We start from the raw sequence: 115343 nt of genomic DNA on the forward strand, positions 1-115343 counted from the left end.
GAGTCGAAGACGTTGCGCTGGACGGCTCCGGTGATGTCCTGCTGGCTGACGTGGATGTCGAAGGAGATCGGCTCGACGTCGGTGGCGTAGGTCAGTGCCCCGCCCTGGACCGGCTTGTCGTCGGCGCCGTCCTGGGCCGCTCCCGGACCTCCGGATCCGGAGCCTGAGCTGCAGCCGGCCAGAAGCAGCACCCCGGCAGTGAGGGCGGCGAGCAGCGGAAGGGGCCGGGGCCCGGTGATGGGCATGCTGATGACTCCGTGTTGGTGGGAGGAACGGGCTGGGGAATGCCGAGAAGCTATCGGCGGCCCGACCCCCGCGGACCCCTACCGGACCCCTAACCCGACCCTTACGGCGGGGGCAAGGGGTGGTGGTCACGGGCGGTCGGCGGCCTCGCGCGGGGCTAGTCCGACCGGGGGTGTTCGTATGCGGCGCATCAGGGCGAGGGGGCTGCACGGGGCGGTTCCCGGGCGGCTCCGGGGGCCGTTTCGAGGGCGGCTCCGGGGCGGCTCCGGGGGCCGTTTCGAGGCGGGCGTTTCCCGGGTGGGGCGGCGTTCGGGCGCGCGGGTTCGGGCGCGCCCGGGCCCCGGTGCGCCGGGCCCGGGCGCGGTGCGTCCGCTCCGGCGGCGGCGCCGGAGCGGACGGCGGTCAGGCGTCGTGGTGGTGGCGGCGCGGGTAGCGGGGGACGGAGCGGCGGTGGGCGATCCGCCAGCCGTCCGGGGTGCGGGTGTACACGTCGAAGTAGTCGCCGTTGTGGACCGAGCCGTCGGGCAGGATCGCCAGGTAGCGGCTGCGGCCCCGGACGGTGCCGTCCTCGTCGACGCCGAACACCGAGTCCAGGGTCTGGTGGTCCGGGTGGTCCTGCCCCAGGTCCCGGGCGAACACCCGGATCTTCTCCAGGCCGGTGAACACCGCTCCGGTGCGGGCGAGTTCGATCACGCCGTCCTCGGCGAACACCCCGGCCAGCGCCTCGGCGTCCGCGTTGTCGAAGGCGTGCGAGAAGCGGGCGAGCAGCTGGCGCAGCTGTTCGGCGTCGGCCGTGGAGAGTTCGGGGGCGGTCATGGTGGTCCTCCTGAGGGTGGGTTCTGCCGAAACGGGGGGGAGGGCCCGGCCGACGGCGGTGCCGGCCGGGCCCCGGGGGGCGGGAAGGGGACGCGACCCGCGCGCGGCGGGTCAGACGGTGGCGGGAGCCAGCTGCTGCACGATGCCCAGGCGGTCGGGCAGCACGTTGTAGCGGACCACCTTGCCGTCCCGGACGGTCAGCCAGCTGATGCTGTGGCCGACGAACGAGCGCCCGGTGGCCGGGACACCGAAGACCGGGCCCACGTGCACGCCCTCGATCCGCCAGAAGGCGATCACCCGGTCGCCCTCGGCCACCAGGTCCTCGACGACGGCCTTGACGTCGCGGACGTTCTCCCAGAGCCAGCGCAGGTGCTCACGGAAGTCCTCGCGGGTGCCGCTGCCGCCCGGTCCGACCCGGGTCTCGTCGGCGGCGTCCTCGGCGACCAGCTCCTCCAGCAGCTCGACCCGCTGCTCGCTGACCAGCTCGTGGTAGTAGCGCTCGACCACGGCCTTGTTCGCCTCGATGCTCATCGGTGTTGCTCTCCTCGTCAGTTGGGAAAAACCATGGGGTACTGCGGTGGTGCGGCACTGCGGTGTTGCGGTACTTCGGTACTTCGGTACTTCGGTGTTGCGGTACTTCGGTCCTGCGGTCCTGTCGCGCGGCCCCGGGCCGGAGGAGGTCAGCGGCCCCGGGCCGGCGGGGGCAGCAGGATGCCGCCGTTGGCGCTCAGGCCCCCGTCGACCGGGACGGTCACCCCGGTGACGTAGGAGGCCGCCGGGGAGGTCAGGAACCAGACCACCTCGGCCTGTTCGCGCGCCTCGGCCCACCGCTGGGCGGGGATGCGGCGGGTGATGAACGCCGAGAACTCCGGGTCGGCGACCTGCCCCGCGGTCAGCCCGGTGACGGTGCCGCCGGGCGCGATCGCGTTGATCCGGATGCCCTCGGCGGCGTAGTCGATGGCCGTGCCCCGGACCAGGTTGATCACGGCCGCCTTGGTCGCGTTGTACGCCCAGGTACCCGGGTCGCCGCGCAGGCCGGAGACCGAGGAGGTGGCCACGATCGCCCCTCCCCCGGCCTCCCGCAGCGCCGGCACCGCCGCCCGGATGCCCAGCACCACGCTGCGCACGTTGACGGCGAAGAGCCGGTCGAACCGCTCGACCGCGCCCGGCGCCTCCAGCGGACCGCCGCCGCCGGTACCGGCGTTCAGCACCGCCGCGTCCAGCCGTCCCCACCGCTCCTGGGCGAGGGCGACCGCCGCGACGTTGGTCTCCTCCGCGGACACGTCACCCGCCAGCGTCGCCACGCCGTCCAGCTCGGCCAGCGCCTCCAGTCCCGCCTTGTCGACGTCCACCGCGACCACGCGGTGCCCGCGCTCCACGAACAACCGGACCGTCGCCTCGCCGATCCCCGACGCTGCCCCGGTGACCAGCACTACCGGCTCCGTCATGCCTGCTCCTTCCCTTCCTGATGGATGTCGCGCCGCCCGCCCCGGGCGTCGTGCCCGGTGCGCTCGGTGCGTTCGGTTCCCTGTTCCGTGCGCCGGGGCCGGGCGCCGCACGCCCGGCCCCGGCCGGAGGCGCTCAGCCCTGCTCGATGCGGTCGATCCACCCGCGGACGGCGTCCGCCGTCGTCGGGGTGTGCTGCTCCAGCACGGTGAAGTGGTCGCCCGGGATGTCCAGCACCTCGTGCGGCACCGGCCAGTAGGCCCGCCAGTCCTCGCGCTCGGTCGCGTCGACGACCATGCCGCGCAACGGGGTGTCGGCGCGCAGCGCGAGGATCGGCGCGGTGACCGGGCTGGGCTCCCAGCCGGCGAAGACGTTGTTGTACCCGCCCATCGAGGTGAGGCTGGAGTCGCTCCAGATCATGTCGTACAGCTCGATCCGGTCGATCATGCCGCCGAGCATCGAGTGCAGCCACCACTCGCCCATGCCCTCGCGGGCCGCGCTGTCCATCGGGTACGAGTCCACCAGGACCAGTCCGGCGACCGCCCGTCCGCGCGCCTCCAGCCGCTCGGTGACGGCCTGCGCGACGCAGCCGCCCATCGAACGGCCGATGATGACGAACGGGCGATCCTCGCCGACCAGTTCGAGCACGGTCTCGGTGTGCATGGCGAGGTAGGTGTCGATGTCGTCGGGCAGGCGGTCGGACGGGTCCCAGCCCGGGGACGGCACCACGAAGACGTCGCGCTCGCCCTGGAAGGCGTGGCCCAGCCGGGCGTACTCGTGCGGCCCGGAGATCGCACTCAGCGCCGGGAACGCCACGACGGCCACCTCGCCGTCCCCGCCGGCGAGCCGGATCGGCTTGAGGGCGTGCTCGGCCCGCTCCTCCGTGCCGAACCGGGACCGCAGGTGGGAGGCGACGCCGATCAGCGCGGACGCCTCGGGGAAGCTCCCCTGCGCGGCCAGCCGCCGGTAGAGCGTCGAGAGCGGGTGGCGCGGGTCGTCCACCGGGCCGTCCGAACCGTTCCCCGCGACCGCCGTCCCGGCCGGGCCGCCCGCCGCCGTCCCGGTCCCCGCGGTGCCGGCGGCCCCGGCGGTGCCGGTCTCCGGTCCGCCGGATACCGGCTGCTCCGCGATCAACCCGGTCAGGTACTCGGCGAGGGCGGTCGGGTCGGGGTGGTCGAAGGTGATGGTCGGGGCGAGCCGTAGCCCGGTGGCGGCGGTGATCCGGTTGCGCAGCTCCACGGCGCTCAGGGAGTCCAGGCCCAGCTCGTTGAAGGCCCTGGTGGCCGTGACGGCCGCGGGGTCGCTCCCGAGCACGCCCGCCACCTCGGTGCGCACCAGCGCCAGCACGGCGGCCGGCCGGTCCGCCTCGGCCAGCGCGGCCAGCCGGGACAGCAGCGCGGGCGCGCCGCCGCCGGTCGCCGCCCTGGCGACCCGCCGCGGCGGCGGGGCGAGGGTGCGCAGCACCGCCGGGGCGGGCTGCTGCGCCCGGACGGCGGCCAGGTCCAGCGGCACGGCCACCAGGTAGCCGGTGTCCACCCGGGCCGCCGCCTCGAACAGGCGGGTGCCGCGCTCGGTCGAGATCGTCCGCAGTCCGGCCCGGGCGGCCCGGCGGAGGTCCGCTTCGGTGAGGTGGCCGGTGATGCCGCTGGCCTCCTCCCACTGGCCCCAGGCGATCGACTGGGCGGGCAGGCCGATCGAGCGGCGGTGGGCGGCGAGCGCGTCGAGGTAGGTGTTGGCCGCGGCGTAGCTGCCCTGGCCGGGACCGCCGAGGACGGCGGCGACGGAGGAGTAGAGGACGAACGCGGCGAGGTCGTGGCCGCGGGTGAGCTCGTGCAGGTGCCGGGCGCCGTCGGCCTTGGGGGCCCAGACCGCCGCGAGGCGCTCGGGGGTCAGGGCGGTCAGGACGCCGTCGTCGACGATGCCCGCGGTGTGGACCACGGCCGTGAGCGGGTGCTCGGCGGGGACCGCGCCGATCGCGGCGGCCAGCGCCTCGCGGTCGGCGGTGTCGGCGGCCGCGATCGTCACCGAGGCGCCCAGCGCGGCGAGTTCGTCCCGCAGGGCGGCGGCGCCGGGCGCGTCCGCACCGCGGCGGGAGAGCAGCAGCAGGTGCCGCACCCCGCGCTCGGCCACCAGGTGCCGGGCCAGGATCGCCCCGAGCGTGCCGGTGCCGCCCGTGACGAGCACCGTGCCCTCCGTGTTCCACGGCCGGTCCGCACCGACCTCGGGGACGGCCGCCCGGACCAGCCGGGGCGTGTGCAGCCGGCCTGCCCGCAGCGCGAGTTGGGGCTCGCCGGTGGCGACCGCGGCGGCCAGCACCGCCTCGGAGGCGGGCGTGCCGTCGGTGTCGACCAGGACGATCCGGTCCGGGAACTCGTTCTGCGCGGAGCGCAGCAGGCCCCAGACCGGGGCGGTCCCGAGGTCCGGCGTCTCGGTGTCGTCGACGGCGACGGCCTTCTGGGTGAGGACGACCAGGCGGGCGTCCGCGTGGGACTCGTCGGCGAGCCAGGACTGCACCGCCGCCAGCGTCGACGGCAGGCCGGTCCCGGGGTCGACGCGCAGCGGCTCCCAGGCGGGGGCCGCGGGTGCGCCGGACGCCGGGGTTCCGGGCGCGGGTGCTCCGGCCGACGCGGTCACCCCGGTCGGCAGCTCGGGCCAGTCCAGCCGGAACAGCGCGTCGCGGTCCGCGCCGTCGGCCGGGGCGAGCTGCTCGGCCGAGACCAGGCGGGCCCGGAGCGCCTCCACCGAGGCCACGGGTGCACCGGTCCCGTCCGCGACGTCGATCGCGAGCACCTCCGGCTCGGTGTACCGGAGCCGGACCCGCAGCGCGCTCGCACCGGCCGCGTGCAGCCGGACGCCGCTGTACGCGAAGGGCAGCCGGCTCACTCCGGGCGGGCTGTCGACCAGCCGGTGGTGGACGGTGATGTGGACGGCGGCGTCCAGCAGGGCGGGGTGCAGGCCGTACCGGGCGGCCTCGCCGGCGAGGGTGTCGGGCAGGGCGACCTCGGCGAAGAAGGTGTCGCCGTCCCGCCAGGCGGCGCGCAGGCCCTGGAACCCGGGCCCGTACGCGAGGCCCGCCGCGGCCAGGTCCTCGTAGAGCCGCTCGGTGTCGAGCAGCGTCGCGCCCGGCGGAGGCCAGGCGTGCAGGCCCTCGGGCGGTGCGGCCGGGCCGCTCAGCAGGGTGCCGCTCGCGTGCCGGGTCCACTCGCCGAAATATGTCGACCGGTCTACAGAGGAAGATGAGGAATCGGCAGACCGGTCTACAGAAACGGAATCTGCCGATCGGTCTACATATTCTCCCCGGCCCGCCTGCGGGGCGGGGCGCGAGTGGATGGTGACGGGCCGCAGACCGTCCTCGTCGGGGTCCCCGACGGTCACCTGCACGTGGACGGCGCCGCGCTCGGCGAGGACCAGCGGGGCCTCGACGACCAGCTCGTCGAGCGTGCCCGCCCCGACCTCGTCGCCCGCGCGGATCGCGAGCTCCAGCAGCGCCGTCCCGGGAAGGATCACGGTGCCCTGGACGGAGTGGTCCGCGATCCAGGGGTGGGTGGACAGCGAGAGGCTGCCGGTCAGGACCGCGCCCTCACCGTCGGGCAGACCGACGGCCGCCCCGAGCAGCGGGTGGCCCAGCGGGGCCAGGCCCAGGCCGGCGGCGTTCCCCGTCCGGGTGGCGGCCTCCAGCCAGTAGCGGCGACGCTGGAACGGGTAGGTCGGCAGGGCGACGCCCGAGGACGCACCGGTGCCCAGCAGTGCGGTCCAGTCGACGCGGTGGCCCTGGACGTGTATCCGCGCCAACGCCCCCACCACCGTCCGCGCCTCCGCACGATCCCGCCGCAACGCAGCCACCGTCACCGGACCGTCGAGAATCCCCTCCACCAACCCCGCAAGCGTCCCGTCCGGACCCAACTCCACGAACGTCGAAACACCCTCCGACGCCAACTCCCCCACCACATCCGCAAAACGCACCGCCTCACGCACCTGACGCACCCAATACCCCGGATCCGCCAACTCCCCCGCCGACGCCACCCGACCCGTCACATTCGACACCACCGGAATCGACGGCGCCCGAAACTCCAACCCCTCCGCCACCACCCGGAACTCCGCCAACATCCCATCCAAATGCCCCGAATGAAACGCATGACTCACCCGCAACCGCCGCGAACGACGACCCGCAAAACGCCCCCGAACCTCCTCGACCCCCACCTCATCACCCGACACCACCACCGACAACGGACCATTCACCGCCGCGACATCCACCCCCGCCACCAGAACAGCCCGCACCTCCTCCTCCGACGCCTCCAACGCCACCATCGCCCCACCACCCGGCAACGCCTGCATCAAACGAGCCCGCGCCCCCACCAGAACCGCCGCATCCTCCAGCGACAACACCCCTGCCACATGCGCAGCCGCCAACTCACCGATCGAATGCCCCGCCACGAAATCAGGCCGAACACCCCACGACTCGAACAAACGGAACAACGCCACCTCCACCGCGAACAACGCCGGCTGCGTCCACCCCGTCTCATCCAGACCCACACCCGAAACGATCACCTCACCCACCGGCAACCCCAACGCCCCCACCACCGCATCGAACGCAGCAGCGAACACCGGCTCCGACCCATACAACTCACGCCCCATACCCACCCGCTGACTCCCCTGCCCCGAGAACAGGAACGCCAGACCACCGGCCTGGGCGGTACCGCGCACCACACCCGGAGCATCGAGGTCACGCAGCGCCGCCGGGTCGTCCAGCACCACCGCCCGCTCCTCGAAACTCGCCCGGGTGGTGACCAGGGCGCGCGCCAGGTCCAGCCGGCCGGCCGCGTCCGCCGGGTCGACGGACCCGGTCGCGGACCCGGCGGCAGTCTCGACGGCGGACTCGACGGCGGTCTCGGCGAACTCGGCTATCCGCAGGGCCTGTTCGCGCAGCGCCTCGGGAGAGCGCGCCGAGACCACGAACGGCACCACGGACGGCACCACGGACGGCGCAACCGACGCCACCACGGCGGGCGCACCGGCAGACGCACCGTCAGGCGCCACGGCGGACTCCGCCGCAGGAGCCGCAGCGGACTCCGGCCCCGGCTCCGCCCCGGCCGGCGCCTCGGGCGCCTGCTCGATGATCACGTGCGCGTTGGTGCCGCTCGCACCGAAAGCCGACACCCCGACCCGGCGCGGTCCGGCCACCGACGGCCACTCGCGCGGCTCGGTGAGCAGTTCCACCGCGCCCGCCGACCAGTTGACGAACGGCGTCGGCTCCTCCGCGTGCAGGGTACGCGGCAGCACGCCGTGCCGGATCGCCAGCACCGACTTGATCACCCCGGCCACCCCGGCCGCCGCCTGGGTGTGCCCGATGTTGGACTTCAACGACCCGAGCAGCAGGGGCTGTTCGGCCGGGCGCTCCTGCCCGTAGGTGGCGAGGATGGCCTGCGCCTCGATCGGGTCGCCGAGCCGGGTGCCCGTCCCGTGCGCCTCCACCGCCTGGACGTCGGCCGTGGCGAGGCGGGCGTCCGCCAGGGCGGCGCGGATCACCCGCTGCTGGGCGGGGCCGTTGGGCGCCGTCAGACCGTTGGAGGCGCCGTCCTGGTTGACCGCCGAACCGCGCAGCACCGCCAGCACCTCGTGGCCCGACCGCCGTGCGTCGGAGAGCCGTTCGACCACCAGCAGGCCGACGCCCTCCGCCCAGCCGGTGCCGTCCGCGTCCGCCGCGAAGGCCTTGCAGCGGCCGTCGGTGGAGAGCCCGCGCTGGCGGGAGAACTCGACGAAGCCCTGCGCCGTCGACATCACACTGACCCCGCCGACCAGCGCCAGGTCGGACTCCCCCGACCGCAGCGACTGCGCGGCCAGGTGCAGGGCGACCAGCGAGGAGGAGCAGGCCGTGTTCACCGTGACCGCCGGACCCTCGAAGCCGAAGGTGTAGGAGATCCGGCCGGAGGCCACGCTGTCCAGTCCGCCGATGCCCAGGTAGCCCTCCAGGTCGCCGGGGGCGTCGTGGAGCCGGGGCGTGTAGTCGGTGCCGGCGAGGCCCGCGAAGACGGCCGTCCGGCTGCCCTTGAGCGTGGTCGGGTCGATCCCGGCCCGCTCGAACGCCTCCCAGGCGGTCTCCAGCAGCAGCCGGTGCTGCGGGTCGGTGGCGACCGCCTCACGCGGCGAGATGCCGAAGAACTCGGCGTCGAACTCGGCCGTGGTGTCGAGGAACCCGCCGTGCCGGGTGTACGAGGTGCCGGGGTGGTCCGGGTCCGGGTCGTACAGCCCGTCGAGGTCCCAGCCCCGGTCGGCGGGGAACTCGGTGATGGCGTCGACACCGTCGGAGACCAGCCGCCAGAGGTCCTCGGGCGAGCCGACGCCGCCGGGCAGCCGGCAGGCCATGCCGACGATGGCGATCGGCTCGCGCTTCGCCCGTTCCACCTCCTCCAGCCGCCGGTTGGCCTGGCGGGCGTCGGCCAAGGCGCGCTTCAGGTAGTCGCGGAGCTTCTGGTCGTTCGACATCGGTGCCTCTCGCATCACGGTCGTTCGGGTGGTGGCAGGGGGCCGGACGGCCGTCAGTGGGTGTCGGACGGGGACGCGTCGCGGTCCATCAGCGCGAACAGCTCCTCGTCGGTGGCGTTCTCCAGGTCCAGGTCGTCGAACCCGTCGTCGCCCGGCCCGTCCGCGGGACCGGCGTCCCAGCGGTCGACCAGTGCCTTCAACCGGGCCAGGACCGAGGCGCGCTCCGCGCCCGGGCCGGCCAGGGCCCGCTCAAGCGCGGCCAGCGACTCCAGCGCGCCGATCTCCGACCCGGGCTCCCCGCTGGGCAGTTCGGCGAGCAGGTACTCCGCGACGGCCGCCGGGGTCGGGTGGTCGAAGACCAGCGTGGCGGGCAGGTCCAGGCCGGTGCCGGCGCTGATCCGGTTGCGCAGTTCGACGGCGGTCAGCGAGCTGAGGCCCAGCTCCCGGAACGCCTTGTCCGCGGCCACGCTGCTGGTGTCGGCGTGGCCGAGCACGGCCGCGGCCTCCCGGCGGACCAGGTCGAGGAGCGTCGCCTCGCGTGCCTCCGGCTCGTCGAGCGCGGCCAGCCGGGCCACCCACGGCGCGGGGCCGTCGGTCGCGGACCCCGCCTGGACGACGGAGGCGGTGACCGTCGTGTTGGTGACGGTCGCGTCGAGCCAGTACCGCTCCCGCTGGAAGGGGTAGTTGGGCAGCGCGACCGGACGCGGCCGGGCGGCGGCGAACAGGCCGGGCCAGTCGACCCGCACGCCGCGCACCCACAACTCGGCGGCGGAGAGCAGGAACCGGTCCAGCCCGCCGTGGTCGCGCCGGAGCGTTCCCGCCACCACCGAGCGGCGGGCGGCGTCCGCCGCCTGGAGGGTCTCCTGGATCGGCACCGTCAGCACGGCGTGCGGGCTGACCTCGACGAAGACCGTGTGCCCGGACTCGGCGAGCCGCCGGGTGGCCTCCTCGAAGCGGACCGTCTCGCGCAGGTTGGTCACCCAGTACTCGGCGTCCAGACCTGCCGTGTCGACCCAGTCGCCGGTGACCGTGGAGAGCAGCGGGACGTCCCCGGTGCGCGGGCGGACCGGTGCCAGCAGGTCGAGCAGCTCCTCTCGCAGGCCGTCCACCTGGGCGGAGTGCGAGGCGTAGTCGACCGGGATCAGCCGGGCCCGGACGTCCTCCGCCCGGTAGCCGGCCACCAGTTCGGCCAGCGCCTCGGGCTCGCCGGAGACGACGGTCGCCGACGGGCCGTTGACCACCGCGACGGAGAGCCGATCGTCCCAGGCGGTGATCCGCTCGCCGACCTCGGCGGCGGGCAGCGCGACCGAGGCCATGCCGCCGGCCCCGGAGAGGGCGAGGATGGCCCGGCTGCGCAGGGCCACCACGCGGGCGCCGTCGGCCAGCGAGAGGCCTCCGGCGACCACGGCCGCCGCGATCTCGCCCTGGCTGTGGCCGACCACGGCGTCCGGCCGGACGCCGTGCGCCTGCCAGAGCTCGGCGAGCGAGACCATCACCGCCCAGAGCACCGGCTGCACCACGTCCACCCGGTCCAGGCCGGGGGCGCCGGGGGCACCGCGCAGCACGTCGGGCAGCGACCAGTCGGTGTGCGGGGCCAGGGCGGCCGCGCACTCCTCGATCCTGGCGGCGAACACCGGTGCGGTGTCGAGGAGTTCGACCGCCATGGCGGCCCACTGGGAGCCCTGGCCGGGGAAGACGAACACCGTCCGGCCGGTCACGTCGGCGCTGCCGGTGACCAGTGCGGCGGCCGGGTCCCCGGCGGCGAGCGCACGCAGCGCGGCCGGGTCGCCGACGGCTACGGCCCGCTCCTCCAGCCCGCCCCGGGTGGTGGCCAGGGCGTGGGCGACGTCCACCCGGAGGCCGGCGGCGGACGCCGGTCCGGCGGGCACCGCGTCCGGCGTACCGGCGGCGGACGGCGCCGCTTCCGGTGCTCCCGCGTCCGGCCCTGCGGGCACCGCCAGCAGGTCGGCCACCCGGGCCGCCTGGGCGCGCAGCGCCTCGGCCGTCCGGGCGGAGACCGGGTAGGGCAGCACGGCGGGAGCGGTGCCGCGCTCGGCGGTGGCCGCCTCCGGAGCCTGCTCGATGATCACGTGCGCGTTGGTGCCGGAGACGCCGAAGGAGGAGACCGCCGCCCGGCGCGGCCGCCCGCCGGCGGGCCACTCGCGGGCCTCGGTGAGCAGTTCCACCGCACCCACCGACCAGTCCACGTACGGCGAGGGCTCGTCGACGTGCAGGGTCTGCGGGAGGACGCCGTGCCGGATCGCCTGGACCATCTTGATCACGCCCGCCGCGCCGGCCGCCGCCTGGGTGTGGCCAATGTTGGACTTCAGCGAGCCGAGCCAGAGCGGACTGCCCTCCGGACGCCCCTGCCCGTAGGTGGCCAGCAGGGCCTGCGCCTCGATCGGGTCGCCGAGCGTGGTGCCGGTGCCGTGGCCCTCGACCGCGTCCACGTCGGCGGTGCCCAGGCCCGCGTTGGCCAGCGCCTGGCGGATCACCCGCTGCTGGGACGGGCCGCTCGGAGCGGTGAGGCCGTTCGACGCGCCGTCCTGGTTGACCGCGCTGCCCCGGACCACGGCGAGCACCGGGTGGCCGTTGCGCCGCGCGTCCGACAGCCGCTCGACCAGCAGCAGCCCGACGCCCTCGCCCCAGCCGGTGCCGTCCGCCGCACCGGCGTAGGCCTTGCAGCGGCCGTCCGCGGAGAGGGCGCGCTGGCGGGAGAACTCGACGAAGGTGGTGGGGGTGGACATCACGGCCACCCCGCCCGCCAGCGCCAGGTCGCACTCGCCGGACCGCAGCGACTGCGCGGCCAGGTGCAGGGCGACCAGCGAGGAGGAGCAGGCCGTGTCGACCGTGACCGCCGGGCCCTCGAACCCGAAGGAGTACGAGATCCGGCCGGACGCCACGCTGCCCGCCGTGCCGTTGCCCAGCCAGCCCTCCAGCTCCGCCGGGACCTCGCGGACGCGCGGCGCGTAGTCGTGGTACATCACCCCCGCGAAGACACCGGTCCGGCTGCCGCGCAGGGTCGCCGGGTCGATGCCGGCGCTCTCCAGGGCCTCCCAGCTGGTCTCCAGCAGCAGCCGCTGCTGCGGGTCGGTGGCGAGCGCCTCGCGCGGCGAGATGCCGAAGAAGGCGGCGTCGAAGTCGGCCGGGCGCTCCAGGAACCCGCCGTGCCGGGTGTACGAGGTGCCCGGGCGGTCCGGGTCCGGGTCGTACAGCGCGTCGAGGTCCCAGCCGCGGTCGTCCGGGAACTCGCTGACGGCGTCCCGGCCCTCGGCGACCAGCCGCCACAGCTCCTCCGGCGTGGCGACTCCGCCGGGCAGGCGGCAGGCCATGCCGACGATGGCGATCGGCTCGTCGATCCGCGCCGCCGGGGCCTGGGCCCGGAACGCCGCGGCGTCGTCCGGGAGTCCGGCGGGCGCGAGGGTGCCGAGGAGCTCGCCGCGCAGGTGGTCGGCGAGGGCGGTCGGGCTGGGGTGGTCGAAGACCAGGGTCGCGGAGAGCCGCAGCCCGGTGGCGGCGGTGATCCGGTTGCGCAGCTCCACGGCGGTCAGCGAGTCCAGGCCGAGGCTGGTGAACGACCGCTGGACGCCGACCGATTCGGCGTCGGTGCCGAGCACGGCGGACACCTCCTCGCGGACCAGCCGGAGCAGCGCCGCCTGGCGCTCGGCGTCGTCCGGCAGTGCGGTGAGCCGCTGGGCGAGCGTCGCCCCGCCGGCCGCCGTGGCCGGTCCGCCGGTTCCGGCCGTGCGCCGGGCCGGGCGGACCAGGCCGCGCAGCAGCGCGGGGACGGGGCGACCGCGCAGCGCGGCGAGGTCCAGCGGGGACGGCACCAGGGCGGCGTGCTCGGACAGCCGCTGGGCGGCGTCGAACAGCCGGACACCCTCGGCCGAACCGATCGGCCGGATGCCGAACCGCGCCAGCCTCGCGTGGTCGGCGGCGGTGAGGTGGCCGGTGATGCCGCTGGCCTCCTCCCACTGGCCCCAGGCCAGGGACTGGGCGGGCAGGCCGATGGAGCGGCGGTGCGCGGCGAGCGCGTCGAGGTAGGTGTTGGCCGCGGCGTAACTGGCCTGCCCCGGGCTGCCGAGGACGGCGGCGACGGAGGAGTAGAGGACGAACGCGGCGAGGTCGTGGCCGCGGGTGAGCTCGTGCAGGTGCCGGGCGCCGTCGGCCTTGGGGGCCCAGACCGCCGCGAGGCGCTCGGGGGTCAGGGCGGTCAGGACACCGTCGTCGACGATGCCCGCGGTGTGGACCACGGCCGTGAGCGGGTGCTCGGCGGGGACCGCGCCGATCGCGGCGGCCAGCGCCTCGCGGTCGGCGGTGTCGGCGGCCGCGATCGTCACCGAGGCGCCCAGTGCGGCGAGTTCGTCCCGCAGCGCGGCGGCGCCGGGCGCGTCCGCACCGCGGCGGGAGAGCAGCAGCAGGTGCCGCACCCCGCGCTCGGCCACTAGGTGCCGGGCCAGGATCGCCCCGAGCGTGCCGGTGCCGCCCGTGACGAGCACCGTGCCCTCCGTGTTCCACGGCCGGTCCGCACCGACCTCGGGCACGGCCGCCCGGACCAGCCGGGGAACGCGGACCGTGCCCTCGCGCAGGGCGAGTTGCGGCTCGCCGCCGGCCACCGCGGCGGCCAGCGCCGCCTCGGAGGCGGGCGTGCCGTCGGTGTCGACCAGGACGATCCGGTCCGGGAACTCGGACTGGGCCGAGCGCAGCAGGCCCCAGACCGGGGCGGTCCCGAGGTCCGGCGTCTCGGTGTCGTCGACGGCGACCGCGTGGCGGGTCAGGACCACCAGGCGGACGCCCTCGCGGGAGTCGTCCGCCAGCCAGGACTGCACCGCCGCCAGCGTGGCGGACAGGTCGCCCTCGGCGTGCAGCGGCTCCCAGGCGGACTCGTCGGAGGCCTCGGCCGTCGACTCGGGCCACTCGACGGCGAAGAGGGTGTCCCGGCCGACGGCCGGTGCGGTGCCCAGCTGCTCCTCCTGGACCGGCCGGGTGACCAGCGAGGCGACCGAGATCACCGGCCGGCCCGCCGGGTCGGTGGCCTCCAGGGTGTAGGTGTCCCGGCCGGTGACGGTCACGCGGATCCGCAGCTCGGTCGCGGCCGAGGCGTGCAGGGTGACGCCCCGGTAGGCGAAGGGCAGCCGGCGGACGACGGCACCGCTTGTGCCGTCGGCCGTGTCGCCGGCCGTGTCGCCCGTACCGCCGTCGAGGGCGGGCAGCTGGGCGGCGGCGTCCAGCAGGGCGGGGTGCAGGCCGAACCGGGCCGCGTCGGCGGTCAGCTGCTCCGGCAGGACGGCCGTCGCGTGGAGCGTGGAACCGTCCCGCCAGACCTCCCGCAGGCCCCGGAACGCGGGCCCGTAGTCCAACCCGACGGCGGCCAGCAGCGCGTACGCCTCCTCCGGGGAGAGCCGCTCGGCGGTGTCGGCGGGCGGCCAGGCGAAGGTTTCGGCGGCGACGGACGCGGTGGAGAGCAGTCCGCTCGCGTGCCGGGTCCACTCGCCGGAATATGTCGACCGGTCTACAGAGGAAGGCGAGGAATCGGCAGACCGGTCTACAGAAACGGAATCTGCCGATCGGTCTACATATTCGCCCCGGCCCGCCTGCGGGGCAGGACGCGAGTGGACGGTCACGGAGCGCAGGCCGGTCCCGTCCGCCTCGCCGACGGCCACCTGGAGCTGCAGCGCACCGCGCTCCGGGAGGACGAGCGGGGCCTCGACGACCAGTTCGTCGAGCGTGCTCGCCCCCACCTCGTCGCCCGCCCGGATCGCCAGCTCGACCAGTGCCGCGCCGGGCGCCAGCACCGTGCCCAGCGCGACGTGGTCGGCCAGCCAGGGGTGGGTGGACAGCGAGACGCTGCCGGTGAGCAGGAGGCCCGCCGAGCCGGCCGGTGCCACGGCCGCGCCGAGCACGGGGTGCTCGACGGCCGCCAGACCGAGGCCGGCCGCGTTCCCCGTCCGGGTGGCGTTCTCCAGCCAGTAGCGGCGGCGCTGGAACGGGTAGGTCGGCAGGTCGACACGCGGACGGCGCTCGCCGCCGAACAGTGCGGTCCAGTCGACGCGGTGGCCCTGGACGTGGATCCGCGCCAACGCCCCCACCACCGTCCGCGCCTCCGCACGATCCCGCCGCAACGCAGCCACCGTCACCGGACCGTCGAGAATCCCCTCCACCAACCCCGCAAGCGTCCCGTCCGGACCCAACTCCACGAACGTCGAAACACCCTCCGACGCCAACTCCCCCACCACATCCGCAAAACGCACCGCCTCACGCACCTGACGCACCCAATACCCCGGATCCGCCAACTCCCCCGCCGACGCCACCCGACCCGTCACATTCGACACCACCGGAATCGACGGCGCCCGAAACTCCAACCCCTCCGCCACCACCCGGAACTCCGCCAACATCCCATCCAAATGCCCCGAATGAAACGCATGACTCACCCGCAACCGCCGCGAACGACGACCCGCAAAACGCCCCCGAACCTCCTCGACCCCCACCTCATCACCCGACACCACCACCGACAACGGACCATTCACCGCCGCGACATCCACCCCCGCCACCAGAACAGCCCGCACCTCCTCCTCCGACGCCTCCAACGCCACCATCGCCCCACCACCCGGCAACGCCTGCATCAAACGAGCCCGCGCCCCCACCAGAACCGCCGCATCCTCCAACGACAACACCCCCGCCACATGCGCAGCCGCCAACTCACCGATCGAATGCCCCGCCACGAAATCAGGCCGAACACCCCACGACTCGAACAAACGGAACAACGCCACCTCCACCGCGAACAACGCCGGCTGCGTCCACCCCGTCTCATCCAAACCCACACCCGAAACGATCACCTCACCCACCGGCAACCCCAACGCCCCCACCACCGCATCGAACGCAGCAGCGAACACCGGCTCCGACCCATACAACTCACGACCCATACCCACCCGCTGACTCCCCTGCCCCGAGAACAGGAACGCCAGACCACCGGAGCCGGCGGTGCCACGGACGACGTCCGGACCGTCGAGGTCGCGCAGCGCGCCCGCGTCCCCGAGGACGACGGCCCGCTCCTCCAGGGCGGCACGCCCCGTCACCAGCGACTGCGCGACGTCCACCGGCGAACCGGAGCCGGAGCCGGAGCCGACGGCGGACTCGGCGAACTCGGCTATCCGCAGGGCCTGTTCGCGCAGCGCCTCGGGAGAGCGCGCCGAGACCACGAACGGCACCACGGACGGCGCAACCGACGCCACCACGGCGGTCGCACCGACAGACGCACCGTCAGGCGCCACGGCGGACTCCGCCGTAGGAGCCGCAGCGGACTCCGGCCGGGCGGCCGGAACCACGACGGCCGCGGGCTCCGGCGCCTGCTCGACGATGACGTGCGCGTTGGTCCCCGAGACGCCGAACGCCGAGACGCCCACCCGGCGCGGACGGCCCGCGTCCGGCCACTCCTGGGCCTCCGTCAGCAGCCGGACGGTGCCGTCCGACCAGTCGACGTGCGGGGACGGCTCGTCCACGTGCAGGGTGCGCGGCAGCACGCCGTGCCGGATCGCCAGCACCGACTTGATCACCCCGGCCACCCCGGCCGCCGCCTGGGTGTGCCCGATGTTGGACTTCACCGACCCCAGCCAGAGCGGACGGTCCGCCGGACGGCCCTGCCCGTAGGTGGCCAGCAGCGCGTGCGCCTCGATCGGGTCGCCGAGCGTGGTGCCGGTGCCGTGCGCCTCGACCGCGTCCACGTCGGCGGTGCCCAGGCCCGCGCCGGCCAGCGCCGCCCGGATCACCCGCTGCTGCGAGGGACCGCTCGGGGCCGTCAGGCCGTTGGAGGCGCCGTCCTGGTTGACCGCCGAGCCGCGCAGCACCGCCAGCACCTCGTGGCCCAGCCGGCGTGCGTCGGAGAGCCGCTCGACCAGGAGCAGCCCGACGCCCTCCGCCCAGCCGGTGCCGTCGGCGGCCGCCGCGAAGGCCTTGCAGCGGCCGTCGGGAGACATCGCGCGCTGGCGGGAGAACTCGACGAACGTGGTCGGCGTGGTCATCAGCAGCACGCCGCCCGCCACCGCGAGGTCGGACTCGCCGGACCGCAGCGACTGCGCGGCCAGGTGCAGGGCGACCAGCGAGGAGGAGCAGGCCGTGTCGACCGTGACCGCCGGGCCCTCGAAGCCGAAGGTGTAGGAGATCCGGCCGGAGGCGACGCTGCCCGCGTTGCCGATGCCGAGGTAGGCCTCCAGCTCCGCCGGGACGTGCTGGGCGGCGCCGGCGTAGTCGCGGCCCGAGATGCCGGCGAAGACGCCGGTGCGGCTGCCGCGCAGCGCCGTCGGGTCGATGCCGGCGCGCTCGAAGACCTCCCAGGTGGTCTCCAGCAGCAGGCGCTGCTGCGGGTCGATCGCGGGCGCCTCACGCGGCGGGATGCCGAAGAACTCGGCGTCGAACTCGCCGATGCCGTCGAGGAATCCGCCGTGCCGGGCGTAGGAGGTGCCGGGCCGGTCGGGGTCGGGCGAGTAGAGGGTGTCGAGGTTCCAGCCGCGGTCGGCGGGGAACTCGGTGAGCGCGTCGACGCCGTCCGAGACCAGTCGCCAGAGGTCCTCGGGCGAGGCGACGCCGCCAGGGTAGCGGCAGGCCATGCCGACGATGACGATCGGGTCGACGTCGGCCGCCGGGCCGGTGCCCGCACCGGACGCCGCGGCGGTGCCGCCGGCGGGCAGGGTGTCCGACGGCTCGTCGGCGCCCCACAGTTCGCCGGCCAGCCAGTCGGCGAGCGCGATGGGCGTCGGGTGGTCGAAGACGACGGTGGCGGGCAGCCGGCGGCCGGTGAGCGCCCCGAGCCGGTTGCGGAACTCGACGGCGGTCAGCGAGTCGAAGCCCTGCTGGCCGAAGGCCTTGGCCGGGTCGACGGCGTCGGCCGAGCGGTGCCGCTGGACGGCGGCCGCCTCCGCGCGGACGAGGCCGAGCAGGCTGCGGCGCCGCTCGGCGGCGGGCAGCGGGGCGAGGCGGGCCAGTGCGTCGCCCTCCGCGGCGGCCGCCGGGGAGGCGGCGGTGGCGGCGGTGCCGCGCGGGACGAGTTCGGCGACCAGCGGGTGGGGCCGGTCGCGGAACAGGGCCGGCCAGTCGACGTCCGCGACGACCAGGTGGCTCTCGTCGTGGTCCAGTGCCTGGCCGAGCAGTTCGACGGCCTGGACGGGCGGCAGGGAGGCCAGGCCGTGCCGGAGCAGCTGCTGCTCGGCGCCGTCGGCGGCGATGCCCGCGCCCGCCCAGTGTCCCCAGGCGATCGAGGTGGCGGGCAGGCCGGCGGCGCGGCGTTCGGCGGCGAGTGCGTCGAGGTAGGCGTTGCCGGGCGCGTAGTTGGCCTGCCCGGGGATGCCGGCGACGCCCGCCAGCGAGGAGAACAGGACGAACGCGGACAGCTCGTGCCCGGCCGTCAGCTCGTGCAGCAGCCGGGCGGCGCCGGCCTTGGCGCGCAGCGCGGCGGCGAGCTGCCCGGGGGTGAGGGTGGGGATGAGGCCGTCGTGCAGGGCGGCGGCGGTGTGGACGACGGCGGTGAGCGGCAGCTCGGCGGGGACGGCGTCGAGCACGGCCGTGAGCGCCGCCCGGTCGGCGACGTCGGCGGCGGCGAAGGTCACCCGGGTGCCGAGGGCGAGGAGTTCGGCCTCCAGGGCGGACGCCTCGGGGGCGTCGGCGCCGCGCCGGCTGACCAGCAGCAGGTGCTCGGCGCCGCGGCCGGCCAGCCAGCGGGCCACGTGCCCGCCGAGGGCGCCGGTGCCGCCGGTGATCAGGGTGGTGCCGCGCGGCTCCCACGGCCGGCCCGCCGTCCGGTCACCGGTGGTGCCGTCGCCGGTGCCGCCGGTGGTGGTGGTGTCGGTGGTGGTGGTGTCGGTGGTGGTGGTGTCGGTGGTGTCGTCGGCACCCTCCGCCGTACCGTCCGCCCCGGGCGCCCCGGGCGCCCCGGGCGCCGCAGCGGGGACGGCGGCGACCGGCGCGGCCGGCACCAGGCGGCGGGCGAAGGCTCCGGCCGGGCGCAGTGCCAGCTCGACCTCCCGCTCCCCGGAGGCGTCCGCGAGCAGCGCGGCCGCCTGCTGCCAGGTGCGCCGGTCGGGCGCCGCCGGCAGGTCGAGGAGCCCGCCGAAGAGGGCCGGCTGCTCGGCCGCGAGGATCGCGCCGAAGCCCCAGACGAGGGCCTGCTCGGGGTCGGTGACGGGGTCGGTGGAGCCGGTGGCGACGGCGCCCCGGGTGAGGTACCAGACGGGCGCGGCCAGGCCGGTGTCGTCCAGTGCCTGGGCCAGCGCGACCTGGGCGGCGTGCGCCCACGGCAGGTCGTCGTGCTCGGGGTGCCGGCCGGGGTGCAGGCCGAGCAGCGAGACGACGCCGGTGACCGGCGCCGCCTCGGCGGCCGCTCCGCCGCCCTCGCCCGCGCGGTCCGCCGAGCCCGCGCGGTCCGCCGCCCCGGTGAGGGCCGCCGAGCCGGTGAACGCCCCGGTGAGGGCCGCGGCGAGCGCGGCCCGGTCGACGCCGCCGACGAGCACCTCGACGGTGCCGCCGAGCGCGGCGAGCGCCTCGCGGAGCCCCTCGGCCCAGTCGGATCCGGCCGCCCCGGGCAGCCCGGCCGCGGTTCCGCCGGCCGTCCCGGCCGTGCCCTCGCCGACGGCCGGCGCCACGTCCTCCGGGACGACGAGCAGCCAGCGTCCGGCCGCACGCGCCGCCGGGACGGTGACCGCCCGCCAGGTGAGGCGGTGGCGCCAGCCGTCGGCCGCGGTGGCGGCGCGGCGGCGGTCCCACCAGGAGGCGAGCGCGGGCAGGACGGGGACCAGCCGGTCGCCGTCCACGCCGATCGCCTCGCCGAGCCGCCCGGCGTCCTGCCCGGCGACGAGGTCCCAGAACACGCTGTCCCCGGCGGGCCCGGCACCGGCACCCGCGCCGGCCGCCGACAGGTTCTCGGGCGAGCGGCTGGCGTCCAGCCAGTACCGCTGCCGCTGGAACGGGTAGCCGGGCAGGTCGGCGTGGGCGGGGCGGGCGCCGGGGAAGGCGGCCGACCAGTCGACGGCCACGCCCCGCACGTACAGCTCGGCGACGGAGGTGAGCCAGCGGTCGCGGTCGCCCCGGCCGCGCCGCAGCGAGCCGGTGACGACGGCGTCGGCGACCCCGGCGGCGTCCAGGGTGTCCTCGATCGCGCCGGTGAGCACGGGGTGCGGGGAGACCTCGACGAACACCGTGTGGCCGGACTCGGCGAGCCGGCGGGTGGCCTGCTCGAACCGGACGGTGTGGCGCAGGTTCCGGTACCAGTAGCCGGCGTCCAGTGCGGCGGTGTCCTGCCACTCACCGGTCACGGTGGACAGCAGCGGGACGGTCCCGGCGCGCGGGCTGACCTCGGCCAGCAGGGCGAGCAGTTCCTCGCGCAGGGCCTCGGTCTGCACCGAGTGCGAGGCGTAGTCGATGTTGACGGGGCGCACGGTGGCGCCGTCGGCGGTGTAGGCCTCGGTGAGTTCGGCGAGGGCGTCGAGGTCGCCGGAGACCACGGTGGCCTGGGGGCCGTTGACGACGCCGATGGAGAGCCGGCCGGGCCAGGCGGTGATCCGCTGCTCGACCTCGGCGAGCGGGCGGGAGACCGAGACCATGCCGCCCTTGTGGGAGATCCGGGCGAGCAGCTTGGCGCGCAGAGCGACGATCCGGGCGGCGTCGTCCAGGCCGAGCCCGCCGGCCACGTAGGCGGCGGCGACCTCGCCCTGGCTGTGGCCGACGACGGCGTCGGGGCGGACGCCGTAGGCCTGCCAGAGTTCGGCGAGCGAGATCATCACGGCCCACAGGACGGGCTGCACGACGTCGACCCGGTCGGGGTCGGGGCCGTCGGCCGCGCCCCGGACCACGTCGAGCAGCGACCAGTCGGTGTGCGGGGCGAGGGCCTCGGCGCAGCGGGTCAGGGCCTCGGCGAAGACGGGTTCGGTGTCGAGCAGGCGGGCTGCCATGCCCGTCCACTGGGAGCCCTGGCCGGGGAAGACGAAGACGGTGCGGCCCGGGGTGCCGGCGCGGCCGCGGACCACGCCGGGGCCGTCGAGGCCGCGCAGCGCCGCGAGGCCGTCCACCCCGAGACCGCCCGCCCCGAGACCGCCGAACGCGAGACCGCCGGCCGCGCCCACCGGGGCGACCAGGACGGCGCGCTCCTCCAGGGCGGCGCGGCCGGTGGCGAGGGTGTGGGCGGCGGCCACCGGGTCGGGGCCCGGGAGCCCGTCGCCGTGCCCGCCCGCGAGCCGGTCGGCGACCCGGACGGCGTGGGCCGCGAGCGCCTCGGGGGTGCGGGCGGAGAGGACGTAGGGCAGCACCTCGGGCGCGGCCGCGGCGGCGCCCGTGGCCGTGTCGGGGGCCTGCTCGACGATGACGTGCGCGTTGGTCCCGGAGACGCCGAACGCCGACACGGCGGCGCGGCGCGGCCGGTCCAGCGCGGGCCACTCCTGCCGCTCGGTGAGCAGCCGGACGGTGCCGTCCGACCAGTCGACGTGCGGGGACGGCTCGTCCACGTGCAGGGTGCGCGGCAGCACGCCGTGCCGGATCGCCAGCACCGACTTGATCACCCCGGCCACCCCGGCCGCCGCCTGGGTGTGCCCGATGTTGGACTTCACCGAACCGAGCCAGAGCGGCTGTTCGCCGCTGTGCGCCCGCCCGTAGGTGGCGATCAGCGCCTGGGCCTCGATCGGGTCGCCGAGCCGGGTGCCGGTGCCGTGCGCCTCGACCACGTCGACGTCGGCGGCGGTGAGCCCGCCGGAGGCGAGCGCCTCCCGGATGACGCGCTGCTGGGAGGTGCCGCTGGGAGCGGTGAGCTGGCTGGAGCGGCCGTCCTGGTTGACGGCGGAGCCGCGCAGCACGGCGAGCACGCGGTGGCCGTTGCGGCGTGCGTCGGAGAGCCGCTCCAGGACGAGCAGGCCGGCGCCCTCGCCCCAGCCGGTGCCGTCGGCGGCGGCGGCGAACGGCTTGCAGCGGCCGTCGGGGGCGAGCCCGCGCTGGCGGCTGAACTCGATGAACATGCCCGGCGCGGAGAGCACGGTGGCGCCGCCGGCCAGGGCGATCGAGCACTCGCCGGAGCGCAGCGAGCGGGCGGCCAGGTGGAGCGCGACGAGCGAGGAGGAGCAGGCGGTGTCGACGGTGACGGCCGGGCCCTCCAGGCCGAGGCTGTAGGCGATCCGGCCGGAGGCGACGGAGGTGGTGGTGCCGGTGAGCACGTAGCCGTCGGTCTGCTCGGCCGGCAGGTGGTGCATGCTCGGCCCGTACTCCTGGGCGATGACGCCGGCGAAGACGCCGGTGCGGCTGCCGCGCAGGGTGGCGGGGTCGATCGCGGCGTCCTCCAGGGCCTCCCAGGCGGTCTCCAGGAGGAGGCGCTGCTGGGGTTCGGCGGCGAGCGCCTCGCGCGGCGAGATGCCGAAGAAGTCGGCGTCGAACTCGCCTGCCTCGTAGAGGAATCCGCCTTCGCGGGCGTAGCTGCGGCCGGGCTTGGCGGGGTCGGGGTCGTAGAGGTGGTCGAGGTCCCAGCCGCGGTCGGCGGGGAACGGGCCGACGACGTCGCGCTCGTCGCTGACGAGCCGCCACAGGGCCTCGGGGGTGTCGGCGCCGCCGGGGAAGCGGCAGGCCATGCCGACGATGGCGATCGGCTCCTCGGTGCCGCCGCCGGCCGCCTTGGCCTCGGCGTCGCGCAGTCGCTGACGGGTCTGGTGGAGCTCGGCGGCGACCTTGTTGAGGTAGTCGCGGAGCTTCTGCTCGTTGGTGCTCATCTCTGCGTTGGCCTCTCTCAGGAAATGCCGAGCTCGTTGTCGATGAAGTCGAAGATGTCGTCGTCGCTGACGTCGGTGATGCGGGCGGCGAGGCCGTCGTCGGCCTCGGGGGCCGCCGGGTCGGCCGGTCCGGCCGCGGTGACCGGTACGCCCAGGGCGGCGAGCAGCGCGGTGAGCCGGGCCGCGGCGCCGGCCCGGGCGTCGGGGTCGTCGCCGAGGGCGGCCAGGGCCTGCTCCAGCCGGTCGAAGTCGGCTGACGGGTCGGCCTGTCGCGGCTCCGGGGCGGGGGCGAGCCGGTCGCGCAGGTGGGCGGCGAGGGCGGCCGGGGTGGGGTGGTCGAACAGGGCGGTGGTGGGCAGTCGCAGACCGGTCGCGGTGTTGATCCGGTTGCGCAGTTCGATCACCCCGAGGGAGTCGAACTCGCTGTCCATGAAGCCGATGTCGCTCTGGATCGCGGTGGCGTCCGGGTGGCCGAGGACGGCGGCGGCGGTGGAGCGGACCAGGGCGAGCAGCTGCCGCTCCTGTTCGGCGGGCGGTTGTCCGGTGAGCCGGGCGGTCAGGGCGGCGGGTCCGTCGGCGCCGGCCGCGGCCGGGCGGGGGCGCTGCCGGGCGAGTCCGCGCAGGACGGGGGCGAGCCGGTCGGCGGGGACGGGCCCCGGGTCGAGGCGGGCGGCCGCCAGGGCGGGGTAGGGGGTGGTGAGCGCGGCGTCGAAGAGGGCGAGGGCCTGCTCGTTGGTCATCGGGGCGAGGCCGGTGGCGGCGAGGCGTTCGGTCTCGGCTGCGGTGAGTCCGGCCGCCATGCCGCCGGCCTCGGCCCAGTGGCCCCAGGCGAGCGAGACGGCGGGCAGGCCGCGGACCGCCCGGTGCTGGGCGAGTGCGTCCAACTGGGCGTTGGCGGCACCGTAGTTGGCCTGGCCGGGGTTGCCGAGGAGGCCGACCGCGGAGGAGAAGAGGACGAATGCGGCGAGGTCGAGGTGGGCGGTGGCGCGGTGCAGGTGCCAGGCGCCGTCGGCCTTGGCCCGCCGGACGGTGCGCAGCCGCTCGGGGGTGAGCGAGCCGAGCACGGCGTCGTCCAGCACACCGGCGGTGTGCACGACGGCGGTCAGCGGGTGGTCGGCGGGGACGGCGGCGAGGAGCGCGGCGACGGCGTCCGGCTCGGCCAGGTCGGCGGCCGCGAGGGTCACGGTGGCCCCCAGCGCGGTCAGTTCGTCGCGGAGTCCGGCGGCGCCGGGTGCGTCGGCGCCCTTGCGGCCGGCCAGCAGCAGGTGGCGGACGCCGTGCCGGGTGACGAGGCGGTGGGCGACCAGCCGGCCGAGGGCGCCGGTGCCGCCGGTGACCAGGACGGTCCCGCCGTCGGCGAGCCCGGTCGGCAGGGTGAGGGCGAGCTTTCCGGTGTGCCGGGCCTGGCTGAGCCTGCGCAGTGCCTGCGGAGCCTGCCGGACGGACTGGGCGTGGACGGGCAGCGGCTGCAGTTCGCCGCGCTCGAAGAGTCCGGACAGTTCGGCGAGGATGGCGGCGATCCGGTCCGGGTCGACGTCGAACAGGTCGAAGGCCAGGTAGGCGGCGCCGTCGTGGTCGGCGGCGACGGTGGCCGGGTCGCGCTGGTCGGTCTTGCCCATCTCGACGAACCGGCCGCCGGGCGAGAGCAGGCGCAGCGAGGCGTCGGTGAACTCGCGGGCCAGTGCGTTGAGGACGACGTCGACGCCGCGGCCGCCGGTGGCGGTCCGGAAGGACTCCTCGAAGTCGAGGGTGCGGCTGGAGGCGACCCGGTCGCCGGCCAGGCCGAGGCCGCGGAGCACGCCCCACTTGCCGGGGCCGGCGGTGGCGAGCACCACCGAGCCGCCGTGGCGGGCGAGTTGGACGGCGGCCTGGCCGACGCCGCCGGTGGCGGCGTGGATCAGGACGGTCTCGCCCGGCTTGAGGCCGGCGAGGTCGTAGAGGCCGTGGTAGGCGGTGAGGAAGGCGACGGGGGCGGTGGCGGCCTGGGCGTGGCTCCAGCCGTCGGGGATGCGGGCGAGCAGCCGGTGGTCGGTGACGGCGATCGGTCCGAGGGTGCCCTGGACGAGGCCCATGACCCGGTCTCCGGGCTGGAGTCCGGTGACGCCGGGGCCGGTCTCCAGGACGGTGCCGGCGCCCTCGGCGCCGATGCTGGCGCCGCCCGGGTACATGCCGAGGGTGATCAGGACGTCGCGGAAGTTGAGTCCGGCGGCGCGCAGGGCGATCCTCACCTCCCCGGCGGCGAGGGGGCGTTCGGCCTCGGGGGCGGGCAGCAGGGCGAGCGAGTCGAGGCTGCCGGGGGTGGTGGTGTCGAGCCGCCAGGCGGGGGCGGTGCCGGGGTCGAGGAGGTCGGCGGGCCGGGTGCGGACCAGCCGCGGGACGCTGATCTCCCCCGCACGCAGGGCCAGTTGGGGTTCGCCCGAGCCGATGGCGGTCGACAGTGCGGTCGAGAGCGCGGCGGACGGGTCGGTGGTTCCGGCGGCCTCCGGTGCGGCGTCGACGTCCACCAGGGTGAACCGGTCCGGGTGTTCGGCCTGGGCGCTGCGCACCAGGCCCCAGACGGCGCCGGCGGCCGGGTCGGGCACGTCCTCGCCGGGGTGGGTGGCGACGGCGTGTTCGGTGACCAGGACGAGGGTGCCGGTCCGTTCGCCGTCCAGCCAGGTGTGCAGCAGGGCGAGGGCCTGCTCGGCGGTGCGGACGGGGGCGAGCACGGTCTGCCCGGCGGTGGCCGCGGCGAGGTCGGTGAGCACCGGGTGCTCCCCCGCCGGGGCGAGCGGGCGGGCGTCCCGGCCCCGGTCGGCGAGGACGGCCCAGCCGGTCGCCGGGGTGCCGTCGAAGGCCAGGGGCTGCCAGTCCAGCCGGTACAGCGAGTCCGGGCCGGCGGCGGCCGGGGCGCGCAGGGTGAGCGCGCCGACGGTGGCGACCGGGAGACCGGCCGGGTCGGTGAGCTCCAGGGCGACGGTGTCCTGGCCGGCCGGGGTGATCCGGGCCCGCAGGGCGGCGGCGCCGGAGCGGTGGACGGTGACGTCCCGCCAGGAGAACGGGAGGACCGTCCGCTCGGCGTCCAGGACCACGGCGTGCAGGGCGGCGTCCAGCAGGGCAGGGTGCAGCGCGTAGGCGTCGGCGTCGGCGGCCGTCGGGGCGATCTCGGCGTAGCGGTCCTCGCCGAGGGCGGCGGCGGAGGCGAGGCCGCGGAAGGCGGGGCCGTACTGGTAGCCGCGCTCGGCGAGCCGGTCGTAGGCGTCGTCGAGGGCGAGGGGGGCGGCCGCGGCCGGGGGCCAGGCGGCGGTGTCCGCACCGGGGGCGGCGGGTGCCCGGTCGGCCACCGTGCCGGTGGCGTGGGTGGTCCACTCGGCGCCGTCGGCGCCCTGGGTGTCCGGCTGGGAGCGGATCCGCAGCGGCCTGCGGCCCTCGCCGTCGGCGGCGCCGAGCAGCGCCTGGAGCCGGATGCCCGCGGTGGCGGGCAGCGCGAGCGGGGCGGCCAGGTCCAGCGACTCGACGTGGGCGGCGCCGGCCCGCAGCGCGGCCTGGACGGCGAGTTCGAGGAAGGCGGTGCCGGGCAGCAGGACGGTGCCGGCGACGGTGTGGTCGGCCAGCCACGGGTGGGTGCGCAGCGAGATCCGTCCGGCGAGCAGCCAGCCCTCGCCGTCGGGGAGTTCGGTGGCGGCGGAGAGCAGCGGGTGGCCGGTGGCGGCGAGTCCGGCGGCGTCGGCGGCCCGGCCGGCGGGCTGGTCGAGCCAGTGCCGGCGGCGTTCGAAGGGGTAGGTCGGCAGGTCGGTGCGGGTGGGGCCGGCGGGCAGGGCGGTGTCCCAGTCGACGGGGACGCCGTGGACGTGCAGGCGGGCGAGCGCCTCGGCGACGGTCGCCGGCTCGGGCCGGTCGGCGCGCAGCAGGGCGGCGAGCGCCCGCGGCGTGTCGGGGCCGGCGGGGCCCGCCTCATCGCGGCCCGCCTCCGCGGCGCTCTCCTCGGCGAGGCTCTCCTCGGCGAGGGCGGTGAGCACCGGGCCCGGCCCGAGCTCCAGGTAGGCGGTGGTGCCGAGCCCGGCCAGGGTGCGGACGCCGTCGTGGAAGCGGACCGCCTCGCGGATGTGCCGGACCCAGTACCCGGGGTCGGTCAGCTCGGCCGCCGTGGCGAGGGCCCCGGTCAGGTTGGAGACGACCGGGATGCGCGGCTGGTGGTAGGTCAGCTCCTCCGCCACCGCGCGGAACTCGTCCAGCACGGCGTCCATGTGCGGCGAGTGGAAGGCCCGCCCGACGGTGAGCAGCTTGACCCGCCGCCCGCGCGCCCGCCAGGACTCGGCGAGCCGGCGGACCTCGTCGCCGTCGCCGGAGAGGACGACCGAACCGGGCCCGTTGACGGCGGCGACCGACACCCGCCCGTCCAGCTCCGGCGCCACCTCGGCCTCGGTGGCCCGGACGGCGGCCATCGCGCCGCCCTGCGGCAGCGCCTCCATCAGCCGGCCGCGGGCGGCGACCAGCGCGACGGCGTCCGGCAGCGTGAGCACGCCGGCCAGGTGGGCGGCGCTCAGCTCGCCGATCGAGTGCCCGATCAGGTGGGCGGGGCGCAGCCCGTAGGCGTCCGTCGCCAGCCGGTGCAGCGCGACGTGCAGGGTGAACAGCGCGGGCTGGGTGTAGGCGGTGGTGTCCAGCAGTTCGGCCCGGTCGGTGCCGGGGGCGGCGAACAGGACGTCCTTCAGCGGTACGGCGAGGTGCGGTTCGAACAGTCCGGCGATCTCGTCCACCGCGGCCGTGAACACCGGTTCGGTGTCGTACAGTTCGCGTCCGGCCCCGGCGCGCTGGCTGCCCTGGCCGGAGTAGAGGAAGGCCAGCCGGGGCGTCCGGGCCGCCGTGGCGCTGAGCACTCCGGGGGCGTCCTCGCGGCCGTCGGCCAGCGCCCGCAGGGCGTCGGCGCGCTCGGCGGCTCCGGCGCCGAGCACGGCGGCCCGGTGCGGGAAGTGCGTGCGGGTGGTGGCCAGGGCGCGGGCGAGGCCGGGGGCGGCGGCCCCGGGCGCGCCGTGGCCGGCGAGGTCGAGCAGGCGGGCGGCCTGGGCGCGGAGGGCCGGTCCGGTGCGGGCGGAGAGCAGCAGCGGGGCGTGCCCGTCCGGTGCCCCGGCGGCGGCCGGGTCGGGGGTGCGCGCGACGGTCCCGGCCGGCGGGGCCTCCAGGATCAGGTGGGCGTTGGTGCCGCTGATCCCGAACGAGGAGACGGCGGCCCGGCGCGGACGGCCCGTCTCGGGCCAGGGCGTGGTGCGGTCCGGGAGGCGGACGTCACCGGCCGTCCAGTCGACGTGCGGCGAGGGCGCGTCCAGGTGCAGGGTGCCCGGCAGTTCGCCGTGGTGCAGGGCCTGCACCAGCTTGATCACCCCGGTCACGCCGGCGGCGGCCTGGGTGTGGCCGATGTTGGACTTCGCCGAGCCGAGCAGCAGCGGGTGCTCGCGGTCCTGGCCGTAGGTGGCGAGCAGTGCGCGGGCCTCGATCGGGTCGCCCAGCGCGGTGCCGGTGCCGTGCGCCTCGACCGCGTCGACCTGGCCGGCCGTCAGTCCCGCGTTGGCGAGGGCCTGGCGGATCACCCGCTCCTGGGCGGGGCCGTTGGGGGCGGTGAGCCCGTTGGAGGCGCCGTCCTGGTTGACCGCGCTGCCGCGGACCAGGGCCAGCACCCGGTGCCCGCGCCGGCGGGCGTCGGAGAGCCGCTCCAGCAGGACCAGCCCGGCGCCCTCGGCCCAGGCGGTGCCGTCGGCGTCGGCGGCGAACGGCTTGCAGCGGCCGTCGGGGGCGAGTCCGCGCTGGCGGCTGAACTCGGTGAACATGCCCGGCGAGGACATCACCGTCGCCCCGCCCGCGATGGCCAGGTCGCACTCCCCCGAGCGGAGCGCCTGCGCGGCCAGGTGGATCGCCACCAGCGACGAGGAGCAGGCGGTGTCGACGGTGATCGCCGGGCCCTCCAGGCCCAGCGCGTAGGCCAGCCGGCCGGAGGCGACGCTGGTGAGCGTGCCGGTCAGGGCGTGCCCCTCGTAGCCGGGGGGCGTCTCGTGCAGGCGCGGCCCGTAGTCCTGCGGCATGACGCCGACGAACACGCCGGTGCGGCTGCCGCGCAGGGAGGCCGGGACGATCCCGGCGCGCTCGGTCAGCTCCCACGCGGACTCCAGCAGCAGGCGCTGCTGCGGGTCGGTCGCGGCCGACTCGCGCGGGGCGAGGCCGAAGAACGCGCCGTCGAACTCGTCGGCGCCGTAGAGGAACCCGCCCTGCCGGGTGTAGGAGCTGCCGGGGCGCTCGCCGTCCGGGTCGTAGAGGGCGTCGAGGTCCCAGCCCCGGTTCTCCGGGAACGGGCCGATGGCGTCGCGGCCGGCGCGCAGCAGCTCCCAGAGCTGTTCGGGGGTGTCGGCGCCGCCGGGCCAGCGGCCGCTCAGGGCGACGATCGCGACCGGGTCCTCGTCGGGGGTCCCGGCGGCGCGCGCCGCGGAGGCGGTGACGGCGGCGGCGGCCGTGGGCGTGCCCGTCCGCTCGGTCAGGAAGGCGGCGACGGCGCGCGGGGTGGGCCGGTCGTAGACCAGGCTGGTCGGCAGGGCGCGGCCGGTCGTGCCGGCCAGCCGGTCACGGAACTCGACGGACGCGACGGAGTCGAAGCCGAGGTCCTTGAAGGTGCGGTCCGGGTCGACCGCGTCCGGGCCGCCCGGCTCCCCGAGCACGATCGCGGCGCCCGCGCGGACCGCCGCCAGGGCGGCCTCCTCGCTCAGCGCGTCCGCGCCCGGGGCCTGCGCCCCCGGGCCGTCCTCGATCAGGGCGCCGGCCAGGGCCGCGTCGCCGTACTCCGGCGCCTCGTGGGCGGGCACCGGCCCGGTCGGCAGGCCCGCGGCGCCACCGGCCAGCCAGAGCCGGCGGCGCTGGAACGCGTAGGTGGGGAGTCCGGTCAGCCGCTCGCCCGGGCCGTAGAGGGCCGACCAGTCCACCACGCCGCCGCGGGCGAAGAGTTCGCCCACCGCGCCGTGGAACTGGGCCAGCCCGCCGTGGTCCCGGCGGAGCGTGCCGCCGACCGCCGCCACGCCGTCGGTCAGCTGCCCGAGCCCGACCGTCAGCACCGGGTGCGGGCTGCTCTCCACGAAGGCCCGGTGCCCGGCGGCCAGCGCCGCGCGCACCGCGGTCTCCAGCCGGACGGTGCCGCGCAGGTTGCGGAACCAGTAGCCGGCGTCGAGCCCGGCGGTGTCGAACCGCTCGCCCGTGAGGGTCGAGTAGAAGGCGACGGACGAGGTCCGCGGGCGGATCCCGGCGAGCAGGACGGGCAGGCTCTCCCGCAGCGGCTCCATCTGCGCCGAGTGCGAGGCGTAGTCGACGGGCACCGGCTTCGCCCGCACGCCCTCCGCCCGGTACTGCTCCACCAGGTCGGCGACGGCCTCGCGGTCGCCCGAGACCACGGTCGCGGACGGGCCGTTGACCGCGGCGATCCCGAGCTCCTCCGACCGCCCGGCGATCCGCCCGGCGACCTCCTCGGCGGGCAACGGGACGGCCGCCATGCCGCCCCGGCCGGTCAGGCCCAGTCCGGCGATGGCCTGGGAGCGCAGCGCGACCACCGCGGCCGCGTCCTCCAGCGAGAGCGCGCCCGCCACGTGGGCGGCGGCGATCTCCCCCTGCGAGTGCCCGATCACGGCGTCGGGCCGGACGCCCGCCGACTCCCAGAGCGCGGCCAGCGACACCATCACGGCGAACAGCGCGGGCTGCACCACGTCGACCCGCTCCAGGTCCGGCGTGCCGGGCTCGCCGCGGAGCACCGCCCCGAGCGACCAGTCGACGTGCGGCGCGAGGGCCTCCTCGCAGGCGGCGATCTTGGCGGCGAACACCGGTGCGGTGGCGAGGAGTTCACGGGCCATCGCGTCCCACTGGGTGCCCTGGCCGGGGAAGACGAGCACGGTGCCGGTGCCACCGGGAGCCGGGCCGTCGGCGACGGCGCGCCCCTGGGACAGGCCGGCGGCCTGGCCGCCCTCGGCGAGCGCGCCGAGGGCGGCGAGCAGACCGCCCCGGTCGGTGCCGGTGACGGCGGCGCGGTACTCGAAGGCGGTCCTGGTGGTGGCCAGCGCCCGACCCAGCGCCACCGGGTCGGGCTCGGTCCGGTCGGCGAACTCCCGCAGCCGGACGGCCTGTTCGCGCAGGGCGGCCGGGGTGCGGGCGGAGAGCGGCCAGAGCAGCGGGCCGGCGGCGGCCGGAGCGGCGCCGGGCAGGTCCGCCGCGTCCTCGTCGGGCGCGTCCTCGCGGGGCAGCTCCTCGTGCGCCCCGTCCGCCGGCGTCGCGTCCGCCTGCGCCGCATCGGCGTCCGGTGCGTCACCGGACCCCGTCGGCGGGGCGGTCTCCGGGACGTCCGCCACCAGCACGTGCGCGTTGGTGCCGCCCACGCCGAAGGAGCTGACGCCGGCGATCAGCCGGCCGTCGGCGTCCGGCCACGGCCCCGACCCGGTCCGGACCGCGATACCGAGCCGCTCGAACGGGATGTCCGGGTTCGGCGTGTCGAAGTTGAGGCTCGCGGGGAGCCGGCGGTGGCGCACCGCCAGCACCGTCTTCAGCAGGCCGACGATCCCCGAAGCACCCTCCAGGTGACCGACGTTGGTCTTCGCCGAGCCGACCAGCAGCGGCCGCTCGACCGGACGCCCGGCGCCCAGCGCCGCGCCCAGGCCGGCCGCCTCGACCGGGTCGCCGACCCGGGTGCCCGTCCCGTGCAGCTCGACGTACTGGACCAGCCCGGGGGCCACCCCGGCCCGGCGCGCGGCCTCGCGGACCACCGCCGCCTGGGCGTCCGCGCTGGGCACGGTCAGGCCCTCGGTCGCGCCGTCGCTGTTGACCGCGCTGCCGAGCAGCACCGCGTGGACGCGGTCGCCGTCCGCCACCGCGCGGGTCAGCGGCTTCAGCACCAGCAGCACGCCGCCCTCGCCCCGCACGTAGCCGTTGGCCCGGGCGTCGAAGGTGTGGCAGCGGTCGTCGGGCGAGAGTGCGCCGAACCGGTCGACGGTGAGCGTCGAGTCGGGCGACAGGTTGAGGTTGACGCCCGCCACCAGGGCGGTGTCCGACTCCCCGCCGCGCAGGCTCTCCAGGGCCAGGTGGACGGCGACCAGGGAGGAGGACTGCGCCGAGTCCACCGTGAGGCTGGGGCCGCGCAGGTCGAGGGCGTAGGAGACGCGGTTGGCGATGATGCCCCGGTTGAGGCCGGTGAGGCTGTGCCGGGTGATCGCGCCGGCCCCGGTGGTCAGGGTGGTGTAGTCGGCGGCGATGGCGCCGACGAAGACGCCGGTGCGGCCGCCGGCCAGGGTCCCGGGCAGGAGGCCCGCGTCCTCCAGCGCCTCCCAGGCGAGTTCGAGGACCAGCCGCTGCTGCGGGTCGGCCGCGGCCGCCTCGGCCGGGGAGAGGCCGAAGAACTCGGGGTCGAAGCGGTCGACGTGGTCAAGCCACCCGGCCGCCCGGGGCGGCTCGCCACCGGCGAAGCGCTCCGGCGGGACGGCGCCGACCGCGCTCGCACCGGTGTCGAGCAGCCGCCAGAACGCCTCCGGGTCCGCCGCTCCCGGCAGCCGGCAGGCGACGCCGACGACGGCCACCGCCTCGGGCGGGCCGGGCTGCGGTGCGGACGGGTCGAGGGGGTCCAGGCGCGCCATGGTGGGTTCCACTCCTGAGGGCCGGTTGCTCGGTGATGGCCCCAGAGTTCCGTCCGGGTCGCTCCGCGGGGCCCCTATGGAACCCCTGTCGAACCCCTAAACGAGCTGATCGGACGGCCCGTCGGCGGCCCCGCGGCCCTGCGGCCGACCACCGCTCCGGCCCCGGCCCCGGGCACCCGGCCACCGGTTCCCGGACCGCTCGCACCCGGACCACCCCTGCCCCGTCGGGCCCCGGTCCGCACCGGTTCGTACCGGTCCGTACTGATCTGTGCCGGTCGGCACCGGTCCGCGCCGGCCGGAGCTCGGGGCCGGGCCTCGAAGGCGTCCGCCCGCGCAGCCCCCGCCCTCACCGCCCTCGCCTCTGGCGGGTCCGGCCGCCGCCGGCCACCGGGCGCCCCGTCCGGCCGCGGACCGGACCGGTAGGGGCGGGCGCGGGGAGCCTCCCCGACGGGCCTCAGCCCGCGACGAGGGAGGCCGGCCGCCCCCTGCCCGCGAGCACCGCGACGTGCCCCTCCTCGGACGCGGCGGCCCCCGTGCCCGGGCCGACCAGCTTGGCGAGGTCGACCCGGCGCCGAACGCCCAACTTGCGGTAGACCCGCGTGAGGTGCTGCTCGACGGTGGAGACGGTGATGTACAGCTTGCGGGCGATGTCCCGGTTGGACAGGCCCCGGGCGGCCAGTTCGGCGACCCGCCGCTCGGCCTCGGAGAGCCCGCCGGCGGGCGGCTCCGCGGCCGAGCCCTCGGCGGGCACGACCGCCAGCGCCGGGCTGCGCCGGAGCCTGCGGTCGGTCTGCCGGGCGCGGCCGGGGTCGCCGTCGCTCTGGTGGGCCTCGCTGAGCTCGGAGAGCGTGGCCGAGAGCTCGGCCTCTGCGCCGGCCTCCTCCAGCAGGGCGACGGCCCGTTCCAGCAGCTCCGTCCGCTCGGACCGCTCGCCCGCCGCCGCCCTGATCCGCAGCGCCAGGCCGCGGATCCGGGGGTGCCCGGACGGACCGAGCCGGGCGAGCTGCTGGTCGGCCAGGGCGGCCGCGGTGGGACGGCGGCCGAGGGCGAGGTGGGCGCGGGCCGCACCGAGCCGCCAGGGCGCGATCGCGGGCAGGTGGTCCAGGCCCCAGCGGGCCATCGCGTCACCGCAGGCGCGGTAGTCGGCGAGCGCCTCCTCGGCCCGGCCGAGGGCGAGCCGGTGGCCGGCCAGCGCGTACCGGTGGTGCAGCCCCGCGGGTGTGCGGGCCATCCCCTCCGGGGTGGGCAGCTCCAGGAAGTGGGCGGCGTCCTGGTGCAGGCCCGCCGCCGTCCGGGCGGCGGCCATGGTGGCCAGCGGCAGACCGGCCGCGACCCCCCAGGCCTCCGGCCGGACGTGGGCGAACGCCGCGCGGCCCGCCTCGTCGGCGCCGCGCAGGTCGCCCTGGCGCAGCGCGGTCTCGGCGCGCAGCGCGGCCAGCAGCGCGTGCCAGTTGGCGCCGCAGCGGACTCCGGCCCGCGCGGCGAGCGGACCGCACCAGTGGGCGGCGCGGTCGGCCCGGTCGGCGTAGAGCAGGACGGTCAGCGCGGCGGTCAGCGACTCGGTGCGGACTCCGCCGAGCCGGCCGGCGCGGAGGACGAGTTCGGCCTGGACGACGGCCGCCTCCGGGGTGACCGTTCCGGCCAGCAGCCCGGCGAGCAGCCGCATGCCGTCGCCCCGGTGGTCGGCCGCGGCCCCGGACCGGGCCGGCTGCGGGCGGGCCGGGTTGGGCAGCAGTCCCGGGTACCAGTAGGCGAGCCAGTACCGCAGGGCCTCGGCGGAGGCGGCGTTGCCGGGTGCGGCCTCGAACCGGGTGAGCGCGGCGACGCCCTGCTCGGTCCGGCCGTGCCAGAAGTGGTGGCGGACGGTCTTGAGTTCGTGCCGCAGCGCGGCGTCCGCGTCGGTGACCGTGCCGGGCAGGGTGGGGACGCACTCGACGGCGGCCGTACCGAAGGAGCCGAGCACGCCGACGGCGGGGCCGTGGCCCGCTTCGGGCCCGAACCCTCCGGTGCTGGCGGGTCCGCCGGGCCAGCCCGCCGGGCCGCCGGGACCGCCGGTCGGAGCCTCGGACGGCTCGCTCAGGGAGCCGCCCGTCAGCCAGCCCGCGAGCCCGTCCGAGAACCCGTCCCTGAGTCCGGCCGCCGTTCCCGCGACGGGTCCGGGCTCCGGCACCGCCCAGGCGCCGCCGAAGCCGGCGGCGCTCCCGAGGGCGCTCCCGGCCATGCTGCCGACGGCGCTCACGGCGGCCCCGAAGCCCCCGGTGCTCCCGGCGCCGCCGAGGGCACCGTCCACGCGGGAACCGCCGGAGCCGCCGGAGCCGCCGGGACCGCCGGAAGCGTGCGAACCGCCGGAACCGTCGAGGCCCGGCGGCCAGCCGTACGTACCCGCCCCGGCTCCGGCCGCCGGGTCCGCACCGGGGCCCGAGCCCGGGCCCGCGCCCTGGCGGGGCACCACGCTCTCCCCGGCCGACAGGGAGCTGCGCAGGTGCCCCTCCGCCACCCGGGCGTGCCCGTGCACCGTCGCGTCCGCCGCCCCGGCCGCCCGCAGCAGGCGGCCGGCCCGCTGGTGCAGGGCGGCCAGTTCGACCGGCCGCATCGCGGCGAGCAGGTCACCGGCCGCGGTCGGGTGGCGGAACCCGCCGTCCCGGAAGAGACCGGCCGCGTGCAGCAGGTAGAGCGCCCTGGGCAGCGAGTCCGGTGCGAGCAGGAGGAGTTCGGCGAGGAGCTCCGGGGTGGCGGACGGGCCGAGCACGGCGACACCGCGCGCGTAGTGCAGGGCCAGCGGGTCGATCCGGTGCAGGCAGTGCATCAGCCCGCGCCGGTAGCCCTCGCCGACGACCAGCTCGTCCGGCACGCCGGCGCTCTCCTGGTCGCCGATCAGGCTGTGCACGAGCAGCGGGTTGCCGCCGGTGAGGGCGTGCGCCTCGGCGGCCAGCCGGACGGACGCCGCGCCGAGCCGGGTCCGGAGGAGTTCGGCGACCAGCTCGGTGGAGAGCAGGTCGAGCCGGATGTGCTGGTGGTGCGGCTGGCGGGCCAGTTCGACCTCGAAGAAGGGGTTGGACGGGGTCATGGTCTCGCGTGAGCTGAGCACCGTGAGCACGCCGGCGCTGCGGGTGCGGCGGACCAGGTAGAGCAGGAACTCCAGCGACTGCGGGTCGGCGTCCTGCCGGTCGTCGACGGCGATCAGCACGGGGGCGCGCTCGGCCAGCCGCCGGACCAGCCGGAACAGGCCCTCCAGGGTGCGCTGGGTGAGCCGCCCCTGCGGGCCGTCCGACGGGGTCGGGCGGGAGCCCTCCGCGGCGCCGTCGGCGAGCAGCGTCTCCGCCGCCGCGGCCTCCTCCGGTTCGAGGTCGGCGCCCTGGAGCAGCTGCCGGGCCAGGCCGAGCGGGAACTCCCGCTCCAGCGGTGAGCCGGTGCCGACCAGGACGTGCGCTCCGCGCTCGGCGGCGGTGTCGGTGAAGGCGTAGAGCAGGTCGCTGCGGCCGCTGCCGACCGATCCGTGCAGCACGATCACGCTTCCGGCGCCGGCCGCGCACCGGTCGAACGCCTCGCGCAGCCTCCGGTACTCGGGCTCCCGGCCCACCGGGAGGGTTCTCGACAGGTCTCGGGGGGCGGGCGCGGGGAAGGTGGACATCCGTTCTCCTGGAGCAGTGCGCACGGGAGGACGGGCCGCTGGGCGCTCCTCCTCGCACGGGGCGTGGGCGAGGGAATCGGACGGACCGACCGGAACGGGCAGTGCTGCCCGGCCGGCCGACCGGCGTCAGCGACAGAGGGAGCTGGCGCGCCGCAGCAGGTCGACGTCGAGCCTGGCCACCAGCCTGAGGCTCGCGGCGTTGCGTCCGCCCGCCCGCTGTTCCACGACGTTCTCCATCCCCCGCGCCCTACCGGGCCATGACCGCGCTTGTGACGACGCGTCACCGGAACGCCACGTCACCCGGCTTATCCCCGGGGCACCCCACCGCGGTGTGGGGGTTGCCAGTCAGCCGGCCGGGGCCTGTGGCTGACATTCTTCGCCGGTCCGAGTTTAGGAAGGCGCCGCCGATCCCGTCAATTGCGGGAACCCTCGGCGGAACGCACGAATCCGCCGGTCCGGACCTCGTGCGCGGTCTCCCGAAACGGGGCGCAATGCGGACGCAACACCGTTGCCACACTGGGGCGGTGAGCGGACGCCGGGGTCCGGACCGGCGGTTCCGGTCTGACGGGTCGTCGGGCGTAGGGGGTCGGCAGGGGTCGGCCGGCGGGCCGTGCGCGAAGGGCCCGGGCGACCGCGCTCAGCAGGCGCAGGTGATGCCGGAGCGGGGTGCGGTCAGGTCGTCCACGGGGCGCTGTCCGGTGCCCCGGTCGGTGTCGTAGGCGAAGCCCTCGCGGGCCCAGTACTCGAAACCGCCGAGCATTTCCTTCACCCGGTAGCCGAGCCGGGCGAAGGCGAGCGCGGCGCGGGTGGCGCCGTTGCAGCCGGGGCCCCAGCAGTAGGTGACGACGGTCGCCGCGGGGTCGACGAGCGCGGGCGCCAGTTCGGGGATCCGCGCGGTCGGGATGTGCAGCGCGCCGGGGATCCGGCCCTGCGCCCAGGCCGCCTCGGCCCGGGAGTCGACGACCACCAGCCCGGGGACCCCGGCGGCCAGGTCGGCGCGGACGTCGGAGACGTCGGCCTCGAAGGCGAGCCGGGCCAGGTAGTGGGCGGCGGCGGCCTCGGGCGCGGCGGCGGGGACGGTGAGAACGGCACTGCCGGTCATGGCGGGGGCTCCTTGCCTCGGTTGGGGCGGTGATCCGATCCTCGCCCGGGCGGGGCCGGGTGCGCGATCGGCGTGATCGCCTGCTCCCGCCAAGATCCCGCCACTCCCCGCCGGCAGCCACCGGCACCCGTCGGCACCACCGATCCCCGCCGGCTGCCCACCGGGCCTCACCGGGCTGCCCACCGGGCCGCATCGGGCCGCCCGCCGCGCCGCGGGGCGGCGGCACCGCGCCCGCGCGGGGCGGACGGCGCCCCCGCTACCCCGTCAGCCCGTGCTCCGTCAGCCGCGCCCGCAGTCCGGCCAGTTCGTGCCGCACCAGGGCCGGCAGCCCCGCGACGCCACCGCCCGCCGTGAGCACCGGACCGAGCAGCTCCGCCGCCGCCCCGGGATCGCGCGCCACCAGCAGGCAGTCCGCCACCCGGACGGTGAACAGCAGCCGGGCGGAGGGCAGTTGATCCGGGGCGAGGAGCGCCAGCGCCGTCTCCGCGGCGGCCACGGCGCGGCGGGCCAGCCGGAGGTCGTCGGCGGCGGCCGCCGCGTCGCGCAGCGCGGCGGCGGCGCCCGCCTCGACCCGCAGCCGCATCGAGGCGATGGAGAGCCAGGCCGCGTCCGCCTCGTCGTGGGCACTGATGTGGTCGAGGTGGAGCCGGGCGCGGGCGATGTGCCGGACGGTGGCGCGGACGTCGCCCGCGAGGCCGTAGGCCCGGGCCTGGCCGATCTGGCTCATCGCGCCCGCCCAGTGCCGGTCGGGGGCCGCCCGGGCCATCTCGCGGGCGTAGCCGAGGGCGGCGGCGGGGTCGCCGTCGAGGCGGGCGAGGGCGCTCATGTCGCTGAGCGCGGCGACCTGGGTGGCGGGGTCGCCGGCCAGCTCGGACCAGCTGAGCGCGCGGTCGAAGCAGGCCATCGCGGTGGCGTTGCGGCCGTCCTGCATGCGCAGGGCGCCCGCGGCGTGGGCGTACTCGGCGGCGAGCCGGGCGAGCGGGCGGCGGGCCGGGCCGGTGGGCCGGGCGGTGAGGCGGCGCAGGATGACGCGGAGGGTCTCCTCGACCGCGGCGTTGCCCGGGCCGGTGGGGGCTTCCCCGGCGCGCAGGTGGGCGGCGAGCAGGCCGGTGAGGGCGTGCGCGGTGTCGGGGTCGAGGGGCGGGGCGGTCCCGGGGTCGGCGGCGCGGAAGGCCGCGTGCAGGGCGGTGAGGTCGGCGGGTTCGGGGACGGCGCAGCCGGCTGCGTCGTGCAGCGGGCAGAGCATCCCGTAGTCGGGCAGGCGCGCGGGCACCCAGACGGAGAGCCCGGGCGGGAGGGCCGGGCCGACGAGGGAGACGGGCGGGTCGGGCAGCGGCGGCCGGGCCCAGTCGGCCGGGAGGGCGGCGGCGGCGTCCTCCGGTGCGCCGTCCTCGGCCCGGCGGCAGGCGGTGCGCAGTTCGCCCCCGGCGGCGAGGAGGTCGTCGAGGCGGTCGGCGAGGCGGGGGCTGGTGCGGCGGGTGCCGTGTTCGAGCTTGCTGACGGCGGTGTGGTCGTAGCCGATCTCGGCGCCGAGCTGGGCCTGGGTGAGGCCGGCCCGCCGGCGCCACTGCCGCAGGCGGATGCCGAAGGCACGCCAGCGCTCGTCCTCGGCGAAGGTCGCCGCGCCGCGGTTCCGGTGCAACGGGGCTGCCCTCCCGAGTGCGCTCCCGGGCCTTCCGGTGGGGAGGTCCGCTGAGGAGGACGGTACTGGACGGAGCGCCTCTCCGTACATGACGTGGTCTCAACCACTTTTCCCCTCTGGTCTCAACCTCTCCACTATGTGGTCTCAACCTCTGCACATGCCCTGGCCTCCCGTGCTGCCCTTTCGGACACCAACCCCGCTATCGGGACGGCGCCTTGACAGAACTTGCCAACCACTCGCCGTGCCCGCCGAACCCGTTGACCGTGGCATGACGGCGTGTGAGGGTTCCGGCACCCGAGCGCGGACGCCCGCAACGGCCGTCCCCCATGCGGCCCGCGGTGAGCGCCTTTCCGGCACGTCGTCCGCGGTCGAGCACCCCCACGTTCGAGGAGCCTCGGAATGAAACGCAGATTACTGACGGCGGGCACCACCCTGGCCGTCCTGGCCGGCATGCTCACCGCCACCGCGGTCGGGCAGGCCGCCGCCGACCCGGGCCCGACGGCCGTCGCGCCGCCGAGCGCGCTGACCGCCGCCGTCAACGCCGCCGACCAGGCGGCCGCGGCAGGCCTGGACGCCCTGGCCAAGGGGCCGGGCGAGTCGTACGAGCGGCAGTCCGTCACCCCCTGGCTCGCCGGCCTCTACTCGGTGGCCTACGAGCGCACCTACAAGGGCCTGCCGGTGGTCGGCGGAGACGCCGTCGTCATAGCCGACGGCCAGGGCAAGGTCCGCGGATCGCAGTCCGCGTCCTCCGCGCCGATCGGCGTGCCCACCACCCCCCTGGTCAGCGCCGCGAACGCGGAGAAGACCGCCCGCACCAAGCTGGCCACCGTCGACGGCGTGCAGTCGCGCCGGCTGGTCGTCCGGGTCAAGGACGGCGTCAGCCGCCTCGCCTGGGAGACCGTGCTCACCGGCCGCACCGCCACCGCGCCCAGCACCCTGCACGTCTTCGTCGACGCCCGCAGCGGCGAGGTCGTCGACAGCTACGACGACGTCCGGGCCGGCACGCTGAACAGCAAGTGGAACGGCCCGTCACCGGTCACCATCACCACCAGCGGCTCCGGCAGCTCCTACTCGCTGCGCGACGCCAGCCGGCCGGGCCTGACCTGTGCCGACTACTCCACCGGCCAGGTGTTCACCAAGTCCAGCGACTCCTGGGGCAACGGCACCTCCACCAGCAAGGAGACCTCCTGCGGCGACGTGATGTTCGCGGCGCAGAAGGAATGGGACATGCTCCGGGACTGGCTCGGGCGCAACGGCCACAACGGCAACGGCGGCAGCTGGCCGGTCAAGGTCGGCCTGAACGACGTCAACGCCTACTGGGACGGCTCCTCCGTCTCGATCGGCCACAACAACGCCAACGAGTGGATCGCCTCGATCGACGTCGTCGGCCACGAGTTCGGCCACGGCATCGACCAGTTCACCCCCGGCGGCGCCAACAACGAGAACGGCCTGGGCGAGGGCACCGGCGACATCTTCGGCGCGCTGACCGAGGCCTACGCCAACGAGCCGTCCCCGTACGACAGCCCGGACTACACCGTCGGCGAGATGGTCAACCTGGTCGGGCGCGGCCCGATCCGCAACATGGCCAACCCCTCGCTGGTCAACGGCGACCCGAACTGCTACTCCTCCTCGATCCCGAGCACCGAGGTCCACGCGGCCGCCGGCCCGCTGAACCACTGGTTCTACCTGCTCGCCGAGGGCTCCAACCCGGGCGGCGGCAAGCCCACCAGCCCGACCTGCAACAGCTCCACGATCACCGGCGTCGGCATCAAGGACGCGGGCCGGATCTTCTACGGCGGCATGCTGCTCAAGACCAGCGGCATGACCTACAAGAAGTACCGGACCACCACCCTGACCGCCGCCAAGAACCTCGACCCGACCTGCAACCTGTTCAACCGCACCAAGGCGGCCTGGGACGCGGTCAGCCTGCCCGCCCAGAGCGGCGAGCCGACCTGCAACGTGACGGGCCCCGAGTTCAACATCACGCTCACCCCGAGCTCCGGCTCCGTCCAGCCCGGTTCGTCGACCAGCGCGACGATCAACACCTCGGTCGTCTCGGGCGGCGCGCAGACGCTCAACCTGACCGCCTCGGGCGCCCCGAGCGGTGCCACCGCGACGGTCACCCCGTCCTCGGTGCAGAGCGGCTCCTCCGCCACGCTGAACATCACGACGTCCTCGTCGACGGCGCCCGGCAGCTACGTCATCACCGTGACCGCCGCCGGTGCCACCACCCACACCACGCAGTACACGCTGACCGTGGGCAGCACCAACCCCAACCCGAACGCCCCTGACATCAGCGTCGCCAACGTCCAGGCGCACCTGAGCCAGTTCAACACCATCGCCTCGCAGAACGGCGGCAACCGCCGCACCGGCACCGCCGGGTACAGCCAGTCGCTGGCCTACGTGAAGGCCAAGCTCCAGGCGGCCGGCTACACCGTCACCGAGCAGACCTGCTCCACCTGCACCTACACCGCCAACAACCTGATCGCCGACTGGCCGGGCGGCCCGGCCGACCAGGTGACCATGTTCGGCGCGCACCTGGACGGCGTCTCGGCCGGCCCGGGCATCAACGACAACGGCTCCGGCTCCGCCGTGCTGCTGGAGACCGCGCTCGTCCTGGCGCAGCAGAACCCGACCATGAGCCGGCACGTCCGGTTCGCCTGGTGGACGGGCGAGGAGCAGGGCCTGCAGGGTTCGAAGCACTACGTGAACCAGCTGAGCTCCACCCAGCGCAGCGCCATCAAGGGCTACTACAACTTCGACATGGTCGGCTCGCCCAACGCCGGCTACTTCATCAACAACGTCAACTCCGCCACCTCGGCGCCGATGAAGGCGTACTGGGACTCGCTGAACCTCCAGCCGGAGGAGAACGTCGAGGGCCAGGGCCGCTCGGACGACGCCTCGTTCCAGTCGGCCGGCATCCCGACCTCGGGCTACGCGGCCGGCGCCAGCGCCACCAAGACCTCGGCGCAGGCCACCAAGTGGGGCGGCACCGCCAACCGGGCGTACGACTCCTGCTACCACTCGGCGTGCGACACCACCAGCAACATCAACGCCACCGTGCTGGACCGCAGCGCCGACGGCGTCGCCTACACCCTGTGGAAGACCTCGGTCGGCAGCGGGCCCATCCCGACCAACGACTTCTCGGTCGCGGTGAACCCGGGCAGCGGCACGGTCAAGCCCGGTGAGTCGACCAACGCGTCGGTCTCCACCCAGACCACCTCCGGCTCGGCCCAGACGGTGAACCTCACCGTCACCGGCGCCCCGTCCGGTGTGACGGCCTCGGTCAGCCCCTCCTCGGTGCAGTCCGGCGGCTCGGCCACGCTGAGCGTCTCGGTCGCCTCCTCGGTGGCGCCCGGCACCTACAACCTGACCGTGACGGGCGCCGGCTCGGTCAGCCACTCCACCTCCTACTCGCTGGTGGTCGCCAACGACCCGGGGCCGGGCAACGGCACCTGGGCGGCGGGCACCACCTACAAGGCCGGTGACACCGTGACCTTCAACGGCGTCAGCTACCGGTGCCTCCAGGGCCACACGGCCCAGGTCGGTTGGGAGCCCCCGATCGTCCCGGCCCTCTGGCAGCAGATCTGAGCGGACCGGATCTGTTCCGGGAACGGGACACAGGCGGTGCCGCGGTTCGTCGAGGGGGACGAACCGCGGCACCGCCGCCGTCGTTCCGGGCTCCGGTCCGGACGGCGAAGGGCGGCCGGCGGGATCCCCGAGAGACCAACCCGGCCCCACCGGTCCGGCGTCCACCGCTCGGAGCGTCCACCGCTCCGGCGGCCACCGGTCGGAGCGCCCACCGGTCGGAGCGCCCACCACCCCCTCCCGGCTGACGTAGAGTCAGCGCGGACCGGACGGCGGTCCCCGACCGAGGAGGCACCCGTGACCACCACCGCGCACCCCGGCCCCGGCCCCGACCGCGCCCCCTCCACCCCCTCCGCCGAGCCCTCGCCCGAGGCCCGGCCCGTACCCTCGCCCGTGCCGGAACTCCCCGCCGAGGCGGTCGAGGAGTGGCGCACCGAGGAGGCCGAGCTGGTCGACCTGCTGGCCCGCGCCCACCGCCGCCTCGGCGGCGTCGCCGCGTTCCGGATCGGCCCCCGCCCCACCGTCCTCGTCACCGACCCGGAGGCCGTCCAGCACGTGCTCGGCCGCCACCCCGAGCGGTACGTCAAGCGCTCCCACCGGGCCCGGATGCTCACCGGCGAGGGCGTCCTGTCCGCCACCGGCGAGGCCTGGAAGCGCCAGCGCCGCATGCTGCAGGCCCAGTTCACCGGCACCGGGATGCGCCGCCACGAACAGCGGATCACCGCCGCCGCCCACCGCGCCGCCGACCGCTGGGCCGGGTACGCGCGCACCGGCGAGACCTTCGACGTCGCCGACGAGATGCGGCACTTCGCCCTCGACACCATCTGGCGCGCCCTCACCGGCCACCCGCTCGACGAGGCCACCGAACACGAGCTCGACCGTATCGCCACCGTGGTCGCCGCCCTCCCCCAGCTGCCCTCGGACGGCGACCGGGCGCAGGAGGCCGTCGCCGCCGACCTCGCCAGGATCGACGCCGTCGCGCACGCCGCCATCGACACCGCCCGCCGCCGGGAGGACGGCCCCGACGGGCCCGGTGTGCTCCGCGTGCTGATCGACGCCGCCGAGCAGCACCCCGAGTACACCGACCGGCTGATCCGCGACGAGCTCGTCACGCTGCTGGTCGCCGGCCACGAGACCACCGCCACCACCCTGACCTGGCTCTTCCTGCTCCTCGACCGCCACCCCGGCGCCCGCGAGTGGGCCCTCGCCGCCGGCCCCGCGGGCTCGCCCGAACGGCACGAGGCCGTCCAGGCGCTGGTCGCCGAGACGCTCCGGCTCTACCCGTCGGCCTGGATCCTGCCCCGGCACGCCCTCACCGACGACACGCTGGCCGGGCACCGCATCGAGGCCGGCACCGACCTGCTGGTCTGCCCCTACCTCACCCACCGCGACCCGTCCCTCTGGCCCGATCCCGGGCACTTCGACCCGACCCGGTTCACCGCGGGCGGCACCCGCCCGGCGCACCTGGCCGCCTACCTCCCGTTCGGCCTGGGCGCCCGTGCCTGCCTGGGCACCCGGTTCGCCCTCCGCGAGTCCGTCGCCGTGCTCGAACTCCTCCTCCCGGCCCACCGGGTGGACTTCCTCAGCACTCCCGCCGGCGCCGCCTACAGCATCACCGTCCGCCCCGACGGCCCCACCCCGGCGGTCCTCACGACGCCGTGAGCACCGTCCGGGGCGGGCCGGTGCCGGGGACCGCCGGGACCGCCGGAGTGCCCCCGCCTCCCTGCCCGGCTCCCTGCCCGGCTCCCTGCCCGCCTCCCTGCCTGCCGCCCTACCCGCCTCCGGTGCCGTCGGTGACCTGCGCCGTTGTGGCGACGAAGGTATACGCCGCGTTCACGGAAACCCGATTGCCAGCCCGCATTCGCGCGCACTAACGTTCGACCGCGCACCGGTCGCCGGGGTGATGGAGACTCAGCTGGCGACCAGTCGGAATGCGCGCATCCCATCGGACGAATCCCCTCCCCCGCCGGCCGGACGTGACACGCCAGGCCCTCGGCCGCGGATCGCGGGGACACTGCTGCGAAGGCGAACTGACACATCATGCGAGAATCCCGTGCCCCCCGATGGCTGAGGGGCCCGCTGACGAGAGGCCTTGCGCTCCTGTGCGCGGGCGGTTTCGTGCTGGCCGCACCCGGAGCCGCGTTCGCGGACGCCTCCGTGGCGGCGAAGCAGGCCGGATCGGCCCTGACGACCGCCGCGCGGGTGCCCGGTGACGTCGACCTCGACGGCGTCCCCGACTTCCTGGCCCCGGCCGCCGACGGCTCGCTGACCCTGTTCCGGGGCGGCAGCGCCGGCGGGGCCGGCCCCGAGACGGCCTCCACGGCGAGCAGGAGCCCCCGTGGGGACGACTGGAACAACTACCTGCTGGCCCACCGGGGCGCCGTCATGGGCGGCGGCGACTCCCTGTTCGCCTACCACAAGGGCTACAAGCAGCTCTACCTCTACGCCAACGACGCGGACGCGTACCCGGACCCCGTCCCCGGGCACTTCACCCGCACCTACAGCCTGGTGGGCAGCAGCGGCACACTCTGCGACCGGGGCGTCGACGGCACCTGGGACCACATCGCCCAGCTGACGGCCGTCCAGCGGGGCACCGGGGGGACCAACCTCGTCACCGTCGAGAACGGCCACCTGCGGTACTACCCCTTCAGCTACCTCGCCGGCTGCTACTTCGGCGCCGGTGTCGAGCTCGGCGCCGAGGGCGCCGACTGGAGCGGCTTCACCCTGCTGTCCCCCGGCGAGGTCGACGGCGTGCCGACGCTCTGGGTGCGGGACACCGCGACCGGCGCCGTCACCGCCCTGCCGCTGCCGCTGGACGCCGTGGGCAAGCCCGTGAGCGGCTTCACGCGCCTGACCCTGCCCGCCGGCCGGCCCCTGGTGTCCGCGATCAAGGACACCGACGGCAAGGACCTGTGCGCCGACATCGACCACGCGTGGACGAGCAACGGCACCGCCTCCCTGCTGTGGAACTGCGCCGACCAGGGCGCGGCTCCCAACCAGCGGTTCACCCTCGGCACCGACGGCTCGCTGCACGTCCTCGGCAAGTGCCTCGACGTCACCGGCGGTGCGACCGCCGCCGGCTCACCCGTCAACCTGTGGGACTGCAACAACAGCCCGGCCCAGCAGTGGGTCACCGGCCCCTACCCGGGCACGCTGAAGAACCCGAACTCGGGCAAGTGCCTCGACGCACCGGGTGCCGCCACCGCGGGCACCCGCCTGGCGATCGGGGAGTGCGACAGCGGGGCGGGCCGGCAGTGGACCGTCCCCGCCGCCCACGCCGTGCTCCCGATCGGCCTCGCCGCCGGTGCCTTCCCCGCCGTGGACTCGCCCGGTGACACCGACGCGGACGGCCGCCCCGACCTGGTCGTCACCGCGGCGGACGGCCGGGTCCTCCTGTACCCGAGCACCGCCCCGGCCGGGGGCCAGCCGCGCTTCGGCCAGCCGCGGCTGATCTCGGGGCCGCCCGTCGGGCAGAGCATCCGTTCCGTCCACAACCCGTCCCGCTGCCTCGACAACTACGGCGCCCCCGACAACGGCCCCCTGCGCCTCTACGGCTGCTGGGGCTCCGCGAGCCAGCGGTTCGCCTTCGCCCTCGACGGCACCCTGCGGACCGGGGAGCGCTGCGTCGCCGTCCAGGGCGACCGGACCGAGCCGGGTACGCCGGCCGTCATCGTGGACTGCCAGGGCACCGGCGGCCAGATCTGGAAGTACCGCGCCGACGGTTCGCTCTACAACCCCGCCTCCGACAGCTGCCTGGACCTGCCCGGTTGGAACGACGCCAACGGCACGGCCCTGACCATCTGGTCGTGCAACGGCGGCACCAACCAGCGCTGGACCCTCACTCCCAACCCCGCCTGACCGGCCCCCGGACGAGCGGGGCCCGCGACGCGCACCGCGACGCGGGCCCCGCTCGTTCCCGCCCTTCGCGGCGGGCCCTACGCCAGCGGGCCGTAGTAGCCGCCGAGGAGCTGGAAGTAGGCCGGGTCCAGGGCGTTGAGGAACGGGGGCGCGGACCGGATCTCGGTCTTCGTGCGGCCGAGGTGGACGGTCCGCTCCGCCGGGTCGATCCTGATCACGGTGCCGGCGGGCAGCAGCACCTGGTGGCCGAAGAGCCAGCCGGTGTCGACCACCAGGTAGGCGGCGCTGACCTCGGCGGTGTGCCGGTCCACCTTGCCCACGTAGCCGTCGAGGGCGTGCACCGCGAAGCCGGTGAGGTCGAGGGCCGGCCGGTGGCCGGCCTCGTCGGTGTAGCGCCACAGGGTGTCGTCGTCGTTCATCGCAACTCCTTCTCCTTCCGGCGGGGTTCGGGCGTGCACGCTGCGCGCGGCTCAGCGGCGGCGGCCCACGCCGGCCGCGGTGGTGAAGGAGATGAGCGCGGCGGCGACGCCGACCTGGAGGAGGTGGCGGATCCAGTCGACGCCGCCGGTGTCCCGCACGCCGAGCGCGCCGGCGAGGGCGTTGCCGACCAGGGCGCCGACCAGTCCCAGCAGGATCGTCAGCCAGAGCGGCACGGGCTGGCGGCCCGGTAGGACGAGCTTGGCGAGCAGGCCGACGAGCAGCCCGACGACGAGTGCCCAGATCAGGGTCATGAGTACGTCTCCTGTCGGCTCCGTGTGCCCCGGCCGGTCGGCCGGGGGCGTCCACCGTCTGCCCCGGACCGGCGGGTCCATTCCCCCCGTCGCGGGACCGGCCGGCGCGGACCGCCCCGAGCCGGGCCTGACGGGCCGGTGACCCGGCCGGGTGGGGCCGGGTCACCGGGTCAGGCGGTCAGGCGGTCACGGGTAGGACACCACCGTCGACGGCGTGGTGGAGGTGCCGGAGGTGGCGGCACCGGTGCCGTTGATCACGTGCTCGAACTGCCCGTTGCCGCCGAGCGACACCACCGACAGGCCGTGGAACCGCACGCCCGGCCGGACCGGGGCCTCGAATCCGTGGTCCATCCGGATGGTCGGGTCGACGTTGAAGTAGCAGTAGCTGCCGAGGCCCCACCCTTCGTGGACGGCGACGCCGTCTCCCACCTTGTACGCGGCGAAGCCCTTGGTGGCGCCGTTCTGCACGGCGGCCTGGTTCGGGGCGTCGTAGGCGATCTCGTTCTGGAAGAAGATCGTCCGGCCGCGTTCGCCGGTCCACTCGACGTCGTACTTCTTGAAGTGCTCGACGAAGAGGCCGGTGGCGAGCACGTCGTCCCCGCGGACCAGCAGGCCGTAGTCGGAGGGGTTGACGGTCCAGCCCACCCCGGCGCCGTGGTCCGCGCGCCAGATCCAGGTGTGGTCGATGACGACGTCGTCGCTGTTGACGACGATGCCGGCGGTCGCCGAACCGGGGCCCGCCCCGCCGACCCGGACGAAGACGTCCTGCAGCGTGGTCGGGTCGGCCGCGTGGTCGGCGGCGGCGCCGTCCGGGCCGACCTGCACCAGCGACGGCGAGGCGACCGGGCCCGCGTCGACCAGCAGCCCGGCCAGCCGGACGCCGTCCACGTCGGCGACCCGGATCGCGGTCACCCCGTTGTCGGGGACCACGGTCGCCAGGCCGAGGCCGAGCACCACCGTGCCGGGCCGGGTCACCTCGATCGGCCGGTCGACGTGGTAGACGCCGGGGGTGAAGAGCAGGTCCAGGCCCTGGGCGAGCGCGGTGTTGACGGTGGCGGCGGTGGCACCGGGCTTGACCAGGTAGAACTGGGTGAGCGGCCGCGAGGTGCCCTGCGGGGCGCCGTCCCAGGAGACCCCGCGGGCGTCGGTCCGCTTGGCCGGGACGAAGACCCGGTACTCGTTGCCGTCCAGGTAGAGGAACGGCTTCTCGCGGGAGACCGGGGTGGTGTCGAGCGTGGTGTAGGGCGGGTTCGGGAAGCCCTGCGCGGGCGCGCCCTGGACGCCGGAGAACACCTGGTTCCAGACGCCGTTGGAGAAGCCGCCGATGGCGCTGTCCCGGGTGTACCACTGCTGCTGCGAGTAGTTGCCGACGCCGCCGTCGATCCGGCTGTCGGCGATGTAGCCGCCGCTGGCCCAGCCGTAGCCGTTCGGGGCGAGGTCGAGTCCGCCGCGGACGTGCATCCGGCGGAACGGCGCGGCCTGGGCGACGGCCCAGCGGTCGGTGCCGCTGACGGGGTTGAGCGCGAGGTTCTCGGCGGAGCGCCAGAAGTTCTGCGTCGCGTTGCCGTTGAACCAGCCGGCGTCCACGGTGACGTCGCCGTCGATCGTGGTGTCGTCGGGCTTCAGGCCGAGGCCCGCGACCGAGGTGTAGAAGCCGAGTTGGACGTTGAGGTTCCGGTAGCCGCCCGGCTTGAAGAGCAGTGCGTACCGCTCGGGGCCGAACTGGTTGGCCTCCTGCTTGCGGAAGACCTCGTCGGCCTTGGCCTGGATGCCGGGCGTGGCGGGGTCGAAGACCAGGACGTTGGGTCCCAGGTCGCCGCCGCCCTGCACCGGGGGCACGCCCGGACCGTCCGTGGCCGCGACCCGGAACTCCCAGAGCGAGTAGCCGTATCCGGTGCCCCGGGCGAGGCCGGCGATCCGGACGTGGCGCCCGCTGCCGGACACCGTGAGGGTCTCGGTGCCGCCGGTGGCGTTCGCGGTGGAGTACAGCGTCCGCCAGGTGGTGCCGTCGTCCGAGGACTCGATCCGGTACGAGCGCCCGTACGCCGCCTCCCAGACGAGTTCGACGCGGCACAGCCGGCGGACGGAGCCGAGGTCGACCTGCAGCCACTGCGGATCGGCGAACGCCGAGGACCAGCGGGTCCCGGGGTCGCCGTCCACGGCGTTGGCGGCGGACAGACCGGCGTTCTCGACGGAGGAGGCGGTGGCGGGCCGCCCCCTGGCCGCGTCGGCGGCGCCGCACGCGGCCGCGGCGCCCTGCGGGGACGCCGCCCCTGCGGACACGGACACCGCACCGGCGGGGGCGGCCGGTCCGGCGAACGCGGCCGGCCCGGGCAGGGCGAGGGCGGCGGCCGCGAGCAGGGCCAGGCCGATCCGGGCGATCGGCGCCGGACGTGGACGTGGACGTGCTGAGGTGAGCCTCATATGGGCTTCTCCTCCGGGTGGGGGTGGGTGGGTGTGGGGGCGCACGCCCGTGCCCGGCCCGGTGCGGGCACCGGGCGGTGGGGTGACGACGGGGCGGCTCGGCGGCTCGGCGGGTCCGCGTGCCGCCGGGCCCGGGTGGGGCGGACCGGCAGCGCGGACCGCCGCGACGGGCGGTCACCGGGGACGTGCCGAACGACGTGCCGAAGGACGTGCCGGGGTGCCGTCGGCCCGCCGTCCGGGCCCGGGGAGCACCCCCTGACCGGGAGTCTCGGGGCTGCCGATCGGGGGTGTCAACCCTTCGCACCGGCTTTCCTCACACCGTGAACTAGCTTGTACCGCAACGATTTACGGCGTCCTCCGAGGTCAGGCCCGGACCTCCGGGACCACCCGGGCCGGGTGCGCGGACCGGACCGGGAGCTCTCCCCCGGACTCCAGGAAGTCGGAGAGCGGCAGCGTCGCGGCGCCGAGTGTGACCGCCTCGGGCCCGAGGGTCCCGAGCACGATCGAGGTCTGCTCGCGGGGGAAGCGCAGCGCGTACCGGGTGGCCGCCGCGCGGATCGCCGGCAGCAGCCGGGGGCCGAGCAGCAGGCCCGCCCAGCCGCCGATCACGATCCGCTCCGGGTTGAACAGGTTGACCAGGTCGGCGATGGCCGCGCCGAGGTACTCCGCGGCCTCCGCGAGCAGCGCACCGGCGGCCGGTTCGTCCGCCTCGGCGGCCGCGAGCAGGGCGGCCAGCCCCGCCTTCTCGCCGTCGCCGGGCGGCGCCGCACCCCACCGCTCCACCAGCGCCTCGGCGCCGACGTAGGCCTCCAGGCAGCCGTGCGCGCCGCAGCGGCAGCGGCGTCCGCCGACGTGGACCTTGGTGTGGCCCCATTCGCCCGCGCTGCTGGTGGCCCCCCGGAAGCGGGCGCCGTCGGCGATCACACAGGCCCCGACGCCGGAGCCGAACAGGGCGATCACCGCGTGCCGCAGGCCGCGCCCGGCGCCGAACCACATCTCGGCCTGGCCGAGCGTCTTGGCGCCGTTGTCGACGAAGAGCGGCAGGTCGGTGCCGGCCCGCAGGAGCCGGCCGAGCGGGACGGCGTCCCAGCCGACGGTCTGGCCGTGCACCACGATCCCGAGGCCGTCCGAGGCGGGGTCGCCCTGTTCGACGATGCCCGGCACGCCGATGCCGACGCCGAGCACGGTGGCCGGGTCGGTGCCGGTGCGCTCCAGCACCTCGGCCAGTCCGGCGAGGATCAGGTCGACCACGTGGTCGACGTCGTGGCCGCGGCCGGACAACGGGTGGTCGCTGGCGGCCAGTTCGGTCCGGGCCAGGTCGAACAGGGCGACCCTGACCTGGGTCTCCCCGACGTCCACACCCACCAGGTGGGCCCGGCCGGCGGCCACCCGGAGCAGGATCCGGGGGCGGCCGCCGTCCGACTCGACCGAGCCGCACTCCTCGATCAGCCCGTCGGCGAGCAGTTCGCCGGTGACGTTGCTGATCGAGCCGGCGCTGAGCCCGGTGACCGCTCCCAGCTCCTGGCGGCTCAGCGGCCCGTCGAAGTACAGCCGCCGCAGCAGCGTCGACCGGCTGCCTCTGCGCAGGTCACGCACCGTCTTCTTGCCTCGCGGGGTCATGGGTCTCCCTCCTGATCCGAATCTATCGCTGTCCGAACCCTTGACGGAAGCTTTTCTCACACGTTAAATCACGGCCTGAAGTAAGCAGTGAAGCACGGTACTTCACCTCCACGGCAAACCCGCGCCGTGCCCCGCCGGGCAGCTCGCCACCCCGAGCCCCGCCCGCACCCCCGCCCGCACCCACCCTCCCGTCCCCCTGCCGGGACGCCCGCACCCACCACCCACACCCGAGAGGGGCAAATCCGCCATGCCCATCAGCCGTGCCGCCGCGGCAGCCGTCCTGGCCGCCACCCTGGTCCTCACCGCCACCGCCTGCGGCGGGGGTTCCCCGTCCGGCGGAGGGGGCGACGGCACCCCCGGCACGCTCACCTACTGGGCCTCCAACCAGGGCACCAGCCTGGAGAACGACCGCCAGGTGCTGGAACCGGAGCTGAAGAGGTTCGAGCAGCAGACCGGCATCAAAGTGAAGCTGGAGGTCATCCCCTGGTCCGACCTGCTCAACCGGATCCTCGCCGCCGCCACCTCCGGCCAGGGCCCCGACGTGCTCAACATCGGCAACACCTGGTCCGCCTCCCTCCAGGCCACCGGCGCCCTGCGCCCCTTCGACCAGGCCGCCTTCGAACGGATCGGCGGCAAGGAGCGCTTCCTGCCCGCCGCCCTGGGCTCGGCCGGCGCCGCGGGCAAGGACCCGGCCGCCGTCCCGCTCTACTCGATGGCCTACGGCCTCTACTACAACAGGAAGCTCTTCGCCGAGGCCGGCATCGAACGCCCCCCGGCCACCTGGGACGAACTGGTCGCCGACGGCCGCAAGCTCACCGCGGGCGGCCGTTACGGCCTCGCCCTGGAGGGCGGCAACGTCTCCGAGAACGTCCACCACGCCTTCACCCTCGCCAAGCAGCACGGCACCGACTTCTTCGCCGCCGGCAAGCCCGCCTTCGACAGCCCGGGCGCCGTCGCCGCCGTCAAGCAGTACGTCGACCTGCTCGGCACCGAGAAGATCGTCGCCCCCGGGAACGCCGAGTACGCCAACAACCAGTCCGTGACCGACTTCGCCACCGGCAAGGCCGCCATGCTGATGTGGCAGGCCGCCGGCGCCAACCTCGCCTCGCACGGCATGAAGCCCGAGGACTACGGCGTCGCGCCCGTCCCCGCACCGGCCGGCGCCACCGGCGACCGCGCCACCACCTCCATGGTCGCCGGCATCAACCTCGCCGTCTTCCGGAACACCCGGAACACCGACGGGGCGCTCTCGTTCGTGAAGTTCATGACCGGCACCGAGGAGCAGATCCGCCTCAACAAGGCCTACGGCACGATCCCCCCGGCCAAGGACGCCCAGGCCGACCCGGCCTTCGCCACCCCCGAACTCGCCTCCCTCACCGCCGTCCTGTCCGGCAGCGCCCTGCCGCTCCCGCAGGTCGCCGACGAGAGCCAGTTCGAGACCCTGGTCGGCACCGCCGTCAAGAACCTGCTCGCCGCGGCCGCCGCCGGCAAACCCGCCACCGACGACTCCGTGAAGGCCGAACTCACCAAGGCCCAGCAGCAGATGCCGGCCAACTGAAGTGATCCGCACCCGACTCGCCCGCCTCCGCCCGCCCCGCACCGCGCTCCCCTACCTGCTGCTGCTCCCCGCCCTGCTCCTCGAACTCGCCGTCCACCTGCTCCCGATGGTCGTCGGAGCGGTGATGAGCCTCAAGCGGCTCACCCAGTTCTTCATCCGCGACTGGTCCGCCGCCCCCTGGGCCGGGCTCGCCAACTACCGCACGGCGGTGGACTTCCACGCCCCGGTCGGCCGCGCCCTGCTGCACTCGTTCTGGGTCACCTGCGCGTTCACCGTCCTCGCCGTCGGCCTCTCCTGGCTGATCGGCACGGCCGCCGCCGTGCTGACCCAGGACTCCTTCCGCGGCCGCGGCCTGCTGCGCGCCCTGTTCCTGCTGCCCTACGCGCTGCCGGTCTACGCGGCCGTCATCACCTGGTCGTTCATGTTCCAGCGCGACACCGGCCTGATCAACCACGTCCTGCACGACCAGCTCCACCTGGTCGACGACAAGCCGTTCTGGCTGATCGGCGACAACAGCTTCACCGCACTGGTCACCGTCTCGGTCTGGCGCAGCTGGCCGTTCGCCTTCCTCACCCTCACCGCCGGACTGCAGAACATCCCGCGCGAACTCTACGAGGCCGCGGCCCTGGACGGCGCCGGGACCTGGCAGCAGATCCGCCGGATCACCCTGCCCTCGCTGCGCCCGGTCAACCTGGTGCTGGTGCTGGTGCTCTTCCTCTGGACCTTCAACGACTTCAACACGCCGTACGTCCTGTTCGGCCGCTCGGCCCCGGAGGCCGCCGACCTCGTCTCCGTGCACATCTACCAGTCCTCCTTCGTCACCTGGAACTTCGGCGCGGGCTCGGCGATGTCCGTCCTGCTGCTGCTCTTCCTGCTCCTGGTGACCTCCGGCTACCTCCTGCTCACCTCGCGCCGGAAGGACGCAGCATGATCAACCCTCCCGCGTCCTTCCGCTGGACCCGCCGCATCGTCCTCGGCGCACTCGCCGTCTTCGCCCTCGTCCCCGTCCTGGTGATGCTGAGCAGCTCGCTCAAGCCGCTCCGGGACGTCCAGGGGCCGTTCCGCTGGATCCCCAGCACCGTGACCCTCCGGCCGTACCTGGACATCTGGCGGACCGTCCCGCTCGGCCGGTACCTGGTCAACTCCCTGATCGTGGCCGGCGGGGCGACGGTCTGCTCGGTGCTGGTCGCGATCCTCGCGGCGTACGCGGTCAGCCGCTACCGCTTCCGGGGGCGGCGGTTCTTCACCGTCACCGTGCTCTCCACCCAGATGTTCCCCGGCATCCTGTTCCTGCTGCCGCTCTTCCTGATCTTCGTCAACGTCGGCAACGCGACCGGCGTCGCGCTGTACGGCAGCCGCGGCGGCCTGATCCTCACCTACCTGACCTTCTCGCTGCCGTTCTCGATCTGGATGCTGGTCGGCTACTTCGACTCCATCCCCCGCGACCTCGACGAGGCCGCGCTGGTCGACGGCTGCGGACCGCTCCAGGCCCTGGTCCGGATCATCGTCCCGGCCGCGGTGCCCGGCATCGTCGCCGTCGCCGTGTACGCCTTCATGACGGCGTGGGGCGAGGTGCTGTTCGCCTCGGTCCTCACCGACGACGAGACCCGCACGCTGGCCGTCGGACTCCAGGGCTACGCCACCCTCAACGACGTCTACTGGAACCAGGTGATGGCCGCCTCGCTCGTGGTGAGCGTGCCGGTGGTGGCCGGGTTCCTGCTCCTCCAGCGGTACCTGGTCGCCGGCCTCACCGCCGGAGCGGTCAAGTGAGCGCCGCCGCCGCTCCGCGAGCCCCCCGGTTCCCGGCCGCCCCGCCCCCGGCCGCCCCGCCCCCGGACTCCCCGCTCCCGGCCGCCCGCTCCGCCGGCTCCACCCGCGTCCGATCCGCCCGCGTCCGTGCCGACGGCGCCCCCGACCCGCAGACCCCCGAAAGGCACCCCGTGACCGACCTCAGCGTGCTGAGCTCCCTGCCCGACGACTTCCTCTGGGGCGCGGCCACCGCCGCCTACCAGATCGAGGGAGCCGTGGACGCCGACGGCCGCGCCCCCTCCATCTGGGACACCTTCGCGCACACCCCCGGCCGGGTCGCGGGCGGCGACACCGGCGACACCGCCTGCGACCACTACCGCCGCTGGCCCGAGGACATCGCCCTGATGCGACGGCTCGGCCTGGACGCCTACCGGTTCTCGATCGCCTGGCCGCGCGTCGTGCCCCGAGCCGACGACCGGGTCAACCAGGCCGGCCTCGACTTCTACGACCGCCTGGTGGACGCCCTGCTCGCCGCCGGCATCCGGCCCTTCCCCACCCTCTACCACTGGGACCTCCCGCAGGCCCAGCAGGACCGCGGCGGGTGGCCCGTCCGGGAGACCGCCGAACGCTTCGCCGAGTACACGGCCGTGGTCGCGGCCCGCCTCGGCGACCGGGTCACCGACTGGGCGACCCTCAACGAGCCGCTCTGCTCCGCCTGGATCGGCCACCTCGACGGCGCCATGGCCCCGGGCCTGACCGACCTCACCGCCGCCGTCCGCGCCTCCTACCACCTGCACCTCGGCCACGGCCTGGCCGTGCAGGTGCTGCGCGAGACCGTCCGCGACGCGCGGATCGGCATCGTCAACAACCTCAGCCCGATCGAGCCCGCCACCGCCTCCGAGGCCGACCGCGCCGCCGCCGACCGCGCCGACGGCCACGTCAACCGGTGGTGGCTGGACCCGGTCCTCGGCCACGGCTACCCCGAGGACATGCGCGAGGTCTACGGCGTCGACCTCCCCGAGCGCGACGGCGACCCGGAACTGATCGGCGCCCCGCTCGACTGGCTCGGCCTCAACTACTACTTCCGCCAGATCGTCGCCGACGACCCCACCGGGCCCGCCCCGTACGCCCGCCAGCTGCCCGGCCCCAACCCCGACCGGACCGCCATGCCCTGGGAGGTGCACGCCCCCGGCCTGGAGCAGCTGCTGCTCCGGCTCACCCACGAGTACGGCGTCGAGCGGATCCACGTGACCGAGAACGGCGCCGCCTACCGCGACAGCGTCTCCGCCGACGGCACCGTCCACGACCCCGAGCGCACCGCCTACCTCGAACAGCACCTCGCCGCCTGCGCCCGCGCCGTCGCCCAGGGCGCCCCGCTGGCCGGCTACTTCGCCTGGTCGCTGCTGGACAACTTCGAGTGGGCGTACGGGTACGACAAGCGCTTCGGGCTCGTCCACGTCGACTACCCGACCCAGCGGCGCACCGTCAAGACCAGCGGCCTCCGGTACTCGGACCTGATCGCCGCCCACCGGCAGCGCTGAGACCGCACGGGCGGGCGGGCGGCGGGGCAGGCGGGCGGGTCCGTCCGGGGCACCGCCCGCCTGCCCCGCCCCCTCGTCCCCTTGTCTCGCTCGCCCCCTCGTCGCCCCGCTCCGCGTCCGGCGGCGGCCGACGAAAACCGGTGGTCCGGGCAGGCGGGCGGTACTACGCTCCGGACACCCGGCACGCGCCGGAGCCCTCCTCCCCCCCCTGCCCCGGAACCGGACCGCCCCCGATGACCGACGCCCTCCTCTCCGGACTCCTCGCCGGTTACGGCATCGCCATGCCGGTCGGCGCGATCTCCGTCCTGATCGTCACCCTCGCCTCACGCGACTCCCTCGGCCGCGGCATGGCCGCCGCCCTGGGCGTGGCCACCGCCGACGGCCTCTACGCGCTGGCCGCGGTGCTCGGCGGAGCGACGCTCGCCCGGCTGATCACCCCGGCCGCGGGCTACCTGGAGCTCCTGGCCGCCGGGGTGCTCGCCGTCCTCGCCGTCCGCGGACTGCGCGGCGTCCTCCGCGCGTACCGGCGGGAGGGGGACGCCGCGGGACCGGGCGGCGGCGGGCCCTCCGCCCCCGCCGACGGCTCGCCGTGGCGGACCTACACGGCCCTGGTCGGCCTGACCCTGCTCAACCCGCTCACCGTGGTCTACTTCGGCGCCCTGGTGGTGGGCGGGCGGACCGGCCCCGACTCCTTCGGGCACGGCCTGGCGTTCGTCCTCGCCGCCTTCGCCGCCTCGGCCAGCTGGCAGGCCCTGCTCGCCTCCGGCGGCGCCCTCCTCCGCCGTGCCCTCACGGGCCCGCGCGGCCGCCTGGCCACCGGCCTGGTCGGCCACGCCGTCGTGCTCGGCCTCGCCGCCCGCCTCGTCTGGCCCGTCTGAGCCGTGCGGCCCGCGTGAGCCGTCCGGTCCGCGTGAGCCGTCCGGTCCGCCCGCTCCGGTACCCGACCGGCCGGCCACCCGCCCCGCCTGAAGCTGCCGGTGAAGCTGCCTCTCCTCCCCGTTCCGGCTGCCATAGCCTGACGCGCGGCGCTCAAGCAGCGCCCCGGCACACACCCGACGCCGCGTCAGAAGCGCGCCACCGCGCGCCTGCTACGTCCGGAAGGATCCGAAGCCCACCCATGACCAGCATCCGCACCCGAGCGGCCGCCCTGGCCGCCATCGCCGCGATCGCGTTCGGCACCCTCACCGCAGGGTCCGCCCACGCCGCACCGCCGGCCCCGGCCGGCCCGTCGACCACCGGGACCGCCGCCGCCCCGGCCGCCGCCCCGGCCCCGCCCACCCGCATCCCGGCGAACAGCGTGCTCAACCGCAACCAGGCCTGGTACTCGCCGAACGGCAAGGTCATGCTGGCCATGCAGGGCGACGGCAACGTCGTGCTGTACCGCGACGGCAAGGCGATCTGGGTGGCCAAGGGCGCCATGCCCAACGGCAACGTCCTGGTCATGCAGGGCGACGGCAACCTCGTCGTCTACGCCGCCGACAACACGCCGCTGTGGTCGAGCGGGACGGGCGGCCGCCCGGGTGCCGAGCTGACCGTCTACAGCGAGGGCGCGATCGCGGTCGAGCTGAACGGCAAGGTCCTGTGGACCTCCGCGCCGCCCGCGCCGCTCCCGTCCTGCCCGCCGTGGGGTCCGCCCTACCCCGGCCAGGTCATCCCGCCGTGGTGCCCGACCTGGCCCTTCCCGGTCTAGGGACTCCCCACCGGCGCACGCGGGCCGCACCGGCACCGTCCGGTGCGGCCCGCCCGGCATGACCGGCACCGGAACCGATACCGGCACCGGCACCGGCACCGGCGACGTATCGACCCCGGCGACGGGCCGCGCGGTGGCCCCCCGGTGGCCGCACGGTGGCGGCGGACCGACGGACCGGCGAGGCCGTACGACGGGCCCACCCGCTGTCGCACCGTTGGGATATGGTGCCGTTCGCATGCGTCGAAACGCGGCGCGCAAAGGGGCCGGGGGGTCTGATGGAACGTCGTACTGTCCTGCGCGGACTGGTGGGTGTGCCGATCGGGGCGCTGGGGGTGGCCGCCGCCACCGGGACCGCCCGGGCGGACGACTCCACCACGGTCGATCCGTCCGCCCAGTGGGGCACGTGGGAGGGCTGGGGCACCTCGCTGGCCTGGTGGGCCAACCAGCTCGGCCCCCAGGCGGACCTGGCCGACGTACTGTTCGGCCGGAACACCGTCTCGTTCCGCGGGCAGACACTGCCCGGCCTGGGGATGAACGTGGTCCGGTACAACGCCGGCGGCTCGTCGACGAACAGCATCGGCGGCAGGACCATGCGGCCCGCGGGGCTGGACGGGTTCAAGCTCGTCGAGGGCTACCAGCTCGACTGGTTCTCGGCGGACCCGCAGTCGGCGAGCTGGAACTGGAACGCCGACGCCAACCAGCGCGACATGATGTGGCTGGCCCGGGACAGGGGCGCCGACCGGTTCGAGCTCTTCAGCAACTCGCCCATGTGGTGGATGCTGAAGAACGACGATCCGCGCGGCGCGACCGGCGACGGCTACCTCTGCAACCTGCGGGACGACAACTTCGGTCGCCACGCGGCCTACCTCGCGACGGTGGCGCGGTACGCCCACGACCACTGGGGCATCGACTTCACCTCGGTCTCCCCGGCCAACGAGCCCGGAGCCCACTGGAGCACGCCCGGGAGCCCCACGGACGGACAGGAGGGGTGCTACTACGACCGCCCCCGCCTGGCCGAGATCACCCGGCAGACCCGCGCCCAGCTGGACGCCCGGGGCCTGCACTGGATGATGGTGGCGGGCCTCGACGACTGGGGCGTCGGCACCGGCGTCTACCACTGGTCGGACAACGCCGACTTCGACGCCGCCACCCGCGCGGCCGTGGGGCGGATCAACGTCCACGGCTACGACACCGACGGCGACCGCTACGCCCTCCACCGGGCGGCGGCCGCGGACGGCAAGAACGTCTGGATGTCCGAGTACGGCGACGGCGACACCACCGGCATGCTGCTCGCCAAGAACCTCAACTACGACCTGCGCTGGCTGCACCCCACGGCCTGGGTGATCTGGCAGGTCCTCGACTGGGAGAACTTCGGGGCGATCACCCTCACCAGCGGGGTGATCGGCGCGGTCAACGCGAAGTTCTTCGTCCTCGCCCAGTACATGCGGCACATCCGCCCCGGCATGACGATCATCGACGCGGGCCACCCCGACGCCGTGGCGGCCTACGACCCCGTCGGCCACAAGCTGGTCATCGTCGCCGTGAACTACGTGGGAGAGCAGACGATCAACTTCGACCTGTCCAGGTTCGGCGTACCGGGACAGGACGGCGCCCTGGTCCACCGCTGGGCCACCGGGACGAACCCCGGCGGTGAGCGCTACCGGTACTACGCGGACACCTACGTGCACGGCAACCGGTTCTGGTCCACCTTCAACTCCCGTACCGTGCAGACCTTCGAGGTCTCCGACGTGTACCTGTAGCCCGCCCCGGCCGACGCGCCTCCCCCGCCCCGCCCGGGGCGGGGGAGGCGGCCCCGGCACGGTCAGGCCTCCTGGGCCCCCTCGGCCGGGGCCGACTCGTAGGCCGCCAGGGCCTCGGCGCGCAGGTCCTCCTCCGAGGCCCCGCGGCGCCAGTAGCCGGAGAACTCGATCCGGCGCCGGTCGACGCCGCGCTCGCCGACCAGGTGGCGGCGCAGCGCACGGACGGTCCCGGCCTCGCCCGCGAGCCAGGCGTACACCCGGTCCTCGCCGTCGACGGGGAACTCAGCGGCGCGGACCGCCCCGACCAGCAGGTCGGTGCCGACCAGCCAGCGCGTCCCGTCCGCGGCCCGGGCGGGCAGCTCCTGGACGTCCTCGGCGTGCGGGACCTGCAGGAACGCGTGCACGGTGACGTCCTCCGGGAGCCACTCCAGGATCGCGGCGGCCGCGGGCAGGGCGGTCTCGTCGGCGGCGACCAGCACGGTGCGGGTGCCGGCCGGCGGGCGGAAGCCCACGCTGCGGTTGTCCGCGACGGCCGGACCGAGCAGCAGGACGCGGTCGCCGGGCTCGGCCCGCGCGGCCCAGCGGGACGCCGGTCCGGTGTCGCCGTGCAGGGCGAAGTCGACGTCCAGTTCCGTGCCGCCGCCGGGGAGTTCGCGCTGGGAGCGCACGGTGTAGGAGCGCATGACGGCCCGTACGGACTCGTCGAGGGCGCGCCACTCGGCGAACCAGCCGGCCCCCGCCTCGACGGGGAGGACCGGGGCGTCCTGGCCGGGGTGGGGCAGGAAGAGCGAGAAGCTCTGGTCCCGCCCGCCGCTCGCGAAGCCGTCCAGTCCCGGGCCGCCGAGGGTGATCCGGGTCATGGTCGGGCCGAGCCGGCGGCTGCGGACGACCTCGGCGGCGAAGAAGCCGAACTGCTCGACGGCCGCGGCCGCGTCCGCGTCGAGGTCGGCGGTGGCGGTCGCGTCCGTCGCGGAGGCCCCGGCGGGCGCGTCCGTGGCGTCCGTCGCGGTCATCCGAGCTTCCGTGCGCTCTGGACGGCCTTGGCCAGGTTCTCCATCAGCGGGGCCGCACCCAGCCAGGAGAACCGCGGCACGGCGTCCCACGGCGTGACCTGGCCGGCCTTGACGGCGGGCAGCGCGGACCAGGAGGGCTTGGCCGCGAGGTCGGCGGGCTGGAGGGCGGTGGACCGGTTGTCGAGCAGGATCAGGTCGGCCTGGTACTTGGCGGCGTTCTCCCAGCTCAGGCCCTCGAAGTAGCCGGCCGGGTCGAGCGTGTCGGGGACCACGAACTCGACGCCCAGCTCGCGGAAGTACATCAGGTCGCTGCCGACCGCCGGGTTGGAGACGTAGAAGAGGTCGGCGCTGCCGGAGGCGGCCATCACCTTGAGGCCGCCGGCGGCCTTCGCGGCCCGGCGCAGCGTCTCGGCGGCGGCCTCGAAGCGGGCCTTGGCGTCGGTGACCTGCTTGGCGTTCAGGTCCGCGCCCAGCGAGGCGGCCAGTTCGGCGTACCGCTTGACGGGCTCGGGCAGCGGGACCCGGGCGGTGGTGATCGCGACGCTGGGGGCGAGGGCGAGGATCTTGTCCTTGCTCTCGTCCGGCACGTACCAGAGGGCGTCCGGGTCGTACATGTGGGTGACCAGGAGGTCCGGGCGCAGGGCCGCGTACTTCTCGATGCCGAACTCGCCCCAGGCGTTGCCGACGATCGTGACCCGGTCGACGTCGAGGCTGCCGGCGGCCGGGTCGGCCTTGCCGTCCGCGCCCTTGGTCTCACCGAAGACGCCGACCAGCTGGGAGTCGAGCCCGAAGTCGTGGAGGGCGGCGGCGGTGCCGGTGAAGGCGACGACCCGCTTCGGGGTGCTCTTGGCGGTGACGGCCTTCTTCCGGTCGTCGGTGAAGGACCAGGCCTTGCCGTCGGCGGCGTCCTGACCGCCCGTCCCCTTCGATCCGCCGCCGCTGCCGCAGGCGGCGAGGGCGGCGCCGAGGCCGGCGACGCCGGCGGCGGTGAGCAGGGTGCGGCGGGTGGGGCGTGGGGGACGGGCAGTGGGCATGGGAGCGCCTTCGTTCGTGGTGGTGCAGGTGAGGGGGGTCGGGGCCGCGGCGACCCGGGATCGATCTTAGGTTAGCCTAACCATTGTTTTTCGCCGCCGATCCCCCGGCGGCCCCCGTCCGCCGGCTCCCGGAGCACCACCATGCACGACGTCATCCCCCGTTCGGGGCCGCCCGAGCGGGCCGAGCCGGCCGAAGGAGCCTGGCCGCCCGCCCCGACCGGCTCCGACCTCGCCGCCACCACCGCCACCGCCACCACCACCGCGGACGCGGACGCGACGGCCCGGTGGGGCGGCCGGAACCGCGTCCGCGCCCTCGGCCTGGTCGCCGCGCTGCTCGTGCTGGCCGCCGTCCTGGTGCTCAGCATCGCGGTGGGCGCCAAGGCGCTCTCCCCCGCCGAGGTCTGGCAGGGCCTCACCGACCCCGCCTCCCCCGCCTACACGGTCGTGAACCGGATGCGGCTGCCGCGCACCCTGCTCGGGCTGCTCGCCGGCACCGCCCTCGGACTGGCCGGCGCCGTCATGCAGGCCGTCACCCGCAACCCGCTCGCCGACCCCGGGCTCCTCGGCATCAACGCGGGCGCCTCCGCGGCGATCGCCTCCGCGATCGCCTTCCTCGGCGTCGGCGGCTTCACCGGCTACGTGTGGTTCGGCCTGCTCGGCGCCGCCGTCGTCTCCGTGCTGGTGTACGCGGTCGGCGGCGGCCGGCAGGCCACCCCCGCCCGGCTCGCCCTGTCCGGCGCCGCGCTGAACGCCGCGCTCTACTCGTACGTCAGCGCCGTGATGCTGCTGGACTCCGCCTCGCTGGACCGGATGCGCTTCTGGACGGTCGGCTCGCTCGCCTCCGCCGTGCCCTCGACCGTCGCCGCCGTCACGCCGTTCGTCCTGGTCGGCCTGGTGCTCGCGCTCGCCCTGGCCCGCCCGCTCAACGCGCTGGCCATGGGCGAGGACGCCGCGCAGTCGCTGGGCGCCCGGCCCGCCCGGGTCCGCGGCACGGCCATCGTCGCGGTCACCCTGCTGTGCGGGGCGGCCACCGCCGCCTGCGGGCCGATCGTCTTCGTCGGCCTGACCGTGCCCCACCTGGTCCGCGCGCTCACCGGGCCGGACCTGCGCTGGATGCTGCCGTACTGCGCCGTCCTCGCGCCGGTGCTGCTGCTCGGCTCCGACGTGCTGGGCCGGGTGCTCGGCCGGCCCGGCGAGCTCCAGGTCGGCATCGTCACCGCCGTGCTCGGCGGCGTCTTCTTCCTGTTCTTCGTCCGTCGCGGAAAGGCGGCCCGGTCATGACCGCGACCACACCCACCGCCGGCCGCACCGGGTCCGGGTCCGGCGCGACCGGGTCCGCCGCCCCCGGACCGGCCGCCCGGGCCACCGGCGGCACCCGCTCCGTCCGCACCGCCGGCGGTATCTCGCTGCGCTACAGCCCCCGCGCGGTGGTCGCCGTCACCGCCTGCCTGCTCGTCGCCCTCGTGCTCGCCGTGGTCACGCTCGGCCGCGGCGACTACCCGCTCGGACCCGTCGAGGTGGTCCGCGCCCTCACCGGCGGCGGAGACCCGGCGGCCGACTTCGTCGTCAACGAGCTGCGGCTGCCGCGCGTGGCGACCGCGCTGCTCACCGGCGCCGCGCTCGCGCTCTCCGGTGCCGTGCTCCAGGCCCTGGTGCGGAACCCGCTGGGCAGCCCCGACATCCTCGGCCTCACCCAGGGCGCCGCCACGGGCGCGCTGCTCGTCGTGGCGGCCGGCGGCGGCAGCCTCGCCCTGGCCGGCGGCGCGGTCGCGGGCGGGGTCGGGGCGGGGCTGCTGATCTGGGCCCTCGCCTGGCGCCAGGGCGTGACCGGCCACCGCCTGGTGCTGGTCGGCATCGGCGCCGCCGCCGTACTCACCGGCGTCAACGGCTACCTGCTCACCCGGGTGAAGCTGATGGAGGCCGCCCGCGCCCTCCTCTGGCTCACCGGCAGCCTCGACGGCCGCGGCTGGGCGGACGCACTGCCGCTGCTGGCCGTCCTCGCCGTCCTGCTCCCCGTCGTGCTGCTCGGCTGCGGACCGGGCCTGCGGATGCTGGAGATGGGCGAGGACGCCGCCGTCGCGCTCGGCGTGCCGGTCGCGCGGATCCGCGTCGTCCTGCTGGCCTCCGCCGTCCTGCTCGCCTCGGTCGCGGCGGCGGCCGCCGGACCGGTCTCGTTCGTGGCGCTCACCGCCCCGCAGCTGGCCCGCCGGCTCACCCGGGCCCCCGGTCCCCACCTCCTCGCCTCGGCCGCCATGGGCTCCGCCCTGCTGGTCGCCGCCGACCTCGCCGCCCAGCACGCCTTCGGGGACCGGCAACTGCCCGTCGGCGTGGTGACCGGCGTCCTCGGCGGCGGCTACCTGGTCTGGCTCCTCGCCGCCCAGCACCGCGCCGGACGCCTCTGACCGGTCCGGTCGGCCGCGGCCGGCGGGCGCGGGAGCGCGGTAGACCGGGGGCGGCCGGCCGCGGCCCGCCGGGCCCGTCAGGCCCGTCAGGCCCTGGCGAGGTTCCTCTCGAACGCGGCCAGGTAGTTGGGCAGGTGGTGGTCCTTGACCGCGTCGGTCTCGGGGGCGAACAGGTCGGCGCCCACGCCCTTGGCCCGGTCCTTCAGCCCTGCGACGAACGGCATGCGCTCGTGGAGCCCCCCGTCCGCGTCGAAGTAGCGCACCGCCTCGACGTGCGTGAAGACCGGCTCGGGCGGGAGCTGGGGGACGATGTCGTTGTTGTTGACGAAGCGGTAGCAGCGGTCCCTGAAGGCCGCGTTGTGGGCGCCGGCGAGCAGCCGCTCACAGGTGCGGGGCTGGCCGAAGGTGTAGACGCCGGCGGGCAGCAGCCGCGGCTCCTCGAAGTACCAGCGGGCGCCGGCCAGCATGGCGAGCGCGCCGCCCAGGCTGTGGCCGGTGAACCAGACGGTCTGGCCGCCGGTGCCCAACTCCCGGATGGTGTCGCGGACCTGCGGGTAGACGGACTGCAGGGCCTGGTGGAACCCGTAGTGGACGAAGCCCTTGTTCGCCGGCCCCGGGACGGGCGGGGTGCTGACGTCGGTGAGCCAGTCGCGGATCTTCAGCACCTCGGTGCCCCGGAACCCGGCCACGATCATGCGGTCGCCGGCCATCACGTAGGCCTGGGTGTCCTCGATCGGGAACGGCATCCGGTGCGTCGACTCGAAGTGCCGCACCTCGTCGAAGCCCCAGGAGCGGGCCTCCTCCTCGATGGCGGCGCGGTCGAGCGTGGCCAGCCCGGCGGCCCGCGCCATCCAGTAGGCGTGCGGGAGGGAGTAGCCGGTCGTCGAGTGGTCCAGGGCGGGGATGGCCATCGGTGTCCTCCGGGGAGCGGGGCCGTAGCGGTTCACCGGGCAACGTAGTGCCGCACACGAACGACCGCGAACCGGCCGGGCCCGGAACCACTCGTTCGGCCCCGAAGGCGCCGCCGGAGCCTCCGGGCCGCGGACGGGCCGCTCCGGAGCTGCGGTTGCCTCCCGCCCGCGGGGCGTCGTGGCCGTGGTGCCGTCACCCGTGCGGGGTCGCCCCGCCGGGCCAGGCGCCCCGGGCCGCCAGGCCGAGGACCAGGGCGGCGATGTTCCAGGCGTCGTCCTCGCCGCTGTGGTGGCGCCCCTCCAGCGGCAGGCCGGCGATCTGCAGGGCCTGGGCCATCCCGGGGCGCTTGCGCAGCCCGTGCGCCTCGGTGAAGACCGCCTTGGCGTTGGTGTGCCGGTGGCCGAACGGGTAGGCGGTGCCGGTGGCCCGGCACTGGCGGGTGAACTGGTTCCGGTCGTAGTCGCCCCAGCTGGCCCACGGGCGGGCCCCGGCCCGGTGCTCGGCGGCCAGCAGCCGGCAGGCCGCGGCGAAGTCGAGGCCGGTGTCGACCTCGGCCTGGGTCAGCCCGGTCAGCTCCGTGCAGAAGTCGCCGACGGTGGACCGCGCGGGCCGGACCAGGATGCGGTGCCGTCCCACCCGCTCACCCGAGCTCAGGTCGACGACGGTCAGCCCGATCTCGATGATCTCGCTGACCGCCCCGGGCGGTGGTCGGCCGTCCCAGCACGTGGCCTCGACGTCCACGACGTTGAGCAGTCCCCCGGCGTCGTCCATGCCGCCGAGCGTAGGGCGGCGGCCCCCTCCGGTCACCCCGTTTTCCCGCCGGACCGGCCCGGCCCGGCGGAGGCCCCGGCCGGTGACGGGGCGGCGGCCGTCGACCGGGCCGCGGCCGGTGACGGGGCCGTGGCCGTGGCCGTGGCCTCCGCCGGTGACGGGGCTGCGGGCGGGACCGCCGGTCACCTCGCCTGGGCGAGACGGACGGCGTCGGGGCCGGCCGGGAAGCGCAGTTGGCCGGTCGTGTCGTGCACGGCCCGCCAGACCGTCTCGGCGACGTCGCTCTCCCTGGTGAACAGGTCCTGGCCCGCGAAGGCCTCCATGGCCTTCCGCGCCCAGGGCGCGTAGGGCTCGGGGACCAGGTCGTCCGGCGAGCCGCCGTGCGTCGCCCGGCCCGCGAAGTTCGTGGTCAGGCAGGCGCCCGGCTCGACCGTCACCGCCCGCACGCCGAAGGGCTCCAGTTCGAGCGCGAGGGAGGCGGTGAACCCCTCGACGGCCATCTTGCTCGCCTTGTAGACGGCCGAGAGCGGCATGTGCCCCAGCACCACGCTGGAGGTCACGTTGACCACCACGCCCGATCCGCGCTCGCGGAACAGGGGCAGGACCGCCTGTGTCACGGCCATCACGCCGAAGGTGTTGGTCTCGAAGACCTCCCGCACCCTGGCCATCGGGGTGCCCTCGAACACGCCGATCGACGGGACGCCCGCGTTGTTGACGAGGACGTCGACGGGCCCGGCGGCGGTGAGCGCGGCGTCGATGCTCCCGGGCCTGGTCACGTCGAGTCCGACGACGCGGAGCCGGTCCGAGTCGGGCAGGTCGCCCCGGTGCGGCGTCCGCATGGTGGCGATGACGTTCCACCCCCGCGCATGGAAGTGGCGGGCGGTCTCCCGCCCGTAGCCGGACGAGGTGCCGGTGATCAGTACCGTCTGCATGCTGTGCCCCCTGCGAGGTGGTGGGATCGGCGGACGGACAGACACTTTCCTGCCCTGCGGGAGAACCCGTGATCCCATTGAATCGCTCCGACCTGCACGAACAGTAGAACGATCCTCGCTCTCGCTTGCACGATCGTGTCCGGCGCCGTCGCTCAGGACAGGGCACCCGCCGGGCCCCGTGCGGCGGTCCGCAGCCGGGCCGCGTCCCTGCTCGGCGGTTCGCCGAACTGGCGGCGGTACTCGCGGCTGAACTGCGAGGGGTTGTCGTAGCCGACGCGGTGGCCCACCCCGGTGACGTCGCCCGGGTGCGTGGCGAGCAGCAGCCGTGCCTCCTGGAGCCGGATCTGCTTCTGGAACTGGATGGGGCTCATCGCGGTCACCGCCTGGAAGTTGCGGTAGAACGCGGAGACGCTCATTCCGGACAGGCGGGCCACGTCCTCGACCCGGAAGGGTTCGGCGTAGTGCTCGCGGATCCAGCGGACGGCGCGGGAGACGTGGCTGAGGCCGCTGTCGGCGAGGCCGAGCTGACGCACCGTCGCGCCCTGGCTGCCGGTGATCAGCCGCCAGAGGATCTCGTGCTTGACCAGCGGCGCCAGAACGGCGCGGTCACGCGGTTCGTCGAGCAGTCGCAGCAGCCGGAGCACCGCTTCGAGCAGGGCGGGCGGGGCGTCGCTGACGGCGATCCCCGACGGCGTCCCGGCGCCGGCCCGCGGGGCGTCCCCGGCCCCGGCCCGCAGCAGCAGTTCGGCCACGGCGGACGGCTCCAGGACGAGGCCGAAGCCGAGCGCCGGCTCCTCGGGAGCGGCCCTCGTGAACTGGCCGGTGACGGGCATGTCGACGGAGGCCACCAGGTACTGCCCGGGCCCGTACTCGTAGACCCGGTCGCCGAGGGCGAGCCGCTTGGCGCCCTGGGCGATGACGGCGAGCACCGTGCCGGACATCGCGGGTTCCGGCGGGTCCGCCCGGTCCACCCGGGAGATGAGGACGCCGTCGACGGCGGTGGTCCAGTCGGGCCGGGCGTGCCGGGCGAGCAGGGTGCGGATCTCTTCGAGAGGCATGCCCCCATTGCAGCAGCAGTCGGCGGGGAGCTCTCGGAATCGCGAGGATCGTGCAAGCGGGAGCGAGAATCGTTCTACGTCTCCGCAGGTCAGACCGGTTGAATGGAGGAACTCCGGCACACCGGCCCAGCACTGCGGAAGAGGATCACATGATCGCCGACTACGGCTTCGCCGCCACCCTGACCGCCCGGCCCGGCCTGGGCGACCGACTGGTCGACCTGCTGCTGACCGGCCTGGACGAGGACGGCCCGGGCTCCAGCGAGCACTGCGTCGTCTACCTCGTCTCGCGCTCCGCCTCCGACCCCGACGTCGTCCACGTCATCGAGGGCTGGACCAGCGAGGAGGAGCACCACCGGATCTTCGCCGACGCCGCGGCCCAGGCCATCGTGGCCCGGGTGGGCGAGCTGCTGACCGGCGAACCCCGGTACACCGACTGCGTCCCGGTCCGCGGCAGGACCGCCTTCTGACGTACCGAACCGAACCGGACCGGCGGCCCGCGCCGGTCGGCCCGCACAGCCCGACACCGTCCCGAGGAGAAATGACCATGACCACCACCGGCCCCGCCCTCGACCCCGAACTGCGCGCTCTCCTGGCCGACCTGCCGCTGACCTCCGGGCTCGACCCCGACACGCTCGCCCTGCTGCGGCGGCTCCCCCCGACACCGGTCGACTCGCTGCCCACCCGCCGGCGGGTCGAGCGGCGCGACATCACCGTGCCCGCCGGGGACGGCACCCCGATCCCGCTGTCGGTCCTCAGCCCCGCGGACCCCGGCCCCGCCGCCGCGCCCTGCGTCTACTGGATGCACGGCGGCGGGATGATCATGGGCGACCGCTTCTCGCAGATCGACATCCCGCTGGAGTGGCTCGACGAGTTCGGCGCGGTCGTGGTCTCCGTCGACTACCGGCTGGCGCCCGAGGCCACCGGCGGCACCCTCGTCGACGACTGCTACCGGGGGCTGCTCCGGATCGCCGGACACGCCGCGGAGCTGGGCATCGACCCCGACCGGATCGTCGTCGCCGGTGCGAGCGCCGGCGGCGGCCTCGCGGCCGGCACCGCCCTGCTGGCCCGCGACCTCGGCGGTCCGGCGATCGCCGCGCAGGTGCTGATCGGCCCCATGCTCGACCACCGCAACGCCAGCACCTCCAGCCTCCAGCACTCCGGGGCGCCCGGCGTCTGGACCCACGAGAAGAACGAGTTCGGCTGGCGCGCCGTCCTCGGGGAGCCGCCCCACGACGCGGTCTCCGCGTACGTCTCGCCCGCGCTGGCCGACGACCTGTCCGGCCTGCCGACCTGCTACGTCGACACCGGCTCCGCCGAGGTCTTCCGCGACGAGGCGACCGAGTACGCCACCCGCATCTGGGCGGCCGGCGGCCAGGCCGAACTCCACGTCTGGGCGGGCGGCTTCCACGGGTTCGACGCGCTGTACCCGCAGGCGCGCGTCTCGGCCTCCGCCCGTCGCACCCGGACCGACTGGCTCACCAGGGTCCTGGGCGCGGACCGGTCGTCATGCCCGCCCTCGACGGCGCTCCCGCTCCCGGCCACGCCGTGATCCGGAGCGCGACGCCGAACCGGAACCCGCCCGGCTTCGGGCCGGCGAGCAGCCGCGAGGCCCTGCCCGCCGGCCCGGGACCGGGGGTGCCGGGTGGTCAGTGGCGGTGGTGGTTGTCGGGCTGGGCGGGGTCGCCGGGGTGTTCGAGGCCGGGGACGAGGGTGAGGCGGGTGGCGCGGGCCCGGTCGAGCCAGCGGACGAAGGCGGCGCGGCGGGCGGCGTCCCGGACCGTCGCGGCGGGGTCGGGACGCGCGGGCGCGGCGGGGTCGGGACGCGCGGGCGCGGCGCCCGGGAGCCCCCGGCGGGCGGTCCGGCCGTCGGCGGTGACCCACTCGTCCGGGGCGGCCGCGCGGAGGGCCGCCGCCAGGGCGAGCGGGAGGGTGGCCGGGTCGGCCTCGCAGGTGCCGCCGTCGGGGAAGGCGAGGTGCCAGACGGCGGGAGCGGCGGCGGGCCCGGTCATGGTGCGGTAGTGGGCGACCTCCTCGGCCGTGGGGGTGACGGCGGCGGTGACGGCCTCGTAGACGGCCCGGACCGCCGCACTGCCCTCGTACGCGGCGGCGGTGACGGAGCCGAGTTCGACGGCCGCCTGCTGGTCGAGGCCGGCGGGGGCGGCCTCGCGGGGGACGGCCAGGCCGCGTTCGGCGGCGACCGTCTCGCAGAGCGCCTCCGTCAGCAGCACCTGGGCCACCCAGCGGGCCAGTTGGCGGTCCTCGCCGCTGCCGGGCAGCGGCAGGGCGGAGGCGCGCGGCCCGGCGCGGAGGGCGGCGAGGCGGCGGTCGAGGCCGGTGCGCGGGAGGGGGCGGCCGTCGAGCAGCCCGAGCACCGCGGCGTCGGCGGGCCCGGGCACAGGCCCGAGCACCGCGGCGTCGGCGGGCCCGGTCACGGCTCGACCACCACGGCGACGGTGGGGGCGTACTGGCAGCGGCCGAACCACATCACCTTGGCGAGCGCCCAGTAGGCGCCGGGGTCGGCGTCCTCGGGGGCGGCGAGGGCGAACTCCTCGACCGACTCGGCACCGGCCGCCAGGGTGAAGCCGCGGACGGGCGCGCCGACCGTCTCCCAGGTGCCCCACGGCGAGACGAGCTGCAGCTCGCCGCGGACCTCGCCGCGGGTGCGGTTGGCCAGGCGGACGCCGAGGACGGCGCGGCCGCCGGGGGCGACCCGGACGGTCCCGGCGGTGGAGTCGACGGTCAGGCCGGTGTCGCGGCCCCCGCCGGAGCCGGTGCCCTGGGCCGCGGTCCAGTCCTCGGGGGCGTCGCCGGGGACGGGCAGCAGGTCCGGCAGGTCCCCGACGGCGACCGTGACCACGTCCTCCACCTCCTGGCCGTCGTACGCGATCCGGGCGGCGGCGAAGTACAGGCCGGGCGCGGCGCCGTCCGGCGGGGTGAGGGTGACCGGGAACCGGAGGTGTCCGCCGGCCTCCAGGCGGTAGGGGCGGGCCCCGAGGCTCGCCGTCCACCCGTCCGGCGGGAGGATCCGGGCGGTTCCCTCGACGGCGGCGTCCCGCAGCTGGGAGGAGAGCACGACCGACAGTGTGACCGGCTCGCCGGCCGTTCGCAGCAGGCCGGGCGAGGCGCCGATCGAGACCGGGAGGTAGCCGAGCGGCGCCGGTCCCCGGTTGTGCAGCCAGTAGCGCGCGTGCACGGGCTGGGCCGCCTCGGCGACCGGGCCGAGGACCGGGCCGGCGGCGGGCTCCGCCACGGCGGGCCGGGCCAGCACGGTGGCGGTCCGGAAGCCCGCGAGGTCCGGCTCCGCCGGGCCGGTCGGCCGTTCCAGCAGGTCGGCGGCGTGCAGGTCGGTCAGCCCGAGGGCGCCTCCGAGCGTGACGGCCGCGCCGAGGCCGGTGGACTCGACCAGGCGGACGGCGAGCCGGTCGCCGACCGGTGCGGCGGAGCCGTGGGCGATCGGGTTGCCGGCGGGCTTGAGGGCGCCGAGCAGGACCTTGCGGGCGGGTTCGACCCGCAGCCAGGACAGGGCGGCGGGCAGCGGTCCGTCCTGGGCGGGGGCGGTCCGGGCGTACAGCGGGTGGATGAACTCCTGTCCCTGGGCGGGGAGTTCCTGGGACCGCCAGTCCCCCGGCCCGCCGGTCAGCGCGTAGTGGAACTCGTGGGTCCAGTGCTGGAGCTGGAAGGAGGCGCCGTCGGGCAGGGTCCGCCGGGGCGGGTCGATCCAGACGCCCGAGGGCCAGCCGGTGCAGGAGCGCATCAGTGAGAGGTGCAGCGCGCCGGTGGCGTCGACGGCGAAGCCGGGCAGGCCGTTGCTGAGCAACGCCACGGTGTGGTCGGCGAGTTGTTCACCGGCGTGGACGGGCCCGGGGCAGCCGGCGGTGATCCGGGCGTCGGCGAGGTCGGCGGCGAGCGCGGCGGGGTCGGTCACGACCAGGGCGGGCAGGGCCCGCAGGTCCCGCAGGTCGGCGCCGGGCCGCCAGACCTCGGCGAGCGGGGTGAGCGCGGGCACCCAGACGGCGCCGTGCTCCTTCAGTGCGGCCCCGTACGGCGCACCGGCCCGCTCGATCAGCTCCTTGGTGGCGTCGTTGTCCTCCGGTCCGCCGAGGAGGATCCGGAGGTCCGGGAGGTTGGAGTCGACGTCGAGCCAGCCGTACCGGGCCCAGTCGGCGCCGGAGGTGGTGGCGGTGACCCCGATCCGGGCCAGTGCCACGACCAGTTCCCGTGCGCCGGGGGCGGATTCGAGGTCCGGGACGACCACCTCGGCGACGCCGAACGCGCGTTCGCCGAGCACCGCGCCGGACGCCGGGTCGGTGAGCGTCGCGCGGGCCGTGGAGCCGAGGCCGAACCAGGTGTTGGCGGGGTTGTCCAGGGTCCACGGCGCCTCGGCGGAGTCGACGTCGGGCAGGGCGAAGCCGCGGCCGACGACGGCCCCGGCGACCTCGCTGACCGGCAGTCCGCCGGGCACGTCGACGGGGAAGCGGAGCCGCAGCAGCCGGTCGGCGCCCGTGTAGTCGACGACCCGGGTGCGGCAGTCCACCCGGTCCAGTCCGCGCCACAGCGTGACGGTCTGCTCGTAGCGGAGGCCGCTCCCGCCCTCGCCGGCGCCCCCGTCGACGGTGCCGCCGATGACCAGGCGCTCGCCGAGCGGGCCGGTCTCCCGGCGGACCTCGGCCGGCCGCTCGCCGGAGCCGGTCACCGGTCCCTTCGGGACGAGGTGCCAGGGGCCCTCGCCGAAGTCGGGGTGCTGCGGGTACTCCTCGTAGACGCGCAGCTCGTTGCCGATCCGGCCGCCCTGGATCAACTCCCGCCCGTGCAAAAGGTCCTGGACGGAGGACAGGCCGCCGCCGCGGGCCGGGTCGGCGGTCACCCGGTACCGGTCGTTGGCGATGGTGCACCCCCCGGCCGCGGACCAGGCGGTGCCCTCGGACGCGACGGCGGCGGGCACCAGCCGCCACGTGCGCCAGCCGAGCGCGGGCACGCCCTCGGCCAGGAACCGCAGCGTGCCGCGGTCGACGGCGCTGGGCACCTCGGTGCCGCCGTCGTCCAGCACCCGCACCGGGGCACGGTTCCCCCGGGGCAGCCGGACGGCGACCAGGTCGCTCCGGTCGAAGGAGAGGGTGTTGGTGACGACGACGGCCTCGCCCTCGCCGGTCGTGTCGATCCGCGCCGCCAGGGCCTCCAGCGCCCGGTCGCGGACATCCGCCGCCAGGTCGTACGCCTCCCGCCAGCCGCCGAGCAGGTCCAGGTAGACCTGGTCGGACTCGGAGCCGGTGATCGCGTCGTGGTGCGCGCCGTAGGCGAGTTGGCGCCAGACCTTGTCCAGCGCGGCGGACGGGTACCGCCCGAGCCCCTGCACCACGGCGAGGGTGGCGAGCTTCTCGGCGTCGACGGCGGCGACCTCGGCCGCCCGCTGGGCCTGCTTGGTGTCGATGTAGGAGACGTCCTTGCCGGTGTAGACCGGGTTCATGTCCCGGGTCTGCGGGCTGGGCCGGCGGCCGCTCCCGGCCAGTTCGGCGCGGACGGCGTCGAGGAAGTCGCGCGGGGTCGCGCAGACGAACCGCGGCCACAGGTAGCGGCCCGCCCAGGAGCGGTGGATCTCGGTGACCCACTTGTTGGGCGGGGTGTAGTCGGTGCCGACCGGCAGCAGCAGGTTCTTCGTCGCGCCGACCGGCTTGAGCTTGCGGTACAGCTCGTAGACGGCCTGTTCGGCGGTGGCGAGGTCGGCGGAGGAGTCCATCCACCAGCCGGCCGAGTAGTGGTGCGGCATGTAGTGGGTGAGCACGCCGTCGCCGGAGGGTGCGATCCACTCGAACTCGCTGGGGAACTGCATGACCCGTGCGTCGTCCTTGGCCTCGCGGAAGTTCCTCTGGATCGGGCCCCACTGGTGGAACGGGCCGCGCGCCCAGGCGCTGCCGGTGAGCCCGGCGGCGGCGAGGTGGCCGGGGAACTGCGGGTCGTGCCCGAACACGTCGAGCTGCCAGGCGGTCTGCGGATCGCCGCCGAGGACGTCGCGCTGGTAGCCGATGCCGTACACGATGTTGCGGATCGTCGTCTCGGCGCCGGTGAGGTTGGTGTTGGGCTCGTTGTAGGTGCCGCCGACGAGTTCGACCTGGCCGCGTTCCAGCAGCCGCCGCAGGGTCTCGCGGCGCTCCGGGTGCTGGTCGAAGTAGGGCTTCAGGTAGTCGACTTCGGCGAGTACGAACGTGTAGACCGGGTCCCGCAGGGCGAGCTCCAGGTGGGCGTCGACGAGGGCGAAGCCGTTGCGCTCCCAGAGCGGCCGGGTGGTGGCGTCGGCGGAGAGCAGCTCCCAGGGCGAGGTGTAGGCGGCCTGGGTGTTCCACCAGACCGGGTCGTAGTGGAAGTGCGAGACCAGGAACACGGTCCAGCCGGGTTCGGCGACCTCGACGGTGCCCTCGGCGCGCGCGCCGGAGGCCCCTGGTCCGTGGGCGGTGACGGTGACCGGCAGGCGGGCGCCGACCGCGGCTCCGGTGATCTCCAGGGGGACTTCGACCAGCCCCGTGCCGGACGTCCCGCCGTGCACGCCGGGACCGGTGACGGTGATCCGGGCGGGCGGGCCGTCGAGGGTGACCCGCAGCAGCTGGCGCGGGGCGTCCTCGGGTCCGGTGAACAGGTCCGTGCTCTCGACGGCGGTGATGGTGACCGGCACGGGGCGGGTCCTTTCCTCGTGGAGCGGAGGAGCTACGCGCCCCAGGCCTCGAACTCGTAGATGCGGGCGGCGGGGTCGGTGTTCTGGGTCGGCTTGGTGACCACCAGCCGGGCGTACCGGGCGGTCGCCGTCACCGGGTGGGTGGTGGTGCCCGCGGTGTTGCCGGTGACGGTGGCGACGGTGGTCCACGGGTCGGTGTCGGACGCGCGCACCTGGACGGTGAAGTCGCGGGTGTTGTAGCTCGCGCTCTCGCCGCCGGCCTGGGCGTGCTTGACCACGAACTTCGACAGCGCCTTGGCCGAACCCAGGTCCACCTCCAGCCACTTGCCGCCGGTGGTGGTGCACCACTTGTCGCCGTTGCCGCCGTTGACGGTGCCGTTGACGGCCTTCGCCGGGCCCTCATCGGTGTTGCACTGGCCGGAGGCGGTGGCCGGGCGGTTGAGCGCCAGGTTCCCGCCGGCCGGCGGGGTGCCGGTCCAGGGGACGGTGGTGGTGGCGGCGGTGGAGCGGCCGTACTCGGTGGAGACGGCCTCCACCTCGATCACGGTGTTCGCCTCGGTGCCGGCCCGGTCCAGCCGGTTGACGAAGTAGGCGTCGGACGGGGTGGCGCCCAGGTAGCCGCGGGTGCCGTCGGCGTTGCGCCGGTACAGCTCGTAGTGGTGCACGGCGCCGCTCGCCGAGGGCGTCCAGGAGAGCCGCAGCGACTGGCTCGCGCCGGCCACCACGTCGCTCGCGCCGAGCACGGTCAGCCCGCCCGGTGCCGCGGGTGCGTCCACCGTGCCGTCGTACACGGCGAGTTGGCCGATCCTGAGGTCGTAAGCGGGGTTGGATCCGGCGGCCTGGAAGCCGATCTGGGCGATGGTGCGGCCCGCATAGGCGGAGAGGTCGAGGGTCTTGCGCTCCCAGCCCGTCCCGGAGGTGGCGCCGAGGTCGAGGGTGGTGAACGCGGTCGGCGCGTCGGTGAAGGAGACCGCCGCCTTCAGGCCGGTGGCCCCGGCGGTCGGGGACTTGACCACGACGGACAGCTTGCTGTCGGCGGCGACCGGCAGCCTGGTCTGGTACAGCCGCAGGGTGTTGACGGCGTTCAGGTTGCCGCTGAGGCGCAGCGAGGAGCCGCCCTCGTAGGCGTCGGTGAAGTCGACCGACGGGGTGAGCTCGGCGCCGGTCGAGGAGAGCAGCCAGTGGTAGGTGGGCGGGACGTCCTGGAGCGAGAGGTTGTTCCAGCCGCCGGTGGCGACCCGGGCGCCGGCCGCGTTGTAGAAGTCCCCCTCGCCGGAGGAGAAGTTGGTGACGAAGGGCTTGGCGGTGACCGGTGTCGACTCGGCGACGTAGCTCGCGAGGCCCTTCCAGCTCGACGAGGTCGAGGTGTCGGAGGGGTCGTTGTTGGCGCCCACCCAGTACCGGGCGTCCTTGGCCAGGTAGTCGGCGCGGCCGGTGGCGGACTTCCAGGTCCACTCGGGCCGGTAGAGGCCGAGCGAGGTGGTGTGCGGGGCGTTGGCGGGGAAGAGGCTGTTCCAGTCGACGCCCGTGTTGTAGCCGTTGGCCTCGGTGTCGATGCCGGAGTAGAGCTCGTACTCGCTGCGGCCGAGGCCGCGGGCCAGGGTCCGGGAGGAGTTCAGGCCGCCGGAGGACCAGTTGAAGTTGAGGAACATCGAGTCGGAGGTGCGCTTGGCGCCCTCCTGGAGGAACGCGTCGTTGGCGGAGGTCAGCGCGTTCTGCCAACTGACCGGTCCGGACTCGGTCATGGCGTCGTACCACATGAAGTCGGTGCCGCTCTGCGCCTTGGTGTACTGCATGAGGCTGCGGACCTCGCCGGCGAGCGCCGAATCGCCGCCGCCGGTCTCCTGGTTGATGAACCAGCCGTCGAAGCCGTAGTACTGGGCCGCCTGCACCAGCTTGTCGGCGACGGGGTAGCGGGAGCCGGACTTCTGGACGAAGTCGCGGACCCACTGGAGCTGTCCGCCGTACGCGGCGGGCGGGAAGAAGACGGTGCCGTAGACCTTGACGCCGTTGCGGTGGGCGGCGTCGATGACGGTCGGGTTGGGGGCGAGGATCAGGCCCTCGCCGGCCGAGCCGCCCCAGAAGACCAGCTTGTCGACGTACTGCCAGTAGCCGAAGGCGTAGTAGTTGGGGTCGGCGGAGCCCTGGGAGGGGTTGTCGGAGGTCGGGCCGAAGGAGACCAGGGAGGCGATCTTCCCTTCGCCCGCACGGGCGTTGGGGTTGGCCTTCAGTGCCGGGTCGCTGGTGCGCGGCTGGAGCGGGACGCGCGAGCGGTTGAACCGGGCGTCGGGGTCGGTGGCCGGGTCCCAGTTCAGGATGCTGTTCGGGTACCAGTAGGAGGCGTAGGGCTGGGTGCCGGCGGCGGCGCTCGCCGCGGCGGGGGCCGCCGGGGAGGGTGCGGCGGGGGTCGGGGCGGCCTGGGCGGCGGTGGGTGCGGTGCCCAGGAGGGCGGCTCCGAGGGCGGCGCTCAGCAGCAGGGGTATCCGTCGAGACATGCGGTGGCTCCGATCGAGCGGAGGAGGGTGGGGGCGGACCGCCCGGAGTGCGACGGGTCCGGGGTGCATGTGTGCGTGGTGGTACCGGTGGTGCCGGTGGTTCCTGGGGCCGGACGGTGCGGCGCGCTGGGGGCGGCGTGGAACGGGCGCGCGGTTCCAGGTGCGTACGGACCGGCGGGGTGACCGCGGGCGGCTCGGGGAGGCCCGCCCACGGTGGCGCGCCGAGCGGGGGTCGCTCGGCGCAGCGAGGCTAAACCGGTTCAGGGGCGCTGTCAACGGTGCCCGCGGAGACCGCTCCGGGGGGTGAGACGGCCCCCGGCGCCGGACCGTCCCCCGCCGGCACGGCGGCCGTCCCGGCGGCTCCGGCCCCCGCCGGACCGTCCGCCGCGGGCGGCGAGGTGGACTCGCGGACGGTCAGCCGCGGGGTCGGCATCTGGAGGTCCCGGCCGGGCCCGGCGTCGTCGATCACCGCGAGCAGGCTGCGCGCGACCTGCTCGCCGAGCGCGAAGGTGTCCCGGCTGAGCGCGGTGAGCGGCGGGTGCACGATCCGGGCGAGCACCGAGTCGTCGAAGGAGACGATGGACAGCTCGCCGGGCACCGCGACGCCCATCTCCCCGGCCACTCCGAGGCCGGCCACCGCCATCACGTCGCTGTCGTAGACGATCGCGGTGGGGCGTCTGGGCCGGGAGAGCAGGGTGCGGGTGGCGGCGGCGCCCTCGGCGTCGCTGAAGTCGGTCGGGACGGACACCGCCTCCTCCAGGCCGAGCCGCCGGGAGGCGTCCCGCAGGGCGCGGATCCGCCGCTGGGTGTGCTGGAAGTGGGGCAGCCCGGCCAGGTGGGCGATCCGCCGGTGCCCGATGGCGGCCAGGTAGTCGACGATGGAGAGCATCGCCTCGCGGTCGTCGGCCCAGATCCGCAGCGGGCCGGCGCCCTTGCCGGGGCCGCCCAGGACGACGGCGGGCAGGCCGAGTTCCTCCAGCACCGCCAGCCGCGGGTCGCGCAGCTGGAGGTCGACCACGATGAAGCCGTCGACGCGGTGCTCGGAGGTCCAGCGCCGGTAGACCTCGATCTCGGCCGCGGTGTCCTCGACGACCATCAGGTGGAGGGCGACGGAGCGGGCGGAGAGCACGGCCTGGAGGCCGGAGAGCAGCTGGCTGAAGAACGGCTCGACGCCGATGGTCCGGGCCGGGCGGGCGATCACCAGCCCCACCGCGTCGGCCCTGGCACCGCCGAGGGCGCGGGCGGCGCTGTGCGGCCGCCAGTTCATCTCCTCGGCGACCCGGAGGATCCGGGCCCTGGTCGCCTCGCTCACCCCGGGGCGCCCGTTGAGCGCGAAGGACACCGCGCCCTTGGAGACACCGGCCTGTCGGGCGATGTCGGCGATCGTCGGTCTGCCCACGGGTTCCGACTCCTCTCTTGACATCCAAGTTTAGGCGGGAGCATAGTCCCTGCAACAGCTAGACCGGTTTAGTAAGACAGGTTCTGAAACTCGGCGCAATCCCCGAAGCACCCCCGGCGCACCACCCGAAACACCTCCGGCACCCCCGGGCGAGCACCCCCGAAAGCACCCCGAACAAGCACCCCGAACAGCACCCCCGACGATGCATCCCCCACCCATTCCCCAGGACCGGGAGACCCTCATGCGAAGAATCCGGGCGGCAGTGACGACGGCGGCGCTGGCCGCCACCGTGCTCACCGGCTGCGGACTCGGCTCCGACGGCAGGAGCGACGACGGCGCGGCGGGCGCCGCGGCGACCGGCGAGGTCAAGGGCAAGGTCTCGCTCCAGACCTGGTCGCTGAAGCCGAAGTTCACCGACTACGTGCAGGGCGTGATCGACGGCTTCGAGAAGCAGCACCCGGGCGTCGAGGTCGAGTGGCTGGACCAGCCGGGCGACGGCTACTCCGCCAAGGTGCTCAGCCAGGCCGCCGCCGGCACCCTGCCCGACGTGGTCAACCTCCCGCCGGACTTCGCCCTCCCGCTCGCCCGGCAGAACCTGCTGCTCGACGCCGCCAAGGCCGACCCGAAACTCGCCGACGAGTACGTGGCCGGCGGCGTCGACGCCTACCGGTTCGCCGGTCTGGACGGCACCTACGGCTACCCGTGGTACCTCAACACCGATGTGAACTACTGGAACTCGGAGCTGCTGGCCAAGTACGGGCTGGACCCGAAGAACCTCCCCGGCAGCCTCGACGAACTGATCGCCCAGGCCCGGATCATGAAGGAGAGGTCCGGCGGCTCGACCTACCTGATGAGCCGCAAGCCGGGCCTCGGCGACCTCGTCAACGCCGGCGTCAAGGTGATGTCGGACGACGGCAGGTCGTTCACCTTCAACACCCCCGAGGCCGCCGCGCTGCTGGACAAGTACCGCGCCGCGTTCAAGGACGGCCTGCTGCCGAACGACATCCTCACCAACACCTACGCCGGCAACTCCAAGCTCTTCAACGCGGGCACGGTGGCCTGGACCACCGGCGGCGGCAACCTCATCACCAGCCTCGCCGTCGACAACCCGACCCTGGCCCCGAAGATCGTCTCCTCCCCGGCGACGGGCACCCCGCCGCTCTACGTGCAGGGCCTGTCCATCCCGAAGAGCACCAAGAACCCGGCCGCCGCCGTGGCCCTGGCCCGCTGGGTCACCAGTGCCGAGAACCAGGCCGAGTTCGCACACCTGACCAGCATCTTCCCGTCCACCAGGGCCTCGTCCGGCGACCCGTTCTTCAGCAGGGGCGACGGCACCAACGCGGGCGACGCCAAGGTCGTCGCGTTCACCTCGCTCGCCAAGGCGAAGATCATCCAGCCCGTCCAGGTGGACGACGCGATGAGCACGATCATCAACCAGCAGTTCGCCCTGGCGATCAGCGGGGACACGAGTTCGAAGCAGGCCCTGGACACCGCCGTCGAGCGGTGCAACCGGCTGCTCAAGGGCTGATCCCGCCCCCGGACCCACCGGTACCGACGGAGCGGCGGCACCCCCGCGCCGCCGCCCGCCGGGAACGACCCGCACCGCACGCCCCAGGAAGGCATCGGCATGACCCACCGGCGTTGGTTCACCCCCTGGCTGCTCGCCGGGCCCGCGATAGTCTGGCTGGCCGTCTTCAACCTCTGGCCGGCGATCAACACGGTGATCCTCTCGTTCACCAATGCCAAGCCCCTGGGCGGCGGGCACTTCACCGGCCTCGACAACTACGAACGGGCCTTCAGCGACGAGCAGTTGGCCGACGCCCTGCTCAACAGCACGGTCTACCTGCTGATCTGCCTGCCGCTGCTGACCCTGCTGCCGCTGCTGCTCGCCCTGCTGGTCCAGCGCAGGATCCCCGGCATCACCGTCTTCCGCACCGCCTTCTACTCCCCCGTCGTCGCCTCCGCCGTCGTGGTGGCCCTGATCTGGGGCTGGGTGCTGGACGACCGCGGCCTCGTCAACGGCCTGCTCCGGCAGACCGGACTGGCCGACTCCCCGGTCCCCTTCCTCACCGACCGCTGGCTGCTGCTGTTCAGCGCGATCGCCCTGACCACCTGGAAGGGCCTCGGCTACTACATGGTGATCTACCTGTCCGCGCTCGCCAACGTCGGACGCGAGCTGCACGAGGCCGCCGCCGTCGACGGCGCGAGCCCGCTGCGCCGGTTCTGGCACGTCACCCTGCCCGGCGTGCGGCCGACCATGGTGCTGGTCTCGGTGCTCGTCTCGGTCTCCGCGCTGCGGGTCTTCTCCGAGCTGTACGTGCTCTCCAACGGCACCGGCGGCCCCGGCGGGCGCGACATGTCGGTGGTCATGCTGATCCAGATGTACAGCCGGGGCTTCACCGGGCACCTGGGCTACGCGTCGGCGCTCAGCCTGCTGCTCTTCTTCATCACCCTCGGCCCGATGCTGCTGCTGACGCGCCTGAACCGGAAGGCGGCCTGAACCCGTGACCCGCACCGCCGCCGCCGTCCCGCCGGCCGCGCCCTCCCCCGCCGGCACCGCCCCCCGCAGCGCCGGTCGCGGCGCCGGGACCGGCCGCACCCGACGGCCCCGCACCTTCGACAACCCCGGCCCGCTCCGGACGACGGGGCGCTACCTGCTCCTCGTCGCCGTCCTGCTGCTGGTCATCGGCCCGTTCCTCTGGCAGCTCTCGACCTCGCTCAAGGGCCCGGGCGAGGACGTCTACACCGCGACCCCCGGTTTCTTCCCGAAGGACCTCACCTTCTCCAACTACGGCAAGGTCGCGGACACCATCCCGGTCTGGACCTACGCCGCCAACTCGCTGGTCGTCGCCGCGATCGCGATCCTCGGCAACGTGGTCGGCTGCACCCTGGCCGGCTACGCGCTCGCCAAGCTGCGGTTCCGCGGCGCCAGGCTGCTCCTCGGCCTCCTCCTCGCCACCCTGATCCTGCCCGGCGAGGCCACCATCGTCTCCCAGTACGTCACCGTGCGGGGCCTCGGCCTGGCCGACACGCTCACCGGCGTCGCCCTGCCCGGCGCGATCGCGATGCTGAACGTGCTGCTGATGCGCACCGCCTTCGCCGCCGTGCCGCCCGAGCTGGACCAGGCCGCGCTGGTCGACGGCGCCAACGTCTGGCAGCGCCTGTGGCACGTCGGCCTGCCGAACGTGCGCGGCATGCTCAGCGTGATCGTGATCTTCACCTTCATCGGCGCCTGGGACGACTTCCTCTGGCCGCTGATCGTGCTCAACGACCCGCAGAAGTACACGCTGACCGTCGGACTGCAGTACCTGAACGGCACGTTCACCACCAACCCGCGGCTGATCGCCGCCGGCACCATGATCGCGTTCGTGCCGATCGTCGTGGTCTTCGCCGTCTGCCAGCGGTTCTTCTTCAAGGGCGTGGAGGAGGGAGCCGTCAAGGGATAGCCCCGCCCGCCCGACCCGTCGCCGACCCGTCGCAGCCCGACCCCCGTCGCCGCCCCGACCGCCCCGCGACGGCCGCACCCACGAGGAAGCCCACCGAGCATGACCGCCTCCCGGCCCGCCTCCCCGGCCACCGCCCCCCTCCCCCGGCCCGCCGCCGCCCCGCGGTTCGGCGTCAACTACACGCCCACCGAGGGCTGGTTCCACCACTGGCTCGACTTCGACCTCGACGCCGTCCGCGCCGACCTCGACTCGATCGCCGCGCTCGGCCTGGACCACGTCCGGGTCTTCCCGATCTGGCCGGTCTTCCAGCCCAACCGCACGCTGATCCGCCCGCGCGCCGTCGAGCAGCTCACCGCCCTGGTGGACGCGGCCGCCGAGCGGGGCCTGGACGTCGCGGTGGACGGCCTCCAGGGCCACCTCTCCAGCTTCGACTTCCAGCCCTCGTGGACCCAGACCTGGCACCGGCGGAACGTCTTCACCGACCCGGACGTGCTCGACGGCCAGGCCGCGTACCTGCGCACCCTGGCCGCCGCCCTCGCCGACCGGCCCAACTTCCTGGGCATGACGGTCGGCAACGAGGTCAACCAGTTCTCCGGCGAGCCGCACCCCGACCCGGACCGGGCCACCCCCGCGCAGGTCGAGGCCTGGCTGCACCGGATGGTCGGCGCCTGCGAGGAGGGCGCGCCCGGCCGCCTCCACCTGCACGCCTCCTACGACGCCGCCTGGTACCTGGACGAGCACCCGTTCACCCCGTGGCACTCGGCCCGGATCGGCGCCGCCACCGCCGTGCACTCCTGGGTGTTCAACGGCACCGCCCAGCGCTACGGCGCCCGCTCCACCGCCTCCGACCAGCACGCCGCCTACCTCGTCGAACTGTCGAAGGCCTGGGCGCGGGACCCGCACCGCCCGGTCTGGCTCCAGGAAGTCGGCGCGCCGGCCCCGCACATCACCGCCGGGGACGCCGCCCGGTTCACCGGCGCCACGGTCGCGGCCGTCCTGGACTGCCCCGACCTGTGGGGCGTCACCTGGTGGTGCTCGCACGACGTGGACCGCGCGCTGGCCGACTTCCCCGAGCTGGAGTACAGCCTGGGCCTGCTCACCACCGACCGGCGGGTCAAGCCGGCCGGCGCCAGGCTGGCCGCCGCCGTCGCCGCGCTGCGCGAGGACTGGCGGGCGCCGGCCCCGCGGACCACGGCGGTGGTGGTCGCCACCGGCGACGAGGTCACCGCGCCCAAGCGCTCGGTCTGCGGCCCGGGCGGCCCCGTCTTCGAGGCGTTCATGCGCCTCGCCGGGGCGGGCGCCCGCCCGACCGCGGTCCTCGCCGAGCACGCCGAGGACCCCGCCCACCTGACCGCCCGGGGCATCACCGAGGTCGTCCACCCGGACGACGTACGCTGACGCCACCTCCCACGTCCGTTCCCCTCAGTCGCACAACGGAGTCCGCTGACATGCACGATGACCGCAGCCTGGTCGAAGCCCGCCTCAAGCGCGTCCTGGAGGAGCGCATCCGTCCGGCGGTCCACCCCGAGTCCGTCCCGCTCTCGGTCTCGATCTGGACGGCTCCCGGCGAGCCCGTCCCGGTCGCCGAGGGGCTGGCCGCGCCCCGCACGCCGATCGCCGTCGGCGAGGCCTGGGGCGCGCCGTGGGGCACCAGCTGGATCACCGTGGCCGGCACCGTGCCGGAGGCCTGGGCCGGGCGGACGGTCGAGGCGCTGATCGACCTCGGCTTCGACGCCAACATGCCGGGCTTCCAGTGCGAGGGCCTGGTCTACCGGCCGGACGGCACCCCGGTGAAGGGCCTCAACCCGCAGAACCAGTGGGTGCGGATCGCCGCCCCGGCGGCCGGCGGCGAGCAGGTGCTGCTGCACGTCGAGGCCGCCTCCAACCCGGTCATCCTGGACTACCACCCCTTCCTTCCCACCGAGTTGGGCGACCGGGAGACCGCCGGGGCGGAGCCGCAGTACAAGCTGGAGCGGATGGACCTCGCCGTCTTCGACGAGACCGTCTGGCAGCTGGTGATGGACCTGGAGGTGCTCGGCGAGCTGATGGCCGAGCTGCCGGACGACGGCGCCCGCCGCTGGGAGATCCTGCGCGCCGTCGAGCGGGCGCTCGACGCGGTCGACCTCCAGGACGTCAACGGCACTGCGGCGGCGGCCCGTTCGCTGCTCACCGAGGTGCTGGCCGCGCCCGCCGCACCGTCCGCGCACCGGATCAGCGCGATCGGCCACGCCCACATCGACTCCGCCTGGCTCTGGCCGCTGCGCGAGACGGTCCGCAAGGTGGCCCGCACCACCGCCAACATGACCGCGCTGCTGGAGGACGAGCCGGACTTCCTCTACACCATGTCCCAGGCGCAGCAGTTCGCCTGGATCAAGGAGCACCGCCCCGAGGTGTACGCCCGGGTGAAGAAGGCGGTCGCGGACGGCCGCTTCGTACCGGCCGGCGGCATGTGGGTGGAGTCGGACACCAACATGCCGTCCTCCGAGGCGATGGCCCGTCAGTTCGTGCACGGCAAGCGGTTCTTCCTGGAGGAGTTCGGGGTCGAGAACCAGGAGGCGTGGCTCCCGGACACCTTCGGCTTCACCGGCGGCCTGCCGCAGATCATCCGCAACGCGGGCTCCAAGTGGCTGCTCACGCAGAAGATCTCCTGGAGCCAGGTCAACAGGTTCCCGCACCACACCTTCCTCTGGGAGGGCATCGACGGGACCAGGGTCTTCACCCACTTCCCGCCCGTGGACACGTACAACTGCTCGATGAAGGGCAGCGAGATCGCCCACGCGGCGAGGAACTTCAAGGACAAGGGCGTCGCCCGGCACTCGCTCGCGCCGACCGGCTGGGGCGACGGCGGCGGCGGCACCACCCGTGAGATGGTCGCCAAGGCGGCCCGGCTGCGCGACCTGGAGGGCTCGGCCACGGTGCGCTGGGAGCGGCCGGCCGAGTTCTTCGAGAAGGCCGAGGCCGAGTACCCGAAGCCGCCGGTCTGGGTGGGCGAGCTGTACCTGGAGCTGCACCGGGCCACCCTCACCAGCCAGGCGAGGACCAAGCAGGGCAACCGGCGCAGCGAGAACCTGCTGCGCGAGGCCGAACTCTGGTGCGCCACTGCGGCGTTGCGCAACGGCCACCCGTACCCGTACGAGCAGCTGGACCGGATCTGGAAGACCGTGCTGCTGCACCAGTTCCACGACATCCTGCCCGGCTCGTCGATCGCCTGGGTGCACCGCGAGGCCGAGGCCACCTACGCGGGTCTGGCCGCGGAGCTGGAGGCGCTGATCGGTGGGGCCCAGCAGGCGCTGGCCGGGGACCCGGCGGGCGGGCGCGAGCTGGCCTTCAACGGCGCGCCACACGGCCGTTCGGCGGTCCCGGCCGGCGGGGCCGCCCCGGTGGCGGCGGTCGGCGTGGACAGCGCGGTCGGCACCGACGGCGCGGACGGCGGCTGCACGGTGACGGCCCGCGACGGTGGCGGCTTCGTCCTGGACAACGGCCTGCTGTCGGTGGCCGTGGACGGCGACGGCCTGGTGGTCTCGGTGGTCGACGCGGCGAGCGGCCGGGAGACGGTCGCCCCCGGCGGCCGGGCCAACCTGCTCCAGCTGCACCCCGACTTCCCGAACATGTGGGACGCCTGGGACGTCGACCAGTTCTACCGCAACACCGTGACCGACCTGGTCGGGGCGGACGAGGTCGCGGTGGCCGCCGCCTCCCCCGGCGAGGCGGCGGTCCGGGTCGCCCGGTCCTTCGGTTCGTCCACGGTCGTCCAGACGCTGACCCTGCGGGCCGGTTCGCGGCGCCTGGACATCGACACCGAGGTCGACTGGCACGAGACCGAGAAGTTCCTCAAGGCGGCCTTCCCGCTGGACGTGCACACCGAGCGGTACGCGGCCGAGACCCAGTTCGGCCACCAGTTCCGCCCGACCCACACCAACACGAGCTGGGAGGCGGCCAAGTTCGAGGCCTGCAACCACCGCTTCGTCCACCTGGAGGAGCCGGGCTGGGGCGTCGCGCTGGTCACCCCTTCGACGTACGGCCACGACGTCACCCGGACGGTGCGCGAGGAGGACGGCGGGACCACCACCACGGTCCGGTTCTCGCTGCTGCGCGCACCGCGCTTCCCCGACCCGCGCACCGACCAGGGCGTGCACCGGTTCCGGCACGCGCTGGTGCCGGGCGCGGCGATCGCCGACGCGGTCCGCGAGGGGTACGCCGTCGGCCTCCCGGAGCGCCGGGTGACCGGCTCCGCGGAGGTGGTCCGGCCGCTGGTGGAGCTGGACGACGACGCGATCGTGGTCAGCGCCGTCAAGCTCGCCGACGACGGCAGCGGCGACCTGGTGGTGCGGGTCTACGAGGCGGTCGGCGGGCGTGCCCGGGGTCGGCTGGCCACCTCGTTCCCGCTGGCCGCCGCGGTGCCCTGCGACCTGCTGGAGCGCCCGTGGGACGGGACGCGCGGCGAGGTCGCGGTGGACGGCGACGGCGTCGCGCTCGGCCTGCGGCCGTTCGAACTGGTGACCCTGAGGCTGACGCCCTCGGCCTGATCCTGTTTCCTGTCCCTGGCGTCCCTTCGCCGTCCTGATCGATCGCCCCCGCCCGCGACCCGGGCGGGGGCCCGCGCCCCGCCCGGAGCCACCCGCCATGACCGCCGCCACGCCGTCCGCCGCCACGCCGCCCCCCGCCACCGACGCGGCCACCGCGCCCGCACCGGACGCCGGACCGATCCCGGGCGACGCCGCCCCGGCCGCGGGACCGCTGTTCGCCGCGCTCGACATCGGCGGGACGAAGATCGCCGGTGCGCTCGTCGACCCGACCGGCGCGCTCACCCACCGGATCCAGCTCCCCACTCCCGCACGGGAGTCCGGCGCCGCCGTGCTGGCCGTCGTGCACCGGGTGCTGGACCACCTGGCCGCCACGCCCGGGTGGGCCGCCGCCGTCGCCGTCGGGATCGGCAGCGCGGGCCCGGTGGACCTCGTGCGGGGCACCGTCAGCCCGGTCAACATCCCCGGCTGGCGCGACTTCCCGCTCACCGCGGAGGTCGCCGCGCACCCCGCCGTCGGACCGCGCTCCGTCGCCCTGGCCGGGGACGGCGTGGCGATGGCCGCCGCCGAGCACTGGCGCGGCGCGGCACGCGGCGCCGGCAACGCGCTCTGCCTGGTCGTCTCCACGGGCGTCGGCGCCGGGCTGGTGCTGGACGGCGCCGTCCGCCCCGGCCCCAGCGGCAACGCCGGCCACCTCGGCCACATCACCGTCGACCTCGACGGCGAGCCCTGCCCCTGCGGCTCGCGCGGCTGCCTGGAGGGCATCGCCAGCGGTACCGCGATCGCCCGCCACGCCCTCGCCGCGGGCTGGCGGCCCGCCGGGGAGGACCGCTCCGCCCGCGCCGTCGCCGCCGACGCGCTGGCCGGCCACCCGGTCGCGGCGGCCGCGTTCGACCGGGCCGCGCAGGCACTGGCCGCCGGGATCGCCGCCACCGCCACCCTGGTGGACCTGCACCGGGTGGTGATCGGCGGCGGGGTCGCCGCCGCCGGCCCCGCCCTCTTCGAACCGCTCGCCCGCCACCTGGACCGGTACGCCGTGCTGCCCTACGTTCGTGGTCTCGACGTCCGCCGCGCCGAACTCGGCACCGACGCGGGCCTGATCGGCGCCGCCGCGCTCTGCCGCTGACCCGCCCCTGGGAGCATCCGCATGCCCGTCCAGCCGTCACCCGGCCGCCCCTCCTCCGTGCCCGCCCCGGCCGCGCCGCGGCCGTCCGCCCTCGCACCGCCCGCCGTTCCCCCGTTCGTCCCGCTCGCCAACCCCGTGCGGGACTACGCGTGGGGCTCCACCACCGCCATCCCCGCGCTCACCGGCACCCCGCCGACCGGCGCACCGCAGGCGGAGCTCTGGATGGGCGCCCACCCCTCGGCGCCCTCCCTGCTCGACACCGGCCGGGGCCCGCGCCCGCTGGACCGCCTGATCGCCGACGCCCCGGCCGAGTTGCTCGGGCCCGACACCGTCCGGCGGTTCGGCCCCCGGCTCCCCTTCCTGTTCAAGGTGCTGGCCGCCGACCGGGCGCTCTCCCTCCAGGTCCACCCCACCCGCGCGCAGGCCGAGGCCGGCTGGGACGCCGAGGAGTCCCGCGGGGTGCCGGCCGACGCCCCCGAGCGGGTCTTCAAGGACCGTGACCACAAGCCCGAACTGATCTGCGCACTGGGCGACTTCGAGGCACTCTGCGGGTTCCGCCCGGCCGGTGCCACGGCCGCGCTGTTCGACCGGCTGGCCGTGCCGCCGCTCGCCCCGTGGGCCGCCGCGCTCCGGGACCGGCCCGCGGCCGAGGTGCTGCCCGCACTGCTGCGGCACGTCCTGGCGGACGCCCGCCCCGGCCCGGCCGACCTCGCCGCCGTCACCGCCGCACTGCACCGGACCGCCGCGGAGGGCGGGCCGTTCGCCGAAGCCTGCGCCGGGTACGCGCGGGCCGCCGGCGACTACCCGGGGGACCCGGGGCTGATCGCCGCGCTGCTGCTGAACCACGTCCGGCTCCGGGCCGGCGAGGCGCTCGCTCTGGACGCCGGGGTGCCGCACGCCTACCTGCGCGGCGTGGGCGTGGAGCTGATGGCCAACTCGGACAACGTGCTGCGGTGCGGCCTCACCGCCAAGCACATCGACGTGGACGGCCTGCTGGCGGTGACCGCGTTCCGCACCGGCGAACCGCCCGTCCTGACCGCGCACGCCCCGGAGGGCAACGGTGCCGCGACCGGGGACCGCACCGCGACCGGGATCGGGATCGGGATCGGGATCGAGGAGCAATTCCCCTCACCCGCCGCCGAGTTCCGTCTGTCGATGCTGCGGCCCACCGCCGCACCCGCCCGGATCGACCTGGCGGACGCCCCGCAGATCCTCCTCTGCACCGCCGGCCGCGCCCGTCTCCGCACCCCCGCCGGCCACGCCCTCGACCTCCCCCGGGGCCGAAGCGCCTACCTCCGCCCCGGCACCGACCCCGTCCATCTCACGGGCCCTGGCGCGGAGCTCTTCCGCGCCACCGTCGGCGACTGAGGGGCGGTACGCGCCGCACCCGCCGGCCCGGGCCCCAGGCCCCGGACCGCCCACCGCCCACGCCCGCTGCAGCCGCTGCGGACCACCCCTTGCACAGGAAGAAGCCCCAGTCGACTTCCTGTGCCCGGCGTCGGCCCGCGCGGTGGCGCGGCACGTGCGGTGGCCCGGCCGCCCTACGACAGCCCGGACCGTGGAACGGCCCGGCCCGTGCGGCGGCTGGACGTGCGGCGGCTCAGCGCCCGCGGTGCCGGTACGACCCGACCGGGACGCTCCGGGTCAGCGCACCGAGGCCCGGCAGGCGCCGGCGGGGGCGGTGGTGGGTCGGCACGGGCGCGGCCACCGGACCGCGCGGCGACTTCACCGCGACCCTGGACGGCGGCGTCGGGCCCTCGCCCTTCGACCCGTCGGCGATCGGACCCTCCGCCGTCGGCGTCCCCGGCTGGAACGCCGAGAGGAAGCGCCGCTCGGACGGGCTGAGCGTGCGGGACCGGCCGGACGCCTCGTCCCGCGCGACCACCACCGTCCGCGCCCGCATATACGTCCGCGGGTCGCGGCACACATTCACCACGACGTGCGCGGAACTGCGCCCCAGTCGTTCGACGGTCAACCGGACCAGCAATGGCTCCGGCTGGTGGTACAGCTGTTCCAGGTAATCGATCTCGTGCCGGGCGATCAGGAATCCGGACGGAAATAGCGATTCCCGGACGGCGACCGCGTGGTGGCAGAAGAGGTCGTAAATTCCCTCCTGTACGTAGGAGACCAGCCGGGCGTTGTTGATGTGCCCGTTCTCGTCCACGTCGCTCCACCGGGTGGGGCAGGCCAGGACGTGCGCGTTGGCGTGCGCCGCGTGCGTGTGCGGCGCGCTCACCGCTGCTTCGGCCCGGCGTCGCCCCGACCGGTGGCGACAGCACCGGCGGGCAGCAGCGCCCGCTGCAACCTCGCGTAGTAGACGGCGTGTTCGGACGCCATCCGGGCGGCGGTCCACCCTTCCTCGGCGGCCTCGGCGGCCGCCTGGACGACCAGGCTGTCGAGCACCCCGTCGACGGCGCGGCAGAGCTCCGCCACCGCCGCGAGACGCTCGGGGACGTCGGCCCCGCAGGCCGCGTCACGGGCCGGGAACGCGGCGAGCGAGTCCACGGCGAGCCGCAGTTCGTCGACGGTGTCCGACCGGTTTTCCGAAAGGCAATTGCGCACGGTTTTCTCCCGAAACGGATACGGCATTGTCTGATGTTCGAACCCAGTGAGTGGTTCGAGTCCCCCCGGCGCCATGGACGCTATCCCAGCCCGGGCACCTCGCGGATGGTTTCCGGAACCACAGCGGAAACTGACCACCATTGGAGTAGTTTGCCGCTGCATAAAATCAGCCGCATCCACCGAATGCCAGCGCGGTCCCATAGTCCCACCGGTCACCGCTCCGGTCCCGCCGGTCATCCGCCGCTCCCCCAACTGGTCCACCAGCGCGCCTTGTAGAGCCAGGCGCCGGGCAACCTCCGGACGGCGTCCGGGTGGTGCAGCGAGAGCACCGAAGTGCACCAGGAACAAGGGCCCTCGTGGTCCGGGGCGGCTATGAGCAGCCGCCCCGAGCCGGGCTCGTCGCCGATGCTCTTGACGTCCCGTTCGGCCTGCCCGCCGCCCAGCCGGACCGGCGCGAACCGGTCCGTCGCCGGATCGAACCGCCACAGGTGCCCGGCCGTGCTCACCCAGAACCTCCCGGGCGTGGCGAGCACCGGAGCCAGGTCGTGCCCGCCCCGCTCCGGCAGCGGCAGCGCCCGCACGGCGGTCAGCGTCGGCGCCGCCGCCGTACCGCCCACCCGCAGCGCGGTGAGCGTGTCGTCCCCGAGCGCCCAGAGCAGCCCGGTCCGCCGGTCCCAGTGCACACCGTGCGCCCCCGGCAGCCTGAACTCGGCGTGCACCGCGCTCCGCGGCCCCTGCGAGGCGGTGTAGAGCCGGACCCACCCGCCGGTGGAGGCGGCCACCGCGACGTTCCCGTCCGGCAGCAGCTCCGCACTGTGCGGATTGGCCTGCGGACCGGTGTCGACCGCCCACGCGGCGGCGCCGGTCACGGTGTCGACCACCGCCGCCAGACCGCCCGAGGCGGTCGTGACCAGGTACCGCCGGCCGTGCCGCACACGACTCTTCGCCTCGTCCGGCTCGGACCAACTCCGTTCCGGCCGAAGGTCGTCGAGGTCCGGCGCGGTGTCCGCCGACCACGACCAGACCACCGGCAGCCGCTCCGGCCCCCGGTACGCCATCAGGTCCTCGGCGCTCTGCAGCACCAGCACCCGCCGCGACGCCTGGTCGACCACGGCGACCGCCCACCCGGGCCCCGCCGACGCCGGCGCGGTCGGCACCGCCGCCGCGGCCGCCGCCAGGACCGCCACACCCACCGCCACCCGCCTCGTCCGCATCCGCCTCACCTCCACCGTCCGCCAGGGCCGTTCCGTGTGGACCGGCGGCCGTGCGCCCGTGCGGCGGCCCGGGCTTCCAACGCCCGGGCCGCTCCACGGACAAACGGCCCAGGACGCGTCGGCGAGGTCCCGCCCGGTCCGGCGGGACCTCGCCAACACGTCCTAGCGACCACCGTCCGGTCTCCTTCCCCGGGCCGCCAGCGGGCAGGCGCCGACCGGCCTATCCGCTCCCCCCGGGCCACCTCCGCGCCAGGGGCCCGCTACCGCCCTCCGGCGTACCCGGCCGGGCCGTCCGCCCCCGCGATCGGCCATACTGTGACGGTGCTGCTCACCTTCATCGCAGAAGTCGCGGACGAACCACTGCTGCTGGACCCGGCCGACCGCCACGCGGAGACCGAGACCAACACCTGGTGGCTCTCCACCGACGTCGAGGACCGCGCGGCGCTCTCGATTGAGGAGGTCGTCGCCGCCTTCGGCCGGACCGCCGACGCCCTGCGGGCCCGGGTCGCCGCCTCCGGCCACCGCGGCCCGGCGACGTTCTACGTCTGGCACGACGACGTGGCGGGCCAGCTGCGCTGCTCCACCGGCTCGGTGCCCCGCACCGGGCTGCCGTTCGGCGGCGCCCACGTGCCGACCGACGCGCTCGGGCCGATCGTCGCGGACTTCCTCGCGGACCGCGATCCGGGCGTGGTCCACTGCACGGACGACGCGCCCGGCACCGACGACACCCCGCCCCCACCCTTCCCGGTCTGGGTCGCCGACCTCGGCACCCCCGAAGCCTGACCCCCGGCCCGCTGCGCCCTAGCGGCCGGCGACCAGGTCGCCGAGGCGGGCCAGCGGGGAGGTGGTGGGGCGGCCGGCGGACTCCTGCCGGTCGGCGGCGTGGTAGACGGCGTAGAGGGCGTGCACGCCGAGCCAGCGGAGCGGCTCGGGCTCCCAGCGGCGGACGGTGTGGCCGACCCACGGCAGCCGGGTCAGCTCGGTGTCGTGGCCGAGGACGAGGTCGCGCAGGGTCCGCCCGGCCAGGTTGGCGGTGGTCACCCCGCTGCCGACGTACCCGCCGGCCCAGCCCAGACCGGTGCGCCGGTCCAGGTCGACGGTGGCGCACCAGTCCCGGGGCACGCCGAGCACGCCTGCCCAGGCGTGGTCGATCCGGGCGGCGCGCGCGGCGGGGAAGAAGGCGTGCAGGATCTCCCGGAGCTGCCGGACGGTCGCCTCCTGGGTGGTGCCGTCGGTGTCGGTCCGGGAGCCGAAGCGGTAGGGCACGCCCCGCCCGCCGAGCGCGATCCGGTCGTCGGCCGTGCGCTGCGCGTACATGTACGCGTGGGCGAAGTCCCCGAGCAGCTCGCGCCCCTCCCAGCCGGTCCCGGCCCAGAAGGACGGCGGCAGCGGCTCGGTGGCGATCATCGCGGAGTTCATCGGCAGCCAGGTGCGCCGTTCCCCGGCGAGTCCGGCGGTGAAGCCCTCGGTGGCGCGCAGCACGTACTGGGCGGTGACGGTGCCGTGCGGGGTGGCCGCGCTCGGCCGGCCACCGGCCCGGCCACCGGCGCCGGTCCCGGCCCGGATCGCGGTGACCGGGGTCCCCTCGTACACCGCGACGCCCAGGCCCTCCACCGCCCGGGCCAGCCCGGCCGCCAGTGCGGCGGGCTGCACGCGCGCGCCGTACGGGCTCCACACCCCGCCGAGCACGCCCTCGACCCGCAGCCGCGCCCGGGTCTGCGCCGCGTCCAACTCCTCGACCCGGCCGGGCCCGTAGGTGCGCTCGGCCGCCGCGAACTCCTTCAGCCGGGCCAGCTGGGCCGGAGTCCGGGCCACCTCCAGCACGCCGCCCCGGACGAGGTCCGCGTCGATCCCCTCGGCGGCCAGCGTGTCGGCGACCTCGCCGACGGCGGCGTCCATCACCCGCTGCATCGCGGCGGCCCGCTCCCGGCCGTACCGCCGGGCGAAGGCCCCGCGTCCGGCGAACCCGTTGTACAGCCACCCGCCGTTGCGGCCGGACGCGCCGTACCCGCAGAACCGCGCCTCCAGCACGGCGATCCGCAGCCCGGGGTCGGCCTTCTTCAGGTGGTACGCCGTCCAGAGCCCGGTGTAGCCGCCGCCCACCACGCACACGTCGACGTCGAGGTCCCCGGGCAGGGCCGGCCGCGCCTCGGGCAGTCCCCGCCGCCCCCACCAGAACGACACCCCGCCGTTCGCACCCGCAACGCCAGACGACACGTCCCCGACCTCCACTCACGCCGATCCCGGATGCCCGGACGCTACGCCCGCCCGCGGCCCCGGACCACCGTCACCGTGCGAGGAAACCGACCGCCCGCCCCTGCACTCTGTCAGGGGCGGGCGGCCCGGGCGGGGGCCGGCGGGGCCGGTCAGCCGAGGGTGGAGGCGGTGACCGGCTCGGAGAGGGGGACGCTCCCGCCCGCGAGTCCGGCCTTGACGAACTGCCAGGTGAGGCCGTTGACGACGCCCTGGCCGAGCGGGGCGAGCTTGGCGAAGGCGGGCTGGCTGAGGTCGATGTGGGTGGCGTCGCAGGACGGACACTGGTCCTTGACGGGGACGGTCACGGTCTTGCCCTTGTAGGTGACCTTGACCGAGATGCCCTTGCAGACCGGGTCGTTGTTGGGGTTGGCGGTGGTCCACCAGGTGTGCGAGACGGCGACCAGCATCTGGGTGGCGGCGTCGATCCGGGTGCCGCACGCACCGTAGCCCGCGTCGTTGTAGTAGGTGGCCTTGCCGGTCATCGGCTTGTTGACGGGTATCGCGGCGCTCGCGGCGCCGGCGCTCAGAGCGACGACCGCGGCGGCGGCCAGCGGGACGCCGGCCAGGATCCGGAGGTTCGGGACAACGCGCATGTGCACCCTCCCAGTTCGGTTCGGTGGGAGGACGGTAGGCAGGGGCGGGCGCAGTGGTACAGACATGTGACGTGTTGTCATGAACACAAGTGAAGGAGCTTTACCTCAACGGCCGAAGGAGGGACGATACGTGACCGCACGACCTCCCCGCGCGTTCACCGGACACCCGTCCCCGCGCCCCTGGAGGCCTCCGTGCGCTCTGTTCCCCCCACCGCCCTCCCCACCGCCCTCGCCGCGCTGCTCGGCGCCGCCGCCCTGCTCGGGACGGCGACCGGCCACGCCGCAGCGGCAGCCGCCGCACCGGCTCCCCGGGAGGTCAACCAGGGCTACAGCATCCCGGTCGGTGCCGTGACCGACCTCGGTGCGCTGCCCGTCCTCGGCAGCCTCGGGCTGGACTTCGCCCGCCTGCTCGGGGCGTGAGGCACCCCGGGGAGAACCCGGTGTACAGCGCACGGAGGTCTTGACAGGATCACTGCCATGCACACCTTCCCCGCTCCCGACGGCACCCTCCTCGCCTACCGCGTCGAGGGCGACGCCGACGGCGACCCCGTCGTCTGCCTGCCCGGCGGCCCCATGCAGGACTCCCGCTACCTCGGCGACCTCGGCGGGCTCGCCGCCCGCGCCGGCCGCCGCCTGGTCCTCCTCGACCTGCGCGGCACCGGCGCCTCCGCCGTGCCCGCCGACACCGGCACCTACCGCTGCGACCGCCTGGTCGACGACGTCGAGGCGCTCCGCGTCCACCTCGGCCTCGACCGGCTCGACCTGCTCGGCCACTCCGCCGGCGCCGGCCTCGCCGTCCGGTACACCGAGCGGCACCCGGAGCGGGTGGGCCGGCTGGCGCTGGTCACGCCCTCCGTGACGGCCCTCGGTGTGACGATCGACGGGGAGACCCGGCGCGAGACCGCCCGGCTGCACCGGGGCGAGCCGTGGTTCGCCGAGGCGTACGCGGCGCTGGAGACGATCACCTCCGGGCACGGCGGACCGGCCGACTGGTCGGCCATCGCCCCGTTCATGTACGGGCGTTGGGATGATCAGGCCCGCCTCCACCAGGCGGCCGAGGACACCCAGCGCAACGACGCGGCGGCGGCGGTCTTCGCCTCCGAGGGCGCCTTCGACCCGCCGGCCACCCGGTCCGCACTCGCCGCCCGCGCGGTGCCCGCGCTCGTCCTCGCCGGCGAGGTGGACCTCAGCACTCCCCCGAAGGCGGCCGCCGAGATGGCCGGACTGCTCCCCGGCGCCGTGTTCGCCGTGCAGCCGGGCGCCGGCCACTTCCCCTGGCTCGACGACGCCGAACTGTTCACGGCCGCCGTCGGGGGCTTCCTGGCGTAACGCGCGCGGTCGAGGCCCGTCCGGAGCGGCTCCGGGCGGGCCTTTCGCATGCGTGCGGGGTTTCTTCCGCTGCGAGAGTTAGTAATCCCGACACTCCCCCGACAGGCGGGAACATGCCGCCGCCGCACGCCCGCCATCGTCCGGACACCGGCCGCAACACGGCGCCACAGTACGGCAACACCCCTGTCCAGCAGGCAGGACGGATGATTGACAGGGAGGCAGGGCCTTCAGCACCATGAGCGCCGAGCCCACTCGCAGCACCCCGGAAGGAGGGCCGATGAACATGGTTGACCGTGTCGAGCACGGCCCCGCGCACCGGGCCTCGTGTTGCCGCTGTTGTCGTCGCGGAGCACTCGCCCGCTGACACCTGCCGGTCCCGTCCCCGGACCGGCCGCTCCCGCGACCGATCTCGCACCCGAGCCCTCCACCGAGCCCGCACCCGGCAGGGGCGTACGCCGCCCTCCGCCCGGTCCGCTCACCCCGCACGCCCTCCGCTCCGCCCTGCCGCGCCCCGTCGCGCCGCCGGAGCGGCCTCCCGCATCCCTTCACCCGCCTCCCCACGAGTCCCCGAGAGTCGAGGAACCCGCCATGAGCGTTGCCCAGGACCAGGTCACCGAGCTCAGCCTCACCCCCGCCGCCGGCCGGATCGGCGCGATCGTGCACGACGTCCGCCTCGGCGGCGACCTGCCGGCCGGGACCGTCGCCGCCATCGAGGCGGCGCTCTACGAGCACAAGGTGCTGTTCTTCCGCGGCCAGCAGCACCTGGACGACGCCGAGCACGAGGCGTTCGCCCGCCTGCTCGGCCACCCGGTCGGCCACCCGACCGTGCCCAGCGCGGACGGCCGGTACATCTTCGAGCTGGACGCCACCAAGGGCGTGCGCGCCAACAACTGGCACACCGACGTCACCTTCGTCCCGTCCTACCCGAAGGCGTCGATCCTGCGTTCGCTGGAGCTCCCGCCGGCCGGCGGCTCCACCGTGTGGGCCAACACCGTGGCCGCGTACCAGGACCTGCCCGAGCCGCTGAAGGTGCTGGCCGAGTCGCTGCGCGCCGTCCACACCAACGACTACGACTACGCGGCCAGCCTGGCCCTGCGCCCGGAGCTGGCGGACAACGCGGAGATCGCCAGCCTGTTCCGCCAGGTGTTCGTGTCGACCGCGTTCAAGACCGAGCACCCGCTGGTCCGGGTGCACCCGGTGACCGGCGAGAAGACCCTGCTGCTGGGCGCGTTCGCCCAGCGGATCCAGGGCGTCTCGGGCGCCGACAGCCGGGCCCTGATCAACCTGTTCCAGCGGTACGTGGAGCGCCTGGAGAACACCGTCCGCTGGGACTGGCAGGTCGGCGACGTGGTGATCTGGGACAACCGGGCCACCCAGCACTACGCGGTCAACGACTACGGCGACGAGCCGCGCCTGGTCCGCCGGATCACCCTGGACGGCGACCTGCCGGTCGGCGTGGACGGCGTGCCGAGCCGCCTGCTGGAGCCGGCCGACCCGCCGAAGGTGGCCGGGCTGGTGCCGGCGGAGGAGCTGGAGGCCGCGGCCCGCGGCTGACCCCGCCGACCGGCCCCACCGGTTGACCCCGCCGGTGGCGCCGCCGCCGCACCCCCGGTCCCGGGGCCCGTCACCCCGGGCCGCCCCGCGGACCGGCCCACCCCGACGCCCCGAAGGACCGCCGATGTTCAGCCCGCCCCCGCCCCCGGCCGAGAAGCCCCGTTCCGGGGACGAGCGGCGGGACGTCAACGCCGCCGCCGTGCTGCGGGCGGTGCTGGACCACGGTCCGGTCGCCCGCAGCCGGGTCGCCGCACTCACCGGGCTCTCCCCGGCCGCGGTGTCCCGGCAGGTGGTCGACCTCTCCCGGCTCGGACTGCTCCGCGAGCGGCCCGAGTTGGCGGGCGGCGGGGCGGGCACGGTGGGCCGGCCGCAGCTCCCGGTGGACGTCGACGCCGGCCGGCTCGCCGTGGCCGGACTCCACATCGGCGTCCCGTACACCACCTTCGCCTTCCTCGACCTGCGCGGAAACGTGCTGTACCGCCAGGAGTTGAACAACCGGGGCCGCACCGGCCACGCGGTGCTGCGACCGCTGCTGGAGCGGCTGCCCCGACTGCTGGCGGCCGTGCCGGACGGCCGCACCCTGGTCGGCCTGGGCGCCGTCACCGGCGGCGCGGTGGACCGCGAGCGCGGCCTGATGGTCCGTCATGAACCTTTGGGCTGGCGGGACCTGCCGCTCCGCGAGCTGCTGGCACAGGCCTCCGGACTGCCCGTCCAGGTGGACAACCACGCCCGGGCGCTGGCCCAGGCGGAGATCCTGTTCGGGCATCCGGCGGCGCGCCGGTCCATGGTCCACCTGTTCGTCGGCCACGTGGTGGACGCGGCGCTCGCGGTGGCCGGCACCGTGCACGTCGGACCGCCGTCCCCCACCGGGGACGTCGCCCACCTCCCGGTGCCGGACAGCGACGCGCTCTGCCACTGCGGCCGCACGGGCTGTCTGGCGGTCGCCGCCTCGGACACCACGCTCTTCGAGGCGGCGGCCGCCGAAGGCATCACCGAACGGCCGGACCGCACCGGTTTCACCGCCGCCGTCCTGGCGGGCGACCCGCGCGCCGACAAGCTGGTCCGGCGCCGGGCCGAGACCGTCGGACGCGCGCTGGCCCTGCTCGCCGACGTGGTCAACCCGGACCTGCTGGTGCTGACCGAGACCTTCGCCCTGCTGGACAAGGACTACCTGGACGTGGTGCGCACCGAGTTCGCGCTCCGCTCGCACCTGCGCCGGGACGCCGACCTGCTGATCGCCCAGCAACGCGGGGCCGACGTACTGGCCGTGGCCGCCGGGGCGGCGGCACTCGCCGCTCTCTACGCCCGGCCGCTGCACGCCATGGCCGCGGCCGCCGAGGCAGCGCCGGCCGTCCCCGTCCGGCTCCGCTGACCGCCCGGCTCCTCCCGCCCCGCCCCACCCTGCAGCACGACCCCGCAGCCCACAGCACGACCCCGCAGCCCACAGCCCCGCCCCGTGCTTTTCACAAAGGACCTCCGCCCATGACCGCGTTCCCCGCTCCGTCCGCCCCCGGCCTCTCCCGCCGGGCCCTGCTCCGCGGCGGCCTGGCCGGCGCCGGCCTGCTGACGCTCGCCGCCTGCCGCTCGGCGGCCGACACCGCCTCCGCCCCCGCGGGCGACGCGGCGAGCCCGCGCCGGGGCGGCGTCCTCACGGTCGGCGCCGGCGTCGACTTCACCCCGGCCCTGCTCTTCGCCCAGAGCGCCAACACGCTCGTCCAGCGCCTCGTCTTCAACACCCTGACCAGGTACGACGACAAGCTCCAGCCGCAGCCCGAACTGGCCACCTCCTGGCAGGTCGCCCCGGACGGCGCCTCCGTCACGCTCAAGCTGCGCGACGACGTGCTCTTCCACAGCGGCCGCAAGTTCACCGCGGACGACGTGGTCTTCGCGGTCAAGAACCTGCAGAACCCGGTCCGTTCGGCCCAGCTGCGCTCCACCGCCGCCGCCGTCACCGACTTCCGCAAGAACGGCGACTTCGAGCTCACCCTCGTCCTCGCCCACCCGGTGAGCAACATCTTCGACCTCTTCGAGTTCATGATCATCCCGGACTCGGCCAGCGTCGAGGAGGCCTTCACCGGGACGAAGCTGATCGGCACCGGCCCCTACACCTTCACCGACCGCAAGCCCGGCAGCTCGATCACCTTCGCCCGCAACGAGAAGTACTGGAACCCGGGCCGCCCCTACCTCGACGGCGTCGAGGTCCGGATCGTCCCGCAGGCCGACTCGCTGCTCGCCTCGCTCAAGACCGGCCAGACCCACCTCTCCTACAGCATCCGCGGCAAGGACGTCGCGACCCTCAAGAGCGACCCGCAGTTCCGGATCACCTCCTACGACACCGGCGCCGGCGCCTACTACATCGGCGCCAACCTGACCGGCGAGCACGTCTCCGACAAGCGGGTCCGGCAGGCCATCGCCTGGGCCGTCGACCGCGACCGGCTGGTCCAGCAGGCGCTCGGCGGGTACGGCACCGTCTCCTCCACCCCCTGGCCCAAGTCCTCCCCCGCGTTCAGCGAGGCCTCCGCCACCCGCTACCACCACGACCCCGAGAAGGCACGGCAGTTGCTGAAGGAGGCCGGACTGACGGGCATCACCCTGCCCTTCGCCCACTCCAACGACCCCGGCAACACCGCCATCGCCCAGATCCTGCAGTACGACCTCAAGCAGGTCGGCATCGAGACGGTGCTCCAGCCCACCGACTCGCCGACCATGCAGAAGCAGCTCATCTCCCAGACCATGCCCGCCCTCTGGACGCTCAGCCACGGCTTCGCCCAGCTCCACCCCGCCACCCTGGCGGTGAGCGCCTACCCGTTCAACGAGGCCAAGAACAGCTCGCGCTTCTCCTCCCCCGCCTACACCGAGATCGTCCAGAAGGCGTGGAAGCGGCCGGACAGCGACAGCCCCGAGGCGAAGGCGCTCTACCAGCAGATCACCGACGTGCTGCTGGACGAGCAGTTCGTGATCGACCTCGCCATCGCCGGCCTCACCGAGGTGGCCGGGAGCAAGGTCCGCGGCGCCACCCTCAACAAGTTCGGCTACCTCAACCTCGACGACGCCTACCTCACGGCCTGACCGGGCGGGACCGATGCGAACCTTCCTCCTCAAGCGGCTGCCCTCCGGGCTGCTCGTCCTCCTCCTCGCCTCCTTCCTGGTCTTCCTGATCCTCCGCCTCATCCCCGGCGACCCGGCCACCACACTGGCCGGACCCGACGCCGGACCGCAGGCCGTCGCCGCCATCCGCGCCCAACTCGGCCTGGACGAACCGCTCGTCGGCCAGTACCTGACCTGGATCGGCAACCTGCTGAGCGGCGACCTCGGGCCCAGCTACGCGATCGGCGGCCAGGTCTCCGACCTGATCGGCAACGGCATCTCCGCCACCGTCCAACTCACCCTCGGCGCCCTGCTCCTGGTCGTCCTGCTGGCACTGCCGCTGGGCGTCCTGGGCGCCACCGCCCGCCGCCGGCCGGTCGCCGCCGCCGTCCACGCCTTCACCACCGCCGTCCTGGCCGTCCCGCCCTTCGTCACCGGCGTGCTGCTGGTGCTGCTGTTCGCGGTCACCCTCGGGCTGCTGCCCGCCGGCGGCCACGAGTCCTTCCTCGACGCACCCGACCTCGCCCTGCAGTACCTGCTGATGCCCGCCGTCTGCCTCGCCCTGCCGAGCGCGGCCGTCCTCGCCCGCTACCTCAAGGACGGCATCGAACGGGCCCTCGCCGAGGACTACGTGCGCACCGCCACCGCCGTCGGCGTCTCGCGCCGCCGGATCGTCTGGCTGCACGCCCTGCCCAACGCGCTGCCCTCCGCCGTCACCGTGCTCGGCCTCCAGGTCGGCCACCTCGTCGCCGGCGCGGTGCTGGTGGAGCGGATCTTCGCCTGGCCCGGCCTCGGCCAGCTGATCGAGCAGGGTGTCATCCGCCGCGACTACCCCGTCGTGCAGGACCTCCTGCTGCTGATCGTCGCCGTCTACGTCGCCGTCCAGCTGCTCACCGACCTGGCGTACGCCTGGCTGGACCCCCGGATCCGGTGGGAGTAACCGATGACCGCCCTGACCGCCCCCGCACCCGCCCCGTCGCCCCCCGCCGCCCCGGCCCCGCCCGCGCGGCGCCGCAACCGCTACCTCGCCGGGCTGCTCACCGGACGCGGCCTGACCGGCCTCGCCCTGGTCGGCGTCGTCGCCCTGGCCGGGCTGTTCGCCCCGCTGTTCACCGACTTCGACCCGAACGCCCAGAGCGCCCTCGCCCTCGCCGGGCCGAGCGCCGAGCACCCGTTCGGCACCGACGACCTCGGGCGCGACCTCTTCAGCCGGGTCCTGCACGGCGTCACCACCGACCTCGCGCTGATCCTCGGCGCCGTCCCGGTCGGCGCCCTGCTGGGCTGCTCGCTCGCCCTGCTCGCCGCCTCCCACCGCTGGGCGGACGTCGCCGTCCAGCGCTCCTTCGACCTGGTGCTCGCCTTCCCCGGCATCATCCTGGCCCTCGCCGTGACCGCGGTGCTCGGGCCCGGCCGCTGGCCGGTGTTCATCGTGATCGCCCTCGCCGAGATCCCCGGCTTCGGGCGGCAGCTGCGCTCCGGCATCCTCGTCCAGCGGGAGCGCGAGTACGCGCTGGCCGCCCGGGTCGGCGGCGCGTCCAGGCTGCGGGTGCTGCTGCGGCACGTCGTGCCCAACGCGGTCGACCCGCTGATCGTGCAGACCGCGGTCGCACTCTCCATCGGCGTCTTCATCGAGGGCGCGATGAGCTTCCTGGGGCTGGGCGTCCGCCCGCCGGAGCCGACCCTCGGCTCCATCCTCAGCCAGTCCGTCGGCTACCTCTCCGACCACCCGACCTTCGCGGCCGCCCCGCTGGCCGCGACCACCGCGCTGGTGCTCGGCTTCACGCTGATCGCCGAGGCCCTGAACCGGGGGATCCGCCGATGAGCAGCCCTGTCCGGGACACCCGCGTCGCCGCCGACGCCACCGATGCCGAGCCTGTCTCCGCTCCCGCCGGAGCCGGAGCCGGAGCCGGTCCCCGCACGGTACTCCGGGTCCGCGACCTGACGGTCGCCTTCGGCACCGACACCGGCACCGACGCCGCCGCCACCGCCGTGACCGCCGTCGACGGGGTCGGCTTCGAACTCGCCGCCGGGGACACCCTCGGCCTGGTCGGCGAGTCCGGCTCCGGCAAGTCGACCACCGCACTGGCACTGCTGCGGATGCTGCCCGCGGGCGGCCGGATCACCGGCGGCTCGGTCGAGCTGGCCGGGCAGGACCTCGCCGCCCTCCCCGAACCGGCCCTGCGCGCCCTGCGCGGCCGGCGGATCGCGATGATCTTCCAGGACCCGATGTCCTCGCTCAACCCGGTGCTCACCGTCGGCCGGCAGCTGGACGAGGCACTGCGCGCCCACGGCACCGCGAACCGGTCCGAACGGGCCGCCCGGGCCACCGAGTTGCTCGGCCTGGTCGGCATCCCCGACGCCGCCGAGCGGCTCCGCGACCACCCGCACCAGTTCTCCGGCGGCCAGCGCCAGCGCATCATGATCGCGCTCGCACTCGCCAACGACGCCGAGGTCCTGGTCGCCGACGAACCCACCACCGCCCTCGACCCGACCGTCCAGCAGCAGATCCTCCGCCTGCTCGCCCGGATCAACCGGGAGACCGGCACCGCGCTGGTGGTGATCAGCCACGACCTCGGGGTCATCGCCCAGACCTGCCGCCGGCTGCTGGTGATGCGGCACGGCCGGGTGGTCGAGTCCGGCACCACCGCCGACGTCCTCGGCGCCCCGCAACACCCCTACACCAAGCAGCTGCTGGCCGCCGTGCCGCGGCTCGACGCGCCCTCCGAGGCCGCCGCCAACAGCACCCCCGGCGCCGAGCCGCTGCTCGCCGTCAGCGGTCTGCGCAAGACCTACGGGTCGCGCCGGCGCGCCGTCACCGCACTGGACGGCGTCGACCTGGTGCTGCACCCCGGCGAGACCCTCGGCCTGGTCGGCGAGTCCGGCTCCGGCAAGTCCACACTGGCCCGCGCCCTGGTCCAGGTGCACGCGCCGAGCGGCGGCGAGATCCGGTTCCGGGGCGAGGAGTTCGGGCGCGGCGGCGAGCGTGCCGCCCGGCGCGAGCTCCAGATGGTCTTCCAGGACCCGTACGCCTCCCTCAACCCGCGGATGACGGCCGGCCAGATCATCGCCGAACCCCTCATCGCCCACGGCTACGGCGACCGGTCGGCGCGCGCGAAGCGGGTCACCGAGCTGCTGGAACAGGTCGGCCTCGACCCGGCCACCGCCGACCGCCACCCCCGCGCCTTCTCCGGCGGACAGCGCCAACGCATCGGCATCGCAAGGGCGCTGGCGCCCGAACCGAGCGTGCTGATCTGCGACGAGCCGGTCTCCGCACTGGACGTCTCGGTCCAGGCCCAGGTGATCGAGCTGCTCGCCCGGCTCCAGCGCGAACTCGGCCTCGCCATCCTCTTCATCGCCCACGACCTCGCCGTGGTCCGGCAGGTGAGCCACCGGATCGCCGTGATGCACCGCGGCCGGATCGTCGAGACCGGACCGGCCGACCGCGTCGTCACCGCGCCCGAACACCCGTACACCGCCGAACTCCTGGCCGCCGTGCCGCAGCTGGAGACGACGGCCCCCCTCACCGCCCGGAGCACCGCATGACCAGCACGCCCGACCCCCGCCCCGGCTCCGCCGCGACCGACGCCGACCCCACCGGCGGCCCCGCGCCCGCCGCCGACCCGCACCGCCGCGACCCCTACGCGGGCTTCCCCGGCACCGTCGGCCGGACGTTCCGCGAGTCCACCGCCGCCTGGCCCCAGCGGGTCCGCCCGCGCGAGGGCGCGCCCAACGTCGTCGTCGTGCTCGTCGACGACATGGGCTACAGCGACATCGGCCCGTTCGGCGCCGAGATCCCGACCCCCACCCTGGACGGGCTCGCCGAGCGCGGCGTCAAGCTGGCCAACTACCACACCATGCCGCTCTGCTCGCCCGCCCGGGCGGCCCTGCTCACCGGCCTCAACCCGCACCGGGTCGGCTACTCCTTCGTCGCCAACGCCGACCCCGGCTTCCCCGGCTACGGCATGGAGGTGGCCGGCGACATCCCCACCCTCGCCGAGCTGCTGCACGACGCCGGGTACGCCACCTACGCCGTCGGCAAGTGGCACCTCACCCGGGACTCCGCCTCCAACGCCGCCGACAACCGCGCCAACTGGCCGCTGCAGAAGGGCTTCGACCAGTACTACGGCGTCCTGGAGGGCCTCACCAGTCTGTTCCACCCGCACCAACTCGTCCGGGACAACAGCCCGTTGGACATCGACGAGCTGCCGGACGGCTACTACTACACCGACGACATCACCGACCAGGCCATCTCCATGGTCACCTCGCTGCGCGCCCACGACGCCGACAAGCCGTTCCTCCTCTACCTCGCCCACAACGCCGTGCACGGACCGCTCCAGGCCAAGCCCGAGGACCTCGCCCGGCACCGGGGCCGCTACGACGGCGGCTGGGACGAACTGCGCGCCGCCCGGTTCGCCCGCCAGCTCGCCGCCGGCCACTTCCCGCCCGGCACCGAGCTCCCCGAGCGCAACTCCGAGGCCGGGTACGACGTCGGACCGTGGAGCGAACTCACCGAGGTGCAGCAGAAGCTGTACGCCCGCTACATGGAGGTGTACGCGGCGATGGTCGACAACGTCGACCAGAACCTCGGACGGCTCCTCGGCACCCTCGCCGAACTCGGCGAACTCGACAACACCATCGTGGTGTTCACCTCCGACAACGGCGGCACCGGCGAGGGCGGCGCCGAGGGCACCCGCAGCTACTTCAGCCGCTTCGTCCACCACCCGGACCTGCCGGCGGACTGGAACCCCGACGTCCAGCGGGAGATCGACCTGATCGGCGGCCCCCAGTCGCTGGTCCACTACCCGCGCGGCTGGGGCATGGCCTCCAACACGCCCTTCCGCCTCTACAAGGGCCAGACCCACGCGGGCGGCGTGCGCGTCCCGTTCGTCCTCTCCTGGCCGGCCGGCCTGCCCCGCGCCGAGGGCGACGACGGCGTCCGCCCGCAGTACCAGTACGTCACCGACATCCTCCCCACCCTGCTCGAACTCGCCGGCGTGGAGCGCCCGTCGGACCGCACCGGCCGGCCCGTCCAGTCCCTCGACGGCATCAGCTTCGCCCCCGTCCTGCGGGAGGCCGCCGCCGAGTCCACCCACCACGAGCAGTACTGCGAGATGACCGGCAACCGCAGCTACTACCGCGACGGCTGGAAGCTCGTCACCCTGCACCGCCCCGGCGCCCCGTACGACGACGGCGAGTGGGCCCTGCACGACCTGCGCACCGACCCGACCGAGATCCACGACGTCGCCGACCGGCACCCGGAGGTGGTCAAGGAACTGGCCGCCGCCTGGGAGGCCGCCGCCTGGCGCAACGGCGTCTTCCCGCTCGCCGACGGCAGCGGCGCGCTCGCCCTGCGCCACCCCGACGACGCCCGGCTGCGCCGCCCCGTCCGGCTGCTCGCCGGCACCCCCGAACTGGAGCGCTACCGCTCCTCCCGGCTGATCTCCTTCCGGTCCTTCGCCATCGAGGTCGAGCTCGACCGCCACGGCGCCGACGACCAGGGCGTCCTCGTCTCCCACGGCGACCAGGGCGGCGGCTACAGCCTCTACGTCGAGGACGGCCGGCTCCGCCTCGCCTACAACCAGTACGGCGAACTGTCGGAGGCCGACGCGGGCCCGCTCGCACCGGGCGCCCGGCTGGTCACCGTCGAGGCCGCGGCCGTCGCCGACCTCAGGTGGGAGTTCCGCGTCCTCGTCGACGGGGAGGAGACCGGCCGGCTCGGCCCGGTCCACCAGCTCATCGGCATGGCCCCGTTCCAGGGCATCAGCGTCGGCGTCGACCGCAAGTCCCCGGTCTCCTGGCCGCTGTACGAACGCCACCGCTCGTTCCGCTACAGCGGCGGGCTGCGCGCCGTCACCTACCTCCCCGGCGCACCCGCCCCCTACGACCCGGAGACGGTCGTCCAGGCACTGCGGGAGGCGGCCGCCGCCTTCGAGTAGGCCCGCGTTACCCTCGTCCGGCCAGCAACTCTTGAGGGGGAACAGTGATCGGCGAACTCCTGCCCGCGTCCGTCGTCGTCGAGACGGCCTACGAAGATCCGGCCGAGGCCCGGCTCGAACCGGCCGAGGAGGAGGTCATCGCCCGCGCCGTCGAAACCCGGCGCCGGGAGTTCACCACCGTCCGCCACTGCGCCCGCCTCGCCCTCGGCCGGCTCGGCGTCCCGTACCGCCCGCTGGTCCCCGGCCTGCGCGGCGCGCCGAGCTGGCCCGACGGCGTCATCGGCTCCCTCACCCACTGCGCCGGCTTCCGCGCCGCCGCCGTGGCCCGGGCCGGCGAGGTCGTCTCCGTCGGCATCGACGCCGAACCGGCCCTCCCGCTGCCCGAGGGCGTCCTCGACGCCATCGCCCTCCCCGCCGAGCAGCGCCGCCACACGGCCCTCGCCGCCGCCGACCCCGGCACGCCCTGGGACCGCATCCTCTTCAGCGCCAAGGAGTCGGTCTACAAGACCTGGTTCCCCCTCACCCACACCTTCCTCGACTTCTCCGAGGCCGACCTCACCCTCCGCCCCGACGGCACCTTCGACGCCACCCTCCTCGTCCCCTCCCCGTTGCCCACCCTCGCCGGACGCTGGCGCGTCCACGGCGGCTTCCTCGCCACCGCCATCACCGTCCTCCCCTGACCCGCCCGAAGCCTCCGTACCGGACACTCGAACACCACAGTCCCCCCGTTAGGCTGCTGCCATGACGATCAGGGCTGTGGTGTTCGACGTCGGCGAGTGCCTGGTGGACGAGACCCGCGAGTACGGCACCTGGGCCGACTGGCTGGGCGTGCCGCGCCACACCTTCGTCTCCACCCTCGGCGCGACGATCGCCCGGGGGCTCGACTACCGGGAGACGTTCCAGATCTTCGCCCCGGGCTTCGACCTCTACGAGGAGCGGGATAAGCGTGCGGCCGCCGGGCGACCGGAGACCTTCGGCGAGGAGGACCTGTACCCCGACGTCCGCCCGGCACTGGCACGACTCCGTGCGGACGGCCTCTGGCTGGCCATCGCCGGAAACCAGACCCTACGGGCAGGCGCCATCCTGCGGGAGCTGTTCGCCGACGACGTCGATCTGATCGGCACCTCCGACGACTGGGGAACCAGCAAGCCCGACCCGCTGTTCTTCGAACGCGTGGCAGCGGCGACACCGGTCGCTCCCGCCGAGATCCTCTACGTCGGCGACCGCCTCGACAACGACGTGCTCCCCGCCGCCCGGGCATCAATGCGGACGGCGCTCATCCGGCGCGGCCCATGGGGATGGATCCAGCAGCACGACCCGGACGCCGCCCGCGCCACCTTCCGGATCGACTCGCTGACCGACCTGCCCAAGCTGATCGCGAAGGCTAACGCTGAAGCGAACTGAGCGTGGCCGTCCAGGAGTACAGGCGGTCGTCCACGTGCTGGACGGCTGCCGTCCCGCCCCAGGGGGCGAGCGCACGCCGGGCGGCCCGGACGCGTTCCATCCCCGTGGCGTACCAGGTCAGCGAGAGCTGGTCGAGCGCTTCCTCCAGCAGCTCGCACGCGTCCTCAGGCCTGCGCTCGGCCACCGCGACGGCCGCCAGATCACCGAGCACCACGACCCGTTGCTTCCCGTCAGTCCCGGGAAGACCCGCGAGGACCGCCTCCAGGGTGCAGCGCGCCTGCGGAAGCAGCCCCGCCGCCGACTCGGTGTTCCCCTTGAACGCCGCGAGTCGAGTCGCGGAGAACCACGTGAACCAGTCCGGGCTGAGGTGCTCCCCGGCCGCGCCGAGGACCTCCTCGGCATGCCGCAGCAGCGCCAGCGCCGCACGATGCTCACCGCAGCGGGTCAGGCATTCCGCCTCGACCGCGTCGAGCCATGCGAGCATTTCTGCCGACGCCGGGCCCCGGCGCGCGGGGTGACGCCTGCATCCACTGCGGCGGCACCGGAAGACCCCTGATACCGGCCGGGCACGCCTTCACCTCCACCGGCGCCACCACCGCACCGCTCGGATGGGCGGTCGTCGGCCATCCCGACTGCACCTCGACCGCCCACAAGGAAGTAGACACAGTGACCGATCGGACCGAGCCCTCGCCGGAGCCCGACAGGACCAGCGGCTACTGCCTCGTCTGCCGCGACTACGGCTACGGGACCTACGCCGGCATCCGCACCGCCCTCACCGACTGGATCGTCGACCATGTCGGCTGCGCCGCACCGGTTCCACCTGGTGCGCTGCGCATCCCGGACGACCGCTGCGAGGACCGCTGGGCGTGACCGGCACGCCCACCCCGGCTCCCCGGTGCACGGCGGTGCCACGATCGTGACCGGTCGTTTCGGGGAGTCCGGCCCCGCCCCGGGCCGGGGTTCCGTACGCTGTGGCCCGTTCCGTCATCTGTGCTCACCAGCACAGGAGTTGAGGGGGATCATGGAACTCGACGCATTCATGCAGCTGGCCGGGCCGCCGATCGGGGCGGCGGTGGCCGCGTACGGGGGCGCGGTCCTGACGCGCGCGGAGGACGCGGCGGCCGATGCGACGGCGAACCTGGGACGGCGGCTCATCCAACGGGTGTGGCAGCGCGGCGACGCCGGACAGCAGGCCGTGCTGGAGGCGAGCATCGACACGGCGGCGGAGGAGGCCCTGAACCCGGACGCCCTCGCGGCGCTGCGGCAGGCCGTCCGGGTCGCCGTCCGGGGAGACGCCGAGCTGCTGTCCCAGCTGGCCGCACTGCTGCCCGCGCCCACCCCGGCGCCGGCCCCGCAGCAGATCAGCGTGCACATCGAGGGAGAGCGTGCGGTGGTCAACAACGGCACCATCGAGGGGACCGTGAACACGGGATCCATCACCCGAGCGGATCCCGCACGGTGACGTCCGGCCACGGCTCGCTGCACGTCACCGGGGACGGGGCCGTCGTCAACTTCGGCACCATCACCGGCTCGGTCCACACCGGCAGGACCGTGGTGCTGCCGCCCGAGGCGGTGCGCTCGGCCGCCGAGACCTTCGCCGCCGGGGAGGTCAGTCTCATCGGGTCGACCGAACAGTTCACGGGCCGGGGCGAGGAGCTGGCCGCGCTGCGCGAGGCGCTCTCCGAGGACCGCGGCCCGGGCAACGTGGCCGCGGCGGTGGTCCACGGACTGGGCGGGGTCGGCAAGAGCGCACTGGCCGCGCGGTACGCGCAGCTGAACCGGGAGGCGTACGACCTGGTGTGGTGGATCGACGCCGCCGTGCCCGGGTCGATCGAGGCGGCACTGGCGGACATCGCCCGACGCCTGAGCCCGGTGTGGGCCGGGACGGCGGAGCCTCCCGAGCTCACGGCGTGGGCGATGGCCTGGCTGCAGCGGCACGGCAGGTGGCTGCTCGTGTACGACAACGTCGAGGATCCGCGGCCCCTCCGCCTCCATCTGAGCAGTCTCGGCCGCGGGCACCACCTGATCACCAGCCGCAAGTCCGACGGCTGGCGGGAGGTGCGGACCCGCATGCCCCTGGACGTCCTCCCCCGGGAGGCCGCGGTGGACCTCCTGCTCTCCTACGTCCCCGACCGGACCGCGTCGCCCGAACTGCGCTGGGAGGCGACGGAGCTGGCCGTGGAACTGGGCTGCCTGCCGCTCGCCCTGCACCAGGCCGGCGCCTACATCGCCGAGACCGAGACCGGCTTCACCACGTACCGGCGACGGCTCGGCCACCAGCTGGACAAGCCCGCCGAGGAGGGCGACCGGGAGCGGACCATCGCCCGGATCTGGTCCCTCACCCTGGCGGCCGTCACGGAGCGCGACCCGCCGGCGGCGGAGCTCCTCTACTCCCTCGCCTGGCTCGATCCCGACGACTGTCCCCGCACGCTGCTCACCCGGCTCGCCCCCGGCGAGGTGGAGGCGGACGACGCCCTGCGCGTCCTGCGCGCCTTCAGCATGATCACCCTGACCGAGCGGAGCGTGCGCGTCCACCGCCTGGTCCAGAGCGTCCTGCGCGCCGACGCCGCCGCGACCGCGGCGGCGGCCGCCCCGCCGGCGCCGTCGCCCCGGGGCCGGTCCGAGGCCGAACAGGCGCTGGTCGGGGCGGTGTTCCCCGAGGGGCCGAGCACGGCCGCCGACCCGGCGCAGCTGGCGCGGCTCGCCCGGCACGCGTGCGCGCTGGCCGCCACCAACCCGCCGGGGGCCTACCGCCCCGAGGTCTCCCGGCTGTACGCCCGGGCGTGCGTGTACCTGAACGACGAGGGCCTGATCGTCCAGGCGCTGCCCCTGTACGAGGCGTACGACGCCCAGATCGCGCACGGGTTCGCCACAGACCACCCGTTCAGGCTGGTGAGCCGCCTCGCCCTCGCCGGCGCCTACGAGGCGGTCGGGAATCCGGCGCGGGCCGTCGGCCTCCTGGAACCGCTCGTGGCGGCGGCCCTGCGCGTCCACGGGCCCGGACACGTCACCACCCTGAACGTCCGTGGCGGCCTCGCCTCCGCCTACCAGGCCCTCGGGAACGTCGGGCGGGCGATCGACGAGTACGAGAGGGCCGTGGAGGCGAGCCGGGAGGGCCTCGGCGAGGGGCACCTCCGGACGCTGACCCTGCGGAACAACCTGGCGGGCGCCTACGAGTCGGTCGGCCTCTTCGACCGGGCGATCGAGGTCTACGAGGACCTGCTGTCGCAGGAGGACGCCCTCGCCCGGTGGGAGCACCCCACCCACTCGCTGCGGCTGAACGGCCTCCGGGTGCGGAACAACCTCGCCGGCGCCTACGAGAGCGTCGGCCGTTACGAGGAGGCCGTCTCGCTCTACCGGACCACCCTCGCCGACCTGGAGAGGACGTCCGGCCCGGAACACCCCGACACCCTGAGCTGCCTCGGCAACCTGGGGTACACGCTGGAGTCGGGCGGCCGGATCGCCGAGGCACGGGTGATCTACCACGACGTCCTCGAACGGCGGGAGAAGGCTCTCGGGGAGGCCCACCCGGACACCCTGCTGAGCCGGAGCAACCTCGCCTACCACTACGTGACGACGGGCGACTTCGGCCGCGGGCTCGACCTCTGCCGGCTGACGCTGGCCCAGCGCGAACAGGTCCTCGGGCCGGAGCACCCGGACACCCTGGTGAGCCGGAACATGCTCGCCTCCGCCTTCGAGGCGGCCGGGGAACCGGAACGGGCGGTCCCGCTGTTCAGGGCCACCCTCGCCCAGCGCGAACGGGTCCTCGGGCCGGAGCATCCCGCCACCCTCCGCGTGCTCGGCAGCCTCGCCGGGTGCCTCCTCAGGCTGGGGAACGCCGCCGAGGCCGTTCCGCTGCTCGACGCCGCGCTCACCGCGCAGGAGCGGCTGTTCGGGCCGGAGAGCCACGACGCCGTGCTCAGCCGCAACAACCTCGCGGCCGCCTGCCGCGAGGCGGGCGACCTGGAGCGGGCGTTCGCCCTGATCACGACGGCGGTCGAACAGCGGACCAGGCTGCTCGGGGAGAACCATCCCGACACCCTGGCCAGCCGCAGCAACCTCGCCCGGCTGTACGAGGCGATGGGCGATCTCGGCGAGGCCCTCCCCCGGTACGAGTCCGCGTTCGGGCAGCTCACGGCAGTACTGGGCGCCGACCACCCGATGACCGTGACGGTCGGCGGCCACCTCTCGCGGGCCAGGCGGAAGAGCGGGGGCGGCAACGCGGCCCCCTGAGGCGGCGGGAGCAGTCCCGCCGGCGCGCGGAACCGGGGCCCGGGTGGGGCGGTGGGCTCATGCTCCCGGGACACGGGCGGAGCGAAAGTGGAGGCAGACGCCCGCACTCCTCCGAGCGGGCCCACCCGACATCGGGGCGTTACCATGAGTACACAACCGACCACCGATGCGCCCGCGGTCCTCGTCACCGTGCACCCGTCCCTTCGCGGCAGGGTGCCGGGCGAACCGCTGGCCCACGGGATCCTGACCAGTTCGACGACCGTGCTGGTGCCGGATCCCCCCGAGACACTGGCCAGTCCCTGGAAGAGATTCCTCGTGCGAATATCCCGGTCACCCGGAGACGCGGACGACGCCGAGGTCGTCCCGGTGGGCGGGCTGGGCCTCGCGGCGGTCGACGCGGACGGGATCACGACAGCGGCAGCCGTGCTGGCCATGGTCTGGCCGTCACGCTTCCCCGTCGCGGTCCCGAGCGTCACGGCCGACCGGCTCACGGCGAGCCTGACCCGCCACCACGGCGACCAGTGGGCGGCCTACGCGGAGCTCGGGTTCCGCCTGGTGCGGCCGGAGCAGCGGGAGAAGTCGGACACCTGGTGGCTCGGCACCGCCGGCCTGACCGCCGGCGACGTCTCGGACAGCGCCAGGGACTACTCGCTGGACACCTGCTGCAGTGGCCGCCTCTGCTGCCGGGGCCCCGCCCCGGCACCCTCCCGGGCCCGCGCGGACGCGGCCTGACCCGGACCGTGGCCACCATGACGACGCCGACCGAGGGCCGTACACGGAGCGCGGTGAACCTGCAGTCCGTCTGGCTGCAGGACACCGCGCTGGCCCTCGCGGCCGTCATCCCGGAGCTGTTCTACTTCGGTACGATCATCGCTCCCTGGGCGGGATGGCAGCAGCGCCTGTGGATGGCGCTGCTCGCCCTGGCCGAAGTCCTGGCGCTGGTCGTGCGGCGCCGCCGCCCGGTGGCCACCTTCGCGGCCGTGTGGCTGATCGCCGTCGGCTCCGACCTGCTCTCGTTCGCCGACGCCATCGACTACACCCCCTGCTTCGGGCTCCTGATCGCCCTCTACACCGTCGCCGCCCAGTGCCGCCGGTCCGTCGCCCTGACGGCCCTGGTGCTCGGCCTCGTCCCCATGGCACTGGCGATCTGCGAAACCGTCGGCTCCTACCACGGCCCGCTGTTCACCCCGGTGCTCGTCTCGAACATCGCCTTCTACGTGCCGGTGGCACTGGTGGTCTGGGGCTTCGCCCGGTGGAGCCGGGCGGCCCGGGCCGCCGCCGAACGCCGCCGGCAGGAGGTGGAACAGGCCCGGCAGCGGATCACCCAGGAACGGGTGCGGATTGCGCGCGAGCTCCACGACATCGTCGCCAACTCCGTCGCCGTCATGGTCATGCGGGCCGAGACGGCCAGGGTCACGGCCTTCGAGGACCCGGCCCGCGCCGAGGCGTTCCGGCATATCGAGGACATCGGCAGGTCCACGACGGCCGAGCTGCGGCACATGCTGCGGCTGCTCCGCACCTCCGAGACCCCGGCCGAGGAGGGGTACACCCACGGCCTGGGCGACCTGGAGCAGCTCCTCGCGGACGTCCGCAGGGCCGGTGTCGGGATCTCCCTGGAGACGCGCGGGCGCCCGCTGCGGATCGACGACAGCGTCGGCCAGACCGCCTACCGACTCGTCCAGGAGGCCGCCACCAACATCACCAAGCACGCCGGTCCGGGCACCCACGCGGTGGTGCGGATCACCTGGGACGAGGCCCTCCTCATCGAGGTCGTCGACGACGGCGCCGGGCGCCCCCCGGACGGGCAGCGCGAGCTGTCGACCGGGCACGGACTGCTCGGCCTGCGCGAGCGGGTCGCCCTGTTCGGCGGCCTCCTGAGCGCGGCCCCGTACGGCCCCGGCTTCCGCGTCGCCGCCGCCCTCCCCGTCTCCACCCCCCACCCCGCGGAAGCCCCGCCCCTCGAAGACACCACCCCGGCCTGACCCCGGCCCCGCCCGTCCGCCCGAACCACCGAGCGCTGCTTTGTCAGAGCAGCGCTCAGCGGGAGGTGTCGGAGAGGCGGGTGAAGGTGTGGCCGGCGGTGAGGAGGGTGGGGAGGGCGGTGGCGAGGCCGCGGGCGGTGCCGGCGGCGGGGTGGTTCATGTGGGCGATGACGATGGCGCCGGGCGGGGCGCCGACGAGTTCGCGGTGGACCTGGCCGGACGTGGCGGTGGCGCCGGCGTCGGCGTTGGTGGTGAAGCCGGCGATGTGCTGGCCGAGGTCCGCGGCGATCCGGGTGGCGACGTCGTCGTAGTGGGCCGTGCCCGAGCGGAAGTAGCGGGGTGGCCGTCCGAGGAGCGCGGTGAGCTTTTCGAGGTTGCCGGTGATCTCGTCGTAGACCTCGCCCGCGTCTCCGGTCCCGGCGATGCCGTAGGCGGAGCGGCCGGTGACGGAGAGGGGGCGGTGGGCGGTGCCGTGGTTGGCGATCTCGAAGAGGGGGTCGGCGGCCAGGTCGTCGAAGACCGCCGGGTTGGCGTCGATCCAGCGGGCGTTGAGGAAGAGGGTGGCGGGGACGCCGTGGGCGCGGAGGGTCTCGATGAGCGCGGCGTCGTAGCCGGAGCCGCCGGGGCCTCCGCAGGCGTCGAGGGTGAGGGCGATGGCGCGTTCGCCGTCGGGGAGGGTGGTGAGGACCCCGGGGATGTCGAGGCCCCAGTCGGTGGGGGCGGTGTCGGTGTAGCGGGTGGTGATGGCGGCGCGGGCTGGGAGGGGGGCGGGGATCGCGGTCGCCGTGGGGGTGGGCGTGGGGGTGGGCGTGGGGGAAGCGGTGGGGGTGGGGCTCGGCGTGGGGGTGGGGGACGCGTCGGGGGTGGGGGTGGAGGGGGGCACGGGTGGGGCGGAGGGGGTCGGCGGGTGGGGGGTGGGGGGTTGGCAGGCGGCCAGGGCGCTGCCGGCCGCGGCTGCCAGGAGGGTCCGCCGACTGAGTGACATGGGGAGGCTCCGAGGCTGTCTGATGTTCAGATGATTCACGTCCCATCAAGGGACCGATCGTCAGTTCGCGCAACCCGGGCGGCCTTCACGGGGCCGCCGCGTGGTGGTGGGGTCCGGCTCACCGGGGGTTCACCGGGCCGGGTGACGGGCGCGGGTAGGAGCCGGAAAACGTCCCTGGGGAGTCGGAGGATCTGATGGCGCAGGATGTGCACGGCGAGAAGGAGCCGCTGGGCCGGCGCGGACTGCTCGCGGCCGGGGCCGCCGGCGCGGCGGGGGCCCTCGGTCTGGCGGCGGCGGGCCCCGCCCGGGCCGCGGACGGGACGGCCGAGCGGGCGGCGGACGGGACGCCGGACCGGACGGTCACGCTCACCGGGCGGCTGCCCACCGGCGCCCCGGACTTCGTCTACCTGCCGTTCGACGTGCCGGCGGGCGTCCGGGAGATCGCCGTCGGCTACCGGTACGACAAGCCGACCGTCCCGCCCGGGACACCGGGGAACTCCTGCGACATCGGGCTCTTCGACGAGCGCGGCACCGACCTCGGCGGCCGCGGCTTCCGGGGCTGGTCGGGCGGGTTCCGCACGGAGTTCGCGGTGAGCCGCGAGCAGGCGACGCCCGGCTACCTGCCGGGGCCGGTGCGGCCGGGCCGGTGGCACGTGGTGCTCGGCCCGTACCAGGTGGCGCCCCAGGGGCTGGAGTACCGGGTCGACGTGACGCTGCGCTTCGGCGCACCCGGGGCCGACTTCACCCCGTCCTACCCGGCGGAGCGGGCTCGGGGACGCGGCCGCGCCTGGTACCGGGGCGACTGCCACCTGCACACCGTGCACTCGGACGGACGGCGGCTGCCCGCCGAGGTGGCGGCCGGTGCGCGGGCCGCCGGGCTGGACTTCATCGTCTCCACCGACCACAACACCACCTCCGCGCACGGCGTCTGGGGCCCGCTGGCCGGACCGGACCTCCTGGTGGTGCTCGGCGAGGAGGTCACCACCAGGAACGGGCACTGGCTGGCGCTGGGCCTGCGGCCGGGCCAGTTCGTCGACTGGCGGTACCGCTCCCGGGACGAGGCGTTCCCCCGGCTCGCCCGGCAGGTGCGCCGACAGGGCGGACTGGTGGTGCCGGCGCACCCGTTCTGCCCGTACGTCGCCTGCCAGTGGAAGTTCGGGTACGAGGACGCCGACGCGGTCGAGGTGTGGAACGG

General features: G+C 75.1%; 69 protein-coding genes, 3 pseudogenes and 1 riboswitch (2 of these 73 running past the window's edge). Of the genes and pseudogenes, 40 read left to right on the plus strand and 32 right to left on the minus strand.

Annotated features, from left to right (window positions below):
- The 11 genes and pseudogenes from OG550_RS04165 to OG550_RS04210 all read right to left on the minus strand — a co-directional run.
- Window positions 1-245: the start of an ABC transporter substrate-binding protein gene (locus tag OG550_RS04165; protein WP_327674614.1), read on the minus strand. The gene continues 1426 nt to the left of window position 1, outside the view; only the first 245 of its 1671 coding nucleotides appear in the window; it begins with the start codon at window positions 243-245; its stop codon lies beyond the left edge, outside the window.
- A gap of 400 nt (window positions 246-645) precedes the next feature.
- On the minus strand, window positions 646-1059 hold the full coding sequence (locus tag OG550_RS04170) for a nuclear transport factor 2 family protein (RefSeq protein WP_327674616.1): 414 nt from the start codon (window positions 1057-1059) through the stop codon (window positions 646-648).
- A 111-nt stretch (window positions 1060-1170) separates the two neighbouring features.
- A complete protein-coding gene (locus OG550_RS04175) occupies window positions 1171-1590 on the minus strand; it encodes an ester cyclase (RefSeq protein WP_327674618.1) in 420 nt (139 codons plus the stop codon).
- A gap of 149 nt (window positions 1591-1739) precedes the next feature.
- Window positions 1740-2507, minus strand: coding sequence for an SDR family NAD(P)-dependent oxidoreductase (locus OG550_RS04180; protein ID WP_327674620.1), 768 nt, complete (start codon window positions 2505-2507; stop codon window positions 1740-1742).
- Window positions 2508-2640: 133 nt separating this feature from the next.
- Window positions 2641-3507 carry an alpha/beta fold hydrolase gene (locus OG550_RS32740; RefSeq protein WP_442906130.1) on the minus strand — a complete coding sequence of 289 codons (867 nt, stop codon included), beginning with the start codon at window positions 3505-3507 and terminating at the stop codon, window positions 2641-2643.
- Window positions 3508-3642: 135 nt separating this feature from the next.
- A pseudogene (locus tag OG550_RS04185) lies at window positions 3643-9006 on the minus strand (type I polyketide synthase); the annotation flags it as partial.
- 287 nt (window positions 9007-9293) lie between these two features.
- A pseudogene (locus OG550_RS04190) lies at window positions 9294-22676 on the minus strand (SDR family NAD(P)-dependent oxidoreductase); the annotation flags it as partial.
- 59 nt (window positions 22677-22735) lie between these two features.
- Complete coding sequence (locus OG550_RS04195; RefSeq protein ID WP_327674626.1) at window positions 22736-32344, minus strand: type I polyketide synthase; 9609 nt, start codon at window positions 32342-32344, stop codon at window positions 22736-22738.
- A 454-nt stretch (window positions 32345-32798) separates the two neighbouring features.
- Entirely contained in the window at window positions 32799-35975 is a 3177-nt protein-coding gene (locus OG550_RS04200) for an AAA family ATPase (protein ID WP_327674628.1), read from the minus strand.
- A 258-nt stretch (window positions 35976-36233) separates the two neighbouring features.
- Window positions 36234-36356, minus strand: a riboswitch (SAM riboswitch).
- 256 nt (window positions 36357-36612) lie between these two features.
- Window positions 36613-37077 carry a rhodanese-like domain-containing protein gene (locus tag OG550_RS04205; protein ID WP_327674630.1) on the minus strand — a complete coding sequence of 155 codons (465 nt, stop codon included), beginning with the start codon at window positions 37075-37077 and terminating at the stop codon, window positions 36613-36615.
- Window positions 37078-37333: 256 nt separating this feature from the next.
- Window positions 37334-38719, minus strand: a complete 1386-nt coding sequence (locus tag OG550_RS04210; RefSeq protein WP_327674632.1) for a helix-turn-helix transcriptional regulator — start codon at window positions 38717-38719, stop codon at window positions 37334-37336.
- Between the two features lie 399 nt (window positions 38720-39118).
- Between OG550_RS04210 and OG550_RS04215 the strand changes: the two genes are divergently transcribed.
- From OG550_RS04215 to OG550_RS04225, 3 genes are all read left to right on the plus strand, one after another.
- Window positions 39119-42310 carry a M28 family peptidase gene (locus OG550_RS04215; protein WP_327674634.1) on the plus strand — a complete coding sequence of 1064 codons (3192 nt, stop codon included), beginning with the start codon at window positions 39119-39121 and terminating at the stop codon, window positions 42308-42310.
- Window positions 42311-42604: 294 nt separating this feature from the next.
- Entirely contained in the window at window positions 42605-43969 is a 1365-nt protein-coding gene (locus OG550_RS04220) for a cytochrome P450 (protein WP_327674636.1), read from the plus strand.
- Window positions 43970-44425: 456 nt separating this feature from the next.
- Complete coding sequence (locus OG550_RS04225; protein ID WP_327674638.1) at window positions 44426-46165, plus strand: ricin-type beta-trefoil lectin domain protein; 1740 nt, start codon at window positions 44426-44428, stop codon at window positions 46163-46165.
- Window positions 46166-46242: 77 nt separating this feature from the next.
- On the opposite strand, the gene OG550_RS04230 is transcribed toward OG550_RS04225, so the two are convergent.
- From OG550_RS04230 to OG550_RS04245, 4 genes are all read right to left on the minus strand, one after another.
- Window positions 46243-46584 (minus strand): PRC-barrel domain containing protein, encoded by a 342-nt coding sequence (locus OG550_RS04230; RefSeq protein ID WP_327674640.1) that lies wholly within the window; start codon window positions 46582-46584, stop codon window positions 46243-46245.
- A gap of 51 nt (window positions 46585-46635) precedes the next feature.
- On the minus strand, window positions 46636-46896 hold the full coding sequence (locus OG550_RS04235) for a GlsB/YeaQ/YmgE family stress response membrane protein (protein ID WP_327674642.1): 261 nt from the start codon (window positions 46894-46896) through the stop codon (window positions 46636-46638).
- A gap of 186 nt (window positions 46897-47082) precedes the next feature.
- Window positions 47083-49320, minus strand: coding sequence for a discoidin domain-containing protein (locus OG550_RS04240; RefSeq protein WP_327674645.1), 2238 nt, complete (start codon window positions 49318-49320; stop codon window positions 47083-47085).
- A gap of 363 nt (window positions 49321-49683) precedes the next feature.
- Entirely contained in the window at window positions 49684-50940 is a 1257-nt protein-coding gene (locus tag OG550_RS04245; RefSeq protein WP_327674647.1) for an ROK family transcriptional regulator, read from the minus strand.
- Window positions 50941-51187: 247 nt separating this feature from the next.
- On the opposite strand from OG550_RS04245, the gene OG550_RS04250 reads away from it, so the two are divergent.
- The 7 genes from OG550_RS04250 (at window position 51188) to OG550_RS04280 (ending at window position 59238) form a co-directional block, all read left to right on the plus strand.
- Window positions 51188-52498 carry an ABC transporter substrate-binding protein gene (locus OG550_RS04250; RefSeq protein WP_327674649.1) on the plus strand — a complete coding sequence of 437 codons (1311 nt, stop codon included), beginning with the start codon at window positions 51188-51190 and terminating at the stop codon, window positions 52496-52498.
- 1 nt (window position 52499) lies between these two features.
- Window positions 52500-53429 carry a carbohydrate ABC transporter permease gene (locus tag OG550_RS04255; RefSeq protein WP_327674651.1) on the plus strand — a complete coding sequence of 310 codons (930 nt, stop codon included), beginning with the start codon at window positions 52500-52502 and terminating at the stop codon, window positions 53427-53429.
- The gene (locus OG550_RS04260) at window positions 53426-54268 is read left to right on the plus strand and encodes a carbohydrate ABC transporter permease (protein ID WP_327674653.1); all 843 of its coding nucleotides are present in this window, start codon (window positions 53426-53428) and stop codon (window positions 54266-54268) included. Before OG550_RS04255 ends, OG550_RS04260 begins: the two co-directional genes overlap by 4 nt.
- A gap of 170 nt (window positions 54269-54438) precedes the next feature.
- Window positions 54439-55788, plus strand: a complete 1350-nt coding sequence (locus tag OG550_RS04265) for a GH1 family beta-glucosidase (protein WP_327674655.1) — start codon at window positions 54439-54441, stop codon at window positions 55786-55788.
- 233 nt (window positions 55789-56021) lie between these two features.
- Window positions 56022-56666, plus strand: coding sequence for a LysE family transporter (locus tag OG550_RS04270; RefSeq protein WP_327674657.1), 645 nt, complete (start codon window positions 56022-56024; stop codon window positions 56664-56666).
- A gap of 239 nt (window positions 56667-56905) precedes the next feature.
- A complete protein-coding gene (locus OG550_RS04275; RefSeq protein WP_327674659.1) occupies window positions 56906-57478 on the plus strand; it encodes a hypothetical protein in 573 nt (190 codons plus the stop codon).
- Window positions 57479-57753: 275 nt separating this feature from the next.
- A complete protein-coding gene (locus tag OG550_RS04280) occupies window positions 57754-59238 on the plus strand; it encodes a glycoside hydrolase (protein WP_327674662.1) in 1485 nt (494 codons plus the stop codon).
- A gap of 62 nt (window positions 59239-59300) precedes the next feature.
- On the opposite strand, the gene OG550_RS04285 is transcribed toward OG550_RS04280, so the two are convergent.
- On the minus strand, window positions 59301-60251 hold the full coding sequence (locus OG550_RS04285) for a siderophore-interacting protein (protein ID WP_327674664.1): 951 nt from the start codon (window positions 60249-60251) through the stop codon (window positions 59301-59303).
- On the minus strand, window positions 60248-61285 hold the full coding sequence (locus tag OG550_RS04290) for an ABC transporter substrate-binding protein (RefSeq protein ID WP_327674666.1): 1038 nt from the start codon (window positions 61283-61285) through the stop codon (window positions 60248-60250). Before OG550_RS04290 ends, OG550_RS04285 begins: the two co-directional genes overlap by 4 nt.
- A 141-nt stretch (window positions 61286-61426) precedes the next feature.
- On the opposite strand from OG550_RS04290, the gene OG550_RS04295 reads away from it, so the two are divergent.
- Together OG550_RS04295 and OG550_RS04300 are read left to right on the plus strand one after the other, a co-directional pair.
- On the plus strand, window positions 61427-62566 hold the full coding sequence (locus OG550_RS04295; protein WP_327674668.1) for a FecCD family ABC transporter permease: 1140 nt from the start codon (window positions 61427-61429) through the stop codon (window positions 62564-62566).
- Window positions 62563-63687 (plus strand): FecCD family ABC transporter permease, encoded by a 1125-nt coding sequence (locus tag OG550_RS04300; RefSeq protein ID WP_327674670.1) that lies wholly within the window; start codon window positions 62563-62565, stop codon window positions 63685-63687. The genes OG550_RS04295 and OG550_RS04300 overlap by 4 nt, the downstream gene beginning before the upstream one ends.
- Window positions 63688-63773: 86 nt before the next feature.
- On the opposite strand, the gene OG550_RS04305 is transcribed toward OG550_RS04300, so the two are convergent.
- The 4 genes from OG550_RS04305 to OG550_RS04320 form a co-directional block, all read right to left on the minus strand.
- A complete protein-coding gene (locus OG550_RS04305) occupies window positions 63774-64598 on the minus strand; it encodes a lipase family protein (protein ID WP_327674672.1) in 825 nt (274 codons plus the stop codon).
- 193 nt (window positions 64599-64791) lie between these two features.
- On the minus strand, window positions 64792-65370 hold the full coding sequence (locus OG550_RS04310; RefSeq protein WP_327674674.1) for a 3'-5' exonuclease: 579 nt from the start codon (window positions 65368-65370) through the stop codon (window positions 64792-64794).
- A gap of 182 nt (window positions 65371-65552) precedes the next feature.
- On the minus strand, window positions 65553-66302 hold the full coding sequence (locus OG550_RS04315; RefSeq protein WP_327674676.1) for an SDR family oxidoreductase: 750 nt from the start codon (window positions 66300-66302) through the stop codon (window positions 65553-65555).
- Between the two features lie 152 nt (window positions 66303-66454).
- Window positions 66455-67360 carry an AraC family transcriptional regulator gene (locus tag OG550_RS04320; protein WP_327674679.1) on the minus strand — a complete coding sequence of 302 codons (906 nt, stop codon included), beginning with the start codon at window positions 67358-67360 and terminating at the stop codon, window positions 66455-66457.
- A 149-nt stretch (window positions 67361-67509) separates the two neighbouring features.
- Between OG550_RS04320 and OG550_RS04325 the strand changes: the two genes are divergently transcribed.
- Both OG550_RS04325 and OG550_RS04330 read left to right on the plus strand, forming a co-directional pair.
- On the plus strand, window positions 67510-67827 hold the full coding sequence (locus tag OG550_RS04325) for a putative quinol monooxygenase (protein ID WP_327674681.1): 318 nt from the start codon (window positions 67510-67512) through the stop codon (window positions 67825-67827).
- 77 nt (window positions 67828-67904) lie between these two features.
- On the plus strand, window positions 67905-68909 hold the full coding sequence (locus tag OG550_RS04330; protein WP_327674684.1) for an alpha/beta hydrolase: 1005 nt from the start codon (window positions 67905-67907) through the stop codon (window positions 68907-68909).
- 97 nt (window positions 68910-69006) lie between these two features.
- Here OG550_RS04330 and OG550_RS04335 read toward each other — a convergent pair whose 3' ends face one another.
- The 4 genes from OG550_RS04335 to OG550_RS04350 all read right to left on the minus strand — a co-directional run bounded on the left by OG550_RS04335 (window position 69007) and on the right by OG550_RS04350 (window position 77918).
- Complete coding sequence (locus tag OG550_RS04335) at window positions 69007-69792, minus strand: DUF7158 domain-containing protein (protein WP_327674686.1); 786 nt, start codon at window positions 69790-69792, stop codon at window positions 69007-69009.
- Entirely contained in the window at window positions 69789-74024 is a 4236-nt protein-coding gene (locus tag OG550_RS04340) for an NEW3 domain-containing protein (RefSeq protein WP_327674688.1), read from the minus strand. The genes OG550_RS04335 and OG550_RS04340 overlap by 4 nt, the downstream gene beginning before the upstream one ends.
- 32 nt (window positions 74025-74056) lie before the next feature.
- The gene (locus OG550_RS04345) at window positions 74057-76519 is read right to left on the minus strand and encodes an endo-beta-N-acetylglucosaminidase (RefSeq protein ID WP_327674691.1); all 2463 of its coding nucleotides are present in this window, start codon (window positions 76517-76519) and stop codon (window positions 74057-74059) included.
- Window positions 76520-76769: 250 nt separating this feature from the next.
- Window positions 76770-77918: a LacI family DNA-binding transcriptional regulator gene (locus OG550_RS04350; RefSeq protein WP_327674693.1), complete on the minus strand. Its 1149-nt coding sequence runs from the start codon at window positions 77916-77918 to the stop codon at window positions 76770-76772.
- Window positions 77919-78159: 241 nt separating this feature from the next.
- Between OG550_RS04350 and OG550_RS04355 the strand changes: the two genes are divergently transcribed.
- The 7 genes from OG550_RS04355 to manA all read left to right on the plus strand — a co-directional run bounded on the left by OG550_RS04355 (window position 78160) and on the right by manA (window position 88381).
- Complete coding sequence (locus OG550_RS04355; RefSeq protein WP_327674695.1) at window positions 78160-79446, plus strand: ABC transporter substrate-binding protein; 1287 nt, start codon at window positions 78160-78162, stop codon at window positions 79444-79446.
- A gap of 99 nt (window positions 79447-79545) precedes the next feature.
- A complete protein-coding gene (locus OG550_RS04360) occupies window positions 79546-80418 on the plus strand; it encodes a carbohydrate ABC transporter permease (RefSeq protein WP_327674697.1) in 873 nt (290 codons plus the stop codon).
- A 4-nt stretch (window positions 80419-80422) separates the two neighbouring features.
- Window positions 80423-81364, plus strand: a complete 942-nt coding sequence (locus tag OG550_RS04365; RefSeq protein WP_327674699.1) for a carbohydrate ABC transporter permease — start codon at window positions 80423-80425, stop codon at window positions 81362-81364.
- Window positions 81365-81463: 99 nt separating this feature from the next.
- Window positions 81464-82762 carry a glycoside hydrolase 5 family protein gene (locus OG550_RS04370; protein WP_327674701.1) on the plus strand — a complete coding sequence of 433 codons (1299 nt, stop codon included), beginning with the start codon at window positions 81464-81466 and terminating at the stop codon, window positions 82760-82762.
- 50 nt (window positions 82763-82812) lie between these two features.
- Entirely contained in the window at window positions 82813-85890 is a 3078-nt protein-coding gene (locus OG550_RS04375; RefSeq protein WP_327674703.1) for an alpha-mannosidase, read from the plus strand.
- Between the two features lie 97 nt (window positions 85891-85987).
- Window positions 85988-87013, plus strand: a complete 1026-nt coding sequence (locus OG550_RS04380) for an ROK family protein (protein ID WP_327674705.1) — start codon at window positions 85988-85990, stop codon at window positions 87011-87013.
- A 21-nt stretch (window positions 87014-87034) separates the two neighbouring features.
- Complete coding sequence (gene manA, locus OG550_RS04385) at window positions 87035-88381, plus strand: mannose-6-phosphate isomerase, class I (protein WP_327674707.1); 1347 nt, start codon at window positions 87035-87037, stop codon at window positions 88379-88381.
- 232 nt (window positions 88382-88613) lie between these two features.
- Here the strand turns inward: manA and OG550_RS04390 are convergent, their stop codons facing one another.
- The 3 genes from OG550_RS04390 to OG550_RS04400 form a co-directional block, all read right to left on the minus strand.
- A complete protein-coding gene (locus OG550_RS04390; RefSeq protein WP_327674709.1) occupies window positions 88614-89249 on the minus strand; it encodes an acyl-CoA thioesterase in 636 nt (211 codons plus the stop codon).
- Window positions 89246-89575 carry a hypothetical protein gene (locus tag OG550_RS04395; protein ID WP_327674711.1) on the minus strand — a complete coding sequence of 110 codons (330 nt, stop codon included), beginning with the start codon at window positions 89573-89575 and terminating at the stop codon, window positions 89246-89248. Before OG550_RS04395 ends, OG550_RS04390 begins: the two co-directional genes overlap by 4 nt.
- Window positions 89576-89808: 233 nt before the next feature.
- On the minus strand, window positions 89809-90789 hold the full coding sequence (locus tag OG550_RS04400) for a DUF6528 family protein (RefSeq protein WP_327674713.1): 981 nt from the start codon (window positions 90787-90789) through the stop codon (window positions 89809-89811).
- Window positions 90790-91110: 321 nt separating this feature from the next.
- Here OG550_RS04400 and OG550_RS04405 point away from each other — a divergent pair, with 321 nt between their 5' ends.
- Window positions 91111-91572, plus strand: a complete 462-nt coding sequence (locus OG550_RS04405) for a hypothetical protein (protein ID WP_327674715.1) — start codon at window positions 91111-91113, stop codon at window positions 91570-91572.
- Between the two features lie 18 nt (window positions 91573-91590).
- On the opposite strand, the gene OG550_RS04410 is transcribed toward OG550_RS04405, so the two are convergent.
- The gene (locus OG550_RS04410; RefSeq protein WP_327674716.1) at window positions 91591-93006 is read right to left on the minus strand and encodes an NAD(P)/FAD-dependent oxidoreductase; all 1416 of its coding nucleotides are present in this window, start codon (window positions 93004-93006) and stop codon (window positions 91591-91593) included.
- A 149-nt stretch (window positions 93007-93155) separates the two neighbouring features.
- Entirely contained in the window at window positions 93156-93638 is a 483-nt protein-coding gene (locus tag OG550_RS04415) for a cysteine/serine endopeptidase inhibitor (RefSeq protein WP_327674718.1), read from the minus strand.
- A gap of 192 nt (window positions 93639-93830) precedes the next feature.
- On the opposite strand from OG550_RS04415, the gene OG550_RS04420 reads away from it, so the two are divergent.
- The 11 genes from OG550_RS04420 to OG550_RS04470 all read left to right on the plus strand — a co-directional run bounded on the left by OG550_RS04420 (window position 93831) and on the right by OG550_RS04470 (window position 106948).
- Window positions 93831-94058, plus strand: a complete 228-nt coding sequence (locus OG550_RS04420; RefSeq protein WP_327674720.1) for a hypothetical protein — start codon at window positions 93831-93833, stop codon at window positions 94056-94058.
- A gap of 57 nt (window positions 94059-94115) precedes the next feature.
- Complete coding sequence (locus tag OG550_RS04425) at window positions 94116-94967, plus strand: alpha/beta fold hydrolase (protein ID WP_327674722.1); 852 nt, start codon at window positions 94116-94118, stop codon at window positions 94965-94967.
- 588 nt (window positions 94968-95555) lie between these two features.
- Window positions 95556-96521, plus strand: a complete 966-nt coding sequence (locus OG550_RS04430) for a TauD/TfdA dioxygenase family protein (protein ID WP_327674724.1) — start codon at window positions 95556-95558, stop codon at window positions 96519-96521.
- A gap of 124 nt (window positions 96522-96645) precedes the next feature.
- Entirely contained in the window at window positions 96646-97893 is a 1248-nt protein-coding gene (locus OG550_RS04435) for an ROK family transcriptional regulator (RefSeq protein WP_327674726.1), read from the plus strand.
- A gap of 110 nt (window positions 97894-98003) precedes the next feature.
- Complete coding sequence (locus tag OG550_RS04440) at window positions 98004-99590, plus strand: ABC transporter substrate-binding protein (RefSeq protein WP_327674728.1); 1587 nt, start codon at window positions 98004-98006, stop codon at window positions 99588-99590.
- A 13-nt stretch (window positions 99591-99603) separates the two neighbouring features.
- Complete coding sequence (locus tag OG550_RS04445) at window positions 99604-100548, plus strand: ABC transporter permease (RefSeq protein WP_327674730.1); 945 nt, start codon at window positions 99604-99606, stop codon at window positions 100546-100548.
- Window positions 100549-100551: 3 nt separating this feature from the next.
- Window positions 100552-101430 (plus strand): ABC transporter permease, encoded by an 879-nt coding sequence (locus OG550_RS04450; protein ID WP_327674732.1) that lies wholly within the window; start codon window positions 100552-100554, stop codon window positions 101428-101430.
- On the plus strand, window positions 101427-103151 hold the full coding sequence (locus OG550_RS04455) for an ABC transporter ATP-binding protein (protein ID WP_327674735.1): 1725 nt from the start codon (window positions 101427-101429) through the stop codon (window positions 103149-103151). The genes OG550_RS04450 and OG550_RS04455 overlap by 4 nt, the downstream gene beginning before the upstream one ends.
- Entirely contained in the window at window positions 103148-105544 is a 2397-nt protein-coding gene (locus OG550_RS04460; RefSeq protein WP_327674737.1) for an arylsulfatase, read from the plus strand. Before OG550_RS04455 ends, OG550_RS04460 begins: the two co-directional genes overlap by 4 nt.
- A gap of 44 nt (window positions 105545-105588) precedes the next feature.
- The gene (locus OG550_RS04465; RefSeq protein WP_327674738.1) at window positions 105589-106224 is read left to right on the plus strand and encodes a 4'-phosphopantetheinyl transferase family protein; all 636 of its coding nucleotides are present in this window, start codon (window positions 105589-105591) and stop codon (window positions 106222-106224) included.
- 61 nt (window positions 106225-106285) lie between these two features.
- On the plus strand, window positions 106286-106948 hold the full coding sequence (locus OG550_RS04470) for an HAD family hydrolase (RefSeq protein ID WP_327674740.1): 663 nt from the start codon (window positions 106286-106288) through the stop codon (window positions 106946-106948).
- Here OG550_RS04470 and OG550_RS04475 read toward each other — a convergent pair.
- A complete protein-coding gene (locus OG550_RS04475) occupies window positions 106929-107432 on the minus strand; it encodes a hypothetical protein (RefSeq protein ID WP_327674742.1) in 504 nt (167 codons plus the stop codon). The two genes, OG550_RS04470 and OG550_RS04475, sit on opposite strands and share 20 nt — an antisense overlap.
- Window positions 107433-107614: 182 nt before the next feature.
- Here OG550_RS04475 and OG550_RS04480 point away from each other — a divergent pair, with 182 nt between their 5' ends.
- From OG550_RS04480 to OG550_RS04500, 6 genes and pseudogenes are all read left to right on the plus strand, one after another.
- A complete protein-coding gene (locus tag OG550_RS04480; RefSeq protein WP_327674744.1) occupies window positions 107615-107818 on the plus strand; it encodes a hypothetical protein in 204 nt (67 codons plus the stop codon).
- 151 nt (window positions 107819-107969) lie between these two features.
- On the plus strand, window positions 107970-108410 hold the full coding sequence (locus OG550_RS04485) for a hypothetical protein (protein ID WP_327674746.1): 441 nt from the start codon (window positions 107970-107972) through the stop codon (window positions 108408-108410).
- Window positions 108411-108520: 110 nt separating this feature from the next.
- Window positions 108521-109210: pseudogene (locus OG550_RS32745) on the plus strand (NB-ARC domain-containing protein); the annotation flags it as partial.
- A gap of 237 nt (window positions 109211-109447) precedes the next feature.
- Window positions 109448-111181, plus strand: a complete 1734-nt coding sequence (locus tag OG550_RS32750; RefSeq protein ID WP_442906131.1) for a tetratricopeptide repeat protein — start codon at window positions 109448-109450, stop codon at window positions 111179-111181.
- 144 nt (window positions 111182-111325) lie between these two features.
- Entirely contained in the window at window positions 111326-111913 is a 588-nt protein-coding gene (locus OG550_RS04495; RefSeq protein ID WP_327674750.1) for a hypothetical protein, read from the plus strand.
- A gap of 17 nt (window positions 111914-111930) precedes the next feature.
- Window positions 111931-113163 (plus strand): sensor histidine kinase, encoded by a 1233-nt coding sequence (locus OG550_RS04500; RefSeq protein WP_327674752.1) that lies wholly within the window; start codon window positions 111931-111933, stop codon window positions 113161-113163.
- A 55-nt stretch (window positions 113164-113218) separates the two neighbouring features.
- On the opposite strand, the gene OG550_RS04505 is transcribed toward OG550_RS04500, so the two are convergent.
- Entirely contained in the window at window positions 113219-114046 is an 828-nt protein-coding gene (locus OG550_RS04505) for a polysaccharide deacetylase family protein (protein WP_327674754.1), read from the minus strand.
- A 296-nt stretch (window positions 114047-114342) separates the two neighbouring features.
- Here OG550_RS04505 and OG550_RS04510 point away from each other — a divergent pair, with 296 nt between their 5' ends.
- On the plus strand, window positions 114343-115343 hold the 5' portion of the coding sequence (locus OG550_RS04510) for a CehA/McbA family metallohydrolase (protein WP_327674756.1). The gene runs 583 nt beyond the window's last position; 1001 of the gene's 1584 nt are visible here — the first part of the coding sequence; the start codon lies at window positions 114343-114345; its stop codon lies beyond the right edge, outside the window.

The organism is Kitasatospora sp. NBC_00458 (assembly GCF_036013975.1).
Taxonomy (GTDB): Bacteria; Actinomycetota; Actinomycetes; order Streptomycetales; family Streptomycetaceae; genus Kitasatospora.

Excerpts from the sequence above, each read along its gene's own strand:
- OG550_RS04170 (WP_327674616.1), bottom strand. The coding sequence starts at position 1,059 with ATGACCGCCCCCGAACTCTCCACGGCCGACGCCGAACAGCTGCGCCAG.
- OG550_RS04175 (WP_327674618.1), bottom strand. The coding sequence starts at position 1,590 with ATGAGCATCGAGGCGAACAAGGCCGTGGTCGAGCGCTACTACCACGAG.
- OG550_RS04180 (WP_327674620.1), bottom strand. The coding sequence starts at position 2,507 with ATGACGGAGCCGGTAGTGCTGGTCACCGGGGCAGCGTCGGGGATCGGC.
- OG550_RS04195 (WP_327674626.1), bottom strand. The coding sequence starts at position 32,344 with ATGGCGCGCCTGGACCCCCTCGACCCGTCCGCACCGCAGCCCGGCCCG.
- OG550_RS04200 (WP_327674628.1), bottom strand. The coding sequence starts at position 35,975 with ATGTCCACCTTCCCCGCGCCCGCCCCCCGAGACCTGTCGAGAACCCTC.
- OG550_RS04205 (WP_327674630.1), bottom strand. The coding sequence starts at position 37,077 with ATGACCGGCAGTGCCGTTCTCACCGTCCCCGCCGCCGCGCCCGAGGCC.
- OG550_RS04215 (WP_327674634.1), top strand. The coding sequence starts at position 39,119 with ATGAAACGCAGATTACTGACGGCGGGCACCACCCTGGCCGTCCTGGCC.
- OG550_RS04230 (WP_327674640.1), bottom strand. The coding sequence starts at position 46,584 with ATGAACGACGACGACACCCTGTGGCGCTACACCGACGAGGCCGGCCAC.
- OG550_RS04235 (WP_327674642.1), bottom strand. The coding sequence starts at position 46,896 with ATGACCCTGATCTGGGCACTCGTCGTCGGGCTGCTCGTCGGCCTGCTC.
- OG550_RS04240 (WP_327674645.1), bottom strand. The coding sequence starts at position 49,320 with ATGAGGCTCACCTCAGCACGTCCACGTCCACGTCCGGCGCCGATCGCC.
- OG550_RS04245 (WP_327674647.1), bottom strand. The coding sequence starts at position 50,940 with ATGACCCCGCGAGGCAAGAAGACGGTGCGTGACCTGCGCAGAGGCAGC.
- OG550_RS04250 (WP_327674649.1), top strand. The coding sequence starts at position 51,188 with ATGCCCATCAGCCGTGCCGCCGCGGCAGCCGTCCTGGCCGCCACCCTG.
- OG550_RS04260 (WP_327674653.1), top strand. The coding sequence starts at position 53,426 with ATGATCAACCCTCCCGCGTCCTTCCGCTGGACCCGCCGCATCGTCCTC.
- OG550_RS04270 (WP_327674657.1), top strand. The coding sequence starts at position 56,022 with ATGACCGACGCCCTCCTCTCCGGACTCCTCGCCGGTTACGGCATCGCC.
- OG550_RS04275 (WP_327674659.1), top strand. The coding sequence starts at position 56,906 with ATGACCAGCATCCGCACCCGAGCGGCCGCCCTGGCCGCCATCGCCGCG.
- OG550_RS04280 (WP_327674662.1), top strand. The coding sequence starts at position 57,754 with ATGGAACGTCGTACTGTCCTGCGCGGACTGGTGGGTGTGCCGATCGGG.
- OG550_RS04285 (WP_327674664.1), bottom strand. The coding sequence starts at position 60,251 with ATGACCGCGACGGACGCCACGGACGCGCCCGCCGGGGCCTCCGCGACG.
- OG550_RS04290 (WP_327674666.1), bottom strand. The coding sequence starts at position 61,285 with ATGCCCACTGCCCGTCCCCCACGCCCCACCCGCCGCACCCTGCTCACC.
- OG550_RS04295 (WP_327674668.1), top strand. The coding sequence starts at position 61,427 with ATGCACGACGTCATCCCCCGTTCGGGGCCGCCCGAGCGGGCCGAGCCG.
- OG550_RS04300 (WP_327674670.1), top strand. The coding sequence starts at position 62,563 with ATGACCGCGACCACACCCACCGCCGGCCGCACCGGGTCCGGGTCCGGC.
- OG550_RS04305 (WP_327674672.1), bottom strand. The coding sequence starts at position 64,598 with ATGGCCATCCCCGCCCTGGACCACTCGACGACCGGCTACTCCCTCCCG.
- OG550_RS04310 (WP_327674674.1), bottom strand. The coding sequence starts at position 65,370 with ATGGACGACGCCGGGGGACTGCTCAACGTCGTGGACGTCGAGGCCACG.
- OG550_RS04315 (WP_327674676.1), bottom strand. The coding sequence starts at position 66,302 with ATGCAGACGGTACTGATCACCGGCACCTCGTCCGGCTACGGGCGGGAG.
- OG550_RS04320 (WP_327674679.1), bottom strand. The coding sequence starts at position 67,360 with ATGCCTCTCGAAGAGATCCGCACCCTGCTCGCCCGGCACGCCCGGCCC.
- OG550_RS04325 (WP_327674681.1), top strand. The coding sequence starts at position 67,510 with ATGATCGCCGACTACGGCTTCGCCGCCACCCTGACCGCCCGGCCCGGC.
- OG550_RS04330 (WP_327674684.1), top strand. The coding sequence starts at position 67,905 with ATGACCACCACCGGCCCCGCCCTCGACCCCGAACTGCGCGCTCTCCTG.
- OG550_RS04345 (WP_327674691.1), bottom strand. The coding sequence starts at position 76,519 with ATGTCTCGACGGATACCCCTGCTGCTGAGCGCCGCCCTCGGAGCCGCC.
- OG550_RS04355 (WP_327674695.1), top strand. The coding sequence starts at position 78,160 with ATGCGAAGAATCCGGGCGGCAGTGACGACGGCGGCGCTGGCCGCCACC.
- OG550_RS04360 (WP_327674697.1), top strand. The coding sequence starts at position 79,546 with ATGACCCACCGGCGTTGGTTCACCCCCTGGCTGCTCGCCGGGCCCGCG.
- OG550_RS04370 (WP_327674701.1), top strand. The coding sequence starts at position 81,464 with ATGACCGCCTCCCGGCCCGCCTCCCCGGCCACCGCCCCCCTCCCCCGG.
- OG550_RS04375 (WP_327674703.1), top strand. The coding sequence starts at position 82,813 with ATGCACGATGACCGCAGCCTGGTCGAAGCCCGCCTCAAGCGCGTCCTG.
- OG550_RS04380 (WP_327674705.1), top strand. The coding sequence starts at position 85,988 with ATGACCGCCGCCACGCCGTCCGCCGCCACGCCGCCCCCCGCCACCGAC.
- manA (WP_327674707.1), top strand. The coding sequence starts at position 87,035 with ATGCCCGTCCAGCCGTCACCCGGCCGCCCCTCCTCCGTGCCCGCCCCG.
- OG550_RS04400 (WP_327674713.1), bottom strand. The coding sequence starts at position 90,789 with ATGCGGACGAGGCGGGTGGCGGTGGGTGTGGCGGTCCTGGCGGCGGCC.
- OG550_RS04415 (WP_327674718.1), bottom strand. The coding sequence starts at position 93,638 with ATGCGCGTTGTCCCGAACCTCCGGATCCTGGCCGGCGTCCCGCTGGCC.
- OG550_RS04425 (WP_327674722.1), top strand. The coding sequence starts at position 94,116 with ATGCACACCTTCCCCGCTCCCGACGGCACCCTCCTCGCCTACCGCGTC.
- OG550_RS04430 (WP_327674724.1), top strand. The coding sequence starts at position 95,556 with ATGAGCGTTGCCCAGGACCAGGTCACCGAGCTCAGCCTCACCCCCGCC.
- OG550_RS04435 (WP_327674726.1), top strand. The coding sequence starts at position 96,646 with ATGTTCAGCCCGCCCCCGCCCCCGGCCGAGAAGCCCCGTTCCGGGGAC.
- OG550_RS04440 (WP_327674728.1), top strand. The coding sequence starts at position 98,004 with ATGACCGCGTTCCCCGCTCCGTCCGCCCCCGGCCTCTCCCGCCGGGCC.
- OG550_RS04445 (WP_327674730.1), top strand. The coding sequence starts at position 99,604 with ATGCGAACCTTCCTCCTCAAGCGGCTGCCCTCCGGGCTGCTCGTCCTC.
- OG550_RS04450 (WP_327674732.1), top strand. The coding sequence starts at position 100,552 with ATGACCGCCCTGACCGCCCCCGCACCCGCCCCGTCGCCCCCCGCCGCC.
- OG550_RS04455 (WP_327674735.1), top strand. The coding sequence starts at position 101,427 with ATGAGCAGCCCTGTCCGGGACACCCGCGTCGCCGCCGACGCCACCGAT.
- OG550_RS04460 (WP_327674737.1), top strand. The coding sequence starts at position 103,148 with ATGACCAGCACGCCCGACCCCCGCCCCGGCTCCGCCGCGACCGACGCC.
- OG550_RS04470 (WP_327674740.1), top strand. The coding sequence starts at position 106,286 with ATGACGATCAGGGCTGTGGTGTTCGACGTCGGCGAGTGCCTGGTGGAC.
- OG550_RS04475 (WP_327674742.1), bottom strand. The coding sequence starts at position 107,432 with ATGCTCGCATGGCTCGACGCGGTCGAGGCGGAATGCCTGACCCGCTGC.
- OG550_RS04485 (WP_327674746.1), top strand. The coding sequence starts at position 107,970 with ATGGAACTCGACGCATTCATGCAGCTGGCCGGGCCGCCGATCGGGGCG.
- OG550_RS32750 (WP_442906131.1), top strand. The coding sequence starts at position 109,448 with ATGATCACCCTGACCGAGCGGAGCGTGCGCGTCCACCGCCTGGTCCAG.
- OG550_RS04495 (WP_327674750.1), top strand. The coding sequence starts at position 111,326 with ATGAGTACACAACCGACCACCGATGCGCCCGCGGTCCTCGTCACCGTG.
- OG550_RS04500 (WP_327674752.1), top strand. The coding sequence starts at position 111,931 with ATGACGACGCCGACCGAGGGCCGTACACGGAGCGCGGTGAACCTGCAG.